The sequence below is a fragment of the Pseudomonas sp. ACM7 genome (assembly GCF_004136015.1).
Lineage (GTDB): Bacteria > Pseudomonadota > Gammaproteobacteria > Pseudomonadales > Pseudomonadaceae > Aquipseudomonas > Aquipseudomonas frigoris.
Window position 1 is genome coordinate 3,535,564 of sequence record NZ_CP024866.1, and the last position, 115,343, is coordinate 3,650,906.

The 115,343-nt window shown below is 56.4% G+C and carries 96 protein-coding genes and 3 pseudogenes (1 of these 99 running past the window's edge); 51 read left to right on the top strand and 48 right to left on the bottom strand.

The features are described from left to right. Positions 1–90 precede the first annotated feature (90 nt). The 4 genes from CUN63_RS16680 to CUN63_RS16695 all read right to left on the bottom strand — a co-directional run bounded on the left by CUN63_RS16680 (position 91) and on the right by CUN63_RS16695 (position 3,639). Positions 91–645: a tetratricopeptide repeat protein gene (locus CUN63_RS16680; RefSeq protein ID WP_111451157.1), complete on the bottom strand. Its 555-nt coding sequence runs from the start codon at positions 643–645 to the stop codon at positions 91–93. Between the two features lie 224 nt (positions 646–869). After that, positions 870–2,153, bottom strand: a complete 1,284-nt coding sequence (gene hemL, locus CUN63_RS16685; protein WP_129440921.1) for a glutamate-1-semialdehyde 2,1-aminomutase — start codon at positions 2,151–2,153, stop codon at positions 870–872. Between the two features lie 32 nt (positions 2,154–2,185). Next, positions 2,186–2,809 carry a thiamine phosphate synthase gene (gene thiE, locus CUN63_RS16690; RefSeq protein ID WP_056744592.1) on the bottom strand — a complete coding sequence of 208 codons (624 nt, stop codon included), beginning with the start codon at positions 2,807–2,809 and terminating at the stop codon, positions 2,186–2,188. Positions 2,810–2,841: 32 nt separating this feature from the next. Beyond that, positions 2,842–3,639 carry a hydroxymethylpyrimidine/phosphomethylpyrimidine kinase gene (locus tag CUN63_RS16695; protein WP_033054181.1) on the bottom strand — a complete coding sequence of 266 codons (798 nt, stop codon included), beginning with the start codon at positions 3,637–3,639 and terminating at the stop codon, positions 2,842–2,844. A 409-nt stretch (positions 3,640–4,048) separates the two neighbouring features. Between CUN63_RS16695 and CUN63_RS16700 the strand changes: the two genes are divergently transcribed. The 4 genes from CUN63_RS16700 (at position 4,049) to CUN63_RS16720 (ending at position 10,540) form a co-directional block, all read left to right on the top strand. After that, positions 4,049–6,433: a hybrid sensor histidine kinase/response regulator gene (locus CUN63_RS16700; RefSeq protein ID WP_129440922.1), complete on the top strand. Its 2,385-nt coding sequence runs from the start codon at positions 4,049–4,051 to the stop codon at positions 6,431–6,433. Positions 6,434–6,507: 74 nt separating this feature from the next. Continuing rightward, the gene (locus tag CUN63_RS16705; protein WP_129440923.1) at positions 6,508–8,154 is read left to right on the top strand and encodes an acyl-CoA dehydrogenase family protein; all 1,647 of its coding nucleotides are present in this window, start codon (positions 6,508–6,510) and stop codon (positions 8,152–8,154) included. Between the two features lie 176 nt (positions 8,155–8,330). Continuing rightward, positions 8,331–9,830 (top strand): AMP nucleosidase, encoded by a 1,500-nt coding sequence (gene amn, locus CUN63_RS16715; RefSeq protein ID WP_178082705.1) that lies wholly within the window; start codon positions 8,331–8,333, stop codon positions 9,828–9,830. Positions 9,831–9,898: 68 nt separating this feature from the next. Continuing rightward, positions 9,899–10,540, top strand: coding sequence for a pseudouridine synthase (locus CUN63_RS16720; RefSeq protein WP_129440927.1), 642 nt, complete (start codon positions 9,899–9,901; stop codon positions 10,538–10,540). On the opposite strand, the gene CUN63_RS16725 is transcribed toward CUN63_RS16720, so the two are convergent. Both CUN63_RS16725 and CUN63_RS16730 read right to left on the bottom strand, forming a co-directional pair. Then, positions 10,535–10,744 (bottom strand): DUF2788 domain-containing protein, encoded by a 210-nt coding sequence (locus CUN63_RS16725; protein ID WP_007937369.1) that lies wholly within the window; start codon positions 10,742–10,744, stop codon positions 10,535–10,537. The genes CUN63_RS16720 and CUN63_RS16725 overlap by 6 nt on opposite strands. Positions 10,745–10,999: 255 nt before the next feature. Next, on the bottom strand, positions 11,000–11,479 hold the full coding sequence (locus CUN63_RS16730) for an Lrp/AsnC family transcriptional regulator (protein WP_007937367.1): 480 nt from the start codon (positions 11,477–11,479) through the stop codon (positions 11,000–11,002). A 447-nt stretch (positions 11,480–11,926) separates the two neighbouring features. Here CUN63_RS16730 and CUN63_RS16735 point away from each other — a divergent pair, with 447 nt between their 5' ends. Next, positions 11,927–12,982, top strand: a complete 1,056-nt coding sequence (locus tag CUN63_RS16735) for a DUF6515 family protein (protein WP_129440929.1) — start codon at positions 11,927–11,929, stop codon at positions 12,980–12,982. Here the strand turns inward: CUN63_RS16735 and CUN63_RS16740 are convergent. Together CUN63_RS16740 and CUN63_RS16745 are read right to left on the bottom strand one after the other, a co-directional pair. Beyond that, a complete protein-coding gene (locus CUN63_RS16740) occupies positions 12,967–13,872 on the bottom strand; it encodes a cation diffusion facilitator family transporter (protein ID WP_129440930.1) in 906 nt (301 codons plus the stop codon). The genes CUN63_RS16735 and CUN63_RS16740 overlap by 16 nt on opposite strands. Positions 13,873–13,901: 29 nt before the next feature. Then, positions 13,902–14,321: a hypothetical protein gene (locus tag CUN63_RS16745; RefSeq protein ID WP_046056587.1), complete on the bottom strand. Its 420-nt coding sequence runs from the start codon at positions 14,319–14,321 to the stop codon at positions 13,902–13,904. Positions 14,322–14,683: 362 nt separating this feature from the next. Between CUN63_RS16745 and hrpB the strand changes: the two genes are divergently transcribed. The 5 genes from hrpB to CUN63_RS16770 all read left to right on the top strand — a co-directional run bounded on the left by hrpB (position 14,684) and on the right by CUN63_RS16770 (position 23,228). Beyond that, a complete protein-coding gene (hrpB, locus tag CUN63_RS16750) occupies positions 14,684–17,185 on the top strand; it encodes an ATP-dependent helicase HrpB (protein WP_129440932.1) in 2,502 nt (833 codons plus the stop codon). A gap of 194 nt (positions 17,186–17,379) precedes the next feature. Further along, positions 17,380–18,849, top strand: coding sequence for a site-specific integrase (locus tag CUN63_RS16755; RefSeq protein ID WP_129440934.1), 1,470 nt, complete (start codon positions 17,380–17,382; stop codon positions 18,847–18,849). Continuing rightward, positions 18,842–20,767, top strand: coding sequence for a hypothetical protein (locus tag CUN63_RS16760; protein WP_129440936.1), 1,926 nt, complete (start codon positions 18,842–18,844; stop codon positions 20,765–20,767). The genes CUN63_RS16755 and CUN63_RS16760 overlap by 8 nt, the downstream gene beginning before the upstream one ends. Further along, entirely contained in the window at positions 20,764–22,818 is a 2,055-nt protein-coding gene (locus CUN63_RS16765; RefSeq protein WP_129440938.1) for an integrase, read from the top strand. Before CUN63_RS16760 ends, CUN63_RS16765 begins: the two co-directional genes overlap by 4 nt. Further along, complete coding sequence (locus tag CUN63_RS16770) at positions 22,818–23,228, top strand: hypothetical protein (RefSeq protein WP_129440939.1); 411 nt, start codon at positions 22,818–22,820, stop codon at positions 23,226–23,228. The genes CUN63_RS16765 and CUN63_RS16770 overlap by 1 nt, the downstream gene beginning before the upstream one ends. A gap of 132 nt (positions 23,229–23,360) precedes the next feature. Here the strand turns inward: CUN63_RS16770 and CUN63_RS32215 are convergent, their stop codons facing one another. Together CUN63_RS32215 and CUN63_RS16780 are read right to left on the bottom strand one after the other, a co-directional pair. Further along, the gene (locus CUN63_RS32215; RefSeq protein ID WP_129440941.1) at positions 23,361–23,585 is read right to left on the bottom strand and encodes a BPSL0761 family protein; all 225 of its coding nucleotides are present in this window, start codon (positions 23,583–23,585) and stop codon (positions 23,361–23,363) included. A 461-nt stretch (positions 23,586–24,046) separates the two neighbouring features. After that, positions 24,047–24,322, bottom strand: coding sequence for a helix-turn-helix domain-containing protein (locus tag CUN63_RS16780; RefSeq protein WP_306108932.1), 276 nt, complete (start codon positions 24,320–24,322; stop codon positions 24,047–24,049). On the opposite strand from CUN63_RS16780, the gene CUN63_RS16785 reads away from it, so the two are divergent. From CUN63_RS16785 to CUN63_RS16820, 6 genes are all read left to right on the top strand, one after another. Next, complete coding sequence (locus CUN63_RS16785; RefSeq protein WP_371928241.1) at positions 24,248–24,853, top strand: hypothetical protein; 606 nt, start codon at positions 24,248–24,250, stop codon at positions 24,851–24,853. The two genes, CUN63_RS16780 and CUN63_RS16785, sit on opposite strands and share 75 nt — an antisense overlap. Before the next feature lie 456 nt (positions 24,854–25,309). Then, entirely contained in the window at positions 25,310–26,545 is a 1,236-nt protein-coding gene (locus CUN63_RS16790) for a Druantia anti-phage system protein DruA (protein ID WP_129440945.1), read from the top strand. Positions 26,546–26,564: 19 nt separating this feature from the next. Beyond that, the gene (locus CUN63_RS16795) at positions 26,565–28,211 is read left to right on the top strand and encodes a hypothetical protein (protein WP_129440947.1); all 1,647 of its coding nucleotides are present in this window, start codon (positions 26,565–26,567) and stop codon (positions 28,209–28,211) included. A gap of 16 nt (positions 28,212–28,227) precedes the next feature. After that, entirely contained in the window at positions 28,228–30,117 is a 1,890-nt protein-coding gene (locus CUN63_RS16800; RefSeq protein WP_129440949.1) for a hypothetical protein, read from the top strand. A 1,036-nt stretch (positions 30,118–31,153) separates the two neighbouring features. Beyond that, on the top strand, positions 31,154–36,688 hold the full coding sequence (locus tag CUN63_RS16810; protein WP_129440953.1) for a DEAD/DEAH box helicase: 5,535 nt from the start codon (positions 31,154–31,156) through the stop codon (positions 36,686–36,688). 385 nt (positions 36,689–37,073) lie between these two features. Then, positions 37,074–37,397 (top strand): transposase, encoded by a 324-nt coding sequence (locus tag CUN63_RS16820; protein ID WP_218570130.1) that lies wholly within the window; start codon positions 37,074–37,076, stop codon positions 37,395–37,397. A gap of 215 nt (positions 37,398–37,612) precedes the next feature. Here CUN63_RS16820 and CUN63_RS16825 read toward each other — a convergent pair whose 3' ends face one another. The 7 genes from CUN63_RS16825 to CUN63_RS16855 form a co-directional block, all read right to left on the bottom strand. Next, positions 37,613–39,040 carry a mechanosensitive ion channel family protein gene (locus CUN63_RS16825; protein ID WP_129440957.1) on the bottom strand — a complete coding sequence of 476 codons (1,428 nt, stop codon included), beginning with the start codon at positions 39,038–39,040 and terminating at the stop codon, positions 37,613–37,615. Positions 39,041–39,416: 376 nt separating this feature from the next. Then, positions 39,417–39,959: an antibiotic biosynthesis monooxygenase gene (locus tag CUN63_RS16830; RefSeq protein ID WP_129440959.1), complete on the bottom strand. Its 543-nt coding sequence runs from the start codon at positions 39,957–39,959 to the stop codon at positions 39,417–39,419. Further along, the gene (locus CUN63_RS16835) at positions 39,956–40,993 is read right to left on the bottom strand and encodes a catalase family peroxidase (protein WP_256657535.1); all 1,038 of its coding nucleotides are present in this window, start codon (positions 40,991–40,993) and stop codon (positions 39,956–39,958) included. Before CUN63_RS16835 ends, CUN63_RS16830 begins: the two co-directional genes overlap by 4 nt. Positions 40,994–40,998: 5 nt before the next feature. Next, the gene (locus tag CUN63_RS16840; RefSeq protein ID WP_129440961.1) at positions 40,999–42,108 is read right to left on the bottom strand and encodes an alkene reductase; all 1,110 of its coding nucleotides are present in this window, start codon (positions 42,106–42,108) and stop codon (positions 40,999–41,001) included. A gap of 57 nt (positions 42,109–42,165) precedes the next feature. Continuing rightward, positions 42,166–43,623 (bottom strand): aldehyde dehydrogenase family protein, encoded by a 1,458-nt coding sequence (locus CUN63_RS16845; protein ID WP_129440963.1) that lies wholly within the window; start codon positions 43,621–43,623, stop codon positions 42,166–42,168. 19 nt (positions 43,624–43,642) lie between these two features. Then, the gene (locus CUN63_RS16850) at positions 43,643–45,280 is read right to left on the bottom strand and encodes a GMC family oxidoreductase (protein WP_129440965.1); all 1,638 of its coding nucleotides are present in this window, start codon (positions 45,278–45,280) and stop codon (positions 43,643–43,645) included. 131 nt (positions 45,281–45,411) lie between these two features. Beyond that, entirely contained in the window at positions 45,412–46,335 is a 924-nt protein-coding gene (locus CUN63_RS16855) for a LysR family transcriptional regulator (RefSeq protein WP_129440967.1), read from the bottom strand. A gap of 224 nt (positions 46,336–46,559) precedes the next feature. Between CUN63_RS16855 and CUN63_RS16860 the strand changes: the two genes are divergently transcribed. After that, complete coding sequence (locus tag CUN63_RS16860) at positions 46,560–47,396, top strand: PhzF family phenazine biosynthesis protein (RefSeq protein WP_129440969.1); 837 nt, start codon at positions 46,560–46,562, stop codon at positions 47,394–47,396. 372 nt (positions 47,397–47,768) lie between these two features. Here CUN63_RS16860 and wrbA read toward each other — a convergent pair whose 3' ends face one another. The 3 genes from wrbA to CUN63_RS16875 form a co-directional block, all read right to left on the bottom strand. Then, positions 47,769–48,368 (bottom strand): NAD(P)H:quinone oxidoreductase, encoded by a 600-nt coding sequence (gene wrbA / locus CUN63_RS16865; protein WP_129440971.1) that lies wholly within the window; start codon positions 48,366–48,368, stop codon positions 47,769–47,771. Between the two features lie 96 nt (positions 48,369–48,464). Then, positions 48,465–50,183, bottom strand: a complete 1,719-nt coding sequence (locus CUN63_RS16870; RefSeq protein ID WP_218570131.1) for a GMC family oxidoreductase — start codon at positions 50,181–50,183, stop codon at positions 48,465–48,467. Positions 50,184–50,272: 89 nt separating this feature from the next. Next, complete coding sequence (locus tag CUN63_RS16875; RefSeq protein WP_129440973.1) at positions 50,273–51,385, bottom strand: NAD(P)-dependent alcohol dehydrogenase; 1,113 nt, start codon at positions 51,383–51,385, stop codon at positions 50,273–50,275. Between the two features lie 269 nt (positions 51,386–51,654). Between CUN63_RS16875 and CUN63_RS16880 the strand changes: the two genes are divergently transcribed. The 3 genes and pseudogenes from CUN63_RS16880 to CUN63_RS16890 form a co-directional block, all read left to right on the top strand. Further along, the gene (locus CUN63_RS16880; protein ID WP_165353257.1) at positions 51,655–52,614 is read left to right on the top strand and encodes a helix-turn-helix domain-containing protein; all 960 of its coding nucleotides are present in this window, start codon (positions 51,655–51,657) and stop codon (positions 52,612–52,614) included. A gap of 213 nt (positions 52,615–52,827) precedes the next feature. Continuing rightward, positions 52,828–53,265, top strand: a complete 438-nt coding sequence (gene tnpB, locus CUN63_RS32220; RefSeq protein WP_165353258.1) for an IS66 family insertion sequence element accessory protein TnpB — start codon at positions 52,828–52,830, stop codon at positions 53,263–53,265. Positions 53,266–53,325: 60 nt separating this feature from the next. Further along, a pseudogene (locus CUN63_RS16890) lies at positions 53,326–54,049 on the top strand (IS66 family transposase zinc-finger binding domain-containing protein); the annotation flags it as partial. Here CUN63_RS16890 and CUN63_RS16895 read toward each other — a convergent pair. The 7 genes and pseudogenes from CUN63_RS16895 to CUN63_RS16930 all read right to left on the bottom strand — a co-directional run. Beyond that, positions 54,038–54,571: pseudogene (locus CUN63_RS16895) on the bottom strand (contractile injection system protein, VgrG/Pvc8 family); the annotation flags it as partial. The pseudogenes CUN63_RS16890 and CUN63_RS16895 sit on opposite strands and share 12 nt — an antisense overlap. Before the next feature lie 1,429 nt (positions 54,572–56,000). Further along, the gene (locus tag CUN63_RS16905) at positions 56,001–57,110 is read right to left on the bottom strand and encodes a ComEC/Rec2 family competence protein (protein ID WP_129440977.1); all 1,110 of its coding nucleotides are present in this window, start codon (positions 57,108–57,110) and stop codon (positions 56,001–56,003) included. Beyond that, a complete protein-coding gene (locus CUN63_RS16910; protein WP_129440979.1) occupies positions 57,079–58,158 on the bottom strand; it encodes a hypothetical protein in 1,080 nt (359 codons plus the stop codon). Before CUN63_RS16910 ends, CUN63_RS16905 begins: the two co-directional genes overlap by 32 nt. Next, positions 58,155–59,309, bottom strand: coding sequence for a caspase family protein (locus CUN63_RS16915; protein ID WP_129440981.1), 1,155 nt, complete (start codon positions 59,307–59,309; stop codon positions 58,155–58,157). Before CUN63_RS16915 ends, CUN63_RS16910 begins: the two co-directional genes overlap by 4 nt. A gap of 458 nt (positions 59,310–59,767) precedes the next feature. Then, a complete protein-coding gene (locus tag CUN63_RS16920; protein WP_129440982.1) occupies positions 59,768–61,870 on the bottom strand; it encodes an NERD domain-containing protein in 2,103 nt (700 codons plus the stop codon). A gap of 452 nt (positions 61,871–62,322) precedes the next feature. After that, positions 62,323–62,666, bottom strand: a pseudogene (locus tag CUN63_RS16925) (IS21 family transposase); the annotation flags it as partial. 510 nt (positions 62,667–63,176) lie between these two features. Beyond that, entirely contained in the window at positions 63,177–64,091 is a 915-nt protein-coding gene (locus CUN63_RS16930; RefSeq protein WP_046048823.1) for a LysR substrate-binding domain-containing protein, read from the bottom strand. A 225-nt stretch (positions 64,092–64,316) separates the two neighbouring features. Between CUN63_RS16930 and CUN63_RS16935 the strand changes: the two genes are divergently transcribed. The 5 genes from CUN63_RS16935 (at position 64,317) to CUN63_RS16955 (ending at position 70,234) form a co-directional block, all read left to right on the top strand. Next, entirely contained in the window at positions 64,317–65,810 is a 1,494-nt protein-coding gene (locus tag CUN63_RS16935; protein WP_129440984.1) for an aldehyde dehydrogenase, read from the top strand. Between the two features lie 31 nt (positions 65,811–65,841). After that, positions 65,842–67,212, top strand: coding sequence for an aspartate aminotransferase family protein (locus tag CUN63_RS16940; RefSeq protein ID WP_129440986.1), 1,371 nt, complete (start codon positions 65,842–65,844; stop codon positions 67,210–67,212). 398 nt (positions 67,213–67,610) lie between these two features. Continuing rightward, a complete protein-coding gene (locus CUN63_RS16945) occupies positions 67,611–68,597 on the top strand; it encodes an ABC transporter substrate-binding protein (RefSeq protein WP_129440987.1) in 987 nt (328 codons plus the stop codon). Positions 68,598–68,606: 9 nt separating this feature from the next. Continuing rightward, positions 68,607–69,410, top strand: coding sequence for an ABC transporter permease (locus tag CUN63_RS16950; protein ID WP_129440989.1), 804 nt, complete (start codon positions 68,607–68,609; stop codon positions 69,408–69,410). Further along, positions 69,398–70,234, top strand: coding sequence for an ABC transporter ATP-binding protein (locus CUN63_RS16955; protein WP_129440991.1), 837 nt, complete (start codon positions 69,398–69,400; stop codon positions 70,232–70,234). The genes CUN63_RS16950 and CUN63_RS16955 overlap by 13 nt, the downstream gene beginning before the upstream one ends. Before the next feature lie 128 nt (positions 70,235–70,362). On the opposite strand, the gene CUN63_RS16960 is transcribed toward CUN63_RS16955, so the two are convergent. Next, positions 70,363–71,439: an endonuclease/exonuclease/phosphatase family protein gene (locus CUN63_RS16960; protein ID WP_129440993.1), complete on the bottom strand. Its 1,077-nt coding sequence runs from the start codon at positions 71,437–71,439 to the stop codon at positions 70,363–70,365. 257 nt (positions 71,440–71,696) lie between these two features. Further along, positions 71,697–72,371, bottom strand: a complete 675-nt coding sequence (locus tag CUN63_RS16965) for a YciC family protein (protein ID WP_129440995.1) — start codon at positions 72,369–72,371, stop codon at positions 71,697–71,699. 178 nt (positions 72,372–72,549) lie between these two features. On the opposite strand from CUN63_RS16965, the gene CUN63_RS16970 reads away from it, so the two are divergent. From CUN63_RS16970 to CUN63_RS16985, 4 genes are all read left to right on the top strand, one after another. Further along, positions 72,550–73,305 carry a DUF2076 domain-containing protein gene (locus CUN63_RS16970; protein ID WP_129440997.1) on the top strand — a complete coding sequence of 252 codons (756 nt, stop codon included), beginning with the start codon at positions 72,550–72,552 and terminating at the stop codon, positions 73,303–73,305. A 137-nt stretch (positions 73,306–73,442) separates the two neighbouring features. Continuing rightward, complete coding sequence (locus CUN63_RS16975) at positions 73,443–73,922, top strand: NYN domain-containing protein (RefSeq protein WP_008149222.1); 480 nt, start codon at positions 73,443–73,445, stop codon at positions 73,920–73,922. A 23-nt stretch (positions 73,923–73,945) separates the two neighbouring features. Next, on the top strand, positions 73,946–74,557 hold the full coding sequence (locus CUN63_RS16980) for a PolC-type DNA polymerase III (RefSeq protein ID WP_046048736.1): 612 nt from the start codon (positions 73,946–73,948) through the stop codon (positions 74,555–74,557). A 524-nt stretch (positions 74,558–75,081) separates the two neighbouring features. Then, positions 75,082–75,471, top strand: a complete 390-nt coding sequence (locus CUN63_RS16985) for a Bro-N domain-containing protein (protein WP_306108933.1) — start codon at positions 75,082–75,084, stop codon at positions 75,469–75,471. 259 nt (positions 75,472–75,730) lie between these two features. Here the strand turns inward: CUN63_RS16985 and CUN63_RS16990 are convergent, their stop codons facing one another. Further along, complete coding sequence (locus CUN63_RS16990) at positions 75,731–76,183, bottom strand: Lrp/AsnC family transcriptional regulator (protein WP_008149219.1); 453 nt, start codon at positions 76,181–76,183, stop codon at positions 75,731–75,733. Between the two features lie 162 nt (positions 76,184–76,345). Between CUN63_RS16990 and yedA the strand changes: the two genes are divergently transcribed. Together yedA and CUN63_RS17000 are read left to right on the top strand one after the other, a co-directional pair. Further along, the gene (yedA, locus tag CUN63_RS16995; RefSeq protein ID WP_129440999.1) at positions 76,346–77,272 is read left to right on the top strand and encodes a drug/metabolite exporter YedA; all 927 of its coding nucleotides are present in this window, start codon (positions 76,346–76,348) and stop codon (positions 77,270–77,272) included. A 65-nt stretch (positions 77,273–77,337) separates the two neighbouring features. After that, positions 77,338–78,672 (top strand): DEAD/DEAH box helicase, encoded by a 1,335-nt coding sequence (locus tag CUN63_RS17000; protein WP_129441001.1) that lies wholly within the window; start codon positions 77,338–77,340, stop codon positions 78,670–78,672. Between the two features lie 130 nt (positions 78,673–78,802). Here CUN63_RS17000 and CUN63_RS17005 read toward each other — a convergent pair whose 3' ends face one another. Continuing rightward, complete coding sequence (locus tag CUN63_RS17005; RefSeq protein ID WP_178082664.1) at positions 78,803–80,044, bottom strand: TIGR03862 family flavoprotein; 1,242 nt, start codon at positions 80,042–80,044, stop codon at positions 78,803–78,805. 281 nt (positions 80,045–80,325) lie between these two features. Continuing rightward, positions 80,326–81,246, bottom strand: coding sequence for a histone deacetylase (locus tag CUN63_RS17010; protein WP_129441005.1), 921 nt, complete (start codon positions 81,244–81,246; stop codon positions 80,326–80,328). Between the two features lie 85 nt (positions 81,247–81,331). Between CUN63_RS17010 and CUN63_RS17015 the strand changes: the two genes are divergently transcribed. The 3 genes from CUN63_RS17015 (at position 81,332) to CUN63_RS17025 (ending at position 83,464) form a co-directional block, all read left to right on the top strand. Next, positions 81,332–81,901, top strand: a complete 570-nt coding sequence (locus CUN63_RS17015) for a GNAT family N-acetyltransferase (protein ID WP_129441006.1) — start codon at positions 81,332–81,334, stop codon at positions 81,899–81,901. Between the two features lie 103 nt (positions 81,902–82,004). Beyond that, positions 82,005–82,874 carry an acyl-CoA thioesterase II gene (tesB, locus tag CUN63_RS17020; protein WP_129441008.1) on the top strand — a complete coding sequence of 290 codons (870 nt, stop codon included), beginning with the start codon at positions 82,005–82,007 and terminating at the stop codon, positions 82,872–82,874. After that, positions 82,871–83,464, top strand: coding sequence for an HAD family hydrolase (locus CUN63_RS17025; RefSeq protein ID WP_095130696.1), 594 nt, complete (start codon positions 82,871–82,873; stop codon positions 83,462–83,464). Before tesB ends, CUN63_RS17025 begins: the two co-directional genes overlap by 4 nt. Positions 83,465–83,557: 93 nt before the next feature. Here the strand turns inward: CUN63_RS17025 and CUN63_RS17030 are convergent, their stop codons facing one another. Together CUN63_RS17030 and CUN63_RS17035 are read right to left on the bottom strand one after the other, a co-directional pair. After that, the gene (locus CUN63_RS17030) at positions 83,558–84,514 is read right to left on the bottom strand and encodes an alpha/beta hydrolase (RefSeq protein ID WP_129441010.1); all 957 of its coding nucleotides are present in this window, start codon (positions 84,512–84,514) and stop codon (positions 83,558–83,560) included. Next, a complete protein-coding gene (locus CUN63_RS17035) occupies positions 84,515–85,408 on the bottom strand; it encodes a neutral zinc metallopeptidase (protein WP_129441012.1) in 894 nt (297 codons plus the stop codon). 309 nt (positions 85,409–85,717) lie between these two features. On the opposite strand from CUN63_RS17035, the gene CUN63_RS17040 reads away from it, so the two are divergent. Both CUN63_RS17040 and CUN63_RS17045 read left to right on the top strand, forming a co-directional pair. Then, positions 85,718–86,494, top strand: coding sequence for an IclR family transcriptional regulator (locus CUN63_RS17040; protein ID WP_129441014.1), 777 nt, complete (start codon positions 85,718–85,720; stop codon positions 86,492–86,494). A gap of 122 nt (positions 86,495–86,616) precedes the next feature. Next, the gene (locus CUN63_RS17045) at positions 86,617–87,495 is read left to right on the top strand and encodes a DMT family transporter (RefSeq protein ID WP_129441016.1); all 879 of its coding nucleotides are present in this window, start codon (positions 86,617–86,619) and stop codon (positions 87,493–87,495) included. A 45-nt stretch (positions 87,496–87,540) separates the two neighbouring features. Here CUN63_RS17045 and CUN63_RS17050 read toward each other — a convergent pair whose 3' ends face one another. Then, positions 87,541–88,842 carry an MFS transporter gene (locus tag CUN63_RS17050; protein WP_256657536.1) on the bottom strand — a complete coding sequence of 434 codons (1,302 nt, stop codon included), beginning with the start codon at positions 88,840–88,842 and terminating at the stop codon, positions 87,541–87,543. A 413-nt stretch (positions 88,843–89,255) separates the two neighbouring features. On the opposite strand from CUN63_RS17050, the gene quiC reads away from it, so the two are divergent. Together quiC and CUN63_RS17060 are read left to right on the top strand one after the other, a co-directional pair. Next, complete coding sequence (gene quiC, locus CUN63_RS17055; RefSeq protein ID WP_129441020.1) at positions 89,256–91,157, top strand: 3-dehydroshikimate dehydratase QuiC; 1,902 nt, start codon at positions 89,256–89,258, stop codon at positions 91,155–91,157. A 102-nt stretch (positions 91,158–91,259) separates the two neighbouring features. Then, positions 91,260–91,937: a TetR/AcrR family transcriptional regulator gene (locus tag CUN63_RS17060; RefSeq protein WP_129441021.1), complete on the top strand. Its 678-nt coding sequence runs from the start codon at positions 91,260–91,262 to the stop codon at positions 91,935–91,937. A gap of 90 nt (positions 91,938–92,027) precedes the next feature. On the opposite strand, the gene CUN63_RS17065 is transcribed toward CUN63_RS17060, so the two are convergent. The 3 genes from CUN63_RS17065 to CUN63_RS17075 all read right to left on the bottom strand — a co-directional run bounded on the left by CUN63_RS17065 (position 92,028) and on the right by CUN63_RS17075 (position 94,381). Continuing rightward, positions 92,028–92,882: a shikimate dehydrogenase gene (locus tag CUN63_RS17065; protein WP_129441023.1), complete on the bottom strand. Its 855-nt coding sequence runs from the start codon at positions 92,880–92,882 to the stop codon at positions 92,028–92,030. A 5-nt stretch (positions 92,883–92,887) separates the two neighbouring features. Further along, entirely contained in the window at positions 92,888–93,328 is a 441-nt protein-coding gene (gene aroQ / locus CUN63_RS17070; RefSeq protein ID WP_129441025.1) for a type II 3-dehydroquinate dehydratase, read from the bottom strand. A gap of 141 nt (positions 93,329–93,469) precedes the next feature. Beyond that, positions 93,470–94,381 (bottom strand): LysR family transcriptional regulator, encoded by a 912-nt coding sequence (locus CUN63_RS17075; RefSeq protein WP_129441027.1) that lies wholly within the window; start codon positions 94,379–94,381, stop codon positions 93,470–93,472. A 133-nt stretch (positions 94,382–94,514) separates the two neighbouring features. Here CUN63_RS17075 and CUN63_RS17080 point away from each other — a divergent pair, with 133 nt between their 5' ends. The 3 genes from CUN63_RS17080 (at position 94,515) to CUN63_RS17090 (ending at position 95,805) form a co-directional block, all read left to right on the top strand. Then, complete coding sequence (locus tag CUN63_RS17080; RefSeq protein WP_129441029.1) at positions 94,515–94,721, top strand: 4-oxalocrotonate tautomerase family protein; 207 nt, start codon at positions 94,515–94,517, stop codon at positions 94,719–94,721. A 212-nt stretch (positions 94,722–94,933) separates the two neighbouring features. Next, positions 94,934–95,362, top strand: coding sequence for a hypothetical protein (locus CUN63_RS17085; RefSeq protein WP_056744643.1), 429 nt, complete (start codon positions 94,934–94,936; stop codon positions 95,360–95,362). After that, the gene (locus tag CUN63_RS17090) at positions 95,359–95,805 is read left to right on the top strand and encodes a DUF2442 domain-containing protein (protein WP_129441031.1); all 447 of its coding nucleotides are present in this window, start codon (positions 95,359–95,361) and stop codon (positions 95,803–95,805) included. The genes CUN63_RS17085 and CUN63_RS17090 overlap by 4 nt, the downstream gene beginning before the upstream one ends. A gap of 54 nt (positions 95,806–95,859) precedes the next feature. Here CUN63_RS17090 and trmA read toward each other — a convergent pair whose 3' ends face one another. Together trmA and CUN63_RS17100 are read right to left on the bottom strand one after the other, a co-directional pair. Then, complete coding sequence (trmA, locus tag CUN63_RS17095; RefSeq protein ID WP_129441033.1) at positions 95,860–96,939, bottom strand: tRNA (uridine(54)-C5)-methyltransferase TrmA; 1,080 nt, start codon at positions 96,937–96,939, stop codon at positions 95,860–95,862. Then, the gene (locus CUN63_RS17100; protein WP_129441035.1) at positions 96,936–98,231 is read right to left on the bottom strand and encodes an NCS2 family permease; all 1,296 of its coding nucleotides are present in this window, start codon (positions 98,229–98,231) and stop codon (positions 96,936–96,938) included. The genes trmA and CUN63_RS17100 overlap by 4 nt, the downstream gene beginning before the upstream one ends. Before the next feature lie 215 nt (positions 98,232–98,446). Between CUN63_RS17100 and CUN63_RS17105 the strand changes: the two genes are divergently transcribed. Then, entirely contained in the window at positions 98,447–98,902 is a 456-nt protein-coding gene (locus CUN63_RS17105) for a DUF4879 domain-containing protein (RefSeq protein WP_129441037.1), read from the top strand. Between the two features lie 66 nt (positions 98,903–98,968). After that, positions 98,969–99,520: a DJ-1 family glyoxalase III gene (locus CUN63_RS17110; RefSeq protein WP_129441039.1), complete on the top strand. Its 552-nt coding sequence runs from the start codon at positions 98,969–98,971 to the stop codon at positions 99,518–99,520. A 22-nt stretch (positions 99,521–99,542) separates the two neighbouring features. Here the strand turns inward: CUN63_RS17110 and CUN63_RS17115 are convergent, their stop codons facing one another. After that, positions 99,543–100,781, bottom strand: a complete 1,239-nt coding sequence (locus CUN63_RS17115) for an MFS transporter (protein ID WP_129441041.1) — start codon at positions 100,779–100,781, stop codon at positions 99,543–99,545. Between the two features lie 484 nt (positions 100,782–101,265). Here CUN63_RS17115 and CUN63_RS17120 point away from each other — a divergent pair, with 484 nt between their 5' ends. From CUN63_RS17120 to CUN63_RS17130, 3 genes are read left to right on the top strand one after another with little or no spacing between them, the layout of a single operon-like run. Next, on the top strand, positions 101,266–102,705 hold the full coding sequence (locus CUN63_RS17120) for a cytochrome ubiquinol oxidase subunit I (RefSeq protein WP_129441043.1): 1,440 nt from the start codon (positions 101,266–101,268) through the stop codon (positions 102,703–102,705). A gap of 3 nt (positions 102,706–102,708) precedes the next feature. Beyond that, on the top strand, positions 102,709–103,716 hold the full coding sequence (gene cydB, locus CUN63_RS17125) for a cytochrome d ubiquinol oxidase subunit II (RefSeq protein WP_056744661.1): 1,008 nt from the start codon (positions 102,709–102,711) through the stop codon (positions 103,714–103,716). Positions 103,717–103,773: 57 nt separating this feature from the next. Continuing rightward, entirely contained in the window at positions 103,774–103,944 is a 171-nt protein-coding gene (locus CUN63_RS17130; protein WP_082555883.1) for a DUF2474 domain-containing protein, read from the top strand. 11 nt (positions 103,945–103,955) lie between these two features. Here CUN63_RS17130 and CUN63_RS17135 read toward each other — a convergent pair whose 3' ends face one another. Next, a complete protein-coding gene (locus CUN63_RS17135) occupies positions 103,956–105,080 on the bottom strand; it encodes a methyltransferase (protein WP_129441045.1) in 1,125 nt (374 codons plus the stop codon). Positions 105,081–105,255: 175 nt separating this feature from the next. Then, a complete protein-coding gene (locus CUN63_RS17140; RefSeq protein ID WP_129441047.1) occupies positions 105,256–105,987 on the bottom strand; it encodes an autoinducer binding domain-containing protein in 732 nt (243 codons plus the stop codon). Between the two features lie 347 nt (positions 105,988–106,334). Between CUN63_RS17140 and CUN63_RS17145 the strand changes: the two genes are divergently transcribed. Then, on the top strand, positions 106,335–107,111 hold the full coding sequence (locus CUN63_RS17145; RefSeq protein WP_129441049.1) for a ferredoxin--NADP reductase: 777 nt from the start codon (positions 106,335–106,337) through the stop codon (positions 107,109–107,111). A gap of 34 nt (positions 107,112–107,145) precedes the next feature. Here CUN63_RS17145 and mscL read toward each other — a convergent pair whose 3' ends face one another. Further along, positions 107,146–107,571 (bottom strand): large-conductance mechanosensitive channel protein MscL, encoded by a 426-nt coding sequence (mscL, locus tag CUN63_RS17150; protein WP_129441051.1) that lies wholly within the window; start codon positions 107,569–107,571, stop codon positions 107,146–107,148. Positions 107,572–108,243: 672 nt separating this feature from the next. Between mscL and radA the strand changes: the two genes are divergently transcribed. After that, on the top strand, positions 108,244–109,611 hold the full coding sequence (gene radA / locus CUN63_RS17155) for a DNA repair protein RadA (RefSeq protein ID WP_008149143.1): 1,368 nt from the start codon (positions 108,244–108,246) through the stop codon (positions 109,609–109,611). Positions 109,612–109,741: 130 nt separating this feature from the next. Here radA and CUN63_RS17165 read toward each other — a convergent pair whose 3' ends face one another. After that, complete coding sequence (locus CUN63_RS17165) at positions 109,742–110,110, bottom strand: PilZ domain-containing protein (protein WP_129441053.1); 369 nt, start codon at positions 110,108–110,110, stop codon at positions 109,742–109,744. Between the two features lie 158 nt (positions 110,111–110,268). On the opposite strand from CUN63_RS17165, the gene CUN63_RS17170 reads away from it, so the two are divergent. The 3 genes from CUN63_RS17170 (at position 110,269) to yjiA (ending at position 113,680) form a co-directional block, all read left to right on the top strand. Further along, positions 110,269–112,335 carry a carbon starvation CstA family protein gene (locus CUN63_RS17170; RefSeq protein WP_129441055.1) on the top strand — a complete coding sequence of 689 codons (2,067 nt, stop codon included), beginning with the start codon at positions 110,269–110,271 and terminating at the stop codon, positions 112,333–112,335. 14 nt (positions 112,336–112,349) lie between these two features. Next, positions 112,350–112,547, top strand: coding sequence for a YbdD/YjiX family protein (locus CUN63_RS17175; RefSeq protein ID WP_008154232.1), 198 nt, complete (start codon positions 112,350–112,352; stop codon positions 112,545–112,547). Positions 112,548–112,708: 161 nt separating this feature from the next. Continuing rightward, positions 112,709–113,680, top strand: a complete 972-nt coding sequence (yjiA, locus tag CUN63_RS17180; RefSeq protein ID WP_008154234.1) for a GTPase — start codon at positions 112,709–112,711, stop codon at positions 113,678–113,680. Between the two features lie 103 nt (positions 113,681–113,783). On the opposite strand, the gene CUN63_RS17185 is transcribed toward yjiA, so the two are convergent. From CUN63_RS17185 to CUN63_RS17195, 3 genes are all read right to left on the bottom strand, one after another. Next, positions 113,784–114,473, bottom strand: coding sequence for a GntR family transcriptional regulator (locus CUN63_RS17185; RefSeq protein WP_129441057.1), 690 nt, complete (start codon positions 114,471–114,473; stop codon positions 113,784–113,786). A gap of 25 nt (positions 114,474–114,498) precedes the next feature. Then, a complete protein-coding gene (locus CUN63_RS17190; RefSeq protein ID WP_008154237.1) occupies positions 114,499–115,203 on the bottom strand; it encodes a FadR/GntR family transcriptional regulator in 705 nt (234 codons plus the stop codon). Positions 115,204–115,270: 67 nt separating this feature from the next. After that, positions 115,271–115,343: the final stretch of a C4-dicarboxylate transporter DctA gene (locus tag CUN63_RS17195; protein ID WP_129441059.1), read on the bottom strand. It continues 1,241 nt past the right edge of the window; only the last 73 of its 1,314 coding nucleotides appear in the window; its start codon lies beyond the right edge, outside the window; it ends in the stop codon at positions 115,271–115,273.

Below are 115,343 nucleotides of genomic sequence, written 5' to 3' on the forward strand. Positions count from 1 at the left end.
AGCCCGCTCCCACATTTGATTTGTGTACGACGCAGATCAAATGTGGGAGCGGGCTTGCTCGCGAAGGGGTCAGAAAGATCGAAGCAGAATTCAAGGCAGTGGCGAAAACGGCGTACGCCCATCGGCGCTCTGCAATTCCATCAGGTACTTGCGGAAGATTTGCCCCAGTACCTGAGTAGCCACCTCAAGTTCTTCGCGGGGCATTTTCTCGGCGACTTCGTCGGCGGTGTCCAATGCTTCTTCAGCGCCATTGACCGCCGCCATTTTCAGCACGATATAAGCCTGGACGTTATTGGCCGGTACGCCTTCACCGTGGAAGAACATGGTGCCCAGTTTGAATTGCGCCTGAGCATGGCCTTGCAACGAGGCCTTTTCGAAGTAGCTCAGGGCTTTTTTGAGGTCGCGCGGCGTATTTTTGCCGTCGTAGTAGAACTCACCCAACTCGTATTGCGCTTGGGCATCCCCTTCATCCGACGCTTTCTGGCAGGCGGCGAGAGCCTGTGCCAGGTCTTGCGGCTGAGTATTGAGGGTGCAACGACCCATCGCTGGGATTAACAACGAGTTGCCGCCTGCTTGTGCGAGCGCGAGCAGGGGCTGAAGGAGCAACAGGCAGCCCAATGCAAGGGCGCGGCCGGTGCGGTTCATGGGAATCGACTTACCTCTGAAGGGCGCGCGGACCCATCGAGGGATCCAATAAGCGCGCATTATGAAATAAGCAGGGCCAACCTTACAAAGTCTTTACTCGTTTTTCTGCTGCGCGGGGAATATATCGCCCACTTTGCTGGGGATTTTGAGCAGAAGAGTAGGAATAAGGGCGGAAATGCAGGTGAAAGCTGACGCTGGCAACCGCCAACGTCAGCGGCACAGCGTTATTTCAATGCAGCAAATGCGCGCTCGGCGGCATCCAGCGTCAGTTTCAGCTCGGTTTCGCCGTGAGCGATCGAGGTGAAGCCGGCTTCGAAGGCGCTCGGCGCCAGGTACACGCCGCCTTCGAGCATCAGGTGGAAGAAGCGCCCGAACAGGGCGGCGTCGCTGGCCATCACGTCATCGAAGGTCACGATGTCGTCGGCGCCGCTGAAGTACAGACCGAACATGCCGCCGGCCTGTGTAGTAACGAACGGAATGCCCGCGGCATCGGCGCGTTGTTGCAGGCCATCGAGCAGGCGGCTGGTGTAGTCAGTCAACTCTGCGTGGAAACCCGGGCGGCTGATCAGGCGCAGGGTCGTCAGGCCCGCAGCCATGGCCAGCGGGTTGCCCGACAAGGTGCCCGCCTGATAGACCGGGCCCAGTGGCGCGATGTGCGACATGATTTCGCGCTTGCCGCCGAAGCAGCCAACCGGCATGCCGCCACCGATGATTTTGCCGAAGGTGGTCAGGTCAGGTGTCACGCCGTAGTGGGCTTGTGCGCCGCCAAGGGCGACACGGAAACCAGTCATCACTTCGTCGAAAATCAGCACCACGCCATGCTTGTCGCACAGGGTGCGCAGGCCTTCGAGGAAACCTGGCGCAGGCGGTACGCAGTTCATGTTGCCGGCCACTGGCTCGACGATGATGCACGCCACGTCCTGGCCGACTTCAGCGAGCAGGGTTGCTACGGCGTCGATGTCGTTGAACGGCAGGGTCAGGGTGTGTTTGGCGAAGGCCGCCGGCACACCGGCCGAGCTCGGCACGCCTTGGGTCAGGGCGCCGGAGCCGGCCTTGACCAGCAGGCTGTCGGAGTGACCGTGGTAGCAGCCTTCGAACTTGATGATGCTGTCGCGGCCGGTGAAACCACGGGCCAGACGGATCGCACTCATGGTCGCTTCGGTGCCGGAGCTGACCATGCGCACCATTTCCATCGACGGCACGATCGAGCAGACCAGATCAGCCATCTGGGTTTCCATCTCGGTCGGCGCGCCGTAGGACAATCCGTGCTCAAGCTGTTTGCGCACGGCGTCCAGTACGTCCGGGTGGCTGTGGCCGAGAATCATCGGCCCCCAGGAACCGACGTAATCCACGTAACGCTTGTTGTCTTCGTCGGTGACGTAGGCGCCTTCCGCGTGTTTGAAGAACAATGGCGTGCCACCAACGCTTTTGAATGCGCGAACAGGCGAGTTCACGCCACCGGGAATGTGTTTCTGGGCATTGGCAAACAGCGTTTCGGAACGAGACATGATCGGGCTCTCAAATCAGATTTTTAAGCTACTTAAATAGAAAGCAGGGCGTTGAATGCGCGGGCGCGGCGTGTCACTTCAGCCGTGCTCTCGGCGCCAAACAGACCATGGACCACCGCCAGCAGATCGACCCCGTGGGCCACCAGTGGCGCGGCGTTTTCCAGGGTGATGCCACCAATCGCGCAGATCGGCAGGTGCAGTTTGCTGCGGGCCTGGTCGAGCAATTCGAGGCTGCAAGTCGGTGCACCGGGTTTGGTGTTGGAGTTGAAGAAACGACCGAAGGCGACGTAACTGGCGCCTTCCTTCGCTGCTTGCTCGGCGAGTTCGAGTTGCGCGTGGCAGGTCGAGCCGATGATCGCCTGGCGACCGAGCAGTGCCCGAACCGGCATCAGCGGGCCGTCGGTCTGGCCCAGGTGCACGCCGACGTTCAGGCGTGCAGCGAGTTCAGCATCGTCGTTGATGATCAACTGGGTCTTGTAGCGTTCACACAGATCGCGCAAGGCTTCGGCCTCGCGCAGGCGGCGGGCCTCGTCGCTGCTCTTGTCGCGGTATTGCAGCAGGGTGACGCCGCCTTCCAGCGCCGCCTCCACGTACGAAAGAAATTTACCTGCCAGCAGCTGGCTATCAGTAATGGCGTACAGGCCACGTAGCTTCATCGGGCAATCCTTTTTGCTTTACGCATGGACAGTTACGAACAGAAATCCAGCGGCAGGCGGCGCGGCACGAACTGGCCTTTGCCCAACTGCTCCGCATCACGCAGGGTGCGCCACGTGTAGTTAAGCGCGGTCTGCACGGCACTGGCGAGATTTTCACCGAGGGCCAGACGACCGGCCAGGGCACTGGCCAGCGTGCAACCGGAGCCGTGATAACTGCCGGGCAAGCGCTGGCAGGTGAAGGTTTCGCGGTGACCGTCGCGGCTATACAGGCGATTGTGGATTTCGTGTTCATCGCCATGGCCGCCAGTGATCAGCAGGTGTTTGACGAATGGCAGGAGTTTTTCAGCGCACTCGTCCGCGGTGCCTTCGGGCAGTTCGGCGAGGATGCGGGCTTCGGGAAGGTTTGGGGTGGCGATGATCGACAGAGGCAGCAGGCGTTCGCGCATGGCGTAGCCGACTTCGTCCTTGCCCAGGCGTCCGCCGCCACCGGCGCGCAGCACCGGGTCGCAGACCACCGGCAAATGCGGGTGCGCCGAGAGCAGTTCGACTACGGTGTCGACCATTTCCAGGGAACCGAGCATGCCCAGTTTGACGGCAGCGACTTCGGAATCGTTGAGCACGGCATTGGCCTGAGCCAACACCCACTCGCGGTCGAGGACGCGGAAGTCCGTGACGTTGACCGTGTCTTGCACGGTCAGGGCGGTGACGGCCGGGGCCGCATGACAACCCTGAGCGAGCAGGGCTTCGATATCTGCCTGCAAGCCGGCGCCACCACTTGGGTCGTGGCCGGAGAGACAGAGGACAACGGGGCGAGAGCTGTAGATATTCATGGTGCGCGAGCTTACCACCAGTCGACCGACGAGTCATGACGGTCCATGTAGCAGCTGCCGAAGGCTGCGTTCGGCTGCGCAGCAGTCGTCAAACCGGCATCCACAATTTACCTGAAACACCGTTGTGCCTGATTTCACGACTGCTGCGCAGCCGAACGCAGCCTTCGGCAGCTGCTACACGGAGTGGGGCGTTGTCACAAACTGACCGGCGAAACAGCTCTAGCCCAACACATGTAGCTGGAACGCCCGTGCTAGAGCCTTTGTAGGAAAAATTTCAATGGTGTTCAATGGCCACCAACGGCTATGCTAGAGTGGATCCAAACCAATAACAGGTAATACCGGTTTTACGTCTACTCAAAAGGAATGAGGGGCTTCCTGAGATAACCGGACAGGCCACGCTGGGGCTTAAATGCGCTATTTGCTGATGTTGCTGTTGTGCTTGCCCCTCATGGCGAGTGCAGTCGAATTCGACGAATTCACTCAAAGCCTTCCCCTGGGCCGAATCCTGCAAGTGTTCGAAGACGCGGGCGGTCAGGCGACCATCGCCGATGTCCGTGCACAAGCCGCGGCCGGAAACTTCAAGCCTCACGACAAAGCCACCCTCAACGCCGGTTATTCGCGTTCAGTGTTCTGGCTGAAAATCGACCTGCATTACCGCCCGAACAACCCCGCGGTGCAACGCACCTGGTTGCTCGAACTGGCCTATCCGCCCCTTGATCACCTTGATCTCTATTTGCCCGATGCGGCCGGTGGCTATCAGCTGGCACGTCAGACCGGCGATGCCTTGCCGTTCGACAGTCGCGAGATCCGCCAGAACAACTACCTGTTCGATCTGAACTTCACCCCTGATCAAGCGCAAACCCTGTACCTGCGCCTGCAGAGTGAAGGGTCGATCCAGGCGCCGGTCACCCTATGGTCGAGCACTGCCTACCTGGAAGAGCAACCGATCCGACTCTATGTGCTGGGGCTGATCTACGGCGTGTTGCTGGGGATGCTGGTGTACAACCTGTTCATCTATCTCAGCGTGCGCGATACCAGCTACCTCTATTACATCTTCTATATCGCCTCGTTCGGTTTGTATCAGCTGTCAGTGAACGGCGCGGCCGTGGAGTATTTCTGGCCGAACAATCCCTGGTGGGCGAACGCAGCGACGCCGTTTTTCATCGGTTGCGCAGGCCTGTTCGGCAGCCAGTTCGCGCGCGGCTTCTTGCAGACGGCGACCCACAGTCGTTGGCTCGACCGCTTGCTGCTGGCGTTGATTGCGTTTAGCGCGGTGGTGGTCGGGTTGTCGTTGATGACCAGTTACGCCCTGGCCCTGCGCCTGGCGACTGCGCTGGCATTGACCTTCACCGTAGTGATTTTTGCCGCAGGGATTTTCGCCTGGCTGCGTGGCCTGCGAGTGGCGCGGTATTTCATCATCGCCTGGTCGGCATTCCTGCTCGGCGGCATCGTCAACACCCTGATGGTGCTGGGTTACCTGCCAAACGTGTTCCTGACCATGTATTCCAGCCAGATCGGCTCGGCGATTGAAGTGGCGCTGCTGTCCCTGGCGCTGGCCGATCGCATTAATTCCATGCGCGAGCAACAGGCACAGACCCTGTTCGATGCCGGTCAAACGCTTGAAGTGCTCAACCAGCAACTAGCTCGCAGTAACAAGCTCAAGGACGAATTTCTCGCCACCCTGACCCACGAACTACGCACGCCCATGAACGGTGTGATCGGTTCGCTTGAGCTGATGCAGACCGTCGAGATGGACCCGGAGCTGGAGCAATATCAGCAAACGGCCGCCGGTTCCGCGCGAGACATGATGCGCATGGTCAACGGCATCCTCACCCTGACCGAGTTGCAGGCCGGCAAGCTCAAGACCTATCCGGCCGTTTTCAGTTTGCGCGGCGTGGTCGAGGCTTTGCGCCTGCAGTTCGAGGGCAACGCGTTGAGCAAGTCTCTGGACTTCAAAGTCGAGGTCACGCCGGGGCTGCCGGATCGCTTGCACGGCGACAGCGCCAAGTTGGCGCAATGCCTGGAATGCCTGCTGGATAACGCGATCAAGTTCACTCGGATCGGCGGACTGGCGCTGCGGGTGACGGGTAAACCCGTGGCGCCTGACCGACTGGCGCTGTCCTTTGCGGTGATCGACACCGGCATCGGCTTCACCGATCTGGGGGAGGCGACACTGTATCAGCGGTTCTTCCAGCTCGATGGCTCGATGACCCGTGAATACGGCGGTCTGGGCGTTGGCCTGGCGATCTGTCGGCAACTGGTCGAACTGCTCGGTGGAAAACTGACCCACCGCTCCGAGCCTGGTCGTGGCAGCCGCTTCCAGCTTGACGTCGAGTTCGAACTGCCCGTGGTGGAGCGGCCGCCAGTGCCCTTGATGAACCGGGAGTTTCCTCGCCTGCGACTGCCTCAGGACTGCACCGTCCTGCTGGTTGATGACAACAGCATCAATCAGCTGGTGATGCGTGGCATGTTGCTCAAGCTGGGCTTCCGGGTGCGCACCGCGGACAACGGGGCTACCGCGATCGATCACTTGCAGCGCGAAACCTTTGATGCGGTATTGCTCGATTGCCAGCTTCCATCTCTGGGTGGCACGTCCCTCTGTTGCCAGATCCGCGCGTTACCGGGCTGCGCCGAACTACCGGTATTCGTGATTGCCTTGAGCATTGATCGGGAACGCTGCCCGACCGGTGCCTTGATCGATTATCTGAACAAACCGGTGAAATTCGAGGACCTGCAGGCAGCGCTCTATCGACGGGTGCTGTGTCAAAAGCAAGGCGAAAGCGCCGACAGTTAGGCAGATATGACGCTTTGTTCGGTCAAGGGGCGGTGCTTAACTGAAGTTCCTTGGCTGACCAAAGGAGCCCCGTCATGAACCTGCATCAGTTCGCCGAAACCCACGAAGTCACCAACCAGCCACCGTCGCTGGACGGCGCCAACCTGTATCGCATCGACCTGCCGTTGCAGGAGTGGTCGCGGCGTTTCGGGGCCGGCTGGGCCGAGTCGCGGATCGACGCTTACGGCGCCCTGGCCGGCGGGCCGCTGATGGAAGCGGGGTTCCTGGCCAATCAGAACAAGCCGGTTTTCAGCAGCCATGACCGTTACGGTCATCGCATCGACCTTGTGGAGTTTCACCCGGCGTATCACGAGTTGATGCGCACAGCGGTCGAACACGGTTTGACCTCATTGCCCTGGGCGCATCCGCAGTCCGGCGCCCACGTCGCCCGCGCCTCCATGACTTACCTGCACAGCCAGGCCGAAGCCGGTAGTGGTTGCCCGCTGACCATGACCTTCGCCAGCGTCCCGGCGATCCGCCTGCAAGCGGATCTGGCGGAGCAGTGGTTGCCGAAAATCCTCTCTACCGAATACGACCCGCGCAACGTCGGCATGGCCCACAAGGCCGGGGTCACCATCGGCATGGCCATGACCGAGAAACAGGGCGGTACCGACGTGCGGGCCAACACCACCAAGGCTTTTCCGGTTGGCGCCAGTGGTCCGGGCCAGGCGTACGAGTTGGTGGGCCACAAGTGGTTCTGTTCCGCGCCGATGTGCGATGCGTTCCTGACCCTGGCCCAGACTGACAAGGGTTTGACCTGTTTCCTGCTGCCGCGCCATCGCCCGGATGACACGCGCAATCAGTTCTACATACAGCGTCTGAAGAACAAACTCGGCAATTGCTCCAACGCTTCCAGCGAAGTGGAGTTCCGTGGTGCGCTGGCGTGGATGGTCGGCGAGGAGGGACGGGGCGTTCCGACCATCATCGAAATGGTCGCCATGACCCGCTTCGATTGCATGGTCGGCTCCAGTTCGTTGATGCGCCAGGCCCTGACCCAGGCCACCCATCACTGCGCTCACCGCAAGGTCGGCGGCAAGTTACTCAGCGAACAACCCTTGATGCAGAACGTACTGGCCGACCTGGCCCTGGAAAGCGAAGCCGCCCTGGCCTTGAGCCTGCGCATGGGCCGGGCGCTGGATCATCTGGATGATGAGCATGAAGCCAAATTCGCTCGGCTGGTCACGGCGGTGGGCAAGTACTGGATCTGCAAACGCGCGCCCGGGATGATCAACGAAGCCGCCGAATGCATGGGCGGCGCCGGTTATGTCGAAGACAGCATCTTGCCGCGGTTGTACCGTGAGGCACCGGTCAATTCGACGTGGGAAGGTTCCGGCAACGTGCAATGCCTCGACGTGTTGCGAGCGTTGTCGAAGGAGCCGGGTGTGCTCGATGTGTTGTTCAGCGAGTTGGGAGACGGCCATGGCGACCAACGCCTGGCCGCGCACATCAGTCAATTGCAGGCGGCTTTCAAAGACACCAGCGACATTCAATACCGCGCCCGCCAGCTCACCGAAGACATCGCCTTGGGCCTTCAGGCCAAGCTGTTGCTGGAGGCGGGCAACTCCGCAGTCAGTGACGCTTTCATTGCGAGCCGCCTGGGTTCGGCCGGTTGGGTGTATGGCGCGTTGCCACGTGGGCTGAATGTGGAAGCGATTGTCGCCCGGTCGACGCCACTTCGATGATCGACACCGACTCCTGTGGGAGCGAGCTTGCTCGCGATGACTGATTAACATCCGACATAGATGTCGCCTGACAGACCGCTATCGCGAGCAAGCTCGCTCCCACATTTGATCTGCGGTGACCAAAGCATTTGCGTATCAACACGCCACTGTTCCCGTCAGACGACGATGCAGGCAAGATGAAGGCCTGCAAGTCAGAACACAGGATGCTGATCGTGACCGAAGCTTTTATTGTCGTTCAAACCGCCGAGCAAGCCGTTGACCGGCTTGCGCTCTTGCACAATCGTGCAACCACCGCGCTGAACCAGGCGCTCAAGCGTTACCTCAAGGATCGAGTCGAACCGGACGCCGAACAGCGTGCGATGTTTCGTTATCCCGAGCTGCGTCTGACCTACCTTTGCCAGGGCGAAGTCCCACAGACCACGCGCGCCTATGCCAAGGTTCAATTGCCGGGGACCTACAGCGTCACCGTCACCCATCCAGCGGCGTTCCGTAAGTACCTGCTGGAACAGCTGGTGCCGTTGATGCACGACTTCACCGTGACGGTGGAAGTCGGTATCAGCCAGCAAAACATTCCTTATCCGTACGTGGTCGAGCAGGGCGATGAACTGGCCGGCTCCGGCGTCACCGCAGCGACGCTGGCGCGGGTGTTCCCGAGTACCGACCTGTCCGCTGCCACCGACGGGATCGCCGATGGTTTGTATGACTGGGAAAACACCGATCCGCTGCCGTTGGCCTTGTTCGACGCCGCGCGGGTGGATTTCTCCTTGCGCCGCCTGGTGCATTACACCGGCAGCGACTGGCGTCATGTGCAGCCATGGATTCTGCTGACCAACTACCACCGCTACGTTGACCAGTTCATCGTCCATGGCCTGGAACAGTTGCGCAGCGATCCGCGTTTCGTGCGCATGGTCTTGCCGGGCAACGTGATCATCGAAAAGAGCATGGACCACGGCGAAGCCTCGGCGATTGCCGCCGGTGTGGTCTGGCACCGCTATCAGATGCCGGCCTATCACCTGATCGCCACCGACGGCCATGGCGTGACCCTGGTGAACATTGGTGTGGGTCCGTCCAACGCCAAGAACATCACCGACCACCTGGCGGTGCTGCGTCCGCATTGCTGGCTGATGATCGGCCACTGCGGCGGTTTGCGTCAGTCGCAGACGATTGGCGATTACGTACTGGCGCACGCTTACATGCGCCGCGACGGGATTCTCGATCGGGTTGTGCCGCCGAATATTCCGATTCCGGCCCTGGCCGAAGTGCAAATGGCGTTGCAGCAAGCGGCGGCCAATATCACCGGTGAGAAGGGCGACGAACTGAAAAAACGCCTGCGCACCGGCACGGTTCTGACCTACGACGACCGTAACTGGGAATTGCGCTGGGCCCAGGAGCGTCCGCTGATCAACCTGTCTCGCGCCGTGGCGGTGGACATGGAAAGCGGCACCATCGCGGCGCAAGGTTATCGCTTGCGGGTTCCGTACGGCACGTTGCTCTGTGTGTCGGACAAACCGTTGCACAGCGAAATCAAACTGCCGGGTTCGGCCAACGCCTTCTATGAGCGCGCGGTCAGCCAGCACTTGAAGATCGGGATCGAGGCGGTGGATTTGTTGCGCACCGAACTCAACTCGTTGCACTCGCGCAAACTGCGCAGCTTTGACGAACCGCCGTTCCGCTAACAGTCATGGTCATTTAGCGGTCGGGGCACTAGCATTAGCAGCCCTGACCGTTAGATGTTCCTTTTCCCATGTCTCGTCCTCAACGTCCCGTTTCCCGCCGCCCTGGCGTGAAGCCTGCGCCATCGTCTTCAGCCCCGCGCCGTGTCGCCAAAGCGCCGCCGGCCGAGCCGAAGCTGATTCTGTTCAACAAACCGTTCGATGTGCTGACGCAATTCAGCGACGGCGAAGGGCGGGCGACGCTCAAGGATTACATCGATGTTCCCGGGATTTATCCGGCCGGGCGGCTGGACCGCGACAGTGAAGGTTTGCTGCTGCTGACCAACGATGGCCAGCTTCAAGCGCGGATCGCCGACCCGAAACACAAACTGGCCAAGACCTATTGGGTGCAGGTGGAAGGCGAGCCGAGCGCCGAGCAATTGCAGCGATTGCGCGATGGCGTCGAGCTGAATGACGGCATGACGCTACCGGCTGAAGCGCGGCAACTTGAAGAACCTGAACTGTGGCCACGCAACCCACCCGTACGCTTTCGCAAAAGCGTGCCGACGAGCTGGCTGGAATTGGTGATTCGCGAAGGGCGCAACCGTCAGGTACGGCGCATGACCGCGGCAGTCGGCTTACCGACATTGCGTCTGGTGCGGGTCAGAATCGGCGACTGGTCGATCGAAGGGCTCGATCAGGGCCAGTGGAAGGAAGTGCCGGCGCGTTTATAGCGTGCCGGATTCGATCAGGCCGATGACCACGCTTTTGATCACGAACGCGGCCACGCCCAGGCCGAGTACGAAGAACAGGATGAACGAGCCAAAGCGGCCGGCCTTGGACTTCTTCGCCAGATCCCAGACGATGAAACCCATGAAAATGATCAGAATGCTGACCAGTCCGGTCATCATCCACTCTTCGAATACTGCAGGATCCATCGAACATCTCCAGCGCGGGCGGGGCTAAAAGGCGCTGGAGTATATGTCATGGGGGATCGGTGGGGCATTGACCTGCGGCAGTGTGCCGCAGTCATTCGTCGCCTGGCTCGCACTTGCAGGAGCGTGTAGGAGCGTGTAGGAGCTGTCGAGTGAAACGAGGCTGCGATCTTTTGACTTTGATTTTTAAGAACAAGATCAAAAGATCGCAGCCTCGTTTCACTCGACAGCTCCTACACAGCTCCTACAGAAGCAGTATCAGCTGCGCAGATGGGTCAACGGCAACTCGGTACTGTTGAGCACCTGATTAAGCACAAAACTCGACCGCACACTCGTCACCCCTTCAATCCGGGTGAGGTGTCCCAGCAGCAATTTTTGATAATGGTCCATATCCGGCACTACCACCTTGAGCTGATAGTCGGCATCCATCCCGGTCACCAGGCTGCATTCCAGCACCTGCGGCAACGTACGAATCGCCGCTTCGAAGTTTTCGAAACGCTCCGGCGTATGGCGGTCCATGCCGATCAACACGTAAGCCGTCAGGCTAAGGCCGAGCATCTTGCGGTCCAGCAGGGCCACCTGGCGGGAGATGTAACCGTCGTCCTCCAGCTGCTTGACCCGCCGCGAGCATGGCGAGGGAGACAGGCCGATGCGTTCGGCCAGCTCCTGGTTGGAGATGCGCGCGTCACGCTGCAATTCCGCCAAAATGCTCAGGTCGTATCGGTCGAGTTTGCTCATCAATCAGGCCTTTGTCATAACTATTGCGGTGGATTATCTATCCAGGGTTAAAAATTGCGCAAGTGATGTTTATTTGAGCAATCTTCGCAATCCTCTGCCGGCGCCGCGAGCCTATTCTTATCACCAGAATCACTGCTCGGACAAACAGTCCACAGCGGCTCGCCCAATCAGGCCAGCTGCGGTCGCCACCCCCACAGGGGATGAGCCGGCCCCCGAGCTACACACTGTCCAGAAGACGGCGTGAGGTGAGCCGACGTCAAAAGCGTCGAGCACGGACGAAGTTCTCAAAGGGAGGCCGACGGGTCTCCCTTTTCTTTTGCCCGGAATTTTTCATGCCCTGAGCAAAGCGTCCTCAATAAATAAGTTGCGCGACTGATAACCTGTTGCAGAACCGGCCTGCGCTTTCCAAGTCTTACGTACAGGCCCTAACCCGCAGTGAGGAAAAGCATGAAGTCGCGCATCTGGCGTTTGGCCGGTGTTGGTTTGCTGTGTGTAAGTGTCACTGCGCAATCGCTGGCCGATGAGCCGCAAAATCGTGGTCCCGATGGCGGACAACGTGACTCGGACGGTCATCAGGGAAACAATCAGGGCCATGGCGGCAATAATCAGCCGCGCCCGCAGAACAATCCGCAGCAGAACCAGCCGCGTGCGCAGAATAACGAAATCATTCGTGGCGATAACAGTCGCCAGTTCGAGCACAACGGTCAGAATCAGAACAACGGCCAGTGGCAGAACCAGCCCCGGCCGCAGCACGATTACAACAATCCGGTTCGCTCGCCGCCGCCACCTCCGCAGTTACCAGCCAACGACCTGCCGATTCAGGGTCGGCCCGACACCGTGCGCCAGACCCAGCAGCCACAGCGTGGTTACTACCAGGACGTGCCGCGGCGCAACGATAACAACCAGCATTGGCAGAACAATGGTCCGCGTCCCGATGACCATCGCTGGGCCGGTCGCCCGGACGGGCACGGTAATGGCTGGGGCGCAGGCCCGCAGTACCGTCCCGGTCATGTGATCGATCGCTTCCCGGACCGTGATTACCGCGTGCCATACCGTGGTCAGGATTACTTCTTCTCCGGCGGCTACTGGTATCGCCCACAAGGCCCGCGCTACGTGGTAGTGCAGCCGCCACGCGGGATTCGCGTCAGCTACTTGCCCGATTACGCCCGTGAAGTGTGGATCGGCGGTGCGCTGTTGTTCCTGGCGGCCGGTTCCTATTACGCCTATCAGGAAAGCACTCAGGATTACGTGGTGGTCGAGCCACCCATACAACCGCAGCCGCAACCGGTCAGCAATGGTTATGACGTGGTGGCGTATCCGGCCAACGGTCAGTCGCCAGAGCAGGTCAACCAGGACGGTTACGAGTGCTATCAATACGCGGTGCAGCAGAGTGGCTTCGATCCGCGAACAGCCACCTACCAGCCAGATCCGTCGGTGGTGCAAGCCTACCGTCAGGCCCAGGGCAACTGCCTGAGCAGTCGCGGGTATCAGGTTTCTTTCTGAGCCCTGCCTGCCGGTACCACTTCCTGCGGGTCGGCGTGCACCAGCACTTCGGCTCGCGGATAAGCCGCGTGAATCGCATCGGCGGCTTGGTCGCTGATACCGTGAGCGACTGACAGGGTCAAATCCCCCGGCAATTCCAGGTGCAACTGCACGAACCACTGGTTGCCGGAAATCCGCGTGCGCAGGTCGTGCGCCCCCAATACTCCCGGTACACCGCAGGCCAGTTCGAGCATGTGCTGGCTGACGTCCGACGGCAGCTCTTCATCCATCAGCACCGTAAAACTTTCCCGGGCGATATGAATCGCGCTCCAGAGAATGTAGGCGGCAATCCCCAAACCGAACCAAGGGTCGACCTGATGCCAGCCAAACCCGGCGAGCACCAGCGCTACCAGAATGCTGCCGTTGAGCAACAGGTCCGAGCGGTAATGCAGGGAGTCGGCGCGCACCGCGTTGGAACCGGTCGCCTTGACGACCCGATGTTGCAACATCAGCAGTGCCAGGGTCAGTGCCAGGGAAAACACAATCACCCCGATACTGATCCATGGCGCCCCCACCGGTTCTGGGTGTTTCAGTCGATCAATCGCCTGCAAGGCAATCAGCACCGCACTGCCGCCAATGAACAACGCCTGAGCCATGCCCGCCAGCGACTCGGCCTTGCCGTGCCCGTACCGATGATCATCGTCGGCCGGGCGCAAGGCGTAATGCACCGCGAGCAGGTTGAGCAGCGAGGTGACGCCGTCGAGGGTCGAGTCGGTCAACCCGGCGAGCATGCTCACCGAACCGCTCAACCACCAGGCAATGGCTTTGGCGACGATCAGCGTGCATGCCACCGCCACCGAGGCACGGGTCGCCAGCCGCAGCAGGCGGGCATGTTCGGAGCTGGAGATCATAAGTGCGGCTATTCCTTTAAGTGCACGGATTACGCGGCAGGTTGCAGGCCGAACATGGCCAGTTGCTGCGCGCTGCCCTTGTGCTGGATAAGGCGTGGGTCATCCAGCGGGAAGCTGCGGCCCAGTTCGGTTTCGAGAATAGTCTGCAACTTGTGGTTATCGACCTTGCCGTCGGCGCCGATGGCTTCCTTGAGTTTTTCCGGGGCCACCTGGGCGGTCTTGCCGGGCTCGAAGTAAATCGCGCCAGTGGCGAAGTCCACGGCAAACGCGATCAGGCCGGGAATGATGTAGAACAGCAAGCCCACGGCATCCAGCGCGGCGATGGCCGGGTCGATCTTGCCGTCAATCTGACCACGACGGTCAGGGTAGAAAATCGATCCGCAAGCGGTCACCTGTGTCAGCAACGTCGCGACCAATACACCGCCAATCAAGCGAAAGGGAACACGCATATGAAATCTCCTGAGTCATCTGGAAAACGAAGGGGCGTCTATATGAATTAGGACCACGACGAACGCTAGGCAGTTCGCCGTTATACTCGGCCCGGCAGGGCGTGCCCACAGTAAATTACGGCCGCGTCTCACCCCTACTGGAATAGTTGAGGATTGATGTTGTTTTTTCCAGATCGACAACGCGTGACGGCTGATGGATTTTTTCGGGGTTCGGCCCTCCGGGCTGAAGCTGTGGACGCGCCATGCTGCGTTGCGAGACTTGGTAAGGAAACGACCCTTACCGGCGTCCCGCGCCTTGCCTGGCACGCCCACAGCTTCAACGCGACTCGCAATTTACTGTGGGCACGCCCTGGGGAGCCAGCATGATTTCTTTGCCGATTGATGAAGTTTTACCCGCCCTGCGTGAAGCCTTGGCGACACGCCACGAAGCCGTGCTCGAAGCACCGCCCGGCGCCGGTAAAACCACCCGAGTGCCACTGGCCTTGCTCAACGAGCCCTGGTTGGCCGGGCAGACCATCCTGATGCTTGAACCGCGGCGGTTGGCCGCGCGGGCGGCGGCGGAGCGTCTGGCCAGTGAGCTGGGCGAGAAGGTCGGCGAAACCGTCGGCTATCGCATTCGCCTCGACAGCAAGGTCGGCCCCAAAACCCGCATCGAAGTGGTCACAGAAGGGATTCTGACCCGACGCTTGCAGGACGACCCGGCGCTCGAAGGCGTTGGTCTGCTGATATTCGACGAATTCCATGAGCGCAGCCTCGACGCCGATCTGGCGTTGGCCCTGAGCCTGAATGGCCGCGAGCTGTTTCGTGACGATCAACCGCTGAAAATCCTGTTGATGTCGGCAACGCTGGAAGGTGAACGCCTGGCTGGATTGCTCGATGACGCGCCGATCCTGCGCAGCGAAGGCCGCATATACCCGGTGGCGATGCGCTGGGGCCGGCCGTTCCAGCCCGGTGAATTCATCGAACCGCGTCTGGTGCAGACCATCCTTGAAGCCTTGAATGATGAAACCGGCAGCGTGCTGGTGTTCCTGCCGGGACAAGCGGAAATCCGTCGGGTGCATCAGCAACTCGCCGATGCACTGGGCGAGAACACGCAGGTTCTACTCTGCCCGTTGCACGGTGAACTGGACCTCGCCGCCCAACGCGCCGCGATCGATCCGGCCCCCACCGGCAAACGCAAAGTGGTGCTGGCGACCAACATCGCCGAGACCAGCCTGACCATCAACGGCGTGCGCGTGGTGATCGATGCCGGGTTGGCGCGGGTGCCGCGTTTCGACCCGGGCAGCGGCATGGCCCGCCTCGACACTCAGCGTATTTCCAAAGCCAGTGCCACTCAGCGCGCGGGCCGGGCAGGGCGGTTGGAACCGGGCGTGTGTTATCGCTTGTGGTCGCAGGATCAGCACGAACAACTGGCGGCCTACGCCAGCGCGGAAATCCTCTCGGCGGATCTTGCCGGATTAGCGTTGCAGCTCGGTCGCTGGGGCGTGACACCGGGGCAATTGGTGTGGCTCGACGTGCCGCCATCGGCCGCTTATGCACAGGCTCAGGACTTGCTTGATCGCCTGGGCGCATTGGACGGCGAAGCGCTGACCCGCCACGGTCAGGCCATGGCCGAACTGCCGGCCCATCCGCGCATCGCGCATTTGCTGTTGCGCGGTCAGGCGCTCGGCTTGGCCGACATGGCCTGCGATGTCGCGGCCTTGCTCGGCGAACGAGATATTTTGCGTGGCGCCGGAGCGGATCTGCACAGTCGATTGGTGCTGTTGTCCGGCGAAGAGCGGGCCGCACGCGGCGCTCAGGGCGGCGTGCAACGTGCTCGGCAACTGGCGCGGCAGTATCGCGGTTACCTGCGGGGTAAAGCGTCGGAACCTGTTAGCGATCCGGATCATCCGCGCTGGCTCGGTGCGCTGTTGGCGTTGGCCTATCCCGACCGCGTTGCCCAGCAGCGTCGTGCCGGTGGCGCGGAGTATCGCCTTGCCAACGGCCGTGCGGCGTTGTTCGCTGAAGCTGACAGTTTGATGAAGCAACCGTGGCTGGTGATCGCCGATCTCGGCAGTCGTCAGGGCCAGCGTGAAGAACGGATTTATCTGGCGGCGGATTTCGATCCGGAGCTGTTCGATTCAGTGCTGGCCGAGCAAGTGCGCGTGGTCGATCAACTGGATTGGGACGAGCGCGAAGGCGTGTTGCGCGCCGAGCGGCAGCGTAAGGTTGGCGAGTTGATCCTCAGCCGCGAGCCGCTGACTGGCCTCGACGAAACCGCTCGCAGTCAGGCACTGGTGAATCTGGTACGACGCAAAGGTCTGGAGCTGTTGCCATGGACGCCAGAGCTGCGTCAGTGGCAAGCGCGGGTTGCGTTGTTGCGGCAGCTGGATCTCGGCAGTAAAGAGCAGAGTGAATGGCCGGATGTCAGCGACGCCGCCCTGCTCAAAAGCCTCGAACATTGGCTGATGCCGTATCTGGGCAAAGTTTCGCGGCTCAGTCACTTCGCCAATCTGGACCTGTCGAGCATCGTCCATAACCTGTTGCCGTGGCCGTTGCCGCAACGGCTCGATGAGCTGGCGCCGCATCATTTGAGCGTGCCGTCGGGCTCGTCGATTCGTCTGGACTACAGCGAACAGCCACCGATTCTGGCGGTGCGGTTGCAGGAGTTGTTTGGCCTGGCCGAGACCCCGCGGATTGCCGGTGGCCGGCAGGTGGTCAAGCTGCATTTGCTGTCCCCGGCGCGACGACCGGTGCAGGTGACCCAGGACCTGGCGAACTTCTGGCGCAGCACGTATGCCGAGGTGAAGAAGGATTTGAAAGGGCGCTACCCGAAACTATTCCATAAGTTGGACCCTTGGGTTGAATCGCTTAACAAAAAGTGATTGACGCTTTTCACTAGAGAGCTCTCCCATAACGAGCACCATTGACAGAGTTGATGGTGCTCGCATAAGACACATACCTCTCGGGCACGTTGCGTGCGCCTTGTAAATCAAGGGGGCTGGACAATCTGCAACGACTTGGGAGGCATCGCGACACCCCAACCTTTAACGTGAACTCACCATATTCGAGGTGAGCCATGTCTTACACCAATCCAAATCTTGAAGGCCGTCTGATAATCATCTCCCTCGCGCGTGATGCTTTCGCTGATCTCTACACGCGAGAAATCCCTGGCGCTGTTTGCTCAATGCTTGAAGGGGGGGCTTCGGAGGTTGTATATAAGGTTAATGAAGGCGGCGCTGAAGATACGCACGATCTCTACCACGTCCCATTCCTGCTTCATCCAAATGGCGAGCCTTGGCATGAAGCAAACTCATACCTTCTCTGGTGTATGCGCGACAAATCCCCTTTAGAGAGGCGAACTGATGAGGTGCGGCGTCGTGGCAGTAAATTACTCGACTACCTTTTGTTCTGTGAGACCAATAACTTGGATTGGCTGGACTTTTCTGGTTCGCGCCCCCCTCTTCGCCCGACCTATAAATATTTCAATAATTTAGTGATTGCCGGAAAACGAAGTGGTGGTGTAATAAATCAATATACCTCGGTGGTATATCACTTTTACAAATATGTATCGCAATATTGGCATCCACTCGATATAAGGCGAGTGGATACGGTTAAGCAAGTTAAATTCCTTGTTCAGACCCCGCGAGGCGCCCAAGTAATTGATGTTATGAAGCGTAGTCAGACTCGACGCACGCCTTCTAGTAACGCAATTCAAATTGGTTTTGTTAGAGACGGTGGCGACGACTTAAGACCACTTACCAATATTGAGCTTCGTCTGCTGTTGGAAACAATTAATGGGGGGGGATTTTGGTCTACAGTTGAGAGATTGATACTGCTCACTTCCTTGATGACCGGTGCGCGCAAGCAAACAGTTTTAACGATGCGTCTAAAACATTTAAAAGCTTTCGAAGAAACCAAGCTGTTATCGGAAGGAGCCTATAAATTGCACGCAGGACCATCGACTGGTATCGATACAAAAAATGATAAAGCACAGACTCTATATTTCCCCAAACAGCTTGCTGAAGAATTGATCGTGCTGGCCAGCAGCCCAGCGATGAAAAAGCGGCAGACCATATTCTTGAACGAATTACGAGTGCTCTTTCCTGATCAGTCATTTGAGGAGGATGACGTTTACTTGTTTTTATCTGATCAATGTAATAGCTACTATATGGCAAAATCTGATCCTAGATATTTTATGACTAAATCACCTCAAACAGGTCAGGTGACGGAGACGATAAAGCGTAAGTTACTAAAAAGTATAACAGCAGGTTTCCCCAACGATTTTTCTTACCACTGGTTACGAGCAACTTTTGCTTACCAACTATATCAGCGTCTTCAGGTTTTAATCCGAGAAGGGCTAATGCATATGGGTGACGATATAGCTTTCATACAAAAGCGAATGCATCATGAGTCGCGGCAAACTACTGAGGGGTATTTGAAGTTGTTTAAAATGACGCATGAGAAAATATGTGCCCAGGAGTTGTGGGAAAAAAAGCTATTTAACGGTAGTTACGATGTGCTGATAGTGGATAGCCGCCATGTGTGAATTGGCGAAAATGGAGCTCCGTGAGACAAACGTTATTACACTTGTGGATGCTATGCAGCCAATCCTCGAACCTGAGTTGTTGCGCTTACAGCTGTCAAAAAAAATAAGGAAAAAACCGATCGATATAGGTAGTTTGGCATATTTCGCACGAGGGAAAAACCTTAATAGTCATGATGATTGTGGGACGCCAGTAGTTAAATCTTCATTTGTTGAGAGTCGTCGCAATTTGATTATGATGCTGCTTGAGAGCTACGCCGTAATGCGTGAGTCTTCAATTCTGACGTGGAACTATCGCTCGGAGTATTTTATTGAATGGTTAAATAATAATGGTTATAAAGAGATTTTCGCAAGTGACGTATATGCGCAGCAAGCGTACCGAGATTTTACGTCTTATCTCAATCACCGAATAATGGTTGGAGAGATCAAGCCCTTGACTGCAAGTGGATATCAAGATGGGGCTGTAAATATTATTGAGTTATTATATCCTGATACATTTCACTATATTTTATCTGGTGTTGTAAAAATACTCGCTCCCAGTGGTTCTGCAACGCCAAGTGATACTCATGTGCAGTTATATAAAGACGTTTTCTTGGCAATAGCGCAGCATTGCAGTGACTTTGTTTTGAATAATAGCTCTTATCCTTGCGTGGTGAATATAAGGGATTATGAAGTTGTGATGTTTCCATCAAATCACGGAGCGATTGGGCCGTTTAAAATACCCCCGGCAATTTATAATCCCGTTCAGCGGCGAGTAGCGACGCCGGAAGAACATATGGCCGCGAAGAAAAAACTAGACCGAAAAACTATGGTTAGGTTTGATTCAAATCGTGCCGTATTACGGGCGCAAGAAAATGTCAATGCGGCTAATGAAAATAATCGTCATTGGCATCGATTATATCTGAGCGCTCTCGCTGCAAAAGCTTACGCCGGACTCTTTCTGCTGATTACAGGTGCCTCACCTACCGAGTTTTCTCAATTTACCTATAAGGAGGCGATAGAGGTTGAGAAGTCACCACTGAAAAAAGAATTAAAAGCTATAAAGTTTCGGGCTGGCGGGAAGACTACTTTATATAACATCGGGCGACACAACGGTTTACCGCTACTAAGGCAGTACCTCAAACTTCGCGAGTGGATATTGAATGGGAAAGAGGTGCCTAATTTATTCTTCGCTATGACTAAAGGTACGCAAGGCAACAATGAGAGTTTTGAAGAGTTTTCAGCGTCGAGCACGATGAAAAAATTTCATGGGTCTATTTCAGGCGTCTTTTTAGACCCTAAGGTTCCAAAGCTATCTTCGCGAAAAATGCGAAAGCACAAGAGCAACGTACAGCATTCGGCTCGCTTATCTCCTTCTACAGTTTCCAAGTCGCTGAATCACACCGAAGCAGTTAATCTGTCTACCTATGCTGAGGCTACATGGGAGCAACAGGAAACGGAATTTAGTCTGTTTTGGCAGTCTGTGCGCCATGCCGCAGATGTAGTTCGTGAGCGTAGTGAGACTTCTTCTGGCGATAGAATCTCAACTGCGGCAGGTCATTGTGATGACTTTAATCAACCATCTGCCCTAGGGGGCTGGGGCACTTCGTTTATCGAACCGAACTGTAGAACACAGTATGGCTGCTTATACTGTTCGCATTATATATGTCATTCCGATGAAGAAGATTTGCATAAGCTCTTTAGTTTGCAATATGTAATTGATTCGGTACGGAAAATAAACGCAGACGTAGGGCATGCTGATGCTCTGTTTAAGGACTTGTCGATAAGAATTAATTTTATAATTAGCGCGATTGGTGAACGCTCCGTATCTACTCTGCAATTGGTCGAGATCGTCAGAGAGAAAGTTTGTAGCTACGGTATATTGACCCCGTTTTGGGAAAATCGTTTGAGTCGCTACGAACAGATAGGGGTAGTATTTTGAAACGAGGTGTCGAGTCGATAGGTAGTCTTTTTGGTAGCGGAAATTTTTCTGTTACTTGTGAGCCAGATAATGCTCCGGTAAAAATTTCTAAACCTAGCGCTGATTTTGTATTGTGTCGTAGCGCAAACGGTCAGCCTACTGCTATATATGGGCAGAGCGTTTGGGATTTCAATCCTTATAGGTTGTCAGCTAATAAAATTAGCAGGATATCCTTTGTCGTATTTGACAATCAGGATGACGAACAGAACGCACTGGTTGAAGAGGCAAAATATCTGTTGTATTGTCTGATCTACTTTGGTGGAGGTGGGCGGCTCGGCAAACTTAGTGTTGCGACACTGTATAGGTATTGGGGGATACTTCGAGGGGTGATGCAATTTGGTTACGCCCAGAAGCAAAAACCAATTGTCGGCGTGCTGTCTCTGCAACAGATTTTTTCTACTCCGGTTTATCTGGCATCAGTCATTCGTGAACAATTTTCAGGAACAGATAGATCAGCTTTGTCCGGACTATTGTCCCAGTTAGTGCGTGTTGGCCGAGAGCGGATCGGGTATGACATATTGAATCCCAACCGCTTTGACCTTAGAAGGCCTGAGTCTAAACAGTATCCCGTGATACCGACGCGAATATATTTGAATCTGATCAATGTGGTAGGGGATCTGCTAGATCAGCTTTACGAAGGGGTTGGATCTTATCAGTCTTTCGTCAAATCGTTTTCTGACGAGCATTACGGGATTAATTTACACAACCAGAAAGGTCGCAAGCTTGGTGGAAAAGCCAACTATAGACCCGACATGGCGCAAGCGCTTCGAGAGCACGGCCTAGAGAAAGTGTTAGTTGATGAATTTCAATGCGACTTTAAAAAAGATGTTCAGACAGTTTTGCTTAAAATTCAGCATTTGGCGAAAACTGTAATTCATCTATATACCGGTATGCGCGAACAGGAAGTGATGCGGATGTGTTATTCCTGTCTTTCGTCGGAAATTTCTAGACCACCTGTGATTGATGATCACGGTTTGGTACGCGATCAGCCCCTAACCGTAATGGTGATATCAAGTACGACAAAATTTACAGGCTATAGAAAAGAAGGTACATGGTACGCGCCAGTAGAGGTCATCAAGGCAGTTGAAGTAGCTCAGGCAGTCTGTAGAGGACTTGCAAGTATATATGGAGTTAATGCAGATGCTAACTGTCCACTATTTCTTAGTCCTTCAATCGTAGGCTATAGTCGGAAATCTTTAGGGGTTAATGTTACTCAGTTTAAAAATCGAAGTGCGCAGTTGCGTGCATTACGCGGTTTGAGGATTCAGGCAGAGGACCTGCTAGAGCTGGCTCAGAGTGATCCTGGTCGTGACTTTTATAATGAGTCAATATATTCGGTTGGCAATTCATGGCCGTTAACTAGTCACCAGTTCAGGCGCTCACTCGCATTCTATGGCAGCAGCAGCGGATTTATTTCGCTGCCCGCGCTGAGAAGCCAATTTAAGCATATGACCATACAGATGGCGCAATATTATGCAAATAACTTTGAGAATCTTCGTACGGTTTTTGGGTATTACGATCCTGAAAAAAAAGAATTTGTTTTGCCGCCGAATCATTTCGCATTTGAGTTTCAGATGGCTATGCCTATGTCTGTCGCAAATCAACTAATAGCTGATCTACTTTTCAGCGAGGAGCCGTTATTTGGTGGTACTGGCTCATATGTGCAAAAGCAGAAACAGCGATTTGAGTCGGGTGTCATTCATATTGAAGATATTCGAGCCGAGACCCTGCAGCGTGTCAAGGATGGAGCTATCAGCTACCGTTCAACGTTGCTTGGTGGATGTTCAAAGGTAGGTCGCTGTGATTTCTTTCTTTTGGGTGATTATAGTGAATGTCTTGCCTGCGAGGCAGCTGTAATTAAACCTGACAAATTGGTAGCTGCTATTGAAGCTGGGATTCAGGAGCTAACTTTATATCCAGAAGGTTCGGGGGAGTATCAGATTGTCAAAAGTGAAGTTGAGCGGATGCTTGCTTTCAAGAGTCGCCTTATTGACTTAGTGGAACTGCAATAATGAAACAGAGAACCACAGGTAAAGGATTGATTGTTTGCGAGGAGGCATTGCAGCGCCTAGTAGTTGGTAAACCCTTCCTCGCGGAGCACGTTGGTTTACCCCTGTCTAAGCTTACTGCTGGCGCCGTAAGCCGAGAAGCTGGTTTCGACCCTGGCTATCTCAAAAAAAGCCGTAAATTGCACCTACCATTAATAGCAAAAATACAGTCGTTGCGAGAAGAGTCTTCTAATAATCCCAAATCTTCAAATGCTGATAGGGTTGCATACCTGGAAGCTAAGTTGGCAGTAATAGAGGTGAGACTTGTCAAGGCTAATGAGCTGTGTGATAAAGTTCTGACTCAAAATCTCCAGCTGTGGGAGCGTGTTCGGAAACTTGAAGCGGGAGTGGGTCATGTTTATAGAATCAATTGATTCGATTCGGCCTAGGATTTCGCCAACCTTTGGCTAGTTTTGCAGGCGTATTGGGCAACTCGCGAATGCGCTTGAAGCCATTCCGGTATATCGGGATGGCTTGCCTGTAAAATCAAGGGAGTTAGTTTGTTCTTAAAAGGAAGAGCTGAAAACAGGACTAAGAGTCCCTATCAGTGCAGTATCTTCGCCCTCTTCAATAATTCCCGCTAACAGCATGTCATGCCTAGTTGGGTAATGGCGCAAGAGAAAGCGGGCGTCGCGTCTAACGCGCTCGGGTAGCGATTCATCATGGGACAACTCTTCCAAGAAATCGCGTGTTTGGACTACTGAACGAGTACGTTCGCATGGCATTGTCATCTCGGCCCATCCATATCAGCGATAATTAAAATATCGGATTCGTAGAATTGACGTAGTGCTAGCTACGAAGATACTGCACAGCAGAAAAAAATCACTTTGCGTATCTTTCGCTTCATACTTTGGGTCAGATACGCCGGTCCAATAACCGCTACCGCACCCCGGACTCCTCTTGAGAATAGTACATCGGCTACAGGTCATTCACCCTGCTTTGCCACATCAGCATCGATGATTACTGTACCGTGAGCCTGAGCACAGTAACGTGTTCCTTCCGGCAAGCATTAAATTTCAAGAAGTTTTGAAACCATAATCTATGCTGGGTATATCGAGCAGCAACGAAGCAAGGCTGGTTATAAATCAGGTCCTATTCCTATCGATGGAAATCCGGGCTACCGGCGTAGCATCGGTCGAAAATGGGGACAGGAGCAGTACTGCTCGCTTCCAGCAGATCAGAGGGAGGCGTCTCATACCTCTTCGCGAATGCGAGTGATTAAAGAGTCTAATGTGGCAGTGTCATCTAGCAGAAGGTAGCAGCGCATCAGAACCGTCAACGGATGAACGTCCATGACGGAGGCTAGTGCGTCCACCTTTTCAAGGGTTGGGCCCTTTCCGCCACCCTCCAGTTGGCTAAGGTAGGTTTGGCTGCTACAGCCTCCGAAGTCTTCTTGACTCAGATGACGAGATTTTCTCATCTCTCTCAAGGCCATACCAAACGCTTGTTTCAGCTCCATTTTTCTCATCCCCGCAAAAGGAATGATGAAGCCGCCTTGAACGCCAGACCTCCATTAACTATTGTTAATATTTTGGGGGGATTTTTCGTGTTTAAAACGCATAGTCATGCTCAGCTATTTCCAGAACACGTTTTTGAGGGGGCGCGAGTTCAGCACTGGCAGTATGTTGAGCTCGAGATGCATTTTCCGTGGTTTTACATGGAACTGGTGCGCGACTACGGTGACGACATTGTAGGTAGCATGCTCATGATTCCGACAGTTCCGATACTTCAGCGGATGCTTTTGGAACTGGATGATCACTCTTGGTTTGCTCAAGCCTATCTCATGTCTCCTGGCTACCTGAGGGGCGAAAATAGCTGGGTGATGGAGCCACTTGTAGAGGTGAGCCTTGCGGAAGGGGATGCGAATAATTTGGCGGGTTACATCTACAAAGTCGAAGGGGGCGCGTGCTACAGCATTCAGCACGAGAGTACGTGCGGAGGTCTTAAAATTGCTGAGATAATTTTTTCAGCGGAGCGGCATCTGCGTACGTATGGGTGAACCGAAATTTACGACGCAACCCTTCTGATGAATTATCGTGAACCTAATTGCTCGGCTGGCAACCCGAATGTGGACTGGGACGATGGCAATCACGGCCGCTCTCTTCCCTCTCCCCGCTTCATGGCGGTGGGGTGATGGCACATCGTCTAATCGGCCTTTATAAATACTGAATGTGTATGTACGATCGCCGCCACTGCATTTGCCGGCGAGTATGTACAGCGCACCTATTTAGCTTGCCAAAAGGCAGGTGCAAAGCTCCCCTTGATTTGTTCGGCTGATTTGTTCGGCTGATTTGTTCGGCTGATTTGTTCGGCCGGCCTATGGCGCTGCTGCGACGCGTTATGCTGACGTCATCCGTTTGGCTGGTTCCTCACATTTGTTTCGCTGTGTGTTGTGTATCAATCCCCTCGGTTTAAAAAAAGCTCAACTGGATCAATACTGCGCAGGAAGCAATAGATGCCAAACGGCAACGCAATCATTATTGGCGTTAATCTCAGGGAAGCCAACCTGAAGCGAAAGCTTCGCGAGCACCTGCATTCTTTGGGCTTCACTAAGACCGCTGAAGGGGCTTTGCGCGCGCCGGGAAATAGCAAGGATGCGATCCGCACGTTGCACAGCGCTCAGCGAGAGGAGCGCCTTATCGCCAGCGAGAACTTCGTTACGAGGGCTGGTGGAAAACTGATGCAATACTTTGCGTCAGGAATGGATGTAAAACCCGAAAAAATCTCTCCAGTATTGGAAAGGGTTTCGTCCGGTACTTGGCAAAGCGACCTTTTTAGGCTCGCTTCGATGTCATGGTCCGTCCCAGTATCCAGCGGTTTTGGTAGGCGCTTGCGTTATCTCGTTTGGGACCAAAGCAATGGGAAGCTAATGGGGATCATTGCGGTCGGTGATCCGGTTTTCAACCTTGGTGTAAGAGACAAATTCATAGGCTGGAACTCGGAAGATCGCGGCGCCAGGCTTGTCAATCTTATGGATGCTTACGTACTCGGCGCAATCCCGCCGTACAACGCTTTGCTTGGTGGGAAGTTGATCGCCTGTCTTCTCCGCAGCCGAGATATCTACAACGATTTCGCCAAAACCTACGGAGCCTCGACTGGCATTATCTCGCAGAAAAAAAAGAAGGCTCGCCTGCTTTCCATCATCACGACATCATCGATGGGGCGATCCTCGGTCTATAACCGACTCAAGCTGAACGGGACTGAGTATCTCAAGTCGATTGGCTATACAGGCGGCTGGGGGCATTTTCACATCCCCGACTGGCTGTTCATGGAATTGCGGGACTACCTACGCCATATCGACCATACCTATGCAGATCAGCATGCCTATGGTCAGGGCCCCAATTGGCGGCTACGGACCACTCGAGCTGCCCTGCTTGCACTGGGGTTTAAAGATGATTTGATGCGGCACGGGATTCAGCGCGAGGTTTTTATATGTCAAATTGCCTCCAACGCGACTAAAATTTTGCAGACTGGGAAAGGCAAGCCAGAGATCAGTTCGCTTTTATCGGTGAGGGAAATTGCCGATATGGCATTGGATCGTTGGGTTATACCGCGAGCAAACAATACTCCGGATTTTAAGTATTGGAGGCCTAACGATCTCATTCACTTGTTTGGCAGCCAAGCGGAAGTCCTTAGAGCCCAAGTAGAGCGAACTGACGCGCTCGGTAAACGCGCGGGGACCAAAACCTAGGCACGTAGGGAGATGTGCATTGGACTATGCGTATAACAAACTGACGAACAAGGTCGAATCTGCTGATCAGGCTACAGGCTTTGACCTGTACACCTGTCCATGCTGCAAAGCGATGATGAGTCATCGCGCAGGGACCATCCGAAAGAAATACTTCGCCCACTGGCCCGGGTGGGGAACGCCTGAGTGCGAAAATTTTTCACCGGGTCAGCAGACACAAAATACCCAAAGTGGTGTTTTTACTGCGCTGACGAAACGGCGGATGGATCTGCGGCTGATCATTCCAAAGGAGCAAGGCCGTACCGGATGGTATTTTGAACTCGTGTTGCCGTCGTGCCGAGCGTGCGATGCCACTGTCACGGTGGATGTGGGGGGGCGCCTACAACCGATCAACATGCGCGGTATGACTGATGGCTTTCGGGTCATGGCCGAGCTGTCGACGGAAAATTTTCGAATAGTATCCTTTGATGGCGACCCTGATCCTTTTTTTAAAGGGAGCGTGGAGCGAGAGTGCCTAGGATTTCCATCTTTTGGTGCTGCTGCCTTTACTGCTTCGGGACGCGGAGAGACTCGAGGGTTTCCTAGAGCGCAGGAACTCAGAGGTTCAGAGACCTATGCGTTGCTGTGGAAGGAGCCTGCGACCCCCGATTTTCCGAATGAGCTAGTTCTCGACTGGCTTGTTGGCAGGCAAGGTTGGCACCACGCGCTCGTTACGCTTCCCGATAGGCCCTCATCAGAATGCTCACAGTGGCTTCAGTCCTTTACTGGATTGATCGTTCATCCGCCCGTGCCCTACATCATTCCTATTTGGCCGTTTCTAACGCGAAACTCCAGCATCCACACTATTGAATGCGCTGAATCATCAGTGGTTTTGCTTTCGGCTCATATGATGCCTATGGGGCTGCAAGACCAAGGGCCGACGATGCAAGCGTTTGGTGGAAGTGACCGCCTTTCAGCTACAGGGGTCGATCGATCGCCAGCGTTCTTTGCTTTGACACCGGAGAGAATAGAGTACTTCCGTGTGGGCAAGAATGAGTATCAAGATCTCCAAAGGGTCTTCACCCGCTCCCCTTCGCTAGGACGTAACCAAAGAATACCTGCCGTTGAGGTCATATTTAAGGGGCTGGATGGGGCATGCTTGGTAGTCCCGATACATCAGAAAAGATGCAAGACTCTACTCGCGGCCGTCCGGGCTCAAGAACTGTCGCTTGAGTACCTCGCAATGCCTCCTGGTACTGAAGGACAGCTTATTACCGAAAGACGCTCTGAACGCTGCGAAGTTAACCTCTCCGCCGGCGTGGCCCCAGCTTCCCATAATCAGCATCAGCGCCTTCTTCCACTTGAGGTGCAAGCATCTGTCATCTGCTATCTGACTGACCCAGAGTGCCGTATCGATCTGAATTTCAGCGGATTCGGGCGACTACGCCTATACGGGGAACAATCCTCACCTGTTGCTGAGAAGACGTTGTTGACGCTTGGCCCAAGCTTAAGAGCTAGGGTTCACAGTTATATGTGTCAGTTGCAAGTAAGCACGCCGATGCTTGAGTCTGCGGATGATCATTCGCTGGTTCGTGCATTCTCTGTGGTGAGGCCGCAACCGGAACTTATCCCGCATCACCGTACGTTAGCGACGAAAATCCTAGCTTGCGGTTTTGAACTTAACATTTAGGAGTAGGTGTCTCGCCATGAGTTACCAATATGGCCAGGAGGCAAGGGATCGTATCTCAGCGCTCGGGCAGACAGCGGTTGCTAACTTCATCGATGAAGTTCCTCTAGCGTTTCGAAAACCGTTTTACGACCGTCAGCCGGCTATGCCGGGTTTTAGGCGAGGTACGCCACCCGAATTCAAAAAGAAGCAAGAGCGTCTGGTTGGCCATCTTGTTCACCAACAGTTAGGTCCGAAAGGGGATGCCGATTGGAAGCTATTTGCCGCCTTGTGGCTGGCATGGGCGAAAAACCGGTTGGGTGTTGATTTTCCCGTAAATGATGACCCCTATCTCACACCAGATTCGGGGTTAGCCTTCCTGAGGAGTCTGGCGGATCAGTTTCCTGATAGTCCGAGAGAGACAGTCGAGCGCCTATTCTGCTTTAGCGGATTTGCAGATCAGGCCGCCGCGCTAGTTGCGTTGGGGAATTTCCGCCCGGCATCGACCCTTGCCCGTGATCGCATGATCAATGAGCTACCCGGACGTCTGGATAAGATTGAGGACTACATTGAAATTGCAGAGCCGGCGGCAGAAGAGACGGCGAAGCGGATTGACCAATTTGAGTCCAACTTGGGCTCTCTGACCAAAAAGATTGATCTGGTTGCTTCTGCCATAAGTGATGCTGACAGTGATGTGAGTGATTTGCGGACCTCACTCGACGCAGTAGCTGCGAGCGCTGACACACTCGAAAAATCGGTCCAATCTCTGGACACTGCTGGGAAGCAGGCTTCTGAATCAATCTCTACCTTCAACGGTCGTGCTGAATTTCTCGAAAAAAACCTAGAGGCACTTTCGGTCAAGGCAGAAAAATGGCATGAATTCTTCGCTGAGATTTCGGAATTAAAAGAGGCAATTCATCAGATCCGTCTGCATGAAGACGGTTGGAACAAGACTGCCAATGCGATTGATGTGTTGGCCGAGCGTTTGAACGTGCTAGAAGCCAATCTTTCGAAAGCAGGCGACGGTTTTTCTAAAAAATATCAGGCCCTGATTTTTGAAACGGAGCCACAGGGGCCGCTCGTTGAAATCAACTCTCTTAAGATCGCCTGTGAAACGATTGCTTGGAACCTTCAGGCATGCGGGATTTTAAATGGTGTCGCAACCAATATTGCTCGTCAGATTTTGGCGGCGCTCGCCACTGGACAGATGATCCAATTTTCGGGCTCGATTGCCGACTTGGTGGCGGATTCTGTCGCGGCCGCTGTAGGTGGCCCAAAATTTCATGAATGGCGAGTGCCTGTCGGCCTCATTTCAGATGAGGTTGCAACTGACTGCCTTGAAGTCGCTGAAGATTCGTCGGGTTGTTTGCTCATCAAGGGCGCCAACCGTTCAGCATTTGAAATTTACGGAACCGCGATTCGTGACGTCGTCGTGCGCCGTCAGTATTCCATCTTGCTCTATCGTCGCCTCGCTCTGATCGCCTCTTGGACACAAGGGCCTGCTGCATTTTCTGATGGTGGCACTCTTGCCGAACTAGGCCCTGTTTTTGATACCGACACTTTCCGTATGCGGGGAGGAGTTGCCAGTTTGCCAGGTCTGAAGTTTGGTCATCTCATGTGCGATTCTTGGGACCAACTCCCAGGCTTTGATGAGAATTTGCCACCAGCGCCTGTTATGGAATTGAAAGACGGTCTTCGGGAGGCAGGCTTTTCTCCCGGCAATCTTTGGCTAAGAAGTGCAGAGCGCGCCTTCGTGCGTCTGAGAACATTGCCAGGCGCGAGTGCAGAGGAAGATCTACATTCTCTGCTGAGGTTTTGGGCACTGCCTTGGGCAAAGGCGACTGCGGGACCAGCCGACGACATAGCTCGATTAGCCGATCAAGTGCTCGCAGGTATGCGAAGTGAAGTTGCGCTTATTGAGGGAATTTAGATGAAGTGGCAGGCGACGTCCCGAGATGAAGCCCTAAAAGTTCTCGCAGTAAGCATCGGATGCAAAGTCTCTGGCGAAGGGCTTCGTATTGCCGTGATATCAGAATGTTTGCGAGCTGCATCATATCTGTGCTCCGCCCCGGTTGAAGGATACGGAGCCTGGAAGTCTGCGGCGTCCCTTAGCTTAACCAGCATGGTCCGCCGGCGCTTGAGCTCGATTTGGCCGGAATTGGCCGAGGAAGGTGATACTCCGCATGGAGTTATGACTGTCCTTAATAGTCTAGGCGACGTGGGAGATCTGGCGAAGGTTGAGGGCAGCAGATGGCTCACATCACCAGCTCGAGGTGTCAGAGCGGCAGATAGCACGGCAGTTGTAATTGGAGGCGGTCCATCTCAGACATTCCCGCGTTCAGTTCAGTTGATATCTAGCGGCAGGGTGCGCCTTGTTGATGCGAGATCCTGTGAAGGTTGGATTGATATTTGTGACGCTCATGAATGGATTGGCGCTCCTATGGAGGGACTGGAAGCATGGTCTGCACGAGTGCTCGCAGCGGCAAGGGGCCGGCTAGCCGATGCTCCGGGTGAATTGAACGAAATTTCAATTTATTCGACCGGCAGATGGGCGCAACTCGTGACCATGCCGAGCGCAGAGGGGATCTTCCTCTCCAAGTGCCAGACTGGACCAATGCACTCTTATTTTATTGGCAGTTTTTTTCGCGGTCGTCTTCGGAAAATGGCGTCTTTGGATTCCCAAGATGCCAGGCGTCTTAGTTTTCAACTAGACATCCAAGCTGGATGCCAGATGAAGGTCGAGGCCAAGACTTCGCATGGGTTCACAAAGCTTCAATTGTGGCGGCGACTACCGCGAGAAGAGGAAAAAACGCTTTTTCTTGGTTGGCAAATACCAAGCCCAGGAGGTGCGCACCCAGGCGTCACCTCCCACGTTTTACCTACAGAAATGCTACCCATTGTGCGCAGCGCGCTTGACGGGCTTGGCGTAGTTTTGCATCAGCGCTGAAGCGCGAAGGAGGGATCTGATGAGCGTCACGTCGATGATGGCTGAAGCAACTGGTGTCCACGAGACAACAAAAAGCTTGGCTGATAGCTTGAGACAATACATTGAAGCCCAATACCACATCAGGGACGAGGGACTTGTCAGAGAACGCAATGCGCTTTTGCAGGCAGATGGGACGGTGGCTCAAACACCTTATGTGGAGGCGACCGCAGTTTATAAAATTGGCGCACCATACAACAGTTTGCCTATTCCAAAAATCGCAGCCGAGGTACTGACACAACTATCGGTGATGGGCTTGGGACTTTACCCTCTACCATACGAGCACCAATCTCAGGCACTCGTCTCGTTCCTTGGGAGGGACGCAGAAGATCTTGTGATAGCGACAGGTACAGGCTCGGGAAAGACCGAGAGCTTTCTTATGCCCATCATCGGGAAACTAGCAATAGAAGGTGAGGAACGGCCAGAGTCCGCTGCTATGCCTGGCTGCAGGGCGCTGCTGCTGTACCCGATGAACGCCTTGGTCAATGATCAGTTGGCCCGTATTCGCCGTATGCTTGGAAACCGAGATGCGTCCGCAATCATATCCAAAGGGCGGAATGCGCCGGTACGTTTCGGTAGCTACACGGGACGCACTCCGTATCCTGGGCCCCGGTCGCCCGGTCGTGATGAGCGCCTTATTAAGCCTCTCTTTGAAGAGTTCTATAAAAAGGTAGGGAAAGTCCCGGCAGTAAAAAGCGAACTTGATCGGATCGGCCGGTGGCCGAGTAAGGATCTCGAAGCATTTTACGGCGAGGACACTGTCAAGATCAAAACAAACTCCGCAGGGAAGCAAACTGCCTCAAATAATTGGAGGGGAAGGCTAAAAACTCAGCCAGATGACCGTGAGCTAATGACTCGTGATGAAATTCAGACGCGCTGTCCTGAATTGCTGGTCACGAACTACTCTATGCTCGAATACATGCTCATGCGGCCGATTGAGCGAGACATTTTCGACCAGACGAAAGACTGGTTGAAAAAAGACTCCCGAAACGAATTCATACTCGTCCTTGATGAAGCCCACATGTATCGAGGTGCCGGTGGGGCGGAGGTCGCCCTTCTAATCCGTCGTCTGTGCGCCCGTTTGGAAATTCCTCGCGAGCGGATGCGCTGCATCCTAACGAGTGCAAGTCTTGGTCGCGATGAGACGGCAGCCGCGGACGGAGAACGTTTTGCGCGCGATTTGACGGGGCTGCCTGAAGGATCTTCGCGACGGATCAAAGTTATTCAGGGCACACCCGAGCCAAGATCTACCGAATACACCGTTACTCAAAAACAAATCGACGCTTTGGCCGATTTTGATTTGAATGCGTTCCAACGAGCCGCTGATGATCTCGCCGCGTCGGCAAACGCCGCAGCGGTTCTCGCCGGAAGGCTTGACTGGAGTGCCCCACAGGCAAATGACAAACCTTCATTTCGCGATTGGCTATTCAACAGTCTTACTGACTTCGGGCCGCTGGAGAAGCTCATTACACTGGTGTCGGGCAAGGCCGTCCGCTTGGACACGCTGAGCGAGACGCTTTTTCCTGATTGCACTCTAGACAAGGCTGAAAAGGCGACAGATGCGCTACTCGCCCTAGGTAGCTACGCGCAACGACGATCGGACAACCGAGTACTACTGCCCACTCGTCTTCACCTCTTTCACCGAGGACTACCAGGATTACATGCCTGCGTCGACCCAAACTGCACCAATCGTTTGGCGGACCACCGAGGCTCTACTATCTTGGGGCGGTTGCATACCAAGCCTTTGACTCAGTGCGGCTGTGAGTCTAACAGCCGTGTTTTTGAGCTACTGACTCACCGCGATTGTGGAGCCGCGTTCATTCGAGGCTATGTAAGTGAGGAAAGGCATTTCGTGTGGCATCAGCCAAGCGGACCTTTGTCAGAAGGTGGAATCGCTCCGCTCATGCCGATTGAGATTTTTGTAGAGGAAAATGCCCACCCCCGCAGTCGACACATAGATATGTGGTTGCATATGTCCACGGGCATCCTCACTGCTGTGAGTCCAGGTGAAAATACGGGCTACCGAAAAGTACGCATACCTGACAAACCACCGACCGGCGGCGATCTAACCTTTGATAACTGTCCGGTTTGTATTCGTAGAGTAAGGAGCGCCAAAGGTGACCCTTCGAAAATCATGGACCATGTCACAAAAGGTGAAGCACCGTTCACCACATTGGTCCGGACTCAAATGGCGCGGCAACCAGCCAGTCGCACTACTGATGCGCGACATCCGAACGGTGGTCGAAAGGTTCTCATATTTTCTGACGGTCGGCAGAAAGCGGCTAGGCTTGCTCGGGATATCCCACGTGATATCGAGCTTGATGTTTTTCGCCAGGCCATAGCGCTAGCGTGTCAAAGGCTGCGCGAAAACCAGCAAGATCCTCGACCTACGTCAATGCTCTACCTCGCCTTCCTTCAAATTCTGACAGAGCAAGATCTCCCGATATTTGATGGACTCGATGCGAAAAGAATTGAGGAGGTACGTGCGGTTTATGAACGTGATTATGGGCCCGATTATTTGCAAGAAGCGCTAGGAGATGGGAACCCTCCGAGCGACTTTCCTGCTCGGTATCGTATCGCCCTGCTGAAGCTGCTCTGCAGTAACTACTACTCCCTTTCAGGAACCACCGTTGGTTTCGTTGAGCCATCTCAAAGGAAGTACAAAGCGCTGAAAGAAGAGCTCAAAACTGCTGGCATCGTCATCTGTGACGAGGACGTCCGTGCCCTTGCGGTTGGATGGATTGATTCGCTCCTTCAAGACTTCGCATTTGATTCGTCGATAGATCCGATACTTCGTTACAAGGCGGCCGGCTACCCTAAATCAGGCTGGGGTAGCAAGGGGCAGTTTGACAAGGAGTTGAGGGTGGCGTTAACCAGTCATCTCGGATGGGCCAGCACTACCTTTGAGTCAGTTGAAACGATTTTTCGCGGTCAACTGGCTGAACATGTGGATGGTGGTTGGTTCCTTTCCCCAAACTCATTGAGGCTTGTGGTTGATCTCGCGCATGTATGGACCCAATGTTCCGATTGCACCTCACTGATGCCTTTTGCACTAGCCGGAAATATCTGTCTAGCGTGTGGCAGTCAGGGCTCTACACCTATTGACCCTTCCAACAGTGAATACGTCAAAGCACGTAAAGGATTTTGGCGTCTCCCAGTGCAAGAGGCTTTAGAGCCAGGTGCTCGCCTTTCCAACTTGAACGTCGAGGAGCACACGGCGCAGCTTTCCAACCGTGACCGCAGTAAGGTCCACGCCACAACAGAACTGTACGAGTTGAGATTCCAAGACGTTCTGGTGGGTGAGAAGGACAGACCGATCGATGTGCTGAGTTGCACCACAACTATGGAGGTCGGGGTCGACATTGGGTCTCTAGTTGCGGTTGCATTGCGGAATGTTCCGCCGCAGCGCGAAAACTATCAGCAGCGTGCTGGCCGAGCAGGACGGCGGGGATCTTCCGTATCTACGGTGGTGACATATTCCCAGAACGGACCGCATGACAGTCACTACTTCTTAAATCCGGCTCACATCGTAGCCGGCCCGCCGCGAACTCCTGAGGTAAAAGTAGACAACGAAAAAATCGCCCGCAGGCATGTGCATGCTTACCTCATTCAGACGTTCTTCCATGAAGTCATGGCGCAATGCAAAGTTCCCACTGAGAAAACGTCAATGCTCCTAAAGGCATTAGGCTTGACGCAGGATTTCTTTTTCGGTGCAGAGGATACTGGACTTAATCTCGGAAGCTTCAGAGCTTGGGTATTACGTCGTGTCGTTGCTGAAGACGCCGATTTGAAGAAGTCGGTGGTTGCTTGGCTACCACCAAAACTCGACACACGTGGTATTCCGCTGGATGACTGGCTTGTAGACACCGCTGAAAGGCTTTTGCTGACGTTACAGGAGCTTTCCGCCCATGCACCAAGACCAGAAACTCTAGATGAGAACGCTGAAGATGATGAGGATGATGAGGAAGGGGCCACTGGTTTGAGCGAAGGTTCAGAACCTAGGCTGGAGCAAAAGGAACTGCTGGAGTTTCTCTTTTTTCATGGGCTGTTGCCGAGCTACGCGTTTCCCACAAGCCTTTGCAGTTTTTTAGTTGAAAAACCAGAGCGAGTGAATAACAAGTGGGAGATACGGACCCTTCAGCGGCCGCAGCAATCTATCTCCAAAGCCCTGAGTGAATATGCCCCTGGCCGCCTTATCGTGATTGATCGAAAAACCTATCGATGTGGGGGGGTATTTGCAGATATGCCCGCAGCGGTGGTAGATCGTGCTCGACCACTTTTTGCGAAAGCCAAGCTCAAGCTGCACGTTCACTGCAAGGCTTGTTCTTTTGTCAGAGATCCCAATAAAACAGGAGGAAATGGTGGGGTTTGTCCAGTCTGCAATGGGGAACTTGTGGCTGAATCAATGATTCTGCCAGAAGTTTTTGGTCCAGAGAAAGCGAAGGAATTGCCCGAAATCGATCGGGATCAAGAGATCACATATGCGACCATGGCGCAATTTCCGCAACCAGTAGATCCGGAAGCATTTAGTTTCATCAAGTGTGGTCCCTACGCAAGCTATACGCATGCGATTGACCAAACATTGGTGACAGTCAACCGAGGGAAAGAGGGCTCTGAGTTGGGCGGCTTTTCGGTCTGCATGGATTGTGGTCATGCCTCGGTTTATGACCGGGACGAAGTAATTGGCATACATGATCGCCCCTATTTACAACAAGGCCCAAAAGGTACGCCGGAGCGCTGTAGCGGGACGTTTGATCGTGTGTTGTTGGGGCATGACTTTGATACTGATCTTCTCTTGCTCAGGCTGAAAATTGCAGATCCGTTAGTCACCAATACAGTAGATTCCATTGTTTTACGGATCCTCGAAGATGCGTTACATACGATCGCTGAAGCACTTCGTCTTGCCGCGAGTCGCCACCGTCAGTTGGACTTGGACCCGGCAGAGTTCGGGTCTGGATTTCGTATTGAACCTGCACTCCAAGATAATGCTCGGATGCTCGACGTGTTCTTGTATGACACTCTTTCGGGAGGAGCAGGTTACGCAGAGGTTGTCGCGAGGCACATGCCTGAAATTCTCGAAGCCACGCTAGGTCTTCTGGAGAGTTGTACCTGTGAAACATCATGTACAGAGTGCCTGAACCATTTCCACAACCAGCATCTTCAGAACCGACTCGACAGGCACTTAGGGGCAATGCTGCTACGTTATGCTGTTCGAGGCGAAATACCGGGCTGCTCATCACCGGCAGTGCAAGTCGCAACGTTGTCACAACTTCGCGCAAGCCTTGAACTGAATGGCTACCAGTGCTCAGCAGTTGAAAGTCATGAGACCCCGCTGTTGGTGGCCCGCAATGGCCGCCAGGTAGCGATTGGTTGCTATCCTGGGCTAATTACCACCCCAGAGTTTGTACATCCCGTCGCGAAAGCCAAGGGGGTACACAGCTCTCGTGGACTGAATGAGTATCTGCTTCGGTCTAACCTGCCTGACGCTCAACTCATAGTTCAAGCTTTATTTCAATAGTGCTTGGGAGCAAAAAAGACCGAGACGGTTATTTTCGGTAGGTCACATTCCATCTGTGACTTACCGTTTTGCTTGATCCACTTATGCTCAGGGCGCGCAAATGGTGATTACTCATCACAGAGGCGTAAGCGTCCAGCCAAGTCACCTACCGAACTCCGGCATTAAGGGCGATGGTGTCCGCGTATTAGGTGGACACCATCGCCTTTGGCGTCGGGGTCAGGAAGGCGTATTGGCCGGACGGTTACGAAAACCCGGGGCGATTCATAGATCAGGTTGACGATGGTATGCGTCCGGCCAAGTCATCTACCCAACCCCGCAAAGCCGGGACATGGTGTGCACTTAAATTTAGGTGGGCACCTGTTCTAGCCTTTTAAGCGGGTATTTCATGCAGCCAACACGCCGTTCGTATTCCAAATCCTTCAAAGCCCAGGTCATTCAAGAGTGTGCCCAACCCGGCGCATCGATTGCCAGCATCGCCCTCAGCCATAGCCTTAACGCAAACCTCGTTCACAAATGGATTCGGGTGCAAGTGCAGAAAAGCACGGCGCTTCAACCAGCATTCATCCCATTGCCTATGCAAACAACGGCGCCCGTATCTTCATCGAATATCAGCGTTGAGATTCTGCACCCACGCGGCACCGTCAAACTAAACTGGCCAACCGATAGCGCTGCTGCCTGCGCCGCTTTCCTTCGAGACCTGTTGCGATGATCCGCATCGACGCCATCTGGTGCGTAATTGCATGGACTTAACCACTCATTTGCATCCGTGCTGACCAACCGTTTGCATTCAACTTGACCAGCACACGCCGTTGTGAAGATCGGCAGAGAACGGCCAAAAGCGGTCGCTCGTAACGGGCCTCTTTCGACCCAAAGACGCCGGCCACGCCTGCTGCGTGACCGGTGCTCTGCTTCAGGATTAGCGGTTCAAGAACGCTGCAGCCAGCTGAAAAAACCGCCTTTCTTGATCGCCACCGACCTCTGCACCAGCAGAGATGCGCTGCTCTGCTCGCGGAAGCTCTGCAGCTTGTGCAGGGCGCTGCCGATCTCGCTACGTTGCTCCAGACAGGCCTGGATCAATGGCTTGTCGATGCGATAGAGCAGCCCCGAACTCAGTGCAGTGAAACTTGCCTGCGAAGGTGTGCCGTGGATGATGCCCTGTTCACCCATAATCTCGCCGGGGCCCATGCGCCCGGCCTCGACGAATCGCTCGCCGTCGGGCACCGCGGCGGACACCACACCGGTACCGATCACCAGCAAATGTTCGCTGACCTCACCCAGTTCCAGCACCACCTGGCCAACGCTGACGGCCAGCGGCTGCATTTGTTCGGCCAGGCGATCCTTCTCCTCGGCGCTCAGCGAAAGGAAGATCTTCACATCGTCGAGCAGCGCGCGCTGGCGGCTGTGCGCCACGTCCTGGGTTTCATTGCCGCGCAGGATGCCGGCGGCTTGCAGGTGGCGGTGGGCGAGGTCGAACATCAGGTTGCGTACTTCGGTGTTGTTGCTCTGGGCACTGACGTAGCCGCTGATCTCGTATTCCACCGTATGCAGGTCCGAGGCCTTCACCGTGGCCTTGGCCTTGGGTGCCGGTAGCAGCGCGCTGACGCCCTGCAGGGTGCGGTTCAGCGCGTCGATTACCAGGCGCGGGCGTACCTGCGCTGGCACGCTGACACTTATGCTGAGCTGGTGGATATCGGTGGTGCGATTGAGGTTGAGGATCTTGGCCTTGGCCGCCACCGAGTTGGGGATCACCACCGTACCGCCCTTGCTGGTGCGCAGGTGGGTGGCGCGCCAGTCGATCTCGATCACCTTGCCTTCGGTGCCGTCGATCGACACCCAGTCATCCAGGCGGTAGGGCTTGGTGGTGTTCAGCACGATGCCGGAGAACACGTCGCTGAGGGTGCTCTGCAGCGCCAGGCCGACGACGATGGCGACCACCCCGGAGGTGGCCAGCAGGCCCTTGACCGGAAGCTGCATGATGTAGGCGGCGGCCGCGACTAGGGCGGCGACGAAGATCACCGCGCCCAACACGTCTTGCAGCAGGCGTCCGGTGTGGCCGCTGCGCGGCATCAGCAGCACGCCGAGGGCCACGGTCAGGGTGCGTGCGCAGAGCAGCCACCAGGCGATGCCCAGCACCGAGCCCATCATGCTCAGCGCCGGCTCGGTCCACGGCGGAGGCTGCAGCGGACTCATCCCGGCTTCGATGATCACTAGGCTGTAGGCAAGGAAGAAACCCAGGCGCAGCAGCACGCGCCAGACTTTGGCTTCGGCGGGCAGCAGACGCCAGCAGGCAAGGTCGGTTAGCAGCAGGCCGACGGCGATTAGCAGCAGGTGTTGGTGAATCAGCGCGAGCATGCTGCACTCCTGGGTAGGTGAGAGCTGGTAGGGGTAAGCATGACTAGATCGACGGCCAAGGTGAACGCTCAGTGCTGCAAAGTCCCCGTGTAAGGCTGCACGGCTGCTTCTTCCTGCTCGAAGACCTGCATTAGACAGGGGGCGCGCAATGACATGTCGCGCGCAGCGATGGTGGTAATGAGTTTCATCCGGCAGAGGTAAAGCTCAATCCGGGCAGCTGAATCGCCGTAGTTTTTAGATTCCCATAAAGACCGCTTTTGGCCACTCCTGCTTTTCATTACCGGCAGCTGTTACCCGGTTGTGGCCATTCACGAAAGGCAGATTCCGGCCAAAAAACGGTCATAGAGTACCTAGGAAATTCGGGGCGACCCATGCCTCAGCGTAACAGCCAGCGTGACAATGTGCGTGTCGCTATAGGCATCAACCAATAGACCATGCTCATGGAGATCAAGCCTGCTACCAATACTTTGAGTAGCCAAGCAGGCATGTTCAGTTCAGTAAGATCAATAAAGGCATACATCATCCAGGGTATGATAACTGTCAAGGGAAATACGACCACCCAGGACAGTAGCCATTGCTTCCAACGAGCGACAGTGACTCGACCTTGTAACGGCTCAAACCAGAACTTCGAGTCATCGTCTGCGCGATAGTAGTCTTGACGTAGCCATGGCAACGACTCGCGCAGCAACGCTTGCCGCACCTCAGACTTCAGCCAGGCCAGGACGTGCTCCTTGCTGACGAAACGCAGAATGATCGCGTAACGCAGTTGTTGCCCTACCGGTTTAACAATATCCGTGGCCAAGTAGCCGGGGAAGTTTTGATGAGCCTCAATAGCCTTGCTCATCCACTGTTCATAAAGCGCCTGATACTGCGAGTTAACCTCATGAACAATTACACTCACACCAGCATCACTACTCATGGTTGCTGCCTTCGTTGTAGAGCTCGCTGGTAGATCCGTTCGCGCGCTGGAGTCATAGGGTCGTGACTGGCCGAAATGCCGTCGATCATGCGCCCAGGGTTGAAATCAAGGCGTTGCTGGGTGGACTGTTGCTCCGCAATCGGCACCACAGCGTCGAGGGTTAAAACGCCCAATTCGACCTCCTGATGGCTGCGTGACCAGGGAATCGAGCCATCATCTACGGCGTCTCCGGGAGCGGCCAACTGCGCCACCAGGCGCAACTTCACAGGCCCTCTGGCAAGGCGTGTACCGATTTCGTCTTGCAAATAGTCTGCAGGCATTTCTATGGCTTGCTGATCAGTTAATACGGTCTCGGCCACTAGCGGCTCAATGCGATAACGACCGATACGCTGCTCGCCCATGCCATTGCTGAACACCAGAGAATTGACACCGAAGTACTCCACAGCGGCGTAGCTGCTGGGTGCCTGTTTAGGTGCTTCAAGAAAGTGCTGTGCTCTTGGATGAGTGGCCAGAAATGCTTGCAGCGGCAACGGATCAGGCGGTGTAGCGACATTGGCGGCAATGCCTTGCAAAAAGCGGAGAAAGTCTTCGGGCGTGGCAACCGGAAAGCCATCGAAGGAGTGCGTCACAATATCCGTGAACTCGCCACTCGGCAGCGAGAAACGCAGAGCCAGGCCATGCGGACTGGCCATCGGGTCAGCGTCTGCTGTACCTGGCAAACCACTAAAGTTGGAGAACCGCAGTTGAACCGGAACTGCTTGCCCATGGAAATGGACCGCTCGACTTAACGTCGCCGCCTCTTGCGTTGCAGTAAACATTCCATGCAGCAACACGCCCTTAGCATGCGTAATGCGAAAGCCAGGGTGATTGCCAAAGGTTGCATAGAGTGCATCAAGCAATGCGTCATAAAGACTGTCTTGCTGTTGGGTCAGGTTGTTCATAGTAGAAAAATCATCTTCGTTTACGGCGATGGCAAAGGGCGCTGCCAGCGCCCCTGCCAATGCTGCGCTGGCCAAAAATAGAGGTAGTCGCATTGGGCTCAACTCAGGCTTGCCAGGGCCGGATAGTCGGTATACCCGCGGGCATCACCACCGTAGAAGGTATTGCCATCCGGCTGCGCCAGCTCAGCGTTACAAACAAAACGCTGCGGCAGATCCGGATTGGCAATAAAGGGTTTGCCGAACGCTACTGCATCGGCCAGGCCCTGCACGAGGATGTCCTGAGCGCTTGTTTGCTGATAGCCGCCACAAACAAAGATTGCGCCATTGAATAGCTCGCGCAGTTGCGCACGAAAGCCTGAGGGATACTGCACACCAGGCCACTCAGACAAATGCAGATAGGCGATGCCCCGCGCACTGAGGGCCTCAGCCAAGTACAACGTAATCTCTTGGGCTTCAATGCTGAAGTCCATATCGTTAACGCTTGGCGGGCACCACGGCGAGAGGCGAACACCCACGCGCTCTGCACCCACGGCTGCCGCAACGGCATCAACCACTTCTAGGACAAATCGGGCACGATTTTCCAGCGAACCTCCGTAGCGGTCAGTGCGTTGATTGGTCGTAACAGAGAGAAACTGCTCGAGTAAAAAACCGTTTGCACCCTGCAGCTCAACTAAATCAAAACCTGCTTCACGAGCCCACAGTGCGGCCTGGACAAACTCCTGCACCACTGCGGCAATACCGTCGTCACTCAACGCCAGCGGCGTGTCGCAATCGACCATGGCTGGTGAGCCTTGCGAATCAAACGCGAAAGTCTTGGCCTTTGCGCGGATGGCTGAAGGAGCAAGGGGTAACTGTCCCTGTGGCAATACCGAGTGATGAGAAATACGCCCGACATGCCACAGCTGAGCAGCGATCAGACCGCCGTTGTCATGTACCTCATCGACGACCTTCTTCCAGCCTAGTTGCTGAGCTTCGGTATAGATGCCCGGGGTATAGGCATAGCCCTTGGCGCCAGGTGAAATAGGCATCCCTTCGCTGATCAGCAGTCCGGCACTGGCACGTTGCCCATAGTATTGGGCGTTCAGCGCAGTTGGAACATCACCGGGCTGAGCTGAACGTGAGCGGGTCATAGGGGCCATCAGCACGCGGTTAGCCAAGGTCAGAGGGCCAACATTCAAAGGGTTTAGCAAGTTTTTCGTACGACTCATAAAATAGTTCTCATGCAGCCGCCTACGCAGCATCGTGCGTAGGCGAGCGAGTTGGATTTAGTGGTGACGTAAGCCGGGATTGAGAGCGATGTGTTTGTATTCAACGAAATCATCCATCGCCGCCACGCCATTCAAACGGCCCTGGCCGGACTGTTTGAAACCACCTTCCTCAAACTCGTCGTAGACCACTGCCCAATCATTGACCCAGACAGTGCCAGCCTCCAGCTCGCGAGCAACCCGTAAAGAGCGATCGATATCGCGAGTCCATACACTCGCTGCCAAGCCAAATTCGCTGTTGTTGGCCAGATCAATCGCTTCTGCTTCGCTATCAAACACCTGCAGCGTCAGCACCGGACCGAATGTCTCACGCTGGACAATTGGCATCTCGGGATCAGTTACCCGCAGCAGTGTTGGCCGGTAGAAAGCTCCTCCGGCCAAAGGCCCTTCGGTTACCGGGCCACCGCGCACGATGACCTCAGCACCGCCAGCGATGGCTTCTTCCACCACTTGGTTAACCCGCTGAACGTTGGGCTTATCGATCAAAGGCCCCATCTCGCTGCTTGGATCTGCAGCGGGCCCTACGCGCACAGCTTCCAGTCGCGCAGCCAAACGCTCGATCAGCGCGGGAGCAATATCGCGCTGCACCAACAGCCGCGAACCCGTCATGCAGAACTGGCCAGCGAATACGGTCAGGGCTTTTTCGAGCGTTGGCACGGTTGCATCAAGGTCGGCATCGTTAAACACCAGCATGGGAGTCTTCCCGCCCAGTTCCAGGCCAAAACGCTTCAGCGACTGCGCGCCCGCAGCGGAGATTGCGCGGCCCGTTGTGGTGCTGCCGGTAAAACTGATTACCGGAACCTGGGGCGACTCCACCAGATGGATGGAACCTGCTGCGCCTTGTTCGCTGAACAAGTTGATAACACCGCGCGGTAATGACACAGACTCGCTCATGATGCGTGCTACCAACGCGTTGGTTTGAGCTGTTTGCCCAGGCATTTTGATGACTGTAGTACAGCCCGCCGCCAGGGCTGGTGCTAGGGAGCGAATCATCAGTACGACCGGCGAGTTCCACGGCACGATAATGCCCGCCACACCAACCGCTTGACGAATCACCAGGGAAATTTTGCCGGGCTTAGGCTCTGCTGCTCGACCGTACTCAGCACGAGCCTGGGCGGCGTAGTAGCGCAACTTGGAGGGCACCATAGTGACCTCGAACGCTGCTTCGGGTTTGATCTTGCCGTTTTCCAGGGCCAGCATGGCAATCAGCTCGTCGGCATTGCGCTCAAACGCATCGGCCAGCTCCAGCAGCACCTTGGCGCGCAAGTTGCGATCATCTTTCCAGGGCGTTTCGGCGAACGAGCGCTTAGCCGCTTCAATCCCCTGCTGCGCTTCATGCAAACCACCTTCGGCGTATTGACCAATGCACTCATAGGTCGCTGGGTCGATGGAATCTTTATAAACACCGGAGTCCAGCCACAGGCCATCGATCCAGTTCAAAACCAGGGTGTTATTCATAGAGGTAATTCCTAGATTATTAAGCGTAGAGGCTGGCAACTTTCTCAGCAGCAGCAATCACAGTGATGTTGGTCGCCACCGAAGGCACATCGGGGAAGATCGAAGCGTCGACTACACGTAGCCCCTGTACACCGATCACCCGCGCTTCAAGATCAACCACTGCTTGTGCGTCACCCGGTCGGCCCATGGGCGCAGTCGAGGTTGGATGGTGATAGGTATCAAGACTGGCTTTGACACTGGCAAGCAACGCCTCATCGGTGTCATTGCCCGGGCCTGGATTGAGCTCGGAATGAATCAGCGTGTTCAACGGCGCTGTTGTGCCGATTTTGCGAGCCATACGGATGCCATCAAGCAGACGCTGACGATCCTTGGGCTCGGCGAGAAAATTGAGGTCAATGCGCGGTGCAACAAACGGATCGCGACTGACTAAGGTCACCTTGCCACGCGACAGTGGCCGAGTCAGCGCGACTGCGAGCACAAAGCCAACCTGCGTCGGGCTTTGCTCATGGGGAAACAAATGGGTCGCGGTGATGTGCAGATCCAGATCGCCGTTTTCGGCTTTTCTGCTATGGGTCCAGAGCTTGGCACCGATAGCGGGCGACTGACTGCCAATTAGCTCAGGTTTTGCCGCGTAGGCATTGTAATAAAACGGATGATCCATCAGGTTTTGCCCAACGGGCAGTTCAGCAACCAGCGGGATCTGTAAGGCCTGCAAGTCCTCACGCGGACCTATGCCGGATCGCAGTAGGATCGCTGCACTGCCGTAGCTACCCGCAGAGAGAATGACTTCACCGGCTAAGAGCTTTTCACCATCAGCCAGTTGCACACCGATCGCGCGCTTACCATCAAAAAGTACTTTGTCTACAAGGCTATCGGCGCGGATCATCAGATTAGCGCGACTGCGTACTTCATCAGTGAGGTAGGCCATGCCGGTGTTGACCCGTACACCGTTGACGATATTCATCGGGTACGGGCCTACACCATTTGCATTCGCACCATCAAAGTCGCCAACTTTCGTGTAGCCATTCGCCACTGTCGCGCTGATAAAAGCCCGCTGCATCGGCGTGACGTCGGCATCACTAAGTTGATGAACTGGGAGAGGGCCATCATGGCCGTGCAAGCGACTAGAACCCGCACTATGGGTTTCTAGTTTCTTGAAAAATGGCAACAACTCCTCATAGCTCCAGCCTGGTAGCCCCCAGCGCTCGAAATCAGTAGGCCGCGCACGAATTGCCACGGCTCCATTGATCGCCGAACTACCGCCCAACACCTTGCCGCGCAGAGCGCCGATGGGATGATTGATGTAACCCGGTTGAGTCTTGTAGCCCCACTCAAATTCAGGATTGCCATTGGCGCCAACAATATCGCTGCTCGCAACAAGCGCAGGATAACTTCCAGGGCTATAGCTATGCCCAGCTTCCAGCAGTAGCACCCGACGGTCAGTGTTTTCGCTCAAGCGTCGAGCTAGCACTGCGCCAGCCGAGCCACCACCGACGATGATCACATCGAAAGCGCTCGGCTGTCCGTCGCTCTTTCTGGCCTTGCCAGCAGGCTCCAGTGCACGCGCTAAACCACTGCCCACTGTGAGGGTAGCGGCAGCCATAACACCACCGGCCAACACAGCACGGCGAGCGGGGTTGTTTAAGGAAACTGACATCCATCCTCCTCCATTTCTTCCTTTCAGACGCTGGTAATGCGCCTGTTGGAAAAAAGGATAAGTCAGTGTTCAGCCCCCCATAAGCCAGAGAAAAGCGAATCGATGTTTCGTTTTTTTCGAACGACTCAACACTATGGCTGCAAATGCGCTGTCAGCATCTGATCCCAAATCGGCGGGTTGCCGATCTGCTCACTGAGGAAACTGCCTAGCACACGGAGCTTGGGCGAGGTTCGCTGCGACTGACGATAGACCACAGAAATATTGCCGCCACGAGGCGCATAAGGCTCCAGCACCTCTCTCAGCTCACCGTCCACAATGGCCTGCGCGGCCAGGAATGTGGGCAGTATCGCAAGCCCGAGACCCGCCTTGGCCGCTTCCATAAGTTGGTGGCCACAATTGGTACGCATTCGACAGCGCACACGGAATGACTCCAATGTGTTGTTCACCGGTAGCGTCCACATGCCATGAGGTTCGCGATTCACGTAGAGCATGGCGTAATGTTGGGCCAGGTCTTGCGGGATATTCGGTGTGCCATGAGCACTCAAATAATCCGGGCTGGCACAGATGATATGGCGATTGGGGGTAATGGTTTTGGCCACTAGCGAAGAGTCCGGCAATTCACCAATGCGAACCGCCGCATCAAACCCCTCTTCATGCAAATTGACGCGACGGTCATCGAATTCAACGTCCAGTTCCAGCTCCGGATATTGCCTGGCGAAAGACGACAGAATCGGCGTCAGATAGCGCATCCCAAAAGCCATCGGAACTGCAATACGCAAACTACCGCGAACAGTCGACTGAGACGTCAAGACCGCGTTTTCGGCATCTTCAACATCAGCAAGGATACTTATGCAATGACGGTAAAAAACCTCGCCAGACTCAGTCAGGCGAGTCTGCCGACCACGCTCTAGCAAGATGCTTCCTAAGCGTTTTTCTAGTTGCTGAATCCGCTGGCAGACCATCGACTTGGCCGTACCCAAACGACGAGCGGCTTCAGAAATGCTGCCCGTGTCCGCCACTGTGACGAAAGAATGCATCTCAGATAGTTTATTCAAGTTCTAAATCCGTGAACACTTATGTAAATATTATCCAGATTGACACTTTTGCAGGTGTCTTGTGGCCTATTAATACCTGTCACAACAGACTGCAACGAATCGACTGCGGTCGTTCATGGCCGGCAGCCACGACCCGAAGGAGACTCTCCGACGTCTACGAAACTCGGTTCGGAAGTGTGCCGCCTGGCATATCCTTCCCCCATAGCACTGACAGAGGAGGCTCCATGCCGGTTTCGTTACTATTCGAGCAAGTCGATGTTTTCTCCGAACAATCCTTTAAAGGTAACGCCGTAGCTGTCGTAATTGGTGCCGACGACCTGACCAGCCAACAAATGCACGATTTTGCAGCCTGGACACAGCTTAGCGAGACAACCTTTCTGCTGAAACCAAACTCTCCCGAAGCACATTACCGAGTACGAATTTTCACCCCGCTACGGGAGCTCCCCTTTGCCGGTCATCCTACACTGGGAAGCTGTCATGTATGGCTAAATCAAAGTGGCGGCAACGTCGATAAAGAGATTATTCAGGAGTGCCTGGCAGGCCTGATCCGCATTCGCCGGAATGGTGCTTTTCTGTCGTTCGCAGCGCCGCCTCTGGTTCGGAGTGGAGCAGTAGGTGGAGATGTGTTGCGTCAGATTGAGAGCGGATTGGGCCTGTCCTGTGATCAAATCCTCGCCAGTCAATGGGTAGACAATGGACCCGGTTGGGTTGCCGTAATGATGGCATCGCGTGATGACGTTTTGGCTATTCGCCCAGACTATTTGAAGCTCAACGGGCTCAACGTAGGAGTAGTCGCGCCTTGGCAAGGTCCTCATGCGGACGCAGATGTCGAGGTGCGCGCGTTTATGGGTGAAGAACTGAATGAAGATCCTGTCACCGGAAGTCTCAATGCGAGCCTGGCGCAATGGCTGATTTCTACAGGGGTCATGCCTGACCACTACACTGCGAGCCAAGGCACTGCATTAGGTCGTCAAGGTCGGATAAAAATTGAGAAGATCGGAAGTGATATCTGGGTCGGAGGTGAGGTGCAGCTAGGTATGTCAGGGCGGGTAATGTTCTAGCTACCACTGCGTGATGTATCTATCCCCCATTACCTTGCCAACTTAGCTCACAGTCCGGCATTGGCCCAGAATGTGTCAAACGCATACACCATTTGGAAGTCTGCGCTGCTACGTACAATCTATCAGCGCTCGGCTAACAAGCAGACCTGAAATTTGCGTAGGAACGCGATTTTCGTTCTAGTTCTGACCGTCATACCTGCTCTAAAACGTTTTTACACAACCTGGGCCGGTTGCTGTCCTTCAGTCATAAACGACCGAACCACGATTCAAGCGAAAAACAATGCCTGGCCGCAGCTGCCCTGATCCGTCGTTCAGAGCCGCCTGCCGTGTTCGAGTAAGCTTCGCTAACTCTCAGCTCAGGGGCGCTCGGTCCTAGCCCTTGAGTTTGGCCGTGATGCTGGCGACATACTCGCCTTGGTGACGGGCGATACCCAGTTCACGCTCGTCTGGCTGGCGCGAACCGTTGCCACCAGCCAGCGTCGAGGCGCCATAAGGAGTACCCCCGCTCACTTGCGAAATGTCGAACAGGGCCGGAGTGCTATAGCCGATAGGGACGATCACCATGCCGTGATGCGCCAAAGTGGTCCAGGTGGACGTGATGGTCATTTCCTGTCCCCCACCGGTACCGGTCGAGGTAAAGACACTGGCGACCTTCCCGACAAGCGCGCCCCGGGCCCATAAGCCACCGGTCTGATCCAGGAAGTTGCGCATTTGGCCGGACATGTTGCCGAAGCGAGTCGGGGTGCCAAAGATGATAGCGTCATAGTCGGCAAGTTCATTGGCTACTGCGATGGGTGCCTTTTGATCGACCTTGCCATGGGCCGCTTCAAACATGTGTGCATCCATCGTTTCGGGTACACGCTTGATCGTTACTTCCACTCCGGCGACGGTGCGGGCTCCTTCAGCGACGCTTTGCGCCATGGTTTCGATATGACCGTACATCGAATGATAGAGCACTAGAACCTTGACCATTGTTGTTTCCTTTTGAGGGGTTTTAGGTTTGAAACTTTGCGCGAAGGCGCTATCGGCGGGCGGCATATTTCAGCGAGTGAAGCCCTTGATCCAGCTTCAACTTTGCTGTTTACGAATCACATCCGATAGTTTTTCCGCCATCATGATGACGTTCGGGTTGAGGTTGATCAGCGGAATTTCAGGGAAGATTGATGCGTCAATGACTCGCAGTCCTTGTACGCCATAGACATTCCCCTGCGCATCAACCACCGCGTTCGGATCGCTTGGCAGTCCCATCGGAGCTGTGGAACAAGGGTGCTGCAAGGTGCCGACGCCTTTAGCTAGGGCTTGGCGAATGTCTTTGTCGCTGTCGCTAACCGATGGCCCCGGGAAGATTTCCTCGACAATCAGGCTTTTCAAAGGCTCAGTCGTGGCTAGTTTTCGGGCGATCCGGAAGCATTCGACCATGCGCTGCATGTCGTCTTCGCTGGTGAGGTGATTGAGCTTGATGACAGGTTGAACCTTCGGATCGAGGCTCTTGAGTTTGACGCTGCCGGTCGAGCTGACCTTCATCAATTCCAGCCCTAGCGAAAACGCCACACCGGTCTTGCTGATACTCGGGTCGAGCAAGTGCGATGGGGAGACCGCGATATCCAGTTCCCCGGCTGACTTGGCGAAGGAGGAGTGAGTCCACAATTGTGAGCCGACAACGGGGTGATCCTGGCCCTTGAGTTCCGGCTTACCGGCAAAGTTCATCCAGTAAAAGGCGTGATCGAGCAGTCGAGTGCCGACCGCAGCGTCTCGTATAACCGGGATGCCCAGGGCTTGCAGATCCGCTTTCGGGCCGATACCCGAGCGCAACAGGATCGCTGCCGAGCCGTAGGCGCCAGCACTGAGGATCACTTCCTTGCCACGCAGTTCTTTACCGTCAGCCAGCAGAACCGAGCGGACCTTGGTACCGTCGAACTGCAGTTTGTCGATCAGGCTTTCGCAAAGGATGGTCAGATTCGAGCGTCTACGCACCTCTGGCGTGAGGTAGGCGATGCCGGTGTTGACCCGCACACCATTGACCACGTTCATCAGATTTGGGCCTGCACCGTTGTTGGCCAGAGGGTTGTTGAAGTCATCGACCTTGGCGTAGCCGAGTTTCCAGGCGGCCTCAACCGTCGAGCGTTGTACGGGGGTGATGTAGTCCATCGTCAGTTGATGAATCGGAAACGGGCCATTGCGACCGTGCCATTTATCATCGCCGGTGTGACAGGTTTCCATCTTCTTGAAGTAGGGCAGCACCTCGTCGAACGTCCAGCCCTTCAAGCCTTTGGCGGTGATGCGCTGGAAGTCGTAGGGCAGGGCACGGCAAGCAACGGCGCCATTGATTGCGGAACTGCCACCGATTACCTTGCCGCGCGGCGCATAGATCGCTTCAGCCTGCTCAACCGGCTCGGCGTGATAACCCCATTCATAACGCGGATCAGCGTTGGCGGCGATGATGTTGCCGCTGTAGAGCAGCTCTGGGTATTGATCCGGATCGAAAGAAGGACCGGCCTCGACCAGCAAAACACTCTTGTTGCCGCTCTCACTTAAACGGTTGGCCAACACGGCACCGGCAGAACCACCGCCTAGAATCACATAGTCGAATACGTGCTCGAACGGGCCCTGTTGTTTGAGCCGGCTGCGAGATTGACTCTCCGGAGCAGCAGGTTGCGCCGCTGAAGCAATACCCGATGCGAGGGACGCTGAGGCAATCACCACCATTGAGCCTTTGATGAAGCCGCGACGTTGCTTACCGGAACGGTTCAGAGGGTCTTGTGATGCGGGAACGATGGTTTCATCCATTTTGAGATAACTCCTGGAACATATTGTTTTTGGAAGGAGGCCGGTGCGCAGGTGCATCGCTTGACGCACACCCACCCTTTGAAAGAGCTTCAGTCCTGATGCGACATGACCACGATGGCCTTGACCACCTTGCCGTTGATGCCGTCGTCAATGGCTTGGTTGATGTCTGCCAACGGGTACAATCGGGAAATTTTTTCAAGGGGTAGCAGGCCCTGGCGGTAGTACTCAACCAACTGCGGGATGAAAATCTCCGGCAAGGTGTCGCCCATCACGCTGCCGATCACCCGCCGCCCACGCAGCAGATTCCAGGCATCGAACTCAACGGTCTCGCCCTGGGGCAACACGCCGGTCATCACTAGGGTGCCGAGTTCGCGCAGGCTGTTGAGTGCTGCGCTGATGACCGTTTTCACACCGCTGGACTCAAAGGCGTATTGCACGCCCAAGCCATCACTCAATGCGCGGATCTCTTTGACCACATCGACGTCAGGCCCTGAGAGCACTGTATGGGTGGCCCCCAGTTCCATGGCCAGGTCGAGACGCGATTGTTTGTTGTCGACCACGATGCGTTGGCTGCAGCCGATGATCTTGCTCGCCATCAAGGCGCTGAGGCCGACGGTACCGCAGCCAAAAATCACCACGCTGCTACCCGGCTCCGGGCGCAAGGTATTCATCATCCCGCCGGCGCCCGTCATCACCCCGCAGGCAAGCGGGCCGAGCAGTTTGAGGTCGACATCTTTAGGCACTTTCACCAGCGAGCTTTTGTGCGCAATGGCGTAAGTGGCATGGGAGGACTGCGAAAAAAAGTGGCTGTGTACCGCGCTTTCTTGATCGTGCAAGCACATCGAGCCGTCGGCCCGAGCACCGCCAAAGTTCAATGGCACATGATTAACGCAAAACGCTGGCTGCCCCGAACGACAGAACCCGCACTCGCCACAACGGCCCATGGAGAGCACAACGTGATCCCCCACCTGGAAGTTGTTGACAGCTGCACCGACCTTATCGACTATGCCCGCGCCTTCATGGCCCAGCACCACCGGAAGTGGGGTGGGCAGGTAACCATCCCGAACGTCCAGGTCGGTACGGCAGATACCCGCCGCCACAATCTTGATCCGTACTTCGTCCTCACGCGGTTCGTCGATTTTCAGTGAAAGTATTTCCAGTGGCGCACGGTGCTCTCTTGCCACAGCGGCGAGTGTTTTCATTGTTTTAATTCTTCACAGGGAATGGGCTGGTGAGCGGGCTATTCAATCCTTGTTGGCATTGCAGGCACCGCAAGGCGGTTCGCCTGACGTGCCTGTCCTGCGCATCCACGGATTGCGTAGTCGTTACTTGTATTTACACGAACATGTCACGATACCGATGGTAGACAGGCTGATACGCAGTTGCTTGTCTGTGAGCGCAGTGGAATTTATCTGAGAGTGAAACAATGAATTGCGTCATTACCACGGAAGGGCTGCCAGACGATATGCGCATGGACTATTGGCAGCATGTCGTCAGAGAGAATTTCATCCATTTCGATATGCAGCCGATTGCCGGACAACCGGCTTTCAACGGAAAAATTTTTCAGTACACGCGCAATGCCATTCAACTGGCCGATGTGATTGCCGATGGTCACTTTGTCCGCCGCTCGATGCAGCACTTGTCTACGGGAGATGATGATTTCTTCCTGCTGCTCATCCAGCGTCATGGCACCAGTCAGATCGAGCAGGACAATCGTCAGGTCACCATGAATCCCGGTGACATGGTGCTTTGCGACAGTAGCCGCAGCTATTCGATGAATATGCCGGGCGCTTTCCATCACGAAGTACTGATGATTCCTGGGCGGGTGATGCGTCATTCGCTGCGAAACGCCAGGGATTACACTGCACGGGTGATTCCCACGGCGTCCGGGACCGGTCGGCTGTTCAGCCAGTTCATCAACTCGCTGCAAGGTTGCGTCGGTGAGCTTGATGAGCTCAGTTCATCTTCAGTGGCCAGCGCGACCGTCGAGTTGCTTTGTGCTGCATTGGTCGGGGCTCCAGAGCAGGTCGCTGTTCTTCCGGGCAATCTGAAACAATTTCACCTGCGGCGATTACGCGCCTATGTGCATGAGCACCTGGCTGATCAGGAACTGGATGTAGACCGGATCAGCAAGGCCTTAAGCTTGTCCAAGCGCTATTTGCATGCTCTCTGCGACGGGCAGCCCAATACCCTCTCTAGCTGGATCTGGAAAGAGCGCCTGGACGCCGCGCGCCGGACATTGAGCGATCCAGCCAACGCGCAGAATCCGATCACTGAGATTGCCTTGTCGGTCGGGTTCAAGAGCCCCGCGCACTTTAGTCGCATGTTCCAATCGGCATTCCAGATGAGCCCGCGCGACTTACGCGCTCAGGCGTTTGAGCAGAGACAGAGACAGAGCCAGGTTGAAGGGGAAGGCAGTGGCCAAACGTGAACGAAAAATGCCATATGAAAAATTAATCCTAGTTCTGCGTGTTACGAGCCGTCGCGACCGGTAGCTTCGATCAAAAAAGTCAGTCATAGGGAAAGACTTCGACGGGCAGCAAACAGCCGCTCTCTGTCCTATACGACTGACTGCTTTTGGCCGATGACTGCCTGTCGCCAGCGGCAGCAATGGGCAGTTCTCTACCGATCATGTTTACTAAGCGTGCTGGTCAAATCCGATGCAATCGGTGGTCTAATCGAATGCAAACGCCTGGTCAAGTGCAATGCAAACGAGTGGTCAGTACCGATGCAATCAGATGGTCAAGTGGAGTGCAATTTCGCAATCTGGCTCGCCACCGAGCCCATGGATATGCGCGCCGGCACTGAAACGGCGCTGGCGAGGGTGGTCGCGGTGTTCGGTGCGGCGAAGCCGCACTGCGCTTATCTGTTTGCCAATCGCCGCGCGACTCGGATGAAAGTGCTGGTACACGATGGGATTGGCGTATGGCTGGCGGCACGTCGCTTGAACCAAGGTAAATTCCATTGGCCAGGCGTTCGGCAAGGCAGTGAAGTGCAGTTGGATGCCGAGCAACTTCAGGCTTTGGTACTAGGCCTACCTTGGCAACGCGTGGGGTCTGGCGGAGCTATTACGCTGCTTTAAAACTGTAGTTAGCATCTCGGTTTGCTGCCGCAAGCGGTCTGCTTTGGTAAAATCCACGGTATGACTTCCTCGCCCAATCTCGATCAAATGACTCCCGATCAACTGCGTGCATTCGCTGCGCAGTTGCTGTCGCAAGTCGAGACCATGGGCAGAACGGTCGAAACCATGGGCAAGAAGATCAACCGCGATCAAACGGTGATCGAGAAGCTGACCCACGAGATCGCACAGCTCAAGCGTTTGAAGTTTGCCAAGCGCAGTGAGCAGATGAATCCTGAGCAGGCCAGCCTGCTGGATGACCTGATCGATACCGATATTGCGGCGATTGAGGCCGAGCTTCAGGCGTTGCAAATAGCACCAGCGGCGACCGAGAAAAAGCAAAAGCCCAAGCGCACGGCATTGCCGGCAGAATTCCCACGCACGTTGATCCATCACGAACCGGACAACACTCACTGCCCATGCGGCTGCGCCCTCAAGCGCATCGGTGAAGATGTCAGCGAAAAGCTCGACTACATGCCGGGCGTGTTCACCGTTGAGCGCCATGTTCGTGGCAAGTGGGTTTGCGATGACTGCGAAACGCTGATCCAGGCGCCGGTACCTCAATGACGGGGCCGTACCCATTGATAATAATTGGGCGGAGAACCAGATCCGACCATGGGCCCTTGGACGCAAGAACTGGCTCTTCGCCGGATCGCTACGCAGCGGAAAAAGGGCGGCGGCGATCATGAGCTTGATCCAGTCTGCGCGGAATGGTCATGATCCGTACGCTTATCTAAAGGATGTTCTCTTCCTGGGTATGTTGGTGGTGCCAGGCGATGCCATCTTCAGCGCACAAACGCTGGACGAAGTCCAAATCACTTTCCCCGTACTGAGTGCAGTATTCGCGCACGGGGCTAGTCGTAACATTGAAAGTGAAGGTGTCGGACTGAATTCCATGACCATTCAGCACCTGAGCAATGATTTGCGGAACAGTCAAATTCTGGAAAATTCGTTGGTTGTGACTGTACTGCAGGTAGTGCAAAGCAGGAACCAGCGTCAAGTGATAGCGGGTAAGACGCTTGCCAGCGTCACCGACTAGAACGTCTTCGATGAGCCCGTGAATGCCTTCTCCGTTCAGCCCGAACTGAAGAAATGCCTGCTGACTGAGCAGACTCTCTAGGTCAAAGTCAGGGCACTCGCTGACCAGTTCAACTTTTATCGCATAAAGGTTACTGATGGCTTCAGCGCCATCAAACGCCAATACTTTAAAATCGTTGCGAACAGAAGGGATCTGTAATGCAAAGTGCGCGGAATTTGCAGGCGCAAACATAAGCTTATCCTTAAGCCGAAAAATGAGAATGAGGAGTTTTGATGCACTCTATTCTGAGAACTGGTAGCCGCTTCGAATGAGCCGATATCCATCAACGCAGTTGGCTTGAGAAAGGGCTCATTATCTTCAGCAGTGCAGCGGTCTCCACAGGACACACCAGCAGCAATAGGAGCCACACCGACTAGAAGAGTTCCGAGTGCAGCAGGTAAAGCGCTACCACAGATCTTTTTGAGGGGAATGTTCGCGTCCGCATCTGTTTCACGACCGCCAATAATGGGAAGCTCGGCGTAGTTGGCCATTCTCTCGACAGGGATAATCCCGGCTGGTTTCTTGTGGTTGGCCACACCGCCAGGGAGGTCACAGCTCCTTACGAACATACAGCCCACGGCGCTGGGCGCGGCGTCTTGCTTCGATGGGTAGTTTTTGTATTCAGTCCAATACGGAGCATGAATATCAACAGATGCAACACATCAGGTGCAGCGATTTTGGGCGTGTTTGGCAAAGCTGTTTTTGGCACATAACCACTCATGCAGCTTCCTTTTCATCCATGGGGGAATCCGGCCTGTAGCTGGGCAGAATGACTTTACCTGGAAGCGCTAGCGCAATGCTGTAGGAACATTCCTAAATGTCATGCTCCGATTTCCTTTCCATGTCATAGCTGACGAGAGGATACCCGCTCTCGTGCTGGTAATTGAATGGTGGCGATTGGCCGCTGACTGGGAAGACTAAAAATCCACATCGAGAAATTGGCTGTCCATTCGTAACCGTCCGGGCAACATACCTTCCTGATGCCATCGCATAAGGCGATGGCTTAGCCATTCGCTAAGCAAGCACGAACTGCTTCATCGCTGCCATCATTGCAATGACCAAAACGGCTAGCCCAATCGCAGACGTCCATTGGGCTGAAGGGCTTTCTGAAAACCAGGAGCCTTTAGCGGGGTATTTCCCTAGGGTAAGGCCTTCATCAAAGGCCAGCCGATAGGGAAGCAAATCGCTTGAAAAACAAAGTCAGCCAGTACACCCAATAGTTCACTCATCGGCCAGATCCCGCTGAATTACCAGTCCTTAAAGCTTAATCATGCTGCTCCAACCTAGCGATGGCAAGGGGGAACCGATGAGCAAACGATACCGAGTAAACTGCTTGCATATCAGTTGATATCTGGCGGAATCAGTCAAGGTGACTTGGCTGAACGCTTACACAGAGGCTTCAAAATTAACTGATCAAGCACGCGACGTTAACGATCGTTTTATCAACAACGAGCGCGGATGAGACTGTTGTGGTGAAGTACTGTGCCCTTGCAGAATTTTTCTATTTATTGAACCGGCCGATTAAGTGCCTATAAGGTCTTATCAGCATGGAACCACGCTTGCGCCTCCCCATGCAAACATGAGGTATTTATACTGCACGCGAACACTATAAAGTTACTTGCTAGCTGTCTACCAAAGCCCCCCCTTGGAACTTCAAGATCAGGCCATCCTCTATGCTACCGTATGTAGTGCGGTAGCTGAACCTTTCCCGCCAATCGTCATTACTCCATTTTTCATTGTATTCGCTGCGGATGTTAAACCCTACAGTAATAGGGCAATATTTGCTATAACTGAGGATGCGCGCCACTGCTTCGTCGTCGGGATGCTGGAAACGAGAGCCATCGGTCGAGATGAGCCAACAGGGACAGCGGACACTTTCGATCAGCGCTTTGCATAGATTCCGTCGACTGCCGTGATGGGGAACCTTGAAGGCAGCTAGCTCCAGAGGCTGGCCTTGGGAAAACAGTTGCACAGATTCTTTTAAGTCTGTTGAAAAAGCATCTCCAGATAATAATATCCGTGTATCCTTGTATTCCAACAACAGTACAATACTGCTCGCGTTCGCCGGGCTGTTGTCTCTTGTAAGTTGTTGCTCGGCGAGACGCAATAGCGCTTCCTTATCATTGAGTGCATGAATGGAGTTCGCACCCATTCTCTCCAAGCCCTCATCTGAGATATTTTTCTGTGCTTTCCTTAGCGCAGCTTCAACCTCTTTTCGCCATACAGGCTTCAAGTCACTGAGCCTTCTAGCTGTTGGGCCTAGAACAGTCAATCGCATACCACCTTCAAAGTCTCGATAGGGCAGAGGTAGTTTGTTTTCACGACATACAGGCCCACCTGCGAATAACTTGTTCCAATTTTGCGTTCCGAGCCAATTGCTTAATCGCTCGCCCTGAATTGCTCCCATGGACTCAAACTCGTCCTGGGGTTTCAGTCCATCTAAATGTGCAAAACCATTGAACCAGAAATCTTTCGTTGTAAAGCCAGGTATAGGTTCTGCATCTACCAAGCAAGACAGCAAGCCGCCAATGTGATCGCGGTCAATATGGGTTACAACGATTAGTTCGAATGATCGTTGATCTTCAGGCAATGCGCTGATGCGCTCTCGCAACTCCTTACCCGTTTCTTCAGGGCCCATATCGATCAGCATCTGGTAAGGGGCATCAGGGGAACCCCAACGCACCCAAATAGCATCGCCCTCACGCGCCGGCAGAAGTTGTAGCGTTAGCATCTTGGCCCTCCTGCAATCGATAGCATAGGTACGTGGAGCGCCAGTCGACAAAAGGCGCACGCTTGCTTAGGCGGGATAGGGCTTCGCTACGATTCTTGCTACCGGTTTCCGGCCAGTAGCGCAACAGATCAAGTAATAGTGAGAAGGTTTCGGTAAATAGAATTCGTTGTTCGCTTGCCTGACAAGCGAGCTGCAGCGCTTTGTCGCGTTGCCCCGGAAGTCGTGCCAATTGCGAGGCCAGTAATATCTTGCCATCAGGCAGCCAGCCGAATCGCTTCACTAATGAAAAGAGGAGATCCATTTTGTCATCGAGCCGATCTGCCTTGTAAAGGATCAACGCGGCTAGGGCAGCACCGGTTGGATCGATGAACTTCGATAGCAAGGTCTCCATTGCCTTATTGGCGAGCCGGGTGGCCGATTCAAACTGACCTGCTTCAACCATCCTCTCCATTGCGGAGGCAATGCTTCGGGACTGCGAAATTTTGATTTGCACAGGCCCAAATGACGGTTCGAACTGGCGGGTAACATGACAAGTTACGGAAAATCGGTGATCGCCTGCGCTGATAGGAAGGCTCGCTTGCAAAGTACTACCTGAGCTGGATATCGTAGCCACAGGCACCTGTTCCATCTTTTGAGAGTGGCGGAGAATCCAATGGCTCTCCACTTCATATACCGTCACGTCGGAGCTAATATCGACTATCTCCATGTCCGTCTTGACGGAGTGAAGATGGTGCAATTCGCTCACCGAACGAAAGTCGCTATCATTTTTTGAAGCCAAAGGCTCAAAAGGCAGATTAGGCTCGAGCTTAATACGGTTCGGTTGCCGACCGTTTACTTCTATAACCTTAGTCGTCCGCTTGCCGTCATCTAAAACTGCGCTGATTTCGTAAAGCCCGTACGGCAGTTCGAAGCTGCGCTGAGTGGTTGCAGGTTGGATCAGAATCAAATCGCTATCACGGATTTCCACGCGGATCCCTTTTCCGCGGTAGTACAATTTTGAGTCTATTTCTATGTGCAATACACCAGTAGTTTCTCCTTCAACAGTCATAGCGGAATCTCCTTTTCATTGACGGGAGGTTGAAGGTTCAAGCAATCCTCATCCACACCGTGTGGCGATAGCGTCGTTACTTCGATTGCATAGAGACCGGCAGGTACTTTAGCTGTAAGTGGCCAGTTCGAATAACTCTTATACAGGGTTGTGCCACGGTGTTTTAGGTTGGCAGTATAGTTAGTATTGTTATGACCAGATCGTATAGAGATGGTCAAATCAACATCAGGGGGCGTGAGGCACTCATGTAGCACCGCGTTGGTCATTTTGCCCGTGCACTCAACCTCTTGTGTCTTTCCTCCCGTGCCAGCCAAAGCCTGCACTGCGGCTGGTAGGTATTCGAGCAAAGTATTGACAGACACCCGCCATGGTGAATTGCGCTCTCCCTCAGAGCGCGCTGCATGCCCCTCTTTAAGGCCTTTAAAAAGAGCATCGCAGAATAGAGTCAACCCATTAAATTTTGCAAAGGCACCCTGGCCAGGTGATGCAGAGATAAATAAGGGAGAAGACTTGGCTGATCCTGTCCGTGTTACGTTACCACCCTTAACTCCCGCAAGAGTTTCATACTTTTCAAGTTCTTTGGGCAGATCTCTGCATACATCGACGAACCAAAACTGAGTTTGGGCAATTTCACTCTCTTGATTCATCGCGTCATGCATCTTTCTCATATCCACTGCGCCGATATACGTTTCATAGCGATGCAGTGGGCTAGCAAAATCGTTCAATAACAAGACCGCCCCATTCTTACTGAACTGCACACCGTGTCCGACGACATAGACGATAGCAACGTTTTCATCGTGGCTTCTGGCGGCATCTCTGAAATGAGCAAACATGATGTCTACGTTTTCTCGAGTGGCTCGCCAATCGCCTTTGAGGAGAGCATGAATGCTTGGCGCGATGGTTTCATCGGGCGAAGGCGATAACAAAACGCGCAAGCTGCGCAGGGGAAGACCAGGGCGGTTGTATTCAGTCATCAACCACGCGGCAAATTCAGACGCGGAGCGAGCAGCGGCTGAAAGCTGCCCGATCACAAACTCGCTACCTTGAGGGCTGCAGTTTGCGCTACCGCTTAGGAACTCGTATGCACTCACCCCTATTACCAATGCATGGGTCCCGGGCAGGCTTAAGTTTTCAGGTATCAATGATGTCATGCTGTCAGCGGGCTCCTTGCGTTGCGCCGGGCAAAAGACTGCAGCATAGCAACAAGCCACTACTAGTGTAGAAATTACGTGCATAACGGCTTCGGCTATTCATCCTTCGAGTTCCCTAAGGGGTAGCGGGCGCAAATTCTTCGATTGATTTCGAATCGACGACTACCGATTTCCGCGCGGACAAACGTGATCCAAGAACCTGGCTGGTACTGAACGGCATATCCCACCGTGTGCCAACTGACCAGTTGCTGGGGAGTCCTGCTGTGCAGAGGGAACGTGCGGCACAGTTACTTAGCTTAAACTTGGCAAATAGCTGAGAGATTAAATCCGCTATGGGGAACCAGCGCGATCACCGTCGCGCTGAAACCTAATTCTAGTTTTGTTAAACATTCGCGCTCCTTCGCTTGGTGCTCCCGAATGACGCCTGAATAGAAAAATTCGATTACCTTCTCCACACTTTAAACTTCAGCCGCTTCCATTTTTGCTTTCATCATCGCGACTTCGTCAATATCTAGCACGCCCGAGTAAAACATTGAGCTCTCAGATGTGTAATGTGGATGTTTATGGTAGCTCATATGTTTTGCCATAATTTCTAACTGTGGCGGCCACGCCAGATAATCCAATAGCTCCTGAGACGTAGGCCTCTCGCCTGACCAAAGTCTATGAGTATTTTTTGAAGGTGTTTTGACGCCATTCATGTAACTAAACTGAGAAATAGTACTTTCTTTAAAAAACTTGCTTAAGGCCGAATTGTCAGAAATATAGACACCTTCAATAGGAGGGCATGAATAGGTTAAGGAATTGAGAATCAAAGGGACTATTGTGAGCTCGGAAAGCTTTCGTCCAAACAACGATTCCACAATTTCCGGTCGAGCTTTTAATGCGCGTTCTAGCCTTTTTATTTGACCTATTGTTTTCGAGATAAACTCAAAATAACGACTTGCTTGTACTGCGTGATTACCCGAGATTGATGTGTTTTTACACTCAATTAAAAATAACGTATCATCCAAAATAAGCAGAGCGTCATACTGATATTGTGCATCATCAATATTAAAGCTCGTCGATACACACTCGTAGTGCAACCCCTTAAAAAAAGACACAATCTTTTTTTCGAATCCGTCACCTTTTTTTGACGCTATTTTAGATTTCTTACTAGAGCCTTTCGCCTCTTTTGCCTTACCTTTCCTCTTTTTATCAAACTCAACATCAAGCGAACCAAGTTTTGATAAAATGACGTTTATAAGATTGCAGGATAGGATAGCTTGAGGAAAGAATGAAAATTTATGACCTTCAGAAAATATCAAAGGAGAATCGAACAAATCATGACAGTTTAAGCCGAATGTTAAGTGCTTTATCAAATCGAAGACACTCGACTCTGGAATTTTGCAAGCACAAAGCTCTTTCTTCAATACTGCCCTATCAATGGTTACTAAGCTGACATCAGAATATTTTCTTTCCGCAAGCAACCTCAGCGAAGAATAACCTCGCACCCACTCTCTGAGTGTTAATCCGTGATATTTTTCGTAATCCGTGATGACATCAAAAGCTAAAATCTCACTCAAGCTTGCAACCGTTATCGCCTCGTCCATGGAGATAAAGCGCACGGCCGACAGACTTGGAACTGGTTCCTTGCCTGTCTTAACAAGCGCATGCAACGTTGTTCCGTACATCATCTTTGCTACATTTTGCATAGTCCAAGAATGAAGCCTGCGATTAGCCAGGAAGTCTAATTTTTCAATCTCCGTTGGAGTACGATGGAAGACCTTGCAATCACTATACTGGTCAAAAAAATCTTTTCCATTGATTCCTTCAGGAACACCTGCCTCCTCAAACGAAGTTATTTCCCCGCCAAATAAAAGTGTTCGGTTGGCGATATCTTCAAGAGAGTTCCAGGCACTTGCAAGCATTTTAATAGATGTGGCCTTGAACAGATGTTCTTCAGATACCTCAATCTTCAGAGGACCTATCAATTTTCCTTCAAAATTCCACTTATTTTCATGAGAAAGCATTTTCAATGTAAGACTAAGATTTTCGATTATGGAAGATAAGGCCCCGTCCGTATTTATTTCTTGTCCATCTTTATCCTTAATCACAACCATTTCTGGCATAGCAAATGGCGCATTGTTAGAGGAGAGTTCCATTACACTTCGCTCACTTTCATCATGAACATGCTTCAATGCTTGTGCCGCCCAGATGACCTGACTCCAAAATTGAATATTTGTCGAGAGTTTTGCCGCATCGCACCTGATCAAAGTTGATCGAATTCGGGAGAAGTCTTCTTCAATCGAAAGAATTTTATTAAATTGATCCTGAGCAAACTGATGAACTTCTGCATGACGATCAATCAAGTCTTTCTCACTCAGAAGCTGCTTGTAAAACTCGTTTCGTTTGTCTTGAACCCCACGGATCTTGAATGCGCCTGGCTGCGCCAACTGGGCCAAAAATTGTGTGTTGACGTCTTCACTACTTAGTGCGCTTATAGCTTCTAGCGCCAACTTTAATTCAAAATTTACAAGAGCATTTTGCAGTTTTTTGCAGATGGCTTCACGATCAACACTCATGGTTTTATCCTTAAAACACGGTTTGACAGAATTTCTTGATCATCCGAAACTGGATGATGCTTCATTACTAACGCAAATTTAGTTTGAATGGCTGGTGCAATTATACGCGGCCCACGCATCCGACCACCAAAATCTTCTTTCTAGCTCTACAAGGCCGCAACAGGTCAGAACGGGCGCGCGCTCTCAGTATTGTCATATTTTTCTCAAGGACGGCTAGACTTTGCAATCTCTTGTCGACTAACTCAACCACTGGTGAAGTCGAACGCAAGGGAGCTGACAGTGTAAATACGAATATTTGGTTGGTGGCAATGCAAGTGGGTGGTCAAGTCCACGCACACTACCACGCTATGGACATAACGACGTTCTATGTCCATGGAGAGTTGCACTTGCCATGGACGTCGATAGCCCGCCGTGGAGGCAACATAATAGGTAACTTCAAGGAATGTCCATAGAAAGCTTGTGCTCTGTACACCCTGTGGTTGGCTGAGGCGGTGCACCTGCCAAAGCAGGGCCAGGTGACACCGGGACGGTGCAGTTCTGCGTGAGCCTTTGCCCAATCAGGTATCGGACATTGTTCACTGGGGACAGCGAGCGGCGGCGGGAAAAGCCTTCGTTGCAGCTCGGCATCGGACAGAGCAGAGAGCCAGATCAGCCCGCTCGCAGCAAAGCGATTGAGGTATTCCCCGACGCTGGCTCGCCCAACTTGCAAGCTGACAGCGATCTGGCGAGCAGACAGGCCGACCTCAAATTTGAGACGTAGTACTTCTCGAATCTTACGAATGGATAATCTTTCCACAACGGCCTCTTGCTTCGATAAAAGAGCTCGATAGTAGTGAATTAATCCTGCGTCGCTGCCTGCCTTAAGAGAGGCCGGATGTGCGTGGAATGGGTGGCCGGATGTTCATGGAATCCCCAGTCTGGCGAAAGACACTTTTAAAGGTGTCAATGTTCTGCTGTTTGAGCACGCTCCATTTTGCTGAGACGTGTCAATCTTCAAGAAAATGTCCAGGTCTGACTGTCAATATTGGAAGAGAGGATTGACAGTCAACTGTGTTCTGCCTGCACGGACTAGGACGGTCACGGAGCAAGCGCTCCAAGGCTGTCAATCTGAAGAACAGTAGGTGATACCTCCTATTATTGGCCGGATGACCCGCTGGTGGCCGAAGCAACCGCGCGGATCAAACCCCGTAAAAGCTGAAGATCAAAAGATCGCAGCCTCGTTTCACTCGACAGCTCCAACAAGGGATACGCGGTACATGTAGGAGCTGTCGAGTGAAACGAGGCTGCGATCTTTTGACGTTGATGTTCAAGAGGCGGCCTTCGCGGTGAGCTGCTCCCGACAATAATCCGCAAACAACTGCGCCGGTTTCGTCAGTTGCCCGCGCTTCAACCACGCCGCCACCAGCCCTGAACCGGTGATGTCTTCGACGATGTCCACGCACACCACTTTCTGGCCGTCATAGGTGCACTCCGAATGCGGCCGGGTGACCAGGATCGAGAAGCCGAAGCCTTGCCCGACCATTCCCCGGACCATCTCGATCGACGGTGAGCTGAAGGCAATGTTCGGCGTCAGTCCCAACTCTTCGAACAGGCTGACGAAGTAGGTCCGGCTCGGTTGCACGTCCAGCAAAATCATCGGCTCCAGGCACAGATCACGTAGCGACACTTGTTTCAGCTGAGCAAAGCGATGATCCGCCGGCAGCAACGCATAAGGCCGCTGCGCCGGCATCAGTGGTTCGGTCTGGATGGTGGCGTCGAGGTCGTGTTCATACAGGATCGCCAGATCGAAGGTGCCGGAGGTCAGGCCTTGCACCAGTTCTTGCTGTTCGCCGTCGCGGATGCGGATTTTCACCCCCGGATACAACGCCGAGAACCCGGCAATCAACTGCGGCAGGTACAGCGGCGCGACCGTTTCGAAGCAACCGATATCGATTTGCCCGGCCACCACGTCGTTGTCGGCGAGGGCGTTCTGTTCGAACTCCTTGGCCATGCGCAACAGTTCCTGGGCCTTGCGGTAGAAGCGTGCGCCGCTGGGGGTCAAGGACACGCCCTGGGCGTGATGACGGATCAGCAGTTGCACGCCGAAGCTGTCTTCCAGGCCTTTGATCGCGGTGGAAATCGCCGGTTGGGCGATGTACAGCTTGCGCGACGCCTCGGCGACGCTGCCGCATTCGACGGTGGTGATGAAGTACTTCAATTGACGCAGGTTGTAGGCAGCCACGGCAAACCTCGGGGTGGATGATTTCGACATCCAGGCAATTTTCGCGCCGACTGCATCTGTTCTGACGACGGTGTTGTTATGCCTGAACAATAACCACATACCGCGCCACCGGGGAGATTGGCTGCCCAGTTTTTTCATGGTCTGCGAAGACATTTTTACTATTTTTCCTCGACACAGGCCTGGGCCACCATCCAATCCACAAGAAAGCCCATGGAGCATCTGAACGTGTTCGAGCTTACATTCTGGCAAAACAAAGCCGCTGCGCTGCGGTTTCCCGATCAGGCCGTGATCGACGGCAAACCCCGTGCGGCGCAGTCGGGACAGACCTTCGCCGCGATGAACCCCGCCACCGGCCAGTGCCTGGCCAACGTGGCCGCGTGCGGCGCAGAAGACGTGGACGCCGCGGTGCGCAATGCGCGGCAGGTGTTCGAGGCCGGAACCTGGTCGGCGCGTTCGCCGAGTGAGCGCAAGCAAGTGCTGTTGCGCCTGGCCGATCTGATCATGACCCACCGCGAAGAACTGGCGCTGCTCGACTCGCTGAACATGGGCAAACCGGTGATGGACGCCTACAACATCGACGTGCCGGGCGCCGCCGGGGTGTTTCGCTGGTACGCCGAAAGCCTCGACAAACTCTATGACCAGATCGCCCCCAGCGCGCAGAACGTACTGGCGACCATCACCCGCGAAGCGCTGGGCGTGGTCGCTGCGGTGGTGCCATGGAATTTCCCGCTGGACATGGCCGCGTGGAAACTCGCGCCAGCGTTGGCGGTGGGCAATTCGGTGATTCTCAAACCCGCGGAGCAATCACCGTTTTCCGCCCTGCGTCTGGCCGAGCTGGCGCTGGAAGCTGGCCTGCCAGCAGGCGTGTTGAACGTGTTGCCGGGGCTCGGCGAGCAGACCGGCAAAGCCCTCGGTTTGCACCCGGATGTTGATTGTCTGGTGTTCACCGGATCCACCGAAGTCGGCAAATACTTCATGCAGTACTCCGCACAATCGAACCTGAAACAGGTGTGGCTGGAGTGCGGTGGCAAGAGTGCCAATCTGGTGTTCGCCGATTGTCAGGATCTGGATCTGGCGGCGCAGAAAGCCGCGTTCGGGATCTTCTTCAATCAGGGCGAAGTCTGCTCGGCCAACTCGCGGTTGCTGGTGGAGCGTTCGATCCACGACGAGTTCGTCGAGCGTCTCAAGGGGCACGCCGAACGTTGGCAGCCGGGTGATCCGCTGGACCCGTCGAGCCGCGCCGGGGCGATTGTCGACAGCCGCCAGACCGCGCGCATCATGAAGTTCATCCAGCAGGCCGAGCGCCAAGGCGCGACAAAGCTCTGTGGCGGTCGACAGTCGATTTTCAATGGCTCCGACAACTTCATTCAGCCGACCATTTTCACCGGCGTGAGCCCGGACATGCCGCTGTTTCGCGATGAAGTGTTCGGCCCGGTGCTGGCGGTCACGGCGTTCGATGATGAAGCCCACGCCTTGCAAATGGCCAACGACAGCGTCTACGGTTTGGCCGCGTCGCTGTGGACCGACGACCTCAACCGCGCCCACCGCGTAGCGCGGCAATTGCGAGCCGGCACGGTGTCGGTCAACAGTGTCGACGCGCTGGATGTGACCGTGCCTTTCGGTGGCGGTAAACAATCCGGTTTCGGCCGCGATCTGTCGCTGCATTCATTCGATAAATACACCCAGTTGAAGACCACTTGGTTTCAGCTGCGCTCATAACAGCCGCTAATAACAAAACGGAGAACTGGCGATGACCACACCACGTGAAACCCGCGACTACCAGGCCGCCGACGCTGCGCACCACATCCACGCATTCGTCGATCAAAAAGCGCTCAACGATGAAGGGCCTCGGGTGATGGTCCGTGGCGAGCGCCTGCACCTGTGGGACAACGATGGTCGGCGTTACCTCGACGGCATGTCCGGGCTGTGGTGCACCAACCTCGGTTACGGGCGTAAGGACCTGGCCGCCGCTGCGTCCCGGCAACTGGAGCAATTGCCGTACTACAACATGTTTTTCCACACCACCCACCCGCAGGTGATCGAGCTCTCGGAGCTGCTGTTCAGCCTGTTGCCAGGGCACTACAGCCACGCGATCTATACCAACTCAGTCTCCGAAGCCAACGAGGTGCTGATCCGCACCGTACGGCGTTACTGGCAGGTTCTTGGTAAGCCCGAGAAGAAAATCATGATCGGTCGCTGGAACGGTTATCACGGCTCGACCCTGGCAGCGACGGCGCTCGGTGGCATGAAGTTCATGCACGAAATGGGCGGCATGATTCCGGACATCGAACACATCGATGAACCGTACTTTTTCGCCCACGAGGGCAACCTGACTCCGGCTGAATTTGGCCTGCGGGCGGCGCAGCAATTGGAAGCGAAGATTCTCGAACTGGGCGCGGACAAGGTCGCAGGGTTTATCGCCGAACCGTTCCAGGGCGCCGGCGGGATGATCTTTCCACCCGAGAGTTACTGGCCAGAAATTCAGCGGATCTGCCGCAAGTACGATGTGCTGTTGTGCGCCGACGAAGTGATCGGCGGCTTCGGTCGTACCGGTGAATGGTTCGCCCACGAGCACTTCGGTTTCGAGCCGGACACGCTGTCGATCGCCAAGGGTTTGACCTCCGGTTACATCCCCATGGGTGGACTGATTCTGTCGAAGAAAATGGCTCAGGTATTGGTGGAGCAGGGCGGGGTGTTTGCCCACGGCTTGACCTACTCCGGGCACCCGGTGGCAGCCGCGGTGGCGATTGCCAACCTCACGGCATTGCGCGATGAAGGGGTGGTGACGCGGGTCAAGGATGACATCGGGCCGTACCTGCAACAGTGTTTGCGCGAGGTGTTCGGCAATCACCCGTTGGTGGGCGATATTCAGGGTGTCGGCATGGTGGCAGCGCTGCAATTGGCGGAGGACAAAACCAGTCGCAAGCGCTTTGCCAATGAAGGCGACATCGCCTGGCGTTGTCGCACGATTGGATTTGAGGAGGGGGTGATTATTCGCTCGACGCTGGGGCGGATGATCATGGCGCCGGCGTTGATTGCCAGTCGTGAAGAGGTTGATGAGCTGATTGGCAAAACCCTGAAAGCGGTCGATCGTACTGCGCAGGAATACGGTCGGCTCTGATCTTGTAGCGCTCTTCCAGACCTCTTCGCGAGCAAGCCCGCTCCCACAGTTGATCTATGTCGGTCACAGAGTTTGTGCACGACACTGATCAAATGTGGGAGCGGGCTTGCTCGCGAATGCGATAGTTCATTCAACACACCTTTCACTGTTTGCACCCACCCCGTGCACCCCCGTCCGCAGCGCCCTTTTACAGCGCACGCTACCCAGTTTTTTCATCACTCCCATCGACATATTTCCTAATTTTCCTATTCCCCGCCTTGGGCCAACATCGACCTCGTCAGTCAGCCAAACGCTGCTCACCGAAAGGTCCATCAGAGACCTCAGGTGGCAGCTCTTCTCCATGGCCGCTGGCCGTACTGCCCATGACAAAACTAAATCAACAGCTTTGGGAGTGCTCCATGATCAAGTCCTTGCTAACCCGCTTCGCACATCCACTGGCGATCACCGCCATCGCCGCGACGGTCGCCACCAGCGCCCAGGCCGGCACTCTCTCTATCGGCCACACCACGTGGGTCGGTTACGGCACGCTCTACCTGGCTCAGGATCTGGGCTATTTCAAGGAAAACGGTTTGACCGTCGAATTGCCAGTCGTCGAAGAGGCTTCGATGTACATGGCCGCGCAAGCCTCGGGCGAATTGTCGGGCTCGGCGTCGACCATCGACGAAGTGCTCAAGTACCGTCCGCAATTCTGCTTCAAAGCAGTGGCCGCACTGGATGACAGCCATGGTGGCGACGGTGTATTGGTCGGCAAGGACGTCAAGAGTCTGCAGGAGCTGAAAGGCAAAGCCGTGGCGGTGAACGAAGGTTCGACCTCGCAGTTCTGGCTGTCGTACCTGCTGAAAAAACACGGTATGACCATGAGCGATATCACCGTGCAGAACATGACGGCTGACGATGCCGCTACCGCGTTCATCGCCGGTCGCGTGCCTGCCGCGGTGACGTGGGAACCGCACCTGTCGATGGTTCGCAGCAAGCAACAAGGCAAGGTGCTGATCGACAGCAGCAGCACTCCGGGAGTGATTGTCGACGTGGTCGCGCTCAACTGCACGGTCATCGAGAAGCAGCCGGAGGACGTCAAGGCGTTGGTGGCCGGTTTGTACAAGGCGGTCCAGTACACCAAGGACCATCCGCAAGAAGCCTACAAAATCATGGCCAAAGGCGTTGGCGGTTACCTCGCCGATCCGAAGGAATTGGCCGCAGCCGCGCAAGGCGTGCGTTTCTACGATCAGGCCATGAGCGAAAAACTTCTTGGCTCGCCGGGCAAACCGGGTGACAGCGAACCGCTGATCAAACTGGCCAACGAGACCGCCAGCGAATTGCAGGGCAAACCCTACAACGTCAGCAATGACGACCTGATCGACAACCGCTTCGTCAGCCCGCTCTAGGAGGTCCGTATGTTCAAGCGCAATTCATGGCTGAGTCGCTGCATCACGCCCAAGACCGGACTGCCGGTGTCGGTGATTTGGAGCGCGAGCGGTTTGGCCTGGGTGTTGTTGGTCGGCCTGTGGGCCGGTTTGTCTTACGGTGGCGTGGTGCCGGGCATGTTCCTGCCGACACCGGGCGCGGTGGTCGAGGCCGCCGTGCGCCTGAGCCGCGACGGCACGCTCGGCCTGCATGTGTGGGCCAGCCTCGAAGTGGTGATGGTCGGTTTCATCGTGTCGTCGCTGGTGGCGGTGCCGTTGGGGTTGCTGATGGGCAGCTTCCGTATCGTCCAGGCGTTCCTCGAGCCGATGGTCAATTTCATCCGCTACCTGCCGGTGACGTCGTTCGTGCCGCTGTTCATTTTGTGGATTGGCATCGGTCTGGAACAGCGGGTCTCGGTGATCATCTTCGGCGTGTTTTTCCAGCAGCTGGTGATGATCGCGGACGTGTCCAAAGGCATCTCCAAGGACCTGATCAACGCGTCTTACACCTTGGGCTCGAACCGTCGCGATGCGGTGCTGCATTTGATCGCCCCGGCGTCGTTGCCGGGTGTGCTCGACACACTGCGCGTGACCATGGGCTGGGCCTGGACTTACCTGGTGGTCGCCGAACTGGTCGCGGCCTCCAGCGGTCTGGGTTACTTGAGCCTTAAAGCCATGCGCGGCTTTCAGGTGGATGTGATTTTCCTGGCAATCGCGATCATCGGTCTGTTGGGCCTGGTCACCGATCAACTGTTCCGTTTTCTCCGTCTGAGGATCGCCGCATGGGCTCAGTAAGCGCCGTCAACCCTCGTTTCGTCACGCCACAGGCCGCCCCGGTGCACGCCGCGCCACGGCTGCAAGTGGACAAGGTCAGCCTTCGCTTTCAAAAGCCTGACGGTGGCGTGTTCACCGCGCTGGATCAGGTGTCGTTCGAAGTGCCGGATCAGCAATTCGCCGTGCTGGTCGGGTCTTCGGGCTGCGGCAAGTCGAGTTTGCTGTACCTCACTGCCGGATTGAATGAGCCCACGGAAGGCGAGATCTACGTCGGTGGCCAGCAAGTTCAAGGGCCGGGTGCGGATCGCGGCATGGTGTTCCAGAGCTATACGCTGTTCCCGTGGCTGACGGTGCGGCAGAATGTCGAGTTCGGCCTCAAGCGTCGCGGTATGGCCGCCGCCCAGCGCAAGGAGATCGTCGATTACTACGTCAATGAAGTCGGCCTGACCGGGTTCGCCGACAACTACGCCAAGCAGCTGTCCGGCGGCATGATGCAGCGCGTGGCGATTGCTCGAGCGTTGGCCAATGACCCGCAAATCCTGCTCATGGACGAGCCCTTCGGCGCGCTCGACAGCCAGACGCGTCTGCAAATGCAGCAGCTGTTATTGCGGGTCTGGGGCAACAGCAAGAAGACTGTGTTGTTCGTGACCCATGATATCGACGAGGCGATTTTGCTGGGTGACCGGGTCTACGTGATGGGCGCACGGCCGGGGCGGATCAAGCAGATTCTGGACGTGCCGATTGAACGCCCACGGACGCTGGATATGGTGATGGAGCGCTCGTTTATCGACATGAAACGCAAGATCTTCGGGCTATTGCACGATGAGCTGGAGGAGGAGCATTGATACGGAAGCCAGTTATGCGCAATCTCTGTGGGAGCGGGCTTGCTCGCGAAGGCGATTTATCGTTCAACATTGATGTCGGCTGACCCACCGCTTTCGCGAGCAAGCCCGCTCCCACAGGTTTTGCATCGTTAGTTGGCGGGTAAAAGGAAACGGGCGACCATCGGCAAGTGATCGGAGATCCGCAAGGTATCGTCCTGTCTCACCGTCGCCTCGACCCGTTTGATCCGCGGACTGTAGAACAGGTAGTCGACAGTCCGGTCCGGGCCGTTCAAGCCCGGATCATTCGGGTAATGAGTCAGCCACCGTGCCCGGTCGATGCCGCTGGCTTCGTTGTTGGTCGGGATCATCGGGTATTTGTCCCACAGCACATGCAGCGCGCTGTCGGCGGAGTAGGGCGTGCGTTGCTCGTCGGGCAGGCGTCGATATTGCCCCAGCGGTAACAGGTTGAAGTCCCCACCGATCAACCAAGGCGTGCCGCGGCTTTCGAGCTTGTCGAGGATTTTTGTGACCGCCGTTACCTGAGATTGCAGCGTTTCGTCAGGCTGGATGACGCGGTCCAGATGGGTGTTGAGCACCGCTATCTGACCGCCGTCGCTCAACGGCAGGTACGTGACCAACAAGGCATTTTTCGGTTTGAACTGGCGGGTGATGAAGTTGGCCGGTCCGACCGGCAATTGCAGGCGTTCGGCATGTTCGATCTGGTAGCGGCTGAGGGTGGCCAGTTGCCGGCCGACGCTGCCGAAAATGTGCGGCTCAAGCACGAAATCAGCTTTCCAGTCGAAGGCGTGAGTGCTGCACGGATACAGGTCCGCGACTCGTTCCTGAAGCAGCTTGAACTGGTTTTGGTAATCGCTGGCCTTGGCGCCGTCATCGAGCTCCTGCAGCAGCACGACGTCCGGTTGCTCGTCGCGGATCACCCGGGCCACTTCATCGAGGCTGAAGGCCATGTCTTCGGGAGTGGGTTTTTCGTCATTGCCGGCCGCGAGGTCATTCCAGAATACGTAGCGTTTTCCCGCCAGGTACTGGACGTTCCAGGTCATCACCTTCAGCGCCTGACCGGGCACCAGCGTCGGTGCCTTGGCGTTGCAACTGACCGGTAAGGCTTCCTTGACTTCGGGGCGCCAGGTCAGGTTGTAGATCAGCAAGGCAATCAGGCCGGTCACGATCAACAGGCCCAGCAGGGTGTAGCGCAGTAGACGGGTCATGGCTCGGCTTATAGCGTTACAAAAGTTGAGCCCGAGCATAACCGAGCGTCGCGCGTAATCCCAAGAGTGAAACGGCATGCCCATCAATTAGCCGTAACGATATCCCTGTAGCAGCTGGCGAAGCCTGCGTTCGGCTGCGAAGCAGTCGTCAATTCGGCGCACGCGGTTTGCCTGATGCACCGTGAGCACTGATTTTACGACTGCTGCGCAGCCGAACGCAGGCTTCGCCAGCTGCTACAAGGGGGGCGCGTTGTTCTTCAAAGAGGTCGATCAATTTTCTCGGGCACATCGCCGATCAGCATGAACAAGCGGAACAGCACCACGCTGACGAACAGTTGCAGGAAGCTGTGGGCGCTGTCGATCAGCAGGGAAATCACCGGGTTCTGCGGTTCCGGGTAGACCGCAAGGGTTGCGCCCTTGAGCACCCACAACGGGCCCATCACACAGAGAATGCACACCAGAATGCGCAGGAAGTTGCCGCGGGTCAGGCGCAGGCTTTCCTTCATCGCCGCCAGTGGCGCCAGGCCGCGCAGCACCAGCAGGTACTCGCCAAATGCCAGGGTCACCATCAGCCAGATGCCCGGCAGGAAATACAGCGACAGGCCGATCAGGATCAGCAGGGTGTTGAGCGCGGTGAGCAAGGCGAAGCGCGGCCACAGGTAGGCGGCCCTCGCCAGCAGGTCGCGATTGCGCGGCGATTCGCCGCGGCTACGGGCATCGAGAAACAGAATCAGCGCGGCGGTGTAAAGCGGATAAACCAGCAAGCCGACTATCACACTGATGCCGGGAAAGCTGTCCGGCTCTGTGGAGTGGTCGACCACTTGTTGCAACAGCGCCTCAAAGATCACCAGCGGCAGGCACAGCCGCACGATCTGGCCCAGATTGCGCTTGAAGAAATACAGAGAGTCACGCAGTACATCGAACGAATTCATCAGTCGGTATCGCAGGTTGGAAGCAGTGGCCCACTTTAACCGATGAAGCGCTTTGGGGCGCAAACGTAAACGTTCGGTAAAGACCATTGAAACATCCTGTATCAGCCTCCATTACGGATGAGCACCTTATCCACAGTGGATAAGGGCGACGATATTCCCGGCAATCTACGAGGTCGCCATGAACAGCGAAGAACAAACCCTGATCGATGGACTGTTTTCCCGGCTGCAACAGGCCGAAACGGACTCAGCCCCGCGCGACGCCCAGGCCGAGGCGCGGATCAAGGAACACCTGACTCGCCAGCCCGCGGCAGGCTATTTCATGACCCAGGCGATTCTGGTGCAAGAGGCTGCCATCAAGAGCCTCGACGAACAGAACAAACAACTCGCCCGGCAAGTCCAGCAATTGCAGGCCGAACTGCAACAGGCCAAAGCTCAGCCGGCTGCTGCGGCACCGACCAGCGGTGGCTTCTTGTCGAGCATCTTCGGTGGCGGTTCCCGTGATCCGCAGCCAGCGCCGACCCAAAGTCCACCCGCATCGAGCGGTGGCGGCTGGCGTGAACCGGCGCGGCCGTCGTTCAACTCGCAGCCACCTCAGCAAAACTTCGGTGCAGCGCCGCCTCAGCAGAATTACGCCCCGCAACAGCCTGCCGGCAGCAGCTTCCTCGGTGGTGCGCTGAAAACTGCCGCCGGCGTGGCCGGTGGTGTGATGCTGGCGCAAGGCATCAGCAGCCTGTTCCATCACAATCAGCAGCCGGAAGTGGTTGAAGTGATCAAGGAAGAACCGGCTCAGGTCAACGATCAGAGTGGTGATAACGGCTCGGGCGACGATCAGCGCGTGGCTGACAACTCCTATGATCAGGGCGGTTTCACCGACGCCGACTACAGCGATGACAGCTCATCGTTCTTCGGCGGCGACGACGATTCCTTCGTCTGATACGCCATTCGTCCGGAGCGCTGCGGCGCTTCGGGCCGATTATTCGCGGAACAATCCTTCAGGCTGGCATACTGGGCAACTTTTCGGGCCTGGTGCCTGATCCTGCCCGCGCTCCGGCGCGCCAACGAGGATGACCGGTGAAAAAAATCGCAGTGTTCGCCGATGTCCAGAACCTCTATTACACCGTGCGTCAGGCCTATGGTTGCCATTTCAACTATGCCGCGCTGTGGGCTGATATCAGCAAACAGGGCGAGATCGTCGAGGCCTATGCCTACGCGATCGATCGCGGCGACAGCAAACAACAGCAATTCCAGCAGATCCTGCGCAACCTCGGCTTCGTCGTGAAGCTCAAGCCCTACATCCAGCGCAGCGATGGCTCGGCCAAAGGCGACTGGGACGTGGGCATCACCCTCGACATCATGGACGCCGCCGATCATGTCGACGAAGTGGTGCTGGCCTCCGGTGACGGTGATTTCGACATGTTGCTGGAGCGCATCATCACCAAGCACGGGGTGCAAGCCGTGGCCTACGGCGTGCCGGGCCTGACGGCCAACTCGCTGATCCGCGCCGCCAGCCGCTACGTGCCGATCGAAGGCGCGTTGCTGCTCAAGAACTGATTTTTTACGGAGTTGAAACAGATTTGGAACGCATAGCAGTCATCGACTTTGAAACCACCGGGATCTCCCCGAGCAGCAGCTGCCGGGCCACAGAAATTGCCGTGGTGATCCTTGAACAGGGGCGCATCGTCGAGCGTTACCAAAGCCTGATGAATGCCGGCGTGCGCGTCCCGGCCTTCATCGAGCAACTCACCGGCATCAGCAACGCCATGCTGCGCACTGCGCCATCGGCCGAGCAGGTGATGAATGAGGTCAACGAATTCGTCGGCATCACACCGCTGCTGGCGCACAACGCCGCGTTTGACCAGAAGTTCTGGGACTTTGAGCTCGGTCGCATCAAGCGCACACGCTTGCAGAACTTTGCCTGCTCGCTGCTACTCGCCCGCCGTTTGATGCCCGCCGCGCCGAACCACAAACTCGGCACCCTCACCACGTTCGCCAACCTGCCCCACACCGGTAAAGCTCACCGGGCCATGGCCGATGCGGAGATGGCGGCCAATCTGACGGCGCATTTGGCGCAGGAACTGCGGCAGAAGCATGGGTTGCGCGAGTTGTCCCATGATCTGCTGGTCAGCTTGCAGAAAGTGCCGGCGGCGAAGATCAATGAGCACCTGAAGCGGCATCGCGGGTTCTGAAAACACCGCACCCCCGAACACCCTGACACCCGTAGGAGCTGTCGAGTGAAACGAGGCTGCGATCTTTTGATCTTGTTTCTTACAAAGCAAAGTCAAAAGATCGCAGCCTCGTTTCACTCGACAGCTCCTACAGAAGAACCATTTTTCCTTTCACATCCCCCGACGGCACGCGCTCGCGATGCAGGTTTATAGGGTGTTTAACGATGACTTTGATGTGACGATCTCCTACCCAATATTAGGAATTTGTCCGTCTTGCCCCGTACCTGTGGCATCGATAACCTCTCCAACGTCGCTGCCAATTCAGCGACCGGGTCTGCAAGCCCGCCGACAGTTTGTTATGAGACCACCGGCGCACCTATAATCGCGTCGCTTTAATGAGCGACCATCGATTTATGGTAGCTGTGTGCGGGAGACCTTCGGGTCTGCCGGGGTGGTCTCCTACTCGGTCTTGCAGACCCGCGCATAGCTGCCACCCATCATCTGCAAGTGATGCTGGCAGCTCCCACTTTCTCAGGAGATTCGCCATGATCAAAGTTACCCCCAATCCCCCTGAAGACTCTGCGCAATCAGTTGCGAGCGCAGCTCACTTCATCCCCAAAACATTCATCCGTCACCACATCCAGCTGCGAGCACTGTTACTGCATGCTGAGGCGTGGTTCTGCGCCCGCGATATCGGCCGGTTAATGGGCGTGGATATAAACGGCCGGCAAGCCCTCAAGCTCGACGCCGATCAACGTCGGATGGTGTGTTTGTCCGGAAGCGACGAACCTCAAGAGACATTGATGCTGAGTGAGTCCGGTGTATACGCGATGCTGGTCTATCACTACTGCCCGGAGAACCGGAATCTGCGGCGTTGGCTGACCCATCACGTGGTGCCGATGCTGCGGGACAGTGGCGGGGTTGCTTCGAATTAGGCGCCGAGTTTGCGCTTGATGGAATGGGCGGGGGGAACGTTAAGCCTGCTGCATTGGCGGACGGAACCATGGGTTCGTTTAAAAGATATGCCGTGTTTGTTGGGCGCCGGATATAGCGGCGTTCGCGGATTCTGACGATACCGCTGAACTTCTGTAGGAGCTGTCGAGTGAAACGAGGCTGCGATCTTTTGATCTTGTTTTTAAAGAGCAAAATCAAAAGATCGCAGCCTCGTTTCACTCGACAGCTCCTACGGGATCGCTATTTACCATTTCCTTCCAACTGCCCCAACGGCACGCGCTTCTCTATCGCGCTCGACAGCACAATCGACGTCTTGCTGAACCCGAACTTGGCGATCCGGTTAATCAACTCTTCCAGCTCCGGCATCGAACCCACCGCCGCCTGCATGATCACGCACGGATCGCCTGTAACCCGATGGCATTCGGTCAGTTGCGGGATTTTGATCAGGTCGTCGTAGGCCTTCTGATTACCGTGCTGGTTCAAACGCAGTTCGATCACGCACTGGATCGGCAAGCCAAGCTTGGCCATGTCGACTTTCGCCTGGTAACCCGTGATGACCCCGCAAGCTTCGAGTTTGGCGACGCGCTCGGCCACGGCCGGAGCGGACAGGTTCACTTTGCGCGCCAGGTCGGCGTAGGACGCACGACCGTTTTCCAACAGGGCGCTGAGGAGCATGCGGTCGTATTTGTCCATCGTCGTACTCCTGAAAATGACTGACTTTCGAAAACACGGTTTATGACGCAAATCTCCGTGTTTTGAAAAGTGTACTGGCGCTATAAACAGGTTTTGTAACTTATTTTACGCCGCTGGCCTTTCTAGAATAGCTGTTCACTTGTCTTGCCTACGAGCTGCCCCATGCCTGGCTTACGTCGTTTTCCCTTACCGTTGATCGCTGCCTTTTTCGCGTTGTACGTGATTTGGGGCTCGACTTACCTGGTGATTCGCATCGGCGTGGAGTACTGGCCGCCGTTGCTGCTCGCCGGTATCCGCTTCGTGATCGCCGGGACGTTGATGTATGCGTTCCTGCGTTGGCGCGGGGCGCCGGCACCGACTTGGGCGCAGTGGAAAGCCGCCGGGATCATCGGGATTTTGCTGCTGGCATGCGGTAACGGCGGGGTGAGCGTGGCCGAACACATGGGCGTCGCCTCGGGTGTGGCTGCGTTGGCGGTGGCGACGGTGCCGCTGTTTACCTTGCTCTGCGGATATTTCTGGGGCGCGCGTAATACCCGTCTCGAATGGGCCGGGATTGTGCTCGGGCTGATCGGCATTGCCATGCTCAACCTCGGTTCCAACCTGCAATCGAGCCCGCTGGGCGCCTTATTGCTGATTTTCGCGGCAGCTTCCTGGGCCTTCGGTTCGGTGTGGAGCAAACACCTGCCGCTGCCCCAGGGCGCGATGGCCAGCGCTGTGGAAATGCTGGTGGGCGGCGTGGTCCTGTTGATCGGCAGTGCACTGAGTGGTGAGCATCTGGAAGCCATGCCGCCGATCGAAGGTTGGGCGGCCCTGGCTTATCTGACTTTCTTTGGCTCGATCATCGCTTTCAACGCTTATATGTATGTGTTGAAAAACGTGCGGCCGGCGGCGGCCACCAGTTATGCCTACGTCAACCCGGCGGTGGCGGTGTTGCTGGGGATCGTGTTTGTCGGTGAGACCATTGGTATTGAAGAAGGACTGGCGATGCTGGTGATCATCAGTGCCGTGGTGTTGATCGGGTTGCCGCAGTGGCGTCGAACTCCCGTTCAACCTGCCGTAGCGGTGCCGACAGAATCCCGTGTGAATTAGGGTAAACTGCGCGCCATTGCACACTCGTTTTGCACAACCGCGCTGAATTTTCCTACGGTAATCCCATGACTTTCGCCACCCTTGGCCTGATCGAACCCTTGCTGCGCTCTCTCGAGACGCTCGGCTACCAGACCCCGACGCCGGTTCAGGCGCAAGCCATTCCGGCGGTGCTGGCCGGTCGCGACCTGATGGCCGCCGCCCAGACCGGGACTGGCAAGACCGCCGGCTTCGCGCTGCCGCTCCTGCAATTGCTGGCCATGGAAGGGCCGAAAGTGGCGTCTAACTCGGTGCGCGCACTGATCCTGGTGCCGACCCGCGAATTGGCCGAACAGGTTCACGAAGCCGTGCGTCAGTACGCCGAGAACCTGCCGTTGAGCACTTACGCGGTGTACGGCGGCGTCAGCATCAACCCGCAAATGATGAAGCTGCGCAAGGGTGTTGACGTGCTGGTGGCGACGCCGGGTCGTTTGCTCGACCTGTATCGCCAGAAGGCCCTCAAGTTCAATCAGCTGCAAACCCTGATTCTGGACGAAGCCGATCGCATGCTTGATCTGGGCTTCTCCGAGGAGCTGGGGAATATCTACCGCGTGCTGCCCAAGCAACGTCAGACGCTATTGTTCTCCGCGACTTTCTCCGACGCGATCCGCTTGCTGGCCGGACAAATGCTCAACGATCCACTGAGCATCGAAGTCAGCCCGCGCAACGTGGCCGCCAACACCGTCAAGCAATGGGTGGTGACGGTCGACAAGAAGCGCAAGCCGGAACTGTTCATCCATTTGCTGCGCAAGGGCAAGTGGAAGCAGGTGCTGGTGTTCGCCAAGACCCGCAACGGCGTAGACGCACTGGTGGAAAAGCTTCAGGGCCTGGGCATCAATGCCGACGGCATCCACGGCGACAAACCTCAGGCAACCCGCCAGCGTGCACTGGACCGTTTCAAGGCCAGTGAAGTGCAGATTCTTGTGGCCACCGACGTTGCGGCCCGTGGTCTGGATATCGAAGATTTGCCATTGGTGGTCAACTTCGACCTGCCGATCGTGGCTGAGGACTACATCCACCGGATCGGTCGTACCGGACGCGCGGGTGCATCCGGGCAGGCGATTTCGCTGGTCTGCGCCGATGAAGTGAATCTGCTGTCGGCCATCGAGACGTTGACCCGTCAGACATTGCCTCGTCAGATGGAACATGACTTCGAGCCTGAGCACCGGGTGCCGGATACCGATGCCAGCGGTCAGGTCGTCAAGAAGCCGAAAAAACCGAAGAAGCCGAAGACCTCCAGTGGCGGTAAACGCAATCTGGGCAAGTGGGTTGAGAGCGGTGATGCGTCGGCGCCGGAGCCTTCGATCAAGCCTGTGCGGAAGGTGCCGGTGTTCAATACCGGGCCGCGTAAGAAGAAGCCTTAATATTCGCTGCGCCGGCTAGACCGCTATCGCGAGCAAGCTCGCTCCCACATTTGACCGAGTTCTTTCAGAAAGAATGCAATCAGTGTGGGAGCGAGCTTGCTCGCGATGGCCGCGCCTCAGTCCTCAGTCCTCAGTCCTTGCGCTTCAACCACTCCACCATCCCCAACCCCGCCGCTCGCCCACTGGCGAAACACGCGGTCAGCAGATAGCCCCCCGTCGGCGCTTCCCAATCCAGCATTTCCCCCGCGCAGAACACGCCAGGCAGTTGCTTGAGCATCGAACGTTCATCCATCGCTTCGAACATCACACCACCCGCGCTGCTGATGGCCTCGTCCAGTGGGCGGGTTTTCACCAACGTCAGTGGCATCGCCTTGATCGCTTTGGCCAGCAGCGCCGGATCGGCGAAGCATTCGGCCGGAGTGAGTTCGCGCAGCAACGCCGCTTTCACACCATCGATCCCGAGCTGGCTGTGCAGATGTTTAGCCATGGAGCGTGAACCGCGTGGTCTGCTCAGTGCAGCCTGAACCTTATCCACAGGCCTGCCCGGCAACAGGTCCAGGTGAATGGTTGCCGAGGCGTGCTGATTGATGGCTTCGCGGATCGGCGCCGACAAGGCGTAGATCAAACTGCCTTCAATCCCGGTTGCCGTGATCACACATTCCCCGAGCCGTGGGACATCGTCATTGAGGCCAATGGCGATGTTTTTCAGCGGTGCGCCGGCGAATTTGCTGACCATCAACTCGCTCCAGGCCTGCACCTCGAAGCCGCAATTACTCGGTTGCAGCGGCGCGAGTCCTACGCCGCGTTGTTCCAGTGGCAGCATCCAGGCGCCGTCCGATCCGAGGCGCGACCAGCTGCCGCCGCCGAGGGCCAGCAAGGTTGCGTCAGGTTTGACGGTTTTTTCGCCCTCGGGGCTGTCGATACGTAATCCACCGGTCTCATCCCAGCCGAGCCAGCGGTGACGGGTGTGGATAACGACGCCGCTGTCTCGCAGACGTTTGAGCCAGGCGCGCAACAGGGGGGCGGCTTTCATGTCTGTAGGAAAGACTCGCCCGGAGCTGCCGATAAAGGTTTCGATGCCCAGCTCATGAATCCATTGGCATAACGCTTCGGCCCCGAAACCTCGCAACAGCGGTGCAATCTGCGGAGCGCGTTCGGCGTAGCGTGAGAGAAACGCCGGGTAGGCTTCGGAATGGGTGATGTTCATGCCACCCACGCCGGCCAGCAGGAATTTCCGCCCTACCGAAGGCATGCCGTCGTACAGATCAACCTTGATCCCGGCCTGGCTCAGCACTTCAGCCGCAATCAACCCGGCGGGGCCGCCGCCGATGATGGCGACGTGGGGGGAGTGAGTGACGGAAGATTGGGTCATGGGAAGCGCTGCGGTATGGCGGAATAAGCCGCGCATTCTACCAGCACAGATCTATGTGGGAGCGGGCTTGCTCGCGAAAGCGATTTAACATGCAACATTGATGTCGACTGATACACCGCTTTCGCGAGCAAGCCCGCTCCCACATTGGAACTGTGTCGTTTCAAATGGCTGGTTAAAAAACAACCACCCCTTTACAGGCTATATGCAGCATGGCCTGTAGGACCTTTCACTCAGGTTATCCACAGGCAGTTCCACAGGCATTGTGGGTAAAGACTCACACCTCAATGACAACCTGATGACTGCCAGACCCGTTGCGCACTGTGATGGAGGATTCCATGACGGCGCGCCAACGCCTTGCGGTCCTTGCTGTAGCCGCCGCCGATCACTCCGACCACCGGAATATCCCGGCCCAGGCAATGACGCATCACGCTTTCATCCCTGGCGGCAACGCCTTCGTCTGTCAGTTTCAGGTAGCCGAGCGCGTCATCTTTATGCACATCGACGCCGGCGTCATACAGCACAAGGTCAGGTTGGTAGAGCGGCAGTAAATAGTTGAGCGCATCGTCCACCACCTTCAGGTAATCGGCATCGCCCAACCCCATGGGCAGTGGAATGTCCCAGTCACTTTCGGCCTTGCGTGCAGGAAAATTCTTTTCGCAGTGCAGGGAAACGGTCACCGCGTCCGGGGTGTTGTGCAGAATCCGTGCAGTCCCGTCGCCCTGATGCACGTCGCAGTCGAAGATCAGCACCCGATTCACTCGGCCGCTTTCCAGCAGGAAATGGCTGATCACGGCCAGGTCATTGAAGATGCAGAACCCGGCAGGATGGTCGTAGTGAGCGTGATGGGTGCCTCCGGCCAAGTGACAGGCCAAACCATGTTCCAGCGCCTGCTCGGCCGCCAGCAGCGAGCCGCCAACCGCACGTACTGTGCGCCTGGCCAGAGCTTCGCTCCACGGTAGGCCGAGGCGCCGCTGGTCTTCGCGGGACAACTCGCCGCCCATGTAGCGTTCGATATACGCAGGGTCATGTGCGAGCGCGAGAATCTCTGGCGGGCAGAGGTCGGGGCGCAGCAGGTCAGCGTCGCGGGTCAGCCCGCTGTCCACCAGGTGATCGCGCAGCAGGCGAAACTTGTCCATGGGGAAGCGATGATCCGCCGGGAACTCGGGGCTGTAGTCTTCGTGGTAGATCAGGGGCAGGGGCATGGCTGATTTATACAGGACGGTAGGTAGGAATGAGTGAAGGATCCTACCAGCGATGTAGACTTGCGGCATGGGAACGGGGGGCACGATGGAACCGATACTGGAGCTCGAGAGCGCGCGACTGCTGTTGCGGCAGTGGCGCGATGAGGATTTGCCGGAGTTTGCGGCGATGTGCGCCGATCCACAGGTGATGCGATATTTTCCGGCGCCTTTAAGTCGTCTGGAAAGTGCTTCGCTTATCGGACGGATTCGCGGCCATTTTGCCGAGCATGGCTTCGGTCTCTGGGCGCTGGAACGCAAGGACACCGGGGCATTTATCGGTTTTACCGGGCTCGCAGAGGTCGGCTTCGACACGCGTTTTACCCCGGCCACCGAAATCGGCTGGCGCCTGGCTCGCGAGCACTGGGGCCTTGGCTACGCCAGTGAAGCGGCGTGGACCGCTCTACGCTGCGGGTTTGACCGGTTGGCGCTGAAAGAAGTCGTGTCCTTCACCACTGAAACCAACACGCCGTCGCAGAAAGTCATGCAGGCCATCGGCATGCACCATGATTCAGCCGATGATTTCGACCACCCGATGCTCGCGGCCGATCATCCCCTGCGTCACCATGCGCTGTACCGCATCACCCGTGAACAATGGCTGCAAACCTTGCATGGATAAGCCGGCACGGACGTTTACAATGGCTCCCATGGGCCCTGGCCAGAAATTGAATCGACCGTCGCAGCCAAGACTGCGCGGCATGCGTTGTGTGAGGAGAGTCTGAATGAGCCAAGTGTTGGATGATCTGGTTGACCTGCTGACCCTGGAACCGATTGAAGAAAACCTGTTTCGTGGCCGCAGCCAGGACCTGGGTTTTCGTCAGCTGTTCGGTGGTCAGGTGATCGGTCAGTCCCTGTCGGCGGCCAGTCAGACGGTCGAAGAAGCGCGCCACGTGCATTCGATGCACGGCTATTTCCTGCGTCCGGGCGACTCCGCGTTGCCTGTGGTTTATCAGGTTGATCGGGTGCGCGACGGTGGCAGTTTCAGCACGCGCCGGGTGACGGCGATCCAGAAGGGCAACCCGATTTTCACCTGCAGTGCGTCGTTCCAGTACGACGAAGAAGGCTTCCAGCATCAGTCCGAGATGCCAACCGTGGTCGGCCCGGAAAACCTGCCGTCAGAGCTGGAGCTTGCTCAGCAGCGTGCGCACCTGATTCCCGAGCACATGCGTGAAAAGTTGCTGTGCCCGAAACCGATCGAGTTCCGACCGATCACCGAGAAAGATCCCTACAACCCGCAGCCGTCCGATCCGATCAAGTACGTCTGGTTTCGCGCCGACGGTGCCTTGGCCGATTCTCCGGCGCTGCATAAATACTTGCTGGCCTACGCCTCGGATTTCGGCCTGTTGACCACGTCGATGCAGCCCCATGGCAAATCGGTCTGGCAGAAAGACATGCAGGTTGCCAGTCTCGATCACGCGCTGTGGTTCCATCAGGATCTACGTGCCGATGATTGGTTGCTGTATGCGATGGACAGTCCTTGGGCGGGCAACTCGCGCGGTTTCTCCCGTGGCAGCGTGTTCAACCGCGCCGGGCAATTGGTGGCGTCGGTCACGCAGGAAGGCCTGATTCGCCACCGCAAGGATTGGGCATGAGCCTGGCCGAGGTGCGGCACTGGGTGTTCGACATGGACGGCACCCTGACGGTGGCCGTGCATGACTTCGCGGCGATCCGCGTGGCGTTGGCCATTCCTGCCGAAGACGACATCCTGACCCACCTCGCCGCGCTGCCAGCCGATGAAGCCGCCGCCAAACATGCGTGGTTGCTGGAACACGAACGAGACCTGGCACTGGGTTCGAAAGCAGCACCGGGCGCAGTAGAACTGGTGCGTGAACTGGCCGGGCGCGGTTATCGCCTGGGCATTCTCACGCGCAATGCACGCGAACTGGCGCACGTCACGCTGGAGGCGATCGGCTTGGCCGACTGCTTTGCGGTGGAGGATGTGCTGGGCCGTGATGAAGCGCCACCAAAACCGCATCCCGGTGGTTTGCTAAAGTTGGCCCAGGCCTGGAATGTCCCGGCCAGTGAGATGGTGATGGTCGGTGACTACCGCTTTGATCTGGATTGCGGTCGGGCGGCAGGGGCGCGGACGGTGTTGGTGAACCTGCCCGATAATCCCTGGCCTGAGTTGGCGGACTGGCATGCGGCGGATTGTGTGGTGTTGCGGCAGATGCTTTCGGCTTGAGATTCAAAATCAAAAGATCGCAGCCTTCGGCAGCTCCTACAGTGGAATCGTGTACATCTGTAGGAGCTGCCGAAGGCTGCGATCTTTTTGCTTTTATTGAAACAACGCTTTCTGCCCCTGCGGCGAGTTAAACATCCCATCCCCATCATGCCCGACCCCGGGCACTTCAATCAGTTGCTGATTCAAACCTTGAGGATGCAGCCGCTTCAGATAAGCAAAATAATTACGCCCACGAGCCAATCGATTGGCTCCCTGAGCTTGGGCCTCACAGCTTTTATCCAGCGCCGGCTGCTTCGGGTCGCTGTCCTGCTGCCCGAGTAGATAAACGACATCGCGTTTGACGTAGTTTTCCTCCAACTGCTTGGCGGTTTGCCCTACGGCATAAGCGGGTAAATCCACCAGTCCATATTTCCAGCGATTGAAATTCGGGCAACCGGCGTGTTTGAACGCCGCCGGCCGTCGCTCATCGAAATACGCATAAGACGACGGGTTGGCAATGATGTAACGCACCTGTATGTCGGCCGCCTTGAGCGCTGGCTGATCGTGGCCCAGCAACGCGTATCGCTGCACCACCTGAGCGCCACCGGAGTGACCGGCAATGACAATCTGCTTCACGTCCGGAAACTGTTTTCGATCGCCGATTCGGGCGATGATTTCGTCGAGCGCCGCGTAGGAACTCAGGGAAAACGGAGCGGTGGATAAACCGCCCGCCATCCAGTCATTGCCCTGCCAGCGCAATACGCTGTCAGCCACGGGATGGGCCGAGATGTCGGTTTCATTGAGAAATTGCGGGGCGAGCACCAAGGTGGTCGCGCTTTGCCCGGCCTGTTCGGCCGCGCGCTCGGCGCTCTGGCGATAGGTATCGGCATTGCGCAATCGACCATGGATGATGATCAGCACGCGTTCGATTTTCTTCGGCGCCGGGCCGATGCCCACCGCGATTTCACCTGCAGTCAGCAGCAGGCGTCCGGGGCTGACCTCCTTGACCGCATGCTCGGCAGCCTGGGCGCTTGCGCAGGTGATCAGTAGAGCTAACAGCCACTTATTCATTTATAGGTTTTTCGCTGCAAAGGTATCGCACTGGCCGACCTGGCCTTGCGCGAATCCGGTTTTGAACCAGCGCACCCTTTGCGCCGACGTACCATGAGTAAACGAGTCCGGCACCACACGACCCTGACCTTGCTGTTGCAAGCGGTCATCGCCAATGGCATTGGCGGCGTTCAAGGCTTCTTCGATGTCACCGGGCTCCAGCCAGTTCAGCCGTTTCTGCGCATTGTTGGCCCAGACTCCGGCCAGGCAATCGGCCTGCAGTTCCTGGCGTACCAGCAAACCGCCGTCGCCTTCCATCTGCCGACCCTGTTGGCGGGCGGTCTGAATTTTCGCTGAAACGCCGAGCAAGGTCTGCACATGGTGTCCGACTTCGTGAGCGATCACGTAGGCCTGAGCGAAGTCGCCAGCAGCGGAAAAACGTTGGGACATTTCCTGGAAGAAACTCATGTCCAGGTAGACCTTCTGGTCCGCCGGGCAATAGAACGGGCCGGTCGCCGAAGAGGCCAGGCCGCACGCCGAGTTGACGCGGCCACTGAACAGTACCAGGGTCGGGTTCTTATATTGACGACCGGCCTGCTGGAAAATCTGACCCCAAGTGTCCTCGGTATCACCGAGGATCGAGCGCACGAACTCGGCTCCTTCATCAGTGGCCGGCGGTGCCTTGCGGGTTTGAGTCGGGGCCGGTGCCGATTGCTCGCTCATTTGCCCGGTCAGTTGCCCGAGGATTTGCATCGGGTCCTGGCCGGTGATCCAGCCGATCCCGACGATCAAGATAATTGCCATCAGGCTCAGGCCCTTGCCGCCACCGAAGCGCATCCCGCCACCACCGCCGCCAGAATCATCACCACGGGCATCGACCACGTTGTCGCTGCGTCGGCCTTTTTTCCATAGCATGTGGGAATCCTCTGAATGTCCGTGGGGATGAGTGTTGCTGCTGAGTGGGAGCGGCGCCAGTCCGGTCGTCCATCTTTTGTTGCGCGCAGGAGCCTTCCCGGCAACCAGTGGTGGGTTGCCGGGAATACTCCAGACTCGTATTGAACACGGACAACCCATCTAATTCCTTCAGGCGACGGGTTTTTATCGGGCAGGCGACGGCCCGTATCGGAAATTATTTGTCGAGCACGGTTGCCGGACTGCGGGTTCCAGATTTCGCATTACTTGGTTTGTCTTTTAGAATCTGGAAAATTCAGTGTGGACCCTCCCATGGCCGGCAGTCAGATCGAACGTGTTCTCAGTGTGCTGGAAAGCCTCACCAGTGACCCCCGCGGGCTGCAGATGCAGGCATTGGCAGAGCAACTCGACATTCCAAAAAGCGCGACTCACCGCTTACTCGCCGAGCTGATTCGCCTGGGCTACGTGCGGCAGAATCCAGAGAATTTGCGCTATCACTTGTCGACCAAACTGGTGGCAATGGGGTTCCGCTATCTGTCGAGCAGCGGCGCCGATATCGTGCAGCCGGTGCTTGATCGTCTGGCCCATGAAACCGGAGAACTGGTGCGTCTAGGCATTATCGAAGGTGAACGGCAGATCTGGATTGCCAAATCCCAGGGCGCCCGTTCGGGGTTGCGTTACGACCCGGACATGGGCCGCGACGCGCCATTGTTTTATACCGCATCAGGCCATGCCTGGTTGGCGTGCATGAGCGATGCTGAAGCCTTGTCGCTGGTAGAGCGCCAGGGTGATGAACGGCCCAAAGACCTCGGGCCGAAGGCTCCGCGTTCCAACATTGAATTGCTGGAACGGCTGCGGCTGGCGCGGGAGCAGGGCTATGCCTGGGTCGAGGAAAGTTCGGCTGTGGGCACTTCAGCGATTGCGGCAGTGGTGCGGCACCCAAGTGATGGGCGGGTAATCGGCGTATTGAGTATTGCTGGCCCAAGCGCGCGGATGCCGGGGGCTCGACTACATGAGTTGGCGCCACTGTTGTTGAAAGTTACCGAAGAGTTGTCAGCAGCAAGTCTGGCTTCTGAGATGTTTAACTAACGGCAGTAAATCCTTGCTCTGCAATTCGTGTGCGTTGTTCGCCCACTTTTACTGTGTGGCTATGTGAGAATCTGGAACCGGGTTCTAAATTATTGGAACTCGCGAAGCACAAGGAAAACCACATGACCGTCAGCACTCCGCTCTCCGGCGTAAACCAACCCTTCAAAGGGATCCTGCTGATCGTCGTTGCGACTTTCCTGTTTTCCAGCCACGACGCCTTTTCGAAATACCTCTCAGGGTTCTATCCGATCGTCATGGTGGTCTGGGCCCGATATCTGGTTCACACCTTACTCATGGCCGGGATTTTTCTGCCGCAATCCGGGCTGGGTGTCCTGCGAACCAAACGGCCGTTACTTCAGCTGTTGCGGGCGTTGTGCCTGCTGGGCACCAGTCTGTTTTTCACCACCGGCTTACAGTACATCCCCTTGGCCGAAGCCACGGCGGTCAACTTTCTTGCACCGGTTCTGGTGACTGCGCTGTCGGTGCCACTGCTTCGCGAGCACGTCACGCGTGGCCAGTGGATTGCGGTGATTTGCGGCTTCATCGGCGTGTTGATCATCGTCCATCCCGGCGGAGAACTCTTTACCCCGGCGGTGTTGCTGCCGCTCTGCTCGGCGCTGTTTTTCTGCTTCTATCAGTTGCTCACCCGCAAGCTCAGCAACATCGATAGCCCAACCACCAGCAACTTCTTCGCCGGGCTGTGCAACACGCTGGTGATGAGCGCGCTGGTGCCATTCTTTTGGCAAGTACCCAGCCTGGGCCATGGATTCATGATGGTGGCGCTGGGCGCCTGCGGGATGACGGCTCACCTGTTTCTGGCGCAAGCCTTCCGTCACGCCGCCCCTGCGTTGTTGGCGCCGTTCGGTTATTGCCAGATTGTCTTTGCTGGTTTGTTGGGTTGGTTGCTGTTTTCTCACACGCCGACGCTGACCACGGTGGTCGGGATCGCGGTAATTTGCTGCAGCGGGTTGGCAGCAGCCTGGCAGCAGAGTCGTCGGTGAGAGAAGCAGGGCAGGCCTGGAATCAGGCCTGCCGGGGGAAGGGTTTTACGGGGTGACGGTAGGAATCTTGCGCGGTGCCATGAAGTACATCCAGATCAGCGCGATGAAGTACATCGCCGGAATCATGGTGAACAGCACGGTGTAGTTGTTGTTGGTGACCGTCAGAATGTGGCCGACCAACTGGGTCATGAACATCCCTCCGATAGCCGCGCACATGCCACCGAAGCCGAACACCGTGCTCATCATGTGTTTAGGCGTGTAGTCCATCACCAGGCTCCAGATGTTCGCGGTCCAGGCCTGGTGCGCACCGATGGCCAGGGAGATGGCGAACACCGCGACCCACAGACTGCTCGAGCCCGCCGCCATGATCACGCCGACGATGCAGCAGGCGAACAGGAACATGGACATCAGCCGCGCCTTGATCGGGTTGACACCACGGCCGATCAGGAACGAGGACAGGATCCCGCCGCCGACGCTGCCGAAATCGGCAGTGAGGTAAATGATGATCAGCGGGATACCCATCTGGGTCACGTTGATCCCCAGGTTGTATTGCTGATTGAGGAACGGCGGCAGCCAGTAGAGGTAGAACCAGAACACCGGCGCGGTGATCGCGTAAGCCAGGGCGAAGGCCCAGGTGCCACGCATGCGCAGGATTTTCGAGAACGGTACGCGGGATTGTTCCGGCTCTACTTCCTTCTGGATGTAATCCAATTCCGATTGTTTAACGCTCGGGTGATCTTCCGGGTTGAAGTACTTCAAGCCCCAGAACAGCAACCAGATCCCGCCCAGTGACGACATGCACAGGAACGCGGCCTGCCAGCCCCAGACGTGGAGGATCAGCGGCAACAACATGGGGGTGAACATCGCACCGACGTTGGTCCCGGCGTTGAAGATGCCGGTGGCCACGGCGCGTTCGCCGGCCGGGAACCACAACCGGGTGGTCTTCACGCACGCCGGGTAGTTGGCGGCTTCCGTCAGTCCCAGAATGAATCGGCAGACCATGAAGCCAACGGCCGAAGTGGCCAGGCCATGGGCGCCGGTCGCCAGGCTCCAGAGCAGCACGGCGAAGAAGAACACGCGCTTGACGCCGACCCGATCAATCAACCGGCCTTGCAGCACGAAACCGATGGCGTAGCCGACCTGGAACCAGAAGTTGATGTTGGCGTAGTCCATCGCCGTCCAGCTCATTTCCTTGGCGAGGATAGGCTGCATCACGCCGAGGGCGGCGCGGTCGATGTAGTTCAGGGTGGTGGCGAAGAACACCAGCGCCAGCATGCCCCAACGGGTTTTGCCGACCGCCATGGCGCCGCGGATTTTATCGCCGATGCCGCCAGTGGCAGGAGTCATGGAGGAACGCTCCACGGGAGAGCTTTGAGAAGGAGTCATGTAGGCCACCGATTATTTTTATGTGGTGTTCTGGGTCTTTGGTAACCGGGTCCTGTTGTTTACGGCCGGACCCAATGTGGCGTTGATGTTGCGCAGTGGACGAAAAATCGTCAATTCGCCGAGGGGCATTGTGTTCGATAATCGCACGCAAAACTAACCGGATAGTACACTTTGAATTGCTGTGCGGGATCTTGCGTCCAATAATTCACCCCAAGATAAACGCGATCCCTGTAGGAGCTGTCGAGTGAAACGAGGCTGCGATCTTTTGATCTTAAAAACCAGCATCAAAAGATCGCAGCCTTCGGCAGCTCCTACATAAAAGCAAAGCGTGCAATGCCCCTAACAAGATTGTCTCCACCACCGGGAGTCGAAATATGCAGCGTTCCATTGCCACCGTGTCCTTGAGCGGTACCCTGCCGGAAAAACTTGAAGCCATCGCCGCCGCCGGTTTCGACGGGGTGGAGATTTTCGAGAACGACCTTCTCTACTACGATGGCAGCCCGCGGGAAATCAAACAGATGTGCGCCGATCTCGGGATCGCGATCACGCTGTTTCAACCCTTCCGGGATTTCGAGGGCTGCCGCCGCGACCGCCTGCCGCGCAACCTGGAGCGGGCCGAGCGCAAGTTCGACCTGATGCAGGAACTGGGCACGGACCTGGTGCTGGTGTGCAGCAACGCCTCGGCCGACGCCATCGGCGATGAGCAGATTTTAGTCGACGACTTGCGCCTGCTGGCCGAACACGCCGGTGCTCGTGGTTTGCGGATCGGCTATGAAGCGCTGGCCTGGGGCCGCCACGTGAACACTTATCAACAGGTGTGGAACATCGTCCGTCAGGCTGATCATCCAAACCTCGGCGTGTTACTGGACAGCTTTCACACGCTGTCGCTCAAGGGGGATCCGAGCGCGATTGCCGAGATTCCCGGCGACAAGATTTTCTTCGTGCAAATGGCCGACGCGCCGATCCTGGCCATGGACGTGCTGGAGTGGAGCCGGCATTTCCGCTGTTTCCCGGGCCAGGGTGAATTCGATCTGCCGGGTTTCCTGGCGCCGATCATCAAGAGCGGTTACACCGGGCCGTTGTCGCTGGAGATCTTCAACGACGGCTTCCGCGCCGCGCCGCCACGGGCCAATGCCGCCGACGGTTTGCGCTCGTTGCTGTACCTGGAAGAGAAAACCCGCGAGCGTTTGGCGCAGGAAACCAAACCAACGGTCAGCCCCGACATTCTTTTCGAGACGCCCAAGGCCAGTGAGTACAACGGCATCGAGTTTCTTGAATTCGCCGTGGACGAAAGCCTTGGCGCCAAGCTGTCCCATTGGCTGGAGCGGCTGGGTTTTGTCAAAGCCGGCCAGCATCGTTCCAAGAGCGTGAGCCTGCTGCGTCAGGGTGATATCAACCTGATCCTCAACTCCGAGCCTTACTCGTTCGCCCACAGTTTTTTCGAAGCTCATGGCCCCTCGTTGTGCGCCACCGCCGTGCGGGTCAAGGACAGCGCCAGTGCGCTGGCCCGGGCCGTGGCTTACAAAGGCCAACCGTATCGCGGACTGGTCGGCCCCAATGAGCTGGAGCTCGCCGCGGTGCGCGCGCCGGATGGCAGTCTGATTTATCTGGTGGACCAGGACGCCGACGTCTACGGCACCGACTTCAATCTGCAGCCCGCCGCCGTGGCCAGTGGCGGCCTCAAGCGCATCGACCACATGGCCATGGCGCTGCCGGCCGACAGCCTCGACAGTTGGGTGCTGTTCTATAAAAGCCTGCTGGATTTCGAAGCCGACGATGAAGTGGTGCTGCCTGATCCGTATGGCCTGGTGAAGAGTCGGGCGCTGCGCAGCCGGGACAGTTCGATCCGCTTGCCGCTGAACATTTCCGAGAACCGTAACACCGCCATCTCACATGCGCTGTCGAGTTATCGCGGCTCCGGCGTGCATCACATCGCCTTCGATTGCGACGATATCTTTGCTGAAGTCAGCCGGGCCAAGGAGGCGGGCGTACCGTTGCTGGATATCCCGCTCAATTACTACGATGACCTCGCCGCGCGGTTCGATTTCGACGACGAATTCCTCAGCGAACTGGCCTATTACAACGTGCTCTACGACCGCGATGCCCAGGGTGGCGAGCTGTTCCATGTGTATACCGAACCGTTTGAAGGGCGGTTCTTCTTTGAGATCATCCAGCGCCAGAACGGTTACGCAGGTTACGGCGCGGCCAACGTCGCGGTGCGACTGGCGGCGATGGCAAAATCCCGCAGTGGTGCCGTACGTCAGGCAAAGTTGTAGGAAAATCGTAAACACGGGTACAAACCGCCGCCGCGCGACTTCCTTCACTGTGCGGCGCGGCCCATAATCGCCAACCTGTGCAGTGATGGCCGTGAGCCCGCAATGACGATAACTTCAGAACTCTCCGCCGCGCCCGACGAACCGATTGTCGAGCCGCGCAAGAGTCGCAAAAACAACCCGGAAAAGACCCGCGAGAACATCCTTCAAGAAGCCATTGTCGAGTTCGTCCAGCAGGGGCTTTCCGGCGCTCGCGTCGATGCGATCGCCGAGCGCATCCACACCTCCAAACGCATGATCTATTACTACTTCGGCAGTAAGGAACAGCTCTACGTCGAGGTGCTGGAGAAGCTCTACGGCGATATCCGCAGCACCGAAAACCGTCTGCACCTGACCGAACTTGCGCCGGTGGAAGCGATTCGGCGGCTGGTGGAGTTCACTTTCGACCACCATGATCGCAACGTCGACTTTGTGCGTATCGTCAGCATCGAGAACATTCACAACGCTGAATTCGTGAAGCGCTCCGATGCGATCAAGGCGATGAACAACACCATCCTCGATTCACTGGGCGAGATTTTGCGTCGCGGTGCTGAGGAAGGCGTATTCCGCGCGGGGCTCGAGCCGTTGGATGTGCATCTGCTGATCAGCTCGTTCTGTTTCTATCGCGTGTCGAACCGCCATACTTTCGGTGAGATCTTTCAGGTCGACTTGCCGGACGAAAGCATCAAGCAGCGTCATCGTGAGATGATTTGCGAGTCGGTTTTGCGGTATCTGCAGGCTTGATTCATTTTAAAAGATCGCAGCCTGCGGCAGCTCCTACAGAATGTACGCCATCCAGTGTAGGAGCTGCCGCAGGCTGCGATCTTTTGATGTTTAACCATTCATGCTCTGAAAATGCTCAAGCATCCGCTGCGCATCCGGCACCACGCCGCTGAACAACTCGAACGCCTTCACCGCCTGAAACACGGCCATGTTGCCGCCATCCAGCGTTCGGCAACCCAACGCGCGGGCGTTGCGCAGCAGTTCGGTTTCCAGCGGGAAGTAAACGATCTCCGCCACCCATAACTCACCTCGCAGCAGTTCCATCGGTACGGGCATGCCCGGCAGTTTTTTCATGCCCATGGGGGTGGTGTTCACCAGGCCGTCAGCCTGGGCCAGGGTGCTCGGCAAGTCATGGCCCGCCACAGCCCGGCCGACGCCGAAATGTTGATTGAGATTGTCCGCCAGGCTCTGGGCGCGGCTGATCTCCACGTCGAAAATGTTCAGCAGCCGTACGCCTTCACTCAGTAGGGCATGGGCCACTGCCGCGCCCGCGCCACCGGCGCCCATTTGCACGACGCGCTCAAGGGCAACGCCCTTCAAGCCACGACGGAAACCTTCGGCGAAGCCCAGGCAATCGGTGTTGTGGCCGATGCGTTTACCGTCCTTCAGCACGACCGTGTTCACCGCCCCAATGCCGCGGGCTTCTGGTGACAACTCGTCGAGCAGCGGGATGATCGTCTGCTTGCACGGAAAGGTGATGTTCAGGCCTGTGAAGTTCATCCGCTCGGCGGCCATCAACAGGTCGGGCAGGGTGTCGCTGTCGAGTTTCAACTGGTCCAGATCGATCAGGCGATAGAGGTAACGCAAACCCTGGGCATCGCCTTCATGCTCGTGCAGCGCCGGGGTGCGAGAAGCCTGGATGCCGGCGCCGATCAGTCCGGCCAGTACAGCGTTGGTCTGAGTCACGGCGTTCACCCCTTCAAACGTTGGCTGAAATGTTCCAGCGCCAGGCGATAGCCGTGGCTGCCGAAACCGGCCATCACCGCCGTGGCGATGGCCGACACAAAAGAGTGGTGGCGAAAGGGCTCGCGGGCATGAACGTTGGACAGGTGGACTTCGATCACCGGCAGTTCGCTGGCGACTAACGCATCGCGGATCGCGACTGAGGTGTGGGTCCAGGCAGCCGGGTTGATGACGATCCCGGCGCAACGCCCGCGCGCGGCGTGAATCCAGTCGAGTAGTTCGCCTTCATGATTGGTCTGGCGAAACTCCACCGCCAGGCCGAACTCTTCGGCGGCACGACCGCACATCGCTGAGATGTCGGCCAGGGTTTCGTGGCCGTAAGTCGCCGGCTCACGGGTGCCGAGCAGGTTCAAATTGGGGCCGTTGAGCACCAGAACGATAGGGGGCATCGGAGTCTCTCCACTTATTATTTTTGGCATTGGCCGAGGGTTTCAGCCTGTGGAGATAAATTGTACTAGCTGGTTAATTTGGTCAATTGAAGAGGCGACTCGCAGGGTTTTTGTGTGCGGTGATCGGACGGTTTCGGCTTTTCAGCGGGGCAGATGTTCCACTAGAAAATCGATGAACGCCCTCAATCGCAACGGCATATGGCGGGTTTGCGGGTAGAGCAGGGTGAACGGTCGCGAGCGTCCGCCATACGGCTTGAGCACTTCCACCAGCGAACCATCTGCCAGTTCGTTTTCGACGATGAAGCGATAGGTCTGAAACAATCCCGCCCCGTGTTTGGCCAGGGTCACGCCGCCCAGCACATCGTCGGAACAACTGAGATTGCCCTCGGCCAGAATCTCCCGGTGCACGCCATTGTCGTTGAACAGCCAGGCAATCCGTCGACCGCTGCTGGGCAATTCGTACTGGATGCACTCGTGCTGTTTAAGATCATCCAGCGTGTGTGGAATGCCCGCGTGCTTGAGGTAGTCAGGACTGGCAATCATCACCAGCGCGGCGTCTTCCAACTGTCGGGCGATCAGGCCGGAATCCGGAATCGCCCGCACGCGGATCGCCATGTCATAGCCTTCGCCGACGAAATCGATGTTGCGATTGCTGATGTGCGACTCGACCTTCACCGCCGGAAAGCGAGCCCGAAATGCCGGCAACAACGGCAAAATCCGGTGATGGGCATAGGTGGTGGGAATGCTGATGCGCAAGGTGCCAGACGGCTGTTGCTGCTGACCCATGACCTCACGCTGGGCCTCGACCAGTTGTGCCAGCGCCTGGCGACATTCCTCGTAGTAACGTCGACCACTGTCGGTCAGTTTGACGCTGCGGGTGGTGCGGGCGAACAACCGCACGCCCAGGCGTTCTTCCATGCGCGACACTGAGCGGCTCACGGCTGCGGGCGTCACGCCAGCCACCAGCGCGGCGGCGGTAAAACTGCCGGCTTCGGCGGCCAGACAAAACAGTTCGATGCTGCCCAGCTGAAGATCGTCGAATTGTCGCTGCATGATTGATTACACCGGGGATCAAATGAAGTGTGTGAGTCAGTATTTATCAGATGCCTGCACACAGATACAGAGAGTTGGTGATGAGCAGCGGCAAGCACTAAGCCTTTCTTAATCAGCAAACAGGAGAACCAGCATGCCTTTCGTCAGCGTACGTATTACCCGCGATGGTGTGACCCGGGAGCAGAAGGCCCAGGTCATCGCTGAAATCACCGACACCTTGCAGCGAGTCCTCGGTAAGCCTCCGGAGCTGACCCACATTGTGATCGAGGAAGTCGACACGGATAACTGGGGGTATGCGGGCATCACCACCACCGAGTATCGAAAAAACCAGTCGGGTTGATTCCCTGACAAGCCAAGACAGCCGTCCTCGGGACGGCTTTTTGTAGGCACGAGGAAAGGATTGCTTACCATTTTGCGGTGTTCTCCACCGGCTCGAGCCGAGCCTTGGCGCTAGTCTCAAAAGTCGCAGTGATGATTCAACACAGCGCCAGTTATCGGATTTTCCAGGGAATGTCGGGTCTTCGGGCTCATTAACCTAACGGATGGGTTAGCATGAGGTTATTCAGCTACAAAGGGTTTTCAATGGTGATCATGTTGCGCGATGAGCACTGCCCGCCGCATGCACATGTGGATGCCGGAACCTGGAGTGCGCGCTTCAAATTCAGCTTCTGGCACAACAGTGTCGAACTGTGGGACGTGGTTCCTCATTCTCGCAGGCCACCTGTGGCGGTGCTGGAAGGGTTGCGTCACGCGCTCGGACAACCCGCTCATTTGCGCCGCGCTCGGTGTATCTGGTGGGACAAGCTGCACACGGTCTGCCTCGATCATCAGATATGGGACTGGCAAACCAGCGAAGTCGTGGTGGTAAAAAGGGTCGCCAGTACGACCTGCATGATTGGCTCGGCTTGCTATGAGCCCGAGACGAACAAGACCCTACTGGCGCTGATGGGCGTTCCAGAGGGTGTGGAGATCGAACTATGAAAACGATAACAGCAAAAATGTTGGTGGATCGGCCCGTAACCGAAGCCGTGCTGGATGAAGCCATCCAGCGTGGCCAAGTGCGTCACAAAGGCGGTCTGCGGGCGACTTCGGTGACCTTTGTGGAACCGTGCCTGGCGGTCAATTTCATTGATGGCAGTGGCGTGCTGTTGCCCGTGCAGCACTATCCGGAGTTCGATGATTTCGACGTCGAGGATTTCGCAGACCTGAAAGTCGGCTTTTCCGGGACAGCCCTTTGCCACGAGGGCAAGGATCTGCAGGTCTCCATCGCCGGGATGGTTTCGGCCAGCAAGCCGCTGATGGATATGGCCGCGTCGGTCATCGCCTCGCGTAATGGTCGCCAAAGCAGCGCCGCCAAAGCAGAGGCTGCGCGGGCGAATGGCCGTAAGGGCGGGCGTCCGCGCAAGACAGATATCCCCCTTTAAGCACGCACAAAAAAGCCGTCGTGATGACGGCTGGTTTGTATCTGGCACTGGCAATTACCGGCGGGTCAACAAGACCCCGGATTCCATGTGATGGGTCCACGGGAACTGGTCGAACATTGCGCATCGGCTGATGCGATGGGTGTCGTGCAACTGGGCGATGTTGGCCGCCAGGGTTTCCGGGTTGCAGGAGATGTAGAGGATGTTGTCGAAGCGACGGGTCAGCTCGCAGGTGTCCGGATCCATGCCGGCGCGAGGCGGATCGACGAAGACGCTACCGAACTCGTAGCTCTTCAGGTCGATACCGTGCAGGCGACGGAACGGACGAACTTCGTTCAGGGCTTCGGTCAGCTCCTCGGCGGACAAGCGCACCAGGGTGACGTTATCCACAGCGTTTTCGCTGAGATTGCTCAACGCGGCATTGACCGACGCTTTGCTGATTTCGGTGGCCAGCACTTTGCGCACGCGCGTCGCGAGCGGCAAGGTGAAGTTGCCGTTGCCGCAATACAGCTCCAGCAAATCGTCGGAGCGATCGCAGAGTGAGTCGTAAGCCCAGTTGAGCATCTTCTGGTTCACGGTGCCGTTGGGCTGGGTGAACGCGCCTTCCGGCTGGCGATAGCTGAAGGTGCGACCGCCGACGTCCATCTGCTCGACCACGTAATCGTGACCGATCACTTCGCGTTTGCCCTTGGAGCGGCCGATGACGCTGACGTTCAGGTCAGCTGCCAGTTTCGACGCTGCCGCGTGCCAGTGCTCGTCCAGCGGGCGGTGATAGCACAGCGTGATCATCGCATCGCCGGCCAGGGTGGTCAGGAACTCCACCTGGAACAACTTGTGGCTAAGAGCCGCACTGGCTTGCCATGCCGCTTTCAGTTGCGGCATCAACTCGTTGATGCGCAGGCTGGCGATCGGGAATTCTTCGATCAGGATCGGCGTGCGCTTGTCTTCCTGGGAAAACATCGCGTAGTGACGCTCACCGGCTTCGCGCCACAGGCGGAATTCGGCGCGCAGGCGAAAATTCTGCAGCGGCGAGTCGAACACCGCAGGTTCTGGCGCACCGAACGGGGCCAACAGATCACGCAGGCGCGTGACCTTCTCTTCGAGCTGAACGGCGTAAGCCTTGGAATCAAAAGTCATGCGTTGAACCAACCCAACTTGATCACGAACAGAATCGACAGAATCACCAGTGCCGGGTTCAGCTCACGGCCGCGGCCGGACAGCAACTTGATCGCGGTCCAGGAGATGAAACCGAAGGCGATGCCGTTGGCGATGGAATAAGTGAACGGCATGGCCAGAGCAGTGACCACGACCGGTGCGGCGACGGTGATGTCGTCCCAGTCTATTTCGGCCAGGCCGGATGTCATCAGTACCGCGACGAACAGCAGTGCAGGCGCGGTAGCAAAGGCTGGAATGCTGGCCGCCAATGGCGAAAAAAACAGCGCCAACAGGAACAGAATCGCCACGACAACGGCGGTCAGGCCGGTGCGGCCACCGGCACTCACGCCGGCTGCGGATTCGATGTAGCTGGTAGTGGTCGAAGTGCCCAGCAGCGAACCGGCCATGGCCGCGGTACTGTCGGCGATCAGGGCGCGACCCATTTTCGGCATGTGGCCGTCCTTGCCCATCAGGCCCGCGCGCTTGGCGACGCCGATCAGGGTGCCGGAGTTGTCGAACAGATCGACGAACAGAAAGGCGAAAATCACGCTGACCAGCCCGATGTCCAGGGCGCCCTTGATGTCCAGTTGCAGGAAGGTCGGGGCCAGGGACGGCGGCATCGACATCACGCCGCCGAACGGGGTGAAACCCATCAGGATCGAAACGATGGTCACCGCCAGAATGCCAATCAGTACCGCGCCGCGCACTTTAAGCGCTTCAAGCGCCACGATCAGGGCAAAGCCGAGGGTCGCAAGGATCGGGGCCGGTTGTTTCAAATCGCCGAGGCCGACCATGGTTGCCGGGTTACTCACCACGATGCCCGCGTTATGCAGGGCGATCAGGGCCAGGAACAGACCGATACCGGCGGCAATCGCCGAACGCAGCGGCAACGGGATGCTGTTGATGATCCATTCGCGGATGCGGAAGATCGACAGCAGGAAAAACAGCACTGCCGAGATGAATACCGCACCCAGCGCCACTTGCCAGGTGTGGCCCATGTGCAGGACCACGGTGTAGGTAAAGAAGGCGTTCAGGCCCATTCCCGGGGCGAGAGCGATCGGGTAGTTGGCGATCAGGCCCATCACCGTGGAGCCGATGGCGGCTGCCAGACACGTGGCGACGAACACCGCGCCCTTGTCCATGCCGGTCTCGCCGAGGATGCTCGGGTTGACGAACAGAATGTAGGCCATGGCCAAAAAGGTCGTGACGCCCGCCAGTATCTCGGTCCGCACGTTGGTGTTGTGTGCCTTGAGTTGAAACAGCCTTTCCAGCATGTCTGCTCCCCGTGGCGCGCAAGGCGCCGTGAATGTATCGACCTCAACAGCAAAGCACAGACCGCTGCTGGCGCCTGGTAATTTTCTGAGGGTCGGAAAAAGCCGCGCATCATACCAGCAGCGTGGGGCTATGGCTGCTTATGGCTGCGATCGTCGTCGATGTTTTGCGGTAAAGCCAAGTGCGCCATACTGCGCGCTGATTTTGGGGGGGACTTATGTATTGCATGAATAAACGTCTGATTGCCGTATTTGCAATGGCGATCGCCTTGTTCCTGGGGGCACACACCGCTTCGGCTGCATCGGCGGCGCCGCTGAGTCAGGTGAAGGTACTCAAGGTCGAGTCGCCGCGCTGCGGCTTTGAAGACATTGCGCAGGGGCAAGAGCAAACCCGCTGCAATCACAGCGGACCGAACATCAAGGTCTACGTGCTGGAAGTCGGTTACGGTCGTAGCGCGCATGTTGGGCTGGATGGTTTTGAGGTGAACGGCACCCGGACCCCTATCTGTGCTTTCGATAATGGCAACCTGACTGAGTGCACCATCGGGAGAAAAACCGTCGGCTATTTGTATGTCTTCGATCTGGCAGGCAAGCAGGAAGGCACGTTCACCTTCAGCAACACGTCGATCAACGCGCCCGGCAATACGCTGTCGACGCAGCTTTACATCAAGTAACGGCCGGTTCGAACAAGGGGCAGGAAAGCTGACTACGCTTTAAAGATCATCCAGTGGACTGCGCCCATGACCTTTAGAGCTCTGATTACCCTCGCCGAGGGCATCGATGACCTGCAATCAGTGACCCTGATCGATGTGCTGCGCCGTGCCAAGGTTGAAGTGGTGGTGGCCAGCATCGAGGGACGGCGCATGCTCACCTGCGCGCGCGGCACCCGAGTGACGTCCGATGCGATGCTGGTAGACGTGCTGGCCCAGCCGTTCGATCTGATCGTCCTGCCCGGCGGTGCCGTAGGGGCGCAACATCTGGCGGCGCATCAACCCCTGCAACAATTGATCAAGGATCAGGCGGCGGCCGGGCGCCTGTTCGCCGGCATCGCCGAGGCCCCGGCGCTGGCGCTGCAAGCCTTTGGCGTACTGCGTCAGCGGCGCATGACCTGCCTGCCATCGGCCAGCCATCAACTGTTGGGGTGCAACTTCGTCGATCAACCGGTGGTGGTCGATGGCAACTGCATCACTGCACAAGGTTCAGGGGCGGCGTTGCAATTCGCCCTGACGCTGGTGGAACAACTCTGCGGCAAAGCCAGGCGAGCGGCGGTGGCGGGGGAGTTGGTGGTTTAGAGAGTGCCCCGGACAAACTGCTTCAGGCCTTCACTTCTTCCACCGGCACATGCATGCGGTCGCGGTTAGCCAGGGTCGGGAACAGTTTGATCCACGCCCCGGTCACCACCAACGTGCCAATACCGCCCATGACCACGGCCGGCACGGTGCCGAACCAGTGGGCGGTCAAGCCGGATTCAAACTCGCCCAACTGGTTCGAAGCGCCGATGAACAAACCGTTCACGGCACTGACCCGGCCGCGCATTTCGTCCGGGGTTTCCAGTTGCACGAAAGAAGCGCGGATCACCATGCTGATCATGTCCGCCGCGCCCAACACCACCAACACCGCCAGGGAAAACCAGAACGAGGTCGACAGGCCGAACGCAATGGTCGCGACGCCGAATACACCCACTGCGGTAAACATGACCCGTCCGACCTTGCGTTCCACGGCAAATCTCGCCAGGTACAGCGACATCAGCAGCGCGCCGACTGCCGGCGCTGAACGCAGCAGGCCCAAGCCCCAAGGGCCGGTCAGCAGAATGTCCTTGGCGAACACCGGCAGCAACGCCGTCGCGCCACCAAGCAGGACGGCAAACAGATCCAGAGAAATCGCCCCGAGAATGTCCGGACGACTGCGAATGAAGCGGATGCCCGCCAGCAACGAATCCAGCGTCGCCTTGCCCTTGTTCAGCGGTGTCTGCCGTGCAGGCAGGTTGAGCATCAGCAGGCAGGCGATGATGTAGAGGATCACCGTCGGGCCATAGACCCAGACGCTGCCGAAGGCGTAAAGCAACCCACCGAGGGCCGGGGCAACGATAGTCGCCGATTGCTGTGCGGATTGGGCGGCGGCGACCGCGCGGGGGAACAGCGCGCTGGGCACGATGCTCGGCAACAAGGCCTGAGTGGTCGGCATTTCGAAGGAACGGGCGGCACCAAGCAGGAACGCGAGGATGAAGATCATCTCCCGGGTGACATTGTCGGTCGCGCTACCGATGGCCAGCGACAGGGCGATCAACGCTTGCAGGGACTGACAGATTGCCGCGACCTTGCGCCGGTCATAGCGGTCCGCGACATGCCCGGTGTGCAGCATGAACAGCACTCGCGGGGCGAATTCCACCAGACCGACCAGGCCCAGGTCGAGCACATTGCCGGTCAGTTGGTAGAGGTTCCAGCCAATGGCCACCGTGAGCATCTGAAAGCCGCTGGCGGTAAACACCCGAGCCAGCCAGAACGCGATAAAAGGGCGGTGATGACGTAACAGCAAGGGCGCTTGGCTGGGCATCTGAGGGCAGGTCTTGAGCGAGGAGAGGGTCGAGATTATCACCAAGCTGTAACCAAAAGTTGCAGGGCTGGGAAATTTCGTTAGCTAGACACCAATCTCCAAAACGCGGAAATCCCCTGTGGGAGCGGGCTTGCTCGCGATGGCGGCGTATCAGTCACTCATCTGTCGCCTGACACACCGCTTCGCGAGCAAGCTCGCTCCCACAGAGGTATGTGTTTCTGCCTATGACCGTAGCGGTGAGGCAACCTGTCACGCGGCAAAAGACCACACCGTCCATCGTCAAAAATGGGACTACTCTTTTAACGTTGCTTGATCCAGATCAAGACCGCTCGTGGAATTGATCCGGCGGCCAGATGGCCAGACTCCCTACGTTGTGATGTTTGTAGAAAAAGAACGAATTCAAATTCGCCACACTCCATATCCGTGGGGGCAGTGGGTGTAGGCCGCAAGCCTTCAGCCGGTATTACCTGACAGAGGAAGACTTATGTTCGGTTTGGAGGCACTTGATCTCGCCCGGATGCAGTTTGCGTTCACCATTTCGTTTCACATTCTATTTCCCGCCATCACCATTGGCCTGGCGAGTTACCTGGCGGTGCTCGAAGGCCTGTGGCTGAAAACCCATAACGACACGTACCGCGATCTGTACCACTTCTGGTCGAAGATCTTTGCGGTCAACTTCGGCATGGGCGTGGTCTCCGGGCTCGTCATGGCCTATCAGTTCGGCACCAACTGGAGCCGCTTCTCGGACTTCGCCGGCTCCGTGACCGGGCCACTGCTGACGTACGAAGTACTCACCGCTTTCTTCCTCGAAGCCGGTTTCCTCGGTGTCATGCTGTTCGGCTGGAACAAGGTCGGGCGCAATCTGCACTTCTTCGCCACGGTCATGGTCGCCATCGGCACACTGATATCGACCTTCTGGATTCTCGCTTCCAACAGCTGGATGCAGACGCCGCAAGGCTACGAAATCGTCAACGGCCAGGTCATTCCGGTGGACTGGCTGGCAGTAATCTTCAACCCGTCGTTCCCGTACCGCCTGATGCACATGGCGACGGCAGCGTTCGTCGCGACTGCCTTCTTCGTCGGTTCCTCGGCGGCCTGGCATTTGCTGCGCGGCAAGGACAACCCGGCGATCCGCACCATGCTCTCGATGGCCATGTGGATGGCCTTGATCGTGGCGCCGATTCAGGCCGTCATCGGTGACTTCCACGGGCTGAATACGCTTGAGCATCAGCCGGCGAAAATCGCCGCGATTGAAGGCCACTGGGAAAACGTCGGTGATGAACCGACTCCGCTAATCCTGTTCGGCTGGCCGGACATGAAAGCCGAGAAGACCAAATTCGCGGTAGAGATTCCGTACCTGGGCAGCCTGATCCTCACGCACTCGCTGGACAAACAGGTCCCGGCACTCAAGGAATTCCCGCCTGAAGACCGGCCGAATTCGACCATTGTGTTCTGGTCGTTCCGGATCATGGTGGGTCTGGGCATGCTGATGATCTTCACCGGTCTGTGGAGCCTGTGGCTGCGTAAACGCGACAAGCTCTATACCTCGCGGCCGTTCCTGTACCTGGCGTTGTGGATGGGGCCATCCGGCCTGATCGCGATCCTCGCCGGTTGGTTCACCACTGAAATCGGCCGTCAGCCGTGGGTCGTCTATGGCCTGATGCGCACGGCGGATGCGTCCTCCAATCACAGCTTCATGCAGATGAGCATCACGTTGATCATGTTCGTCGTGGTCTATTTCGCGCTGTTCGGTGCCGGTCTGGGCTACATGATGCGCCTGGTGCGCAAAGGGCCGAAGATCGACGAAGGCAAGGAAACGCCCGAGGGCGGTCCAGGCAAGAAACGCACACCGGCCCGGCCGCTGTCCGCCGCCGATGACAACGGTGACGGCGACCACAGCCCCAGCCTGACAAAGGAGATTTGACTCATGGGTATTGATCTTCCGCTGATCTGGGCCGTGATCATCATCTTCGGCATCATGATGTACGTGGTCATGGACGGTTTCGATTTGGGGATCGGGATTCTCTTCCCGTTCATTCCGGGCAAGACCGATCGTGACGTCATGATGAACACCGTCGCGCCGGTCTGGGACGGCAACGAAACCTGGCTGGTACTGGGTGGCGCAGCGTTGTTCGGGGCCTTCCCGCTGGCCTATTCGGTGGTGCTCTCGGCGTTGTACCTGCCGCTGATTTTTATGCTGATCGGGCTGATCTTCCGCGGTGTGGCCTTCGAGTTCCGCTTCAAGGCCAGGGACGACAAGCGCCATCTCTGGGACAAGGCGTTCATCGGTGGCTCGGTCGCCGCCACCTTTTTCCAGGGCGTTGCGTTGGGTGCGTTCATTGATGGGTTGCCGGTGGTCAATCGCCAATTTGCCGGTGGCTCACTGGACTGGTTGACGCCGTTCACCCTGTTCTGCGGCGTGGCGCTAGTGGTGGCTTATGCGTTGCTCGGTTGCACCTGGCTGATCATGAAGACCGAAGGCAAGTTGCAGGAGCAGATGCATGACCTGGCTCGACCGCTGGCTTTCGTGGTGTTGGCAGTGATCGGTATCGTCAGTATCTGGACCCCGCTGGCCCATGCCGAGATTGCCGCTCGCTGGTTCACCCTGCCAAACCTGTTCTGGTTCCTGCCGGTGCCGATTCTGGTGCTGGTGACCATGTACGGTCTGATCCGCGCGGTGGCTCGCAATGCGCACTACACGCCATTCCTGCTGACGCTGGTGCTGATCTTCCTCGGCTACAGCGGTTTGGGCATCAGCCTGTGGCCGAACATCGTGCCGCCGTCGATCTCGATCTGGGACGCCGCCGCACCGCCGCAAAGTCAGGGCTTCATGCTGGTGGGCACGCTGTTCATCATCCCGTTCATCCTGGGTTACACCTTCTGGAGCTACTACGTGTTCCGCGGCAAGGTCACCCACGAAGATGGCTATCACTAGAGCACTCGACAGTGGCGCTGGGCTGAGACCTGCGCCATTTCTTCAGAGGAGATTGCGATGAAGGCGGGTAAACATTCCTTGCAGGAAATCGAAGCAGCAGAGAAAAAGCCGCTCTGGCAGCGCCTCGGCTGGCTGGCGATGATCTGGACCGGCAGCGTTGTGGCGCTGTTCATCGTGGCCAGCCTGATGCGCATGTTCATGAATGCCGCGGGCCTGACGACCCACTGATTTTTTGCCCCTTATTTGCGGGCTTTAAGGATCACGAATTTAGGTGTGGCCGCCACTTGCTCGACGCCGCGGAACAGCCGCGCGAGCTTGCTGTGATACCCCAGATGACGGTTGCCGACGATGTACAACGCGCCGCCTACCACCAGAGACTCTCGGGCCTGCTGGAACATGCGCCAGGCCAGGAAGTCGCCGACGACTTGTTGTTGGTGAAACGGAGGGTTGCACAGTACGACATCCAGAGACTGAGGTTCCTGACCCGCCAAACCATCGCCGGCACGTACAACCACTTCCCGGTCACCCAGCGCCGCGCGCCAGTTTTCGGCTGCTGATTGCACGGCCATGAACGACTCGTCCACGAGGGTGTAGTGAGCCTCGGGGTTTTGCAGGGCGCTGGCGATGGCCAAAACCCCGTTGCCACAACCCAAGTCGGCTACCCGCGCCGAGCCCAGGTTCTTTGGCAGGTGCGGCAAAAACGCTCGCGTGCCGATATCCAGCCCTTCGCGGCAGAACACATTGGCGTGATTGAGCAGTTCGATATCAGGGGCGTCGAGTCGATAACGGGTCGGGTAGGGGGACACGACGGGTGCTTTGACCTCAGCGGTCGCGATCAATAGCCGAGCCTTCTTCACCGCCAACGAGGCTTGCACCGGGCCGACGTAGCGTTCCAGCAGATCGCCCGCGGCGCGGGGCAAATGCTTGATCATCGCCGCAGCAATCACCTGAGCCCCCGGCGCCAGTTGACCCTGCAAACGAATCAATTGTTCTTCCAGCAAGGAGAGGGTTTTTGGCACCCGGATCAGTACCCGGTCAAAGGGGCCTGAAAAGGCTTCACTGGCAGGTACGCTTGGCACTGCATCAAATACCTGGCCGTTACGGATCAGATTTTTTTCCAGTCCCTCAAAGGCCAGGAACGAGTCACCGCTGCTGGTCACTTGAACCTTGCCCACAAGGCTGGCGGCCAATGCGCCAAAGCTGTCGTTGAGCACCAAAACCCGAGTGTCGGCCGTGGGCTGTTGGTCAGCCAGATGGGTGAGCAGGTATTCGTCTGCGGCATCAAACGCCTGCAACGGTTCGTTCTGCTGCTCGGGCTGGCGGATCAGGTCGAGTCGGGCGAAGGGTGTTTCGAGCAAGGGCATGAGGCGGGGCTCTGGGTAATCAACGGGGTCATCAACAGGTGTCCCGCGGCCCAAGGGCGTTGTAGCGGGCGAGACCGTCCGAGTGTACTGCGTCGTGAAGGTTCACACGTCATCACTCAAGAAGGACCGCAAATGGTACGTTTTTTTCTTTTGGATTACTTGCAGGTTTTTTGGGTCAGCGTATCGCGCTGCTGTTGAGAATACCGTCCTTGGTTGCGGCGATGACTGCCGAAATCTTGTTATTGACCCCGAGCTTCAGAATGGCGCTTTGCACATGAAAATTGACCGTGCGTGCGCTGAGGTTAAGGATTCTGGCACTCTCATACGCAGTCTTGCCGTCAGCCGCCAGTTTCAATACGTCGATCTCGCGGGGGGACAAATGCGGCACGGGTGGCTTCGTCGATTTCCTCGGCAGCGTTTGTGTGACCAACGCATGCAGATGGCGCCCGATGAACACTGAAAAACCGAGATTTTCATACAGTTCAAACGCAGTGATCGGGCAATGGCTTCTGGCCAGGCTCAGAATGCTGGAAACACCACTGTCCTCGTCATGGACCGATTGTGACCAGCCGTGCTGCAATCCTTGTTTCTCAAGCGCATCCCACAAGCACGGGGTCTTGGAAAAAAGTTCTTCGCTCCATAGGACAGGCAATCTGGAGTGATTGCAGTGAGCCACTACTGGGTCTATTGCGCTGAAATTTTTTTGTTCATATTCAATGTTCCAGTCCGTAGGGTAGTTGTTGAGCTGGACTGTATTAAAGTGGTCAGTTTTTGTTGGGTATGTTGTTGAAAAGGCGAAAAATTTAAAACCTATATTTTTCGCGAAACCCAGTGAAATCCGGTAGGCAATATCAATCTCCGTTGCCCGCGATAATTGGTTGAGTTGTGATTCCTTCCACCTCTCCATAGTGTCTCTCCATGTGTGGCGTTCCTTGGGGTGTGCCGTTTTTGGATCCAAGATCCGGCACGAACCGAGTGTAGGATGTTTCCTGTGTATGTGTTGAGAATTTTTGGCTTTGTTTACGATTTTTAAACAAGTATCTGGTTCTAACGTTTAGGGAGTACTGGCATAGATAACGAAATGTCGTGCTTACAATAATCAGCTTTGGATTTGTGTGTTAACTGGGTGGTTAATGTTAAGTCGTACTATGAAATTAATGCGAATGAGTCCCTGGCTAAAGCCACTACAAATCACCGGTGTTTAAGCCCTCCGCTTTGCGGGACACTGTGGCTATCTGTTGAATGGAGCACCCCATGACCGCCAGCGCAGAAAAATTCACTCGCCAGACCTTGCTCGACGTCCAGTCGCTGGCCCCCAGTCTGTTTACCCTGCGGACCACCCGGGATCCGGGTTTTCGTTTTCGTGCAGGGCAATTCGCCCGGCTGGGCGTTACCAAGGCTGACGGCAGCACCGTATGGCGGGCCTATTCCATGGTGTCGTCGCCCTATGACGAGTTCCTCGAATTCTTTTCCATTGTGGTGCCTGGGGGGGAGTTCACCAGTGAGCTGAGTCGGCTGGGCGTCGGCGATAAGCTGCTGGTCGAACGTCAGGCCTTTGGTTACCTGACGCTGGATCGCTTTGTCGACGGCCGTGATCTCTGGTTGTTATCCACAGGCACCGGCCTGGCGCCGTTTCTGTCGATCCTGCAGGACTTCGAGGTCTGGGAGAAATTCGAACGAATCGTCCTGGTCTACAGCGTGCGCGAAGCCCGGGAACTGGCTTATCAGGACCTCGTCAGCGGGTTGGCGCAGCGCGACTATTTAGCGGAGTTTGCGCACAAGTTACAGTTCATCACCACCGTCACTCGCGAGCAGCATCATGGCGCGCTGAGTGGCCGGATCACTGCGTTGATCGAAAATGGCGAGCTGGAGCGGGCGGCAGGCGTGGCGCTGACGGCCGAGTACTCAAGGGTCATGCTCTGCGGCAATCCGCAGATGATCGATGACACGCGCAAATTGCTCAAACAGCGCCACATGCACTTGAGCCTCAGTCGACGACCCGGGCAAGTGGCGGTGGAAAACTACTGGTAAAAAAAACGGCGTCTCAAGGGCGCCGTCGCTTGTTTTACTGACCTGTTGAGGGCCGATTGTTCTGAGCCTTGAGCAGATCGCGGATCTCTTCCAGCAGCTCTTCTTCCTTGGTCGGAACCGGCGGCAGCGTTGGCGCAACGGCCTCTTCGCGTTTCAGGCGGTTGATGGCTTTGACGCCCATGAAGATCGCGAAGGCGACGATGATGAAGTCAATCAGGCTCTGGATGAATTTGCCGTACGCCATCACTACCGCCGGGATATCTCCGTTGGCTGCTTTGAGCGTGACGGCCAGGTCACTGAAGTCCACCCCCCCGATCAGCAGGCCAATGGGTGGCATCACCACGTCGCCGACAAATGATGAAACGATCTTGCCGAAGGCGGCGCCGATGATAATACCGACGGCCATGTCGACCACGTTACCTTTGACCGCGAAGGCCTTGAACTCACTTATCACGCCCATAGGTTATTTCCTTGTTACAGATGAGGTTGGTGAGCGCAGTGTAAATCAGCATGATGCATCCTGCTCGAAACACCTGCTTACAGAGCTTGCCTGCTACCGACCTTCTCAGCGGTAGAAAGTTTGAAATTGCCATCACTCTGCTCGGGATAGCCGCTTTGGACTAAGGCCTTCAGCGCGCCCGCTGAACATTTTATCCGTCGATCACTCGCCTCTGCCGAGTGGAGGGAGGTGCAGGATAAAACTATAGAGAGTAGGGGTATTCGCATCACTGGATTGATGCAAGGCAATATGCAGTACATGAAGTTTTTATATGATTGGTTTGCAGGGTATAAAGACTCGCTCCTCAAACAAATTACCTGTGCTAAATTTCAGAAGGCCATTATATTGCCATTGGCTTGGCTGTTCATATTATAAGGTTGGCTTAATAGTTGGGTTGTACGTTCGGGTTTTAAATGGCTAAGACTTGTACAGGTTTCGATTTTTGTTTTACTAGGCAAGACTAGTATTTGGTTGGATATGTCGGGGTGGAAGTTGTACAAGTTTTTATGATTAGTAATGCGGTGAATATATTCCAGGGGCTAAACAAGTTGCTACCGAAGATCCGCTGGGTAACTTCAGCCGCGCTGATCCGCACCAGCTGAGCTATCATCGCGGTTTTTGCCGGGAGTTCAGATGGCCAAGGCCAAGCGCATGTATGGCTGCACCGAGTGCGGCTCAACCTTCCCCAAGTGGGCTGGCCAGTGCGGTGAGTGCGGGGCCTGGAACACCCTGACCGAAACCATGGTGGAGAGCGGTGGCGCCGCAGCCCCCAGCGGTCGCACCGGCTGGACCGGCCAACAGGCACAGATCAAAACCCTGGCCGAAGTCAGCGTCGAAGAAATCCCGCGTTTTTCCACAGCGTCCAGCGAGCTCGATCGGGTGTTGGGCGGTGGTCTGGTAGACGGCTCGGTGGTGCTGATCGGCGGTGATCCGGGCATCGGCAAATCGACCATTCTGCTGCAAACCTTGTGCAACCTCGCCAAAGTCATGCCGGCGCTGTACGTCACCGGCGAAGAATCCCAGCAGCAAGTCGCCATGCGCGCCCGCCGTCTCGGCTTGCCTCAGGATCAACTGCGGGTGATGACCGAAACCTGCATCGAAACCATCATCGCCACCGCCCGGCAGGAAAAACCCAAGGTGATGGTGATCGACTCGATTCAGACGATCTTCACCGAGCAACTGCAATCGGCACCGGGCGGCGTGTCCCAGGTCAGGGAAAGCGCTGCATTGCTGGTGCGCTATGCCAAGCAGAGCGGCACGGCCATTTTCCTGGTCGGTCACGTGACGAAAGAAGGTGCATTGGCGGGGCCGCGTGTGCTGGAGCACATGGTCGACACGGTGCTGTATTTCGAAGGCGAATCCGATGGGCGCTTGCGTTTGCTGCGGGCGGTGAAGAATCGTTTCGGCGCCGTCAACGAACTGGGCGTATTCGGTATGACCGACAAGGGGCTGAAAGAAGTCTCCAACCCTTCGGCGATTTTTCTCACCCGTGCGCAAGAAGAAGTGCCGGGCAGTGTTGTCATGGCGACGTGGGAAGGGACGCGGCCGATGCTGGTGGAAGTCCAGGCGCTGGTGGACGACAGTCACCTGGCCAATCCACGTCGGGTAACGCTGGGTCTGGACCAGAATCGTCTGGCGATGTTGCTGGCGGTGCTGCACCGTCACGGCGGCATTCCGACCCACGATCAGGATGTGTTTCTCAACGTGGTTGGCGGGGTGAAGGTGCTGGAAACAGCCTCCGATCTGGCGCTGATGGCGGCGGTCATGTCAAGTTTGCGCAACCGGCCACTGCCTCATGATCTGCTGGTATTCGGCGAAGTCGGGCTTTCCGGCGAAGTACGCCCGGTGCCGAGTGGCCAGGAACGCTTGAAAGAAGCTGCCAAGCACGGCTTCAAACGCGCCATCGTGCCCAAGGGCAATGCGCCTAAAGAAGCGCCGCCGGGGTTGCAGATTATTGCCGTAACACGTCTGGAACAGGCGCTGGACGCGTTGTTCGAATAGCAACAGGGTGAAATGCATTCCTTGTGGGAGCGGGTTTGCTCGCGAAGTCGGACTGACATTCAGTAATGATGTTGTCTGACACACCGCCTTCGCGAGCAAGCCCGCTCCCACATTGAGATGGTGCCAGTCATCAGACTTCGATCAGCGCTCCCAGCTCGCGCTCCAGTTCCTCGGGGTCGCCCAGGTTGAGTTCGATCAACCGCCGCAAACGCTCGATGGATTCCAGGCTGATGTGTTTGCAGACAAAACCGAGCTGGCCATGGTCATCGTGGGTCAACATCACATCCATCTTGATCTCGACGTCCTCGTTGAGATGAATATCGACCAGGAAATGCCACTCCCGATTCCCCAGCCACGGTTCGGGCTTTTCGATCAACAGGCCCTTCAGTGACAGGTCGATCAACTTCACCGGCCAGACGAATTCACCTTGGCTCAGCTCAGTTCGGGTATCGAACGCAATACGTTTGAAGCGGCGGCGATCGGCAGGGTGCTCGCTCATGGCGCAATCCTCGTAAATGTTCGCTGACTATAGACCCGCATTGTCAAAGGCTGCCAGCAAAGTGATGGCTCAACCCATGTCGGGGGATGGCCTTTGCGGCCGTTAGCGCTAAACTCGAGATGGCTGTCTTTCTTGTCCACCCTGGCTGGAATCATAAAATGAAAAATAATAATAGCCTGCTACGCCACCTACCCTGGCTGCTGCTGGCAATCCTGGGGGCGTGCGCCCTAGGTGTAGTGGCATTGCGCCGTGGCGAGGCGATCAACGCCTTGTGGATTGTGGTCGCCGCCGTGGCCATCTATCTGGTTGCGTATCGTTACTACAGTCTGTTCATCGCTAACAATGTGATGCAGCTCGACCCACGACGGGCCACCCCCGCCGTGCTCAACAATGATGGTCTGGACTACGTGCCGACCAACAAACATATCCTCTTCGGCCACCACTTCGCGGCCATCGCTGGCGCGGGGCCGCTGGTCGGTCCGGTCCTGGCGGCGCAGATGGGTTACCTGCCCGGTACGCTGTGGCTGATTGCCGGCGTGGTGCTGGCCGGTGCCGTTCAGGACTTCATGGTTCTGTTCATGTCCACCCGCCGCAACGGTCGTTCCCTGGGCGACATGGTCCGTGAAGAAATGGGCCGCATCCCCGGGACCATCGCGCTGTTTGGCTGCTTCCTGATCATGATCATCATCCTCGCGGTGCTGGCGCTGATCGTGGTCAAGGCCCTGGCTGAAAGCCCGTGGGGTATTTTCACGGTGATGGCGACCATCCCGATCGCGATGTTCATGGGCATCTACATGCGCTACATCCGCCCGGGCCGCATCGGTGAAATCTCCGTGGTCGGTGTGTTGCTGCTGCTCGGTTCGATCTGGCTGGGCGGGCAGATTGCCGCTGATCCGGTCTGGGCCAAGGCGTTCAGCTTCACTGGCGTGCAGATTACGTGGATGCTGGTCGGTTACGGTTTCGTGGCCGCCTCGTTACCGGTCTGGCTGATTCTGGCGCCGCGTGACTACCTGTCGACGTTCCTGAAAATCGGCACCATCGTGGCGTTGGCGATCGGCATCCTGATCACCATGCCTGAGCTGAAAATGCCGGCGCTGACCCAGTTCATCGACGGCACTGGCCCGGTGTGGAAGGGCGGTCTGTTCCCGTTCCTGTTCATCACCATTGCCTGTGGCGCGGTCTCAGGTTTCCATGCGCTGATCGCTTCCGGGACCACACCGAAACTGTTGGCCAGCGAAAGCCATGCCCGTTACATCGGTTACGGCGGCATGCTGATGGAATCCTTCGTGGCCATCATGGCCATGGTTGCTGCTTCGGTGATCGAGCCAGGCGTGTATTTCGCCATGAACAGCCCGGCGGCGATCGTCGGCGGTGACGTAGTGGCCGTGGCACAAACCGTCAGCAGCTGGGGCTTTGCAATCACCCCGGAAGCCCTGCAAGCGGTGGCCAAGGACATCGGTGAAACCACTGTGCTGGCCCGTGCGGGCGGTGCGCCGACCCTGGCGGTTGGTATCGCGCAGATCCTGCACAGTGTCCTGCCGGGTGAAAACACCATGGCGTTCTGGTACCACTTCGCGATCCTGTTCGAAGCGCTGTTCATCCTGACGGCTGTGGACGCCGGTACCCGTGCCGGCCGTTTCATGCTGCAGGACTTGCTCGGTTCCTTCGTGCCAGCGCTGAAACGCACTGAATCCTGGACCGCCAACCTGATCGCAACCGCCGGTTGCGTGGCGATGTGGGGTTGGTTGCTGTACCAGGGCGTGATCGATCCGCTGGGTGGCATCAACACCTTGTGGCCGTTGTTCGGTATCTCCAACCAGATGCTCGCCGGTATCGCACTGATGCTTGGCACCGTTGTGCTGATCAAAATGAAACGCCAGCGCTACGTCTGGGTCACCATGCTGCCCGCCGTGTGGCTGCTGATCTGCACCACCACCGCCGGCTTCATCAAGCTGTTCGATGCCAACCCGGCGATCGGCTTCCTGTCGCTGGCCAAGAAGTACAGCGATGCGCTGGCCAACGGTCAGATCCTCGCGCCGGCCAAGGACATTACGCAGATGCAGCACGTGATCTTCAACGCCTACACCAACGCAACGCTGACCGCGCTGTTCCTGTTCGTGGTATTCAGTATCCTGTTCTATGCGCTCAAGGTCGGTATTTCCGCCTGGGGCAGCAAAGAACGTACGGATAAAGAAGCGCCATTCCAGGCTCTGCCGGATGCGTAATCGAGGATTGCAGCATGTTCAATGACCTGAGTCGCCTCGGTAAATACCTCGGTCAGGCCGCGCGCCTGATGGTCGGGATGCCCGACTACGACAATTACGTCGAGCATATGCAGACCAAACACCCGGACAAACCGGTGATGACCTACGAGATGTTCTTCCGCGAACGCCAAGAGGCTCGTTACGGTGGCAAGGGTGGGCCGAAGTGCTGTTGATGCAACAGCCTGGCTGATGCAATCCCTGTGGGAGCGGGCTTGCTCGCGAAGAGGTCGTGTCAGTCGACATTAACGTTGAATGACACACCGCTTTCGCGAGCAAGCCCGCTCCCACATTTGTTTTGTGTTGCTTTCTAATTTTGTGAAACAGGAGACTCCAGTTGTCCTCTCCCATCCCAGTCACGATCCTCAGTGGCTTTCTCGGCGCTGGAAAAACCACGCTGTTGCGCTACCTGCTCAAAGCCGAACACGGCCTGAAAATCGCCGTGATCGAGAACGAATTCAGCGACGCCGGTATCGACACCCAACTGTTGGGCGACGAACCGGTGCAAGTGATGACGCTGTCCAACGGCTGCGTTTGCTGCACCATTCACACCGACCTGACCAAGGCTTTGTACTTGCTGCTCGAGCGCCTGGACAGCGGCGAAATCGCCTTCGATCGTCTGGTGATCGAATGCACTGGCCTGGCCGATCCGGCACCGGTGGCGCAAACGTTCTTCATCGATGAAGAGCTGCGCGAGCGCTACATCCTCGACGGCATCATCACCCTGGTCGATGCGGCGCACGCTGACACTCACCTGACTCAGACCATCGCCCAGGCGCAGATCGGTTTCGCCGACCGCTTGCTGGTGAGCAAGCGCGATCTGGTGGACGAGGCGACCTTTACTGCGCTGAGCGAGCGCCTGACCCGGATCAACCGTCGCGCACCGATCCGCGTGGTCGAGCACGGCAAGATCGATCTGGCCGAATTGCTCGACGTGCGCGGTTTCAATCTCAATGCCGACCTTGGCGGCGGCGTCAGCCTGCGCCCGGTGAGCAAAGCGCCGTCCATCGACCGCATTTCCAGCCTGGTGCTGCGCACCGACAAGCCGCTGGATATCGACAAACTCAGCGAGTTCATGAACGAACTGCTGGAGGACCATGGCAAGCAATTGCTGCGCTACAAAGGCGTGTTGAACATCCTTGGCGAGCCGCGGCGCATGGTGTTTCAGGGCGTATTGAAGCTGTACGGATTCGATTGGGACACGGAGTGGGCCGACGATGAAACGCGCGAAAGCGTGATCGTGTTCATTGCCGATGATTTGCCGGAAGAGAAGATCCGTGAGGGGTTTGCCCGAGTGGCGGCTGAATAAAGTCAGAGATTATCAGTGCACTTGAGTGCGCCTTCGCGAGCAAGCCCGCTCCCACATTTGAAATGCATTTCCCTGTGGGAGCGGGCTTGCTCGCGAAGGCGATCTAAACGGCAGCACGATTCTGGCTCAGAACCGGTCCTGCGTTCAGTAAAGTCTCTTCAAGAAAATCCAGGTGCTGGTTTAGCAATGTCTCGGCCTTTTTGGCATCCCCACGCTCCACAGCCTCCAGAATTCCTTGGTGCACCTGCCACACGCAATAACCCTCCACCAGCGCATCAAACTGCGCAATCGCTAACGATATCAGCGGTACCAAACTGCCAAGAAAATGCGCCATCGGGGCATTCCCCGCCATTTCAGCCAAGTGCAAGTGGAAATCCCCCGATAACCGAATCGCCGGGCCACGCTCTGCACGCAGGCGCTCGCTGTCGATCAAGGCACGCAGGTGTTTCAAGTCTTGCGGACATGGTCGCTGACAGGCCAACCGCACCAAGGTGATTTCGGTCAGCCGCCGTGCATGCAGTGTTTGCCGGGTCTGTTCGCTATCGAGCGCGGCGACGCGCGGACGATGGTTGACCCGAAGGACGATGATCTGCTGATGGGACAGTCGCGTCAGTACGCCGCGAACGTCACTCCGTCGAGCGTTGAACATCTGCGCCAGGCTTTCTTCAGTAAAGCGACTGGCCGCATCAATGCGCTGTTCGAGAATAGCGTCGAAGATCTGCGAATAGAGATCATCCTCCCGGTGCGGGAAGGGCAGGGCAGTGAGTGTTTGCGGTGAGGCGAAGCTGTTCATGGCTTGTCTCCAGTTCGAAGCGGACTCAACTGACGAGGTTGTCGTCCGGAATATTCAATTCGATGCCCATCCGCTGGCCTTCCCGAAGGATGTGCCGACGCATCTCGGCGCTGGCCTGGGCGCTGTTTTTGCTGCGAATAGCGCGCACCACGGCTTCGTTCTCCTCAAGGCGCTCAGCCAAATGCTCCGGGGAGTTGCGCAGCACGTCGGCGCTTTGCTTGAGGGCGTTGCTGGTCTGTTGCACCACACTCTGGAAAATCGGGTTCGACGTCAGCGTGAACAGTTCTTCGTGGAAGGCGATGTAGGCGTTCACGCCGGCTTCACTGTCGTTGGCTTCCAGTGCTTCGCGCATGTCCATCAGGGTCAGGCGCAGTTGCCCGACTTCCTTGCTGCTGATCGACTGCGCCACCAGGCCGACAATGAACGGCTCGAGGGTGTAGCGCAGTTGCAACACGTCTTCCAGGCTCGCACCGGCGACTGCGCTGTCGTGGCTTTGGCTGTCGCTGAGATTGGCCTCCAGCACCACCACGCCTTTACCCGGCATGGAGCGCACCAGGCCGAGAGTTTCCAGCACGATGACCGCTTCACGCAGGCTCGGGCGGCTGATGCCCAGTTGTTCGGCCAGCTCACGCTGCCCCGGCAGCATCTCGCCGGAGCGCCACTGACCACGGGCCAAAGCGGCCCGAAGTTTCTCTACGACTGAATTGACGACGGTTGACGAGGTGATCACTGTTCGCTCCATGAGCATCCAAAATGATTGATGACCGTGCCTGCCCGTGGGCAGGCACGGCGATTATTCAGAATTCCTGCTGATGCGCCGGGCCGACAGGTTTTCTCGGCTGGAAGGTATAACCCACCTGGCCAGAAAGT

Bases quoted from the DNA above. Each gene is read 5' to 3' on its own strand.
- CUN63_RS16680 (WP_111451157.1), bottom strand. From the start codon at position 645: ATGAACCGCACCGGCCGCGCCCTTGCATTGGGCTGCCTGTTGCTCCTT.
- hemL (WP_129440921.1), bottom strand. From the start codon at position 2,153: ATGTCTCGTTCCGAAACGCTGTTTGCCAATGCCCAGAAACACATTCCC.
- thiE (WP_056744592.1), bottom strand. From the start codon at position 2,809: ATGAAGCTACGTGGCCTGTACGCCATTACTGATAGCCAGCTGCTGGCA.
- CUN63_RS16695 (WP_033054181.1), bottom strand. From the start codon at position 3,639: ATGAATATCTACAGCTCTCGCCCCGTTGTCCTCTGTCTCTCCGGCCAC.
- CUN63_RS16700 (WP_129440922.1), top strand. From the start codon at position 4,049: ATGCGCTATTTGCTGATGTTGCTGTTGTGCTTGCCCCTCATGGCGAGT.
- CUN63_RS16705 (WP_129440923.1), top strand. From the start codon at position 6,508: ATGAACCTGCATCAGTTCGCCGAAACCCACGAAGTCACCAACCAGCCA.
- amn (WP_178082705.1), top strand. From the start codon at position 8,331: ATGAAGGCCTGCAAGTCAGAACACAGGATGCTGATCGTGACCGAAGCT.
- CUN63_RS16720 (WP_129440927.1), top strand. From the start codon at position 9,899: ATGTCTCGTCCTCAACGTCCCGTTTCCCGCCGCCCTGGCGTGAAGCCT.
- CUN63_RS16725 (WP_007937369.1), bottom strand. From the start codon at position 10,744: ATGGATCCTGCAGTATTCGAAGAGTGGATGATGACCGGACTGGTCAGC.
- CUN63_RS16730 (WP_007937367.1), bottom strand. From the start codon at position 11,479: ATGAGCAAACTCGACCGATACGACCTGAGCATTTTGGCGGAATTGCAG.
- CUN63_RS16735 (WP_129440929.1), top strand. From the start codon at position 11,927: ATGAAGTCGCGCATCTGGCGTTTGGCCGGTGTTGGTTTGCTGTGTGTA.
- CUN63_RS16740 (WP_129440930.1), bottom strand. From the start codon at position 13,872: ATGATCTCCAGCTCCGAACATGCCCGCCTGCTGCGGCTGGCGACCCGT.
- CUN63_RS16745 (WP_046056587.1), bottom strand. From the start codon at position 14,321: ATGCGTGTTCCCTTTCGCTTGATTGGCGGTGTATTGGTCGCGACGTTG.
- hrpB (WP_129440932.1), top strand. From the start codon at position 14,684: ATGATTTCTTTGCCGATTGATGAAGTTTTACCCGCCCTGCGTGAAGCC.
- CUN63_RS16755 (WP_129440934.1), top strand. From the start codon at position 17,380: ATGTCTTACACCAATCCAAATCTTGAAGGCCGTCTGATAATCATCTCC.
- CUN63_RS16760 (WP_129440936.1), top strand. From the start codon at position 18,842: ATGTGTGAATTGGCGAAAATGGAGCTCCGTGAGACAAACGTTATTACA.
- CUN63_RS16770 (WP_129440939.1), top strand. From the start codon at position 22,818: ATGAAACAGAGAACCACAGGTAAAGGATTGATTGTTTGCGAGGAGGCA.
- CUN63_RS32215 (WP_129440941.1), bottom strand. From the start codon at position 23,585: ATGACAATGCCATGCGAACGTACTCGTTCAGTAGTCCAAACACGCGAT.
- CUN63_RS16780 (WP_306108932.1), bottom strand. From the start codon at position 24,322: ATGAGAAAAATGGAGCTGAAACAAGCGTTTGGTATGGCCTTGAGAGAG.
- CUN63_RS16790 (WP_129440945.1), top strand. From the start codon at position 25,310: ATGCCAAACGGCAACGCAATCATTATTGGCGTTAATCTCAGGGAAGCC.
- CUN63_RS16800 (WP_129440949.1), top strand. From the start codon at position 28,228: ATGAGTTACCAATATGGCCAGGAGGCAAGGGATCGTATCTCAGCGCTC.
- CUN63_RS16810 (WP_129440953.1), top strand. From the start codon at position 31,154: ATGAGCGTCACGTCGATGATGGCTGAAGCAACTGGTGTCCACGAGACA.
- CUN63_RS16820 (WP_218570130.1), top strand. From the start codon at position 37,074: ATGCAGCCAACACGCCGTTCGTATTCCAAATCCTTCAAAGCCCAGGTC.
- CUN63_RS16825 (WP_129440957.1), bottom strand. From the start codon at position 39,040: ATGCTCGCGCTGATTCACCAACACCTGCTGCTAATCGCCGTCGGCCTG.
- CUN63_RS16830 (WP_129440959.1), bottom strand. From the start codon at position 39,959: ATGAGTAGTGATGCTGGTGTGAGTGTAATTGTTCATGAGGTTAACTCG.
- CUN63_RS16835 (WP_256657535.1), bottom strand. From the start codon at position 40,993: ATGCGACTACCTCTATTTTTGGCCAGCGCAGCATTGGCAGGGGCGCTG.
- CUN63_RS16840 (WP_129440961.1), bottom strand. From the start codon at position 42,108: ATGAGTCGTACGAAAAACTTGCTAAACCCTTTGAATGTTGGCCCTCTG.
- CUN63_RS16845 (WP_129440963.1), bottom strand. From the start codon at position 43,623: ATGAATAACACCCTGGTTTTGAACTGGATCGATGGCCTGTGGCTGGAC.
- CUN63_RS16850 (WP_129440965.1), bottom strand. From the start codon at position 45,280: ATGTCAGTTTCCTTAAACAACCCCGCTCGCCGTGCTGTGTTGGCCGGT.
- CUN63_RS16860 (WP_129440969.1), top strand. From the start codon at position 46,560: ATGCCGGTTTCGTTACTATTCGAGCAAGTCGATGTTTTCTCCGAACAA.
- wrbA (WP_129440971.1), bottom strand. From the start codon at position 48,368: ATGGTCAAGGTTCTAGTGCTCTATCATTCGATGTACGGTCATATCGAA.
- CUN63_RS16870 (WP_218570131.1), bottom strand. From the start codon at position 50,183: ATGGATGAAACCATCGTTCCCGCATCACAAGACCCTCTGAACCGTTCC.
- CUN63_RS16875 (WP_129440973.1), bottom strand. From the start codon at position 51,385: ATGAAAACACTCGCCGCTGTGGCAAGAGAGCACCGTGCGCCACTGGAA.
- CUN63_RS16880 (WP_165353257.1), top strand. From the start codon at position 51,655: ATGGACTATTGGCAGCATGTCGTCAGAGAGAATTTCATCCATTTCGAT.
- CUN63_RS16905 (WP_129440977.1), bottom strand. From the start codon at position 57,110: ATGCTAACGCTACAACTTCTGCCGGCGCGTGAGGGCGATGCTATTTGG.
- CUN63_RS16910 (WP_129440979.1), bottom strand. From the start codon at position 58,158: ATGACTGTTGAAGGAGAAACTACTGGTGTATTGCACATAGAAATAGAC.
- CUN63_RS16915 (WP_129440981.1), bottom strand. From the start codon at position 59,309: ATGACATCATTGATACCTGAAAACTTAAGCCTGCCCGGGACCCATGCA.
- CUN63_RS16920 (WP_129440982.1), bottom strand. From the start codon at position 61,870: ATGAGTGTTGATCGTGAAGCCATCTGCAAAAAACTGCAAAATGCTCTT.
- CUN63_RS16940 (WP_129440986.1), top strand. From the start codon at position 65,842: ATGACCACACCACGTGAAACCCGCGACTACCAGGCCGCCGACGCTGCG.
- CUN63_RS16945 (WP_129440987.1), top strand. From the start codon at position 67,611: ATGATCAAGTCCTTGCTAACCCGCTTCGCACATCCACTGGCGATCACC.
- CUN63_RS16950 (WP_129440989.1), top strand. From the start codon at position 68,607: ATGTTCAAGCGCAATTCATGGCTGAGTCGCTGCATCACGCCCAAGACC.
- CUN63_RS16955 (WP_129440991.1), top strand. From the start codon at position 69,398: ATGGGCTCAGTAAGCGCCGTCAACCCTCGTTTCGTCACGCCACAGGCC.
- CUN63_RS16960 (WP_129440993.1), bottom strand. From the start codon at position 71,439: ATGACCCGTCTACTGCGCTACACCCTGCTGGGCCTGTTGATCGTGACC.
- CUN63_RS16965 (WP_129440995.1), bottom strand. From the start codon at position 72,371: ATGAATTCGTTCGATGTACTGCGTGACTCTCTGTATTTCTTCAAGCGC.
- CUN63_RS16970 (WP_129440997.1), top strand. From the start codon at position 72,550: ATGAACAGCGAAGAACAAACCCTGATCGATGGACTGTTTTCCCGGCTG.
- CUN63_RS16985 (WP_306108933.1), top strand. From the start codon at position 75,082: ATGATCAAAGTTACCCCCAATCCCCCTGAAGACTCTGCGCAATCAGTT.
- CUN63_RS16990 (WP_008149219.1), bottom strand. From the start codon at position 76,183: ATGGACAAATACGACCGCATGCTCCTCAGCGCCCTGTTGGAAAACGGT.
- yedA (WP_129440999.1), top strand. From the start codon at position 76,346: ATGCCTGGCTTACGTCGTTTTCCCTTACCGTTGATCGCTGCCTTTTTC.
- CUN63_RS17000 (WP_129441001.1), top strand. From the start codon at position 77,338: ATGACTTTCGCCACCCTTGGCCTGATCGAACCCTTGCTGCGCTCTCTC.
- CUN63_RS17005 (WP_178082664.1), bottom strand. From the start codon at position 80,044: ATGACCCAATCTTCCGTCACTCACTCCCCCCACGTCGCCATCATCGGC.
- CUN63_RS17010 (WP_129441005.1), bottom strand. From the start codon at position 81,246: ATGCCCCTGCCCCTGATCTACCACGAAGACTACAGCCCCGAGTTCCCG.
- CUN63_RS17015 (WP_129441006.1), top strand. From the start codon at position 81,332: ATGGAACCGATACTGGAGCTCGAGAGCGCGCGACTGCTGTTGCGGCAG.
- tesB (WP_129441008.1), top strand. From the start codon at position 82,005: ATGAGCCAAGTGTTGGATGATCTGGTTGACCTGCTGACCCTGGAACCG.
- CUN63_RS17025 (WP_095130696.1), top strand. From the start codon at position 82,871: ATGAGCCTGGCCGAGGTGCGGCACTGGGTGTTCGACATGGACGGCACC.
- CUN63_RS17030 (WP_129441010.1), bottom strand. From the start codon at position 84,514: ATGAATAAGTGGCTGTTAGCTCTACTGATCACCTGCGCAAGCGCCCAG.
- CUN63_RS17035 (WP_129441012.1), bottom strand. From the start codon at position 85,408: ATGCTATGGAAAAAAGGCCGACGCAGCGACAACGTGGTCGATGCCCGT.
- CUN63_RS17040 (WP_129441014.1), top strand. From the start codon at position 85,718: ATGGCCGGCAGTCAGATCGAACGTGTTCTCAGTGTGCTGGAAAGCCTC.
- CUN63_RS17045 (WP_129441016.1), top strand. From the start codon at position 86,617: ATGACCGTCAGCACTCCGCTCTCCGGCGTAAACCAACCCTTCAAAGGG.
- CUN63_RS17050 (WP_256657536.1), bottom strand. From the start codon at position 88,842: ATGACTCCTGCCACTGGCGGCATCGGCGATAAAATCCGCGGCGCCATG.
- quiC (WP_129441020.1), top strand. From the start codon at position 89,256: ATGCAGCGTTCCATTGCCACCGTGTCCTTGAGCGGTACCCTGCCGGAA.
- CUN63_RS17060 (WP_129441021.1), top strand. From the start codon at position 91,260: ATGACGATAACTTCAGAACTCTCCGCCGCGCCCGACGAACCGATTGTC.
- aroQ (WP_129441025.1), bottom strand. From the start codon at position 93,328: ATGCCCCCTATCGTTCTGGTGCTCAACGGCCCCAATTTGAACCTGCTC.
- CUN63_RS17075 (WP_129441027.1), bottom strand. From the start codon at position 94,381: ATGCAGCGACAATTCGACGATCTTCAGCTGGGCAGCATCGAACTGTTT.
- CUN63_RS17080 (WP_129441029.1), top strand. From the start codon at position 94,515: ATGCCTTTCGTCAGCGTACGTATTACCCGCGATGGTGTGACCCGGGAG.
- CUN63_RS17085 (WP_056744643.1), top strand. From the start codon at position 94,934: ATGAGGTTATTCAGCTACAAAGGGTTTTCAATGGTGATCATGTTGCGC.
- CUN63_RS17090 (WP_129441031.1), top strand. From the start codon at position 95,359: ATGAAAACGATAACAGCAAAAATGTTGGTGGATCGGCCCGTAACCGAA.
- trmA (WP_129441033.1), bottom strand. From the start codon at position 96,939: ATGACTTTTGATTCCAAGGCTTACGCCGTTCAGCTCGAAGAGAAGGTC.
- CUN63_RS17100 (WP_129441035.1), bottom strand. From the start codon at position 98,231: ATGCTGGAAAGGCTGTTTCAACTCAAGGCACACAACACCAACGTGCGG.
- CUN63_RS17105 (WP_129441037.1), top strand. From the start codon at position 98,447: ATGTATTGCATGAATAAACGTCTGATTGCCGTATTTGCAATGGCGATC.
- CUN63_RS17110 (WP_129441039.1), top strand. From the start codon at position 98,969: ATGACCTTTAGAGCTCTGATTACCCTCGCCGAGGGCATCGATGACCTG.
- CUN63_RS17115 (WP_129441041.1), bottom strand. From the start codon at position 100,781: ATGCCCAGCCAAGCGCCCTTGCTGTTACGTCATCACCGCCCTTTTATC.
- CUN63_RS17120 (WP_129441043.1), top strand. From the start codon at position 101,266: ATGTTCGGTTTGGAGGCACTTGATCTCGCCCGGATGCAGTTTGCGTTC.
- cydB (WP_056744661.1), top strand. From the start codon at position 102,709: ATGGGTATTGATCTTCCGCTGATCTGGGCCGTGATCATCATCTTCGGC.
- CUN63_RS17130 (WP_082555883.1), top strand. From the start codon at position 103,774: ATGAAGGCGGGTAAACATTCCTTGCAGGAAATCGAAGCAGCAGAGAAA.
- CUN63_RS17135 (WP_129441045.1), bottom strand. From the start codon at position 105,080: ATGCCCTTGCTCGAAACACCCTTCGCCCGACTCGACCTGATCCGCCAG.
- CUN63_RS17140 (WP_129441047.1), bottom strand. From the start codon at position 105,987: ATGGAGAGGTGGAAGGAATCACAACTCAACCAATTATCGCGGGCAACG.
- CUN63_RS17145 (WP_129441049.1), top strand. From the start codon at position 106,335: ATGACCGCCAGCGCAGAAAAATTCACTCGCCAGACCTTGCTCGACGTC.
- mscL (WP_129441051.1), bottom strand. From the start codon at position 107,571: ATGGGCGTGATAAGTGAGTTCAAGGCCTTCGCGGTCAAAGGTAACGTG.
- radA (WP_008149143.1), top strand. From the start codon at position 108,244: ATGGCCAAGGCCAAGCGCATGTATGGCTGCACCGAGTGCGGCTCAACC.
- CUN63_RS17165 (WP_129441053.1), bottom strand. From the start codon at position 110,110: ATGAGCGAGCACCCTGCCGATCGCCGCCGCTTCAAACGTATTGCGTTC.
- CUN63_RS17170 (WP_129441055.1), top strand. From the start codon at position 110,269: ATGAAAAATAATAATAGCCTGCTACGCCACCTACCCTGGCTGCTGCTG.
- CUN63_RS17175 (WP_008154232.1), top strand. From the start codon at position 112,350: ATGTTCAATGACCTGAGTCGCCTCGGTAAATACCTCGGTCAGGCCGCG.
- CUN63_RS17185 (WP_129441057.1), bottom strand. From the start codon at position 114,473: ATGAACAGCTTCGCCTCACCGCAAACACTCACTGCCCTGCCCTTCCCG.